The organism is Streptomyces sp. NBC_01003 (genome assembly GCF_045162695.1).
Taxonomy (GTDB): domain Bacteria; phylum Actinomycetota; class Actinomycetes; order Streptomycetales; family Streptomycetaceae; genus Streptomyces.
On record NZ_CP108707.1, the window covers coordinates 7,064,002 to 7,177,803 of the forward strand.

Consider the following 113,802-nt stretch of genomic DNA (forward strand, 5'->3'; position numbering starts at 1 on the left):
CGAAGACCGGCATCGAGTACGTCGTCGCCCTGAACAACGCCGCCGAGGCCAAGGACGCCACCTTCGCGACCGGCTCGGCCGGCACCCGCTTCGACGGCATCTACGGCACTGACAAGCCCCTGACCAGCGGTTCCGGCAAGGACGTCACCGTCACGGTGCCCGCCGGTTCCGCCGTCGTCTACAAGGCCGCGAAGACGCTGCCCGCGCCCGCCGCCAAGCCCTCGGTCACCCTCGATGCCCCGGCCGCCGGGGCCACCGGCACCGTGACCCTCCAGGCCGACACCGACGGCGGACAGCTGGGCCGCGTGGTCTTCGCCGCCCAGACCGGCAACGGCGCCTGGCACACCCTCGGCTCCGTCGACCACGCGCCGTACCGGATCACCCAGCACATCCCCGACACGGTGGCCGCCGGAACACCCCTGCGGTACAAGGCAGTTGTGGTCGACCGCGCCGGACGTACCGCCAGTGACCTCGCCGCGTCGACGGCGGGGCAGGCCCCCGCGCCCGCGAAGCCCAGCGCCGTCGACCGCGCCTACGGCGTCGTCCACTACAAGCGGACCGACGGCGACTACGACGGCTGGCAGCTCAAGTCGCCCGCCGGAACAGGTGACTTCACCGGCCGGGACGCCTACGGCGCCTTCGCCTGGGTGAAGCTCGCCGACGATGCCGGCTCCGGCAGCCTCACGTACACCGTCGAGAAGAGCGGCGCCGCCGACGGGCCGCAGCGCACCATCGACCTCGGCGCGACCGGCGAGGTCTGGGTCGAGCAGGGCAAGGACGGCCAGGCCACGACCGCCCCCGACGGCACGTACCCGCCGCAGGACAAGACCAAGGCGGTCCTTCACTACCAGCGCGCAGACGGCGACTACGACGGCTGGGGGCTGCACACCTGGACCGGCGCCAAGAACCCCACCGACTGGTCCAAGCCCCTCGAACCTGTGAAGAAGGACGCCTACGGCGTCACCTTCGAGGTGCCGCTCGCCGACGGCGCGACCTCGCTGAGCTACATCCTCCACAAGGGGGACGAGAAGGACCTGCCCACCGACCAGTCCCTCGACCTCACCGCCAACGGCAACGAGGTGTGGCTGCTCGCCGGACAGCCCCGTTACGTGCTCCCGCAGACCGGCGGAGCGCCCGACCTCGACCTGGCCAAGGCCGAGGCGCAGTGGATCGACCGTGACACGGTCGCCCTGCCCGCTGACGGCGCTGCGGCCCTGTCCGCACAGCTCGTGTACGACCGCGACGGCGGCATCACCGTCAAGGACGGAGCGCTCAGCAGCGAGGGGCAGTGGCTGCGGCTGAACAAGGCCGCCGGCGGGCTCACCGACGCCCAGCTCGCCCGCTTCCCCCAGCTGAAGAAGTACGACGCCTACACCGTCGACCCCCGCGACCGTGACCGGGTCGGCGACGCCCTCGAGAGCCAGCTGATCCTCACCCGGCGCATCGCCAACGGCGCGCTCGTCACGGCAACGGGCGTACAGACAGCGGGAGTGCTCGACGACCTGTACGCGCAGAAGGCCGGCAAGGCATCACTCGGTCCCGTCTTCACCAAGAGCGGGGTCACCCTGTCCGTCTGGGCGCCCACCGCCCAGTCCGTGGCCGTCGACCTCGACGGCCACACCGTCGCCATGCGCCGCGACGCCGCGACCGGCGTCTGGTCCGTCAAGGGGCCACGCTCCTGGCAGGGCAAGCCGTACCGCTACGCCGTGAAGGTGTGGGCACCCAGCGTCCAGAAGATCGTCACGAACAAGGTCACCGACCCGTACTCCACCGCCCTCAGCGCGGACTCGGAGCGCAGTCTCGTCGTCGACCTGGACGTGAAGTCCCTTGCCCCGCCCGGCTGGTCGGCCCTGAAGAAGCCGAAGGCCGTGCCGCTGCGCGACGCGCAGATCCAGGAGCTTCACATCCGCGACTTCTCCGTCGAGGACCGCACCGCCAAGCACCCCGGTACCTACCTCGCCTTCACCGACAAGGACAGCAAGGGCAGCGAGCACCTGCGCGAGCTCGCGAAGGCCGGGACCTCTTACGTCCATCTCCTGCCCGCGTTCGACATCGCCACGATCCCCGAGCGGAAGTCCGAACAGGCGGCCCCGGACTGTGACTTGAACTCCTTCGGTGCCGCCTCGGACCGGCAGCAGGAGTGCGTCGGAAAAAGCGCCGCCAAGGACGCCTACAACTGGGGCTACGACCCGTACCACTACACCGTCCCCGAAGGCTCCTACGCCAGTGACCCGGACGGCACCGCACGCACCGTCGAGTTCCGCCAGATGGTCAAGTCCCTGAACGCGGACGGACTGCGCGTCGTCATGGACGTCGTCTACAACCACACCGCCGCGAGCGGCCAGGCAAAGACGTCGGTGCTCGACCGCATCGTGCCCGGCTACTACCAGCGCCTGCTGGCCGACGGCTCCGTCGCCACCTCCACGTGCTGCGCGAACACCGCCCCGGAGAACGCGATGATGGGCAAGCTCGTCGTCGACTCGATCGTCACCTGGGCCAAGGAGTACAAGGTCGACGGCTTCCGCTTCGACCTGATGGGACACCACCCCAAGGCCAACATCCTCGCCGTCAGGAAGGCCCTCGACGCGCTCACCGTGGAGAAGGACGGCGTCGACGGCAAGAAGATCATCCTCTACGGGGAGGGCTGGAACTTCGGCGAGGTCGCCGACGACGCCCGCTTCGTACAGGCCACGCAGAAGAACATGGCGGGCACCGGCATCGCCACCTTCTCCGACCGCGCCCGTGACGCCGTGCGCGGCGGCAGCCCCTTCGACGCCGACCCCGGCGTCCAGGGCTTCGCCTCCGGCCTCTACACCGACCCCAACTCCTCGAAGGCGAACGGCACCGAGGCCGAGCAGAAGGCCCGCCTCCTGCACTACCAGGACCTGATCAAGGTCGGCCTCACGGGGAACCTCGCCGCCTACACCTTCACCGGCAGCGACGGCCGTACGGTCAAGGGCGCGGACGTCGACTACAACGGCGCACCCGCCGGATACGCCGACGCGCCGGGCGACGCACTCGCCTACGCCGACGCCCACGACAACGAGTCCCTCTACGACGCGCTCACCTACAAACTGCCCGCCTCCACCGCCCCGGCGGACCGCTCGCGCATGCAGGTCCTCGCCCTCGCGACGGCCGCGCTCTCCCAGGGCCCCGCGCTCTCCCAGGCCGGCACCGACCTGCTGCGGTCCAAGTCCCTCGACCGCAACTCCTTCGACAGCGGGGACTGGTTCAACGCCATCCACTGGGACTGCCGCGACGGCACCGGCTTCGGGCGCGGACTGCCTCCGGCCGCCGACAACAAGGACAAGTGGCCTTACGCCACACCCCTGCTGACCTCGGTGCCCGCCGCGAAGTGCGCGGACATCGAAGGGACATCGGCGGCGTACCGGGACCTGCTGAAGATCCGCACCACGGAGCCGGCGTTCGGCCTCGCCACGGCCGGGCAGGTCCAGGAGAAGCTGTCCTTCCCGCTCTCCGGCAAGGACGAGACGCCCGGGGTGATCACCATGCGCCTCGGCGACCTCGTCGTCGTCTTCAACGCCACGCCGCGCACGCAGGAGCAGCGCGTCGGCGCGGTAGCGGGCACCTCGTACCGGCTGCATCCGGTGCAGGCGGCGGGCGCCGATTCCGCCGTGAAGTCGGCCTCGTACGAAGCCGGTTCGGGAACGTTCACGGTCCCGGCGCGCACGGTGGCGGTGTTCATGCGCTGACCGGAAGGAGGGCCGGACGCCCGGCACGGCAGGGGTGACGAGCCCTGCCGTGCCGGGCGTCCGCGTCAGCCGACCCGCTTCTCCATGAGCGTCACCGCGTACTTGCTGCCGCCCGCGCCCGCCTTGAACGGCTGCTCGCCCACCACCGTGTAGCCCGCGCGCTCGTAGTAGGCCCGCAGCCGGGGGTTCGTCGACACACAGTCCAGGCGGCACAGGTCACGGCCCGCGGCGGCGACCCGCTCCTCGGCGTGCGCGAGCAGCGCGCGGCCCGTACCGGCCGGAGCGCCGCGCCGCACCATGAGGCGGTGCACATAGCCGGCCTCGGGCGGCCGGGCACCCCACGCGGCCTCGTCGTCCCACCACAGCTCGTACGCGCCGGCCCCTTCAGAAGGCGCGTCGCCGGCGAACCAGACCTCGCCCTCCTTGATCCGGAGGCGGAAGTGGTCCTCGGTCTTCTCGCCCGGCTGCCACTGGTCGATGCCCTGCTCCACCATCCAGCGCGCCGCCCCGTCGTACAGGGCGACGAGCGCGGCGAGGTCGTCGGGCCCGTCGGCTGCCCTGCGGAACGTGAGTCGCGGCGTCATGGAGTCAGGATCCCGAAGGGGCGGGAGCGGGCGCGAGCGCGACAAGCCGGGCGATGAGGTCGCCGAACGTCCCGTCGGCGGGCTCGTCCGCCAGGATGTGGCGCAGCAGCCCCGCCATCTCCTCGTCGTACGCGGCGCTCACCGCGGCGAGCGCCGCGAAGTCGTGCACGAGCTGCGCCTCCAGCTCACGCCGCGGGATGCACCGCCCGTCCAGCCAGATCAGCGCCGTGGACTCGGCGAGCGAGATCCACGAGCGCACCACGAGCTCGAGGCGGGGCGGCGGGTCGGTGACGCCGAGGTGCGTGAGGATCTGGACGTACGCGGCCTGCCGGACCGAGTCGATGAGCGCGTTCGTCGTCGACGAGCCGACGGCGGGGCCGCCCCGCATCAGCGCCGAGAAGCCGGGCCCGTGCTCGTCCACGAAGTCGAAGAACCGCCCCATGACCCGGATGAGCCGGGCCCCGAGCGGACCCTCCTGCGGTTCCACGAAGCGCTGCCCGAGATCGTCCGCCGCGCGCCTCAACGCGGCCTCGTACAGGCTGAGTTTGCCCGGGAAGTAGTGGTACACCAGCGGCCGGGAAATGCCCGCGGCCGCGGCTATCTCGTCGATGGAGACGTCGTCGGGGGAGCGGTGGCTGAACAGTTCGAGTGCGACCCCGATCAACTGCTGCCGGCGCTCCTCGACTCCCATCCTGCGGCGCACCCCGGTTGTCATACGAACACCCTACCGAGCAATTCCGGCCCCGTGCGGAGCCGGTCCGCGCGAGCCGGTCACAGGTCGAGCACGAGCCGCTCCCCGCGCGCCCGGGAGACACAGATCAGCATCGAGTCGTCACGCTCCGAGTCCGTGAGCAGCTCGTCCCTGTGGTCGATCTCGCCCTCCAGGACCCGCTGTTGGCACGTCCCGCAGAACCCCTGCTCGCAGGAGTACGACACACTCGGCACCTCGGCGCGCACCGCCGCGAGCACCGAAGTGCCCGCCGGTACGGGGACGGTGCGGCCGGTGCGCCGCAGTTCGACCTCGAACGGCCCGTTGCCGTCGGCCGACGTGTGCGGGGCGAACCGTTCGAGATGCAGCTCGCAGTGGCCGGGAAGCGCCGCGGCCACGGCCTCCATCAGCCCCTCCGGACCGCAGCAGTAGACCGCGGTGTCCGGTGCCGACTCCGCCAGCAGGCCCGCCAGATCGGGGCGCCCCTCCTCGTCCTCGGCGACGACGCGCACCCTGCCCCGCTCGCCGCCGAGCTTCTCCGCCTCCTCCAGGAACGGCATCGACGCGCGCGTGCGCCCCGCGTACAGCAGCCGCCAGTCCGCGCCCCGGGCTTCGAGGGCCCGCAGCATCGGCAGGACCGGCGTGATGCCGATGCCGCCCGCGACGAACACGTACGACGGGGCGCCGGCGGTGAGGGGGAAGCGGTTGCGCGGGCCGCGCACCTCGACCTCCGACCCCTCCTGCAGCTGCTCGTGCACCTCGCGCGAGCCGCCCCTGCCGTCCTCGATGAGCCGCGTCGCCACGGTGTACGACGAGGTGTCCTCGGGGTCACCGCACAGCGAGTACTGCCGGATCAGCCCCGACGGCAGGACGAGGTCGAGATGCGCGCCCGGTTCCCAGGCGGGCAGGTCCTGACCCTCGAGGCGCAGTTGGACGACACCGTCGGCGACGGACTCGTGCCGCGTGACGAGGAGCCGCAGGGCACGCGCGCGCGGACGGCCCGAGACCGGCTCGTCGAGCGCGGGCATCGGCCACAGCGGGGACGCCTGGATGCGGCGGCGCAGGGCGCGGCGCGCCAGCAGGGCGGAGCCGGTGACGAGCAGGACGGTACGCAGCCGTGGGGTGCGGGGGCGGGGCATGGTCAGACGGCTCCGTTCGAGGTCCGGGCTTCCGCCGCCGTCGCGGCGGGGGAGGTGGCCAGATAGGCGACCGCCTGCGCGGTGCTGCCCTCCTGGGAGGGGTGGTAGGAGCGGCTGAGATAGCGCGGGATGGACTTCACCATGGCGGCCGTGGAGGGCAGGACGCCCCGCTTCCCGCCCTGGTAGAACTCCTTGAACGACGCCTTGCCGTCGAGCACCGTCGGGTCGTTCTCCATGAAGAAGCGGGCCCCGCGCTGCCACAGGAACATCAGCGCCGAGAACGCGAGCGCCCAGGTCCGCACCCGGCGCCGGTAGTCGCCGTCGACGTGCTCGAACAGCTCGAAGGCGACCGAGCGGTGCTCGACCTCCTCCGCGCCGTGCCAGCGCAGCAGGTCCAGCATCGTGGGGTCCGCGCCCTTGCGGTCCAGCTCGTCCGCGTTGAGTACCCAGTCGCCGAGGAACGCCGTGTAGTGCTCGATCGCGGCGATGAGCGCGACCCGCTCCATCAGCCACCACTCGCGCGCCCGCCCCGGCGGCAGCGTCCGGTCACCGAGCAGCTTCTCGAAGAACCAGTCGACCTGCGCGGTGTACGGGGTCGGGTCGAGCCCCTGCTCCTTGAGGTGCGGCAGCACCTCGTCGTGGGCCTGCGAGTGCATGGCCTCCTGGCCGATGAACCCGATCACGTCCTCGCGGAGCCGGTCGTCGCGGATGTACGGCAGGACCTGCTTGTAGACGTGCACGAACCAGCGCTCTCCGGCGGGCAGCAGGAGATGCAGCACGTTGATCGTGTGCGTGGTGAACGGGTCGTCCGGGATCCAGTGCAGCGGGGTCCTGTCCCAGGAGAAGGAGACCCTGCGTGCCTTGAGCGCGACGCGCTCGTCAGCGACGGGCCGCGGTGCCCGGCTCTGCGTATTAGACATGGCGTCAATGTACTGACGGGTAGGGGGCGGGTACACCCCTCGTGCGCCGATTTCTTTACGGAGGTGTCAGCAAGGGGTGTCCGCTGGGGCGCCGGGGGTTCAGCGCAGGGCGCCCACCTCGCGGCCCGTCGCCGTGCGGCCGGTCAGCTTCGTCCTGGCCCCCTGCCGGGTGGGCGCGGCGAGGATGTTGTCCGCGGCCCGGGCGCCGCCCGACGACGCGATCGACGTGACCTGCTTGCTCGCGGCGGCCACCACGTACCAGGTGCCTCCCCGTGACTTCCACAGCACGCCCGCGAGGACCAGCGGGTCCCGGCTGCCGCAGGCCGGGGTCCCCTCCGACTTCGCGGCGACCGCCGCCGTCGTCCCGCCGGGCGCCGTGAACAGGGCCAGCGTCCGCGCTCCGCCGCCCCGCCAGGTGTCGGCCCGCGCGCACGCCCAGTCCGCCGCGCCGCTGCCCTCGGGGAGCTGCTGGCGTGCGTACGCCCAGGAGTTGACGGTGCGCACGCCGTGCGAGCGTACGGAGGTGAGGGAGCACGCCGAGTGCTGCCAGTCGGCCGCGACCGCCTCGCGCGGAGCGCCGGGACGGCCCGCCGTGAGATGCGCGGGCACGAGCTCGCCGAGGTCGGTGGAGAGGCGGGTGCCCGCGTCGTCCCGCAGGGCGAGCGTGTTCCACGACGTGCAGTCGCGGGCGAGCGCGGGGCTGGCGAACGGGGCCGTCACGCCGTCGGGGGCGCGGCCGAGCGGCATCGGCGCCGCCGACGGTTTCAGCAGGTTCCGCACGGCGGCGCTGCGCACCCAGGGCGCCGTCAGATAGCGCACGTTGCCGTCGGCCCGGTCCACGACCAGGGCGCCCGTCTCCGGGCCCGTGGCGCCGTCCGCCCGCGCGAAGTCGAGCGCGGCGCCGCTCGTGCCGTCCTTGGGCTCCGCGTACCGCACGATGCGAAGACCGTCGTAGAACAGCACGATCCGCGCCTGGTCGACCTCGCCCGCGTACAGCAGCTGCGGGGGTCCGGGCGGGGCGCCGGCCTGGGTGCCCGGTGTCGCGGAGACCTGGACGGAGCCGCCGGGCCGCGCCCAGACCGCGAGGGCGCGCCGCAGCAGCGGCCGGTCGCCGGTCAGGGAGCCGCGCGCGGGCCACACCGAGAAGTCCGTACGGGCCGACGTCTGCCACGCCGTGGCCGGGACCCTCGTCAACTTGCCGGGATCCAGGGCGGCCAGGTCCGCCGGGTTCTGCGCGTAGGCGGGCGCCGCGGCCCCCTCAGGGCCCCAGCCGCCGCCCGGCAGGCCGAGCAGCGCCCCGCACACCAGCGTCGCCGCGGCGGCCGCGATCACGGCCTTCACATGCTGCCTGCGCCGCATCAGGTCCGGCGGCCTGGCCTGGAGCGAACACGGGTCGAACTCCGTCGACTCCAGGAGGGCGAGCGTGTCCTTCCCTGCCGGCATGGTCACGCCGTCCGCCTCGGCGAGCGCCGCGTCCGGGTCCTCGGCGCCGGCCGCACCCAGCATGTTCCGCACGGCGCTGTCGTCGAGCCGTTCGAGGCCGCGCAGGACGAACGCGGCGCGGCCGGGGCCGCTGAGCGCGGACAGCCCCTGGTCCAGGGCCAGTTCGTCGGCCCCGCCCGAGCGCGGGAAGAGCCGCAGGCCCCACACCTGGGGGAGCAGTGGCGGCAGCTGCGAGCGCCGCGGCCAGGCCCTGCGCCGCAGCGGGCGGCCGGCGTCGAGCGCGGTGCGCAGGACCCGGAGCCGTACGAAGCCGTAGCCCGGATCGCCGTTGCGCCCTTCGGCGGTGCGGGGTGCCGGCACGGCCGCGGCGTCGGCCGAGGCGCGGGCGCGCGGCAGGGCGCGCTGGGTCAGGGAGTGTGCCGTGAGCACCCGGCGGTTGCGGCCGAGGCTGGGCGGGAGCACCAGGTAGGCGAGCCGGACGAGCCGCGGGTAGTGCTCGACGAGAGCGGCCTCGGCCTGCTCCACGTCGACGACCGGACCGGGACGGGGGACGACATCCTGTGACTGCACCTTCGACTGCACGTTCAGCTGAACGAGCGAATCGTCGGATGGTCACTTCACGGCGTCACCCCGGCTCCGGCTCCGGTTCGACCAGCAGGCGGGCGTAATTCGCCATCGACCTCTGGTATCGGGGCAGATGGGGCGCCAGTGCGCCGAGCGCCAGCGACAGGCCCTCGCGGTCCCGGCCCAGGCTGGACAGGCACAACGCCAGCGTGGCGCGCACGGCGTCGTCCAACTCGTCGGAGGGCGCGTCGAGTTCGGGCGTGAGAAGCGCCACACCCTCCTCGGGCCGGCCGATGTTGCGCAGGGAGCTGGAGAGCTGGATCTTCGCGCGGCGGCCCCGGTAGCCGGACAGGCCGAGCTTCAGGGCCTCCTGGTACAGCGGCACGGCCCGGTCCGAGTGGCCGGTCGAGTCGAAGGCGCTGCCGCGCTCGAACGGGCCGACCGGGCTGTCGTCCGGCAGCTCGGCGACGAGGTCGTCGATGGCGGCGCGGAAGTCGCCCGCGGTGGACTCGTCGTAGTCGTCGATGCTCGCCCACGCCGCGGTCAGGCGTGCTTCCCAGTCTTCGCTGCTCATCGGGTCACCTTGGCACGGATGTGCCCACGCGGCACAGGGGTTTCGCCGAGACCCCGCGCCCCCGGGGTCCCACGTCGCCAGCGCCCCGAGCCCTCGCACCCCCGCGTCACCCGGCCGTCAGCCGCTTCCGGATCCGCTCCACCGCCTCGTCCGGCACCTCGAGCCCCTCGCGCACGTATGTCTCGAAGTCCCCGTACTGCACCGCCACCTCGTCCTGCGCGGCGTGCAGGTACGCCGCACGTACGCCGATCAGCGCGAGCGCGATCTCCGGGTCGCCGCCCTGCGCGGTGAACCCCTCGACCAGCGGCGCGAAGGCCTCCCGTACCGCCGAGTTGACCGACAGGTACTCCGTCTCCAGGGCCGCCTGGTCCGCGCCGAGGAGCGTCAGTACGACCGTCGTGGCCCAGCCGGTGCGGTCCTTGCCCGCGGTGCAGTGGAAGAGCAGCGGGCCCGCGTCGGGGTCGGCCAGTTCGGTCAGGAGCGTGCGGTAGGCGGCCCGCGCGGACTTCGTGGAGACGAGGGCGCGGTAGGTGTCGGCGAAGAGCGACTCGGCGCGCCCGCCGCCGAGTTTCTCGTCGGCGAGCGCCGGGTCGGACAGGACATGCTTGAGCTGTGCGGCGGCGGGCGCGGCCCCGGTCTGGGCGATCTTGTCGGCGAGCGCGTCCGCGACCAGGACATGGACGCCGTCGGGGACGTGGTCGGGGTAGGAGGCGCGCTCGCCGTTGGTGCGGAAGTCGATGATCGTGCGGATGCCGAGCGCGGCGAACGCCGGATCGGTTGCGGGGTCGAGCCGGTCGAGCTGCCCGGACCGCAGGGCGAGGCCCGGGCGTACGGTGCGTCCGCCGGGCAGGGGGATCCCGCCGAGGTCACGGAGGTTGGCGACGGTGGTGGCAGGGATCGCGGGCATGGGCGGGACTCCAGATGTCACAGCCGTGACCGGATTCACGGCTTTTGTCCCGCCTATTCTGGCCCAGGGCCCGCTGCTACCCGAGCTGCCAGCCCCCGAACTCCACGGTGCCGCGCGCCCCGCCGCCCCCGTTCGTCGCCGTCATGAACAGCCCCACGTCCTGCGTCGTCGCCGCCCCCGGCACCGCCACGGTCGCGACGGTCCGCCAGGTCGTCCCGTCGTCCGTCGAGCACTCACCCGTGTACGAGCCGCCGGACCGGGTCAGCCTCAGCCTCACCGGCGCCTTGATCCCGGTGATGCGCCGGTACGTGTCGAGCGTGCCGTCCCCGTTCGTGTCGTACGACAGCACGACCCCGTTGGACGGCGTCCCGGAGAGGTTCAGGAAGCCCGGGGAGCCGGGTGTCGCCAGGGAGTTGCGGACGATGAGGCCGGCCCGCGCCCACGGGCCCGTGGCGGCCTGCGCGGTCACCGTGACCTCGACCGACGACCCGTCCGTGAAGGCGCCCTCGCGGTACGCCGAGCCGAACTCCGTGGTTCCCTTCCACAGGTCGGCGCCCGCCCCGTCGATCGCGTACCGGTTGCCCAACTGCCCGAAGACGGCGGCATTGTCGGTGACGGTCCGCCAGGCGCCGTCGAGCGGCCCGGCCTCGAAGAGCGTCCCCGTGTGGACCGACGTCACCCGGTCCTCGCCCCGTGGCCCGTACCGCACGGTGAGCTCGTACGGCAGTGGGCGCAGCGGCCGGTCCAGGGGCGTGCCGGGAGCGCTCGCCTGCCAGCGGACCGTGCCCGTGCCCGCGGGCACGACGCTCGCCAGGGACGTGGAGCCCTCGGGCGCGGCATCGAGGCCGGACAGCGTGAAGTCCACGCGCCCGGTTGCCCGCAGCCCGTTGACGTTGCGGAAAGCGGCCTCCACGCGCGCGTGCCCGCCGGGAGGGAACGCGGTCGGCTGGGCGGTGACGGACAGCGAGCCCTGGTAGGGCGCCCGCGCGAGCACGTCACGTACGTGCGTGGCCGTCTTGTACGCGTCCCCGATGGGCCGCAGCGGATAGTCCTTGCGCTCCCTGGTCCACGGCTCCTCGAACGCGTACCAGTCGACGGCCGCGGGCGCCGACCCCGTGGCCAGCGCGTCCTCCAGGGCGTCCAGCCACTTCTGCCAGCGCGGCACGTAGAAGTCGGACATCAGGCCGTGCCACTCGCGGTTGGCGTACTCGTGCAGGTTCCCCGGGTCGGACGTGGCGCGGTCGCCCCACACCGTGATGAGCACCTTCGCCGTGCGCTCGAACTCGGCGCGCTCGGCGTCGCTCGGCGCGAGCCGCCGCGCGTCGTCGATCCACGGCCCGAGCAGGAACGCCGGATGCGTCCCCGTCACGTCGTCTGACAGCCGCATCAGCTTCAGCCACAGCGTCGCCAGGCTCCGGAAGGCGTCCCGGTCTTTCCTCGCGTACGCGGCCCGCAGCTGCGGCAGGAGCTGACGCGAGCGGTGCGCGAGCGCCTGCCGCGCCACGTCCACCAGGTCGTACTTGTACGCGGCGGAGCTCCGCAGCCCGCCGGCCACGCCGAGCAGCCCGCTCAGGGCCGCGTCGAAGCGGCCCGGGTCGTAGGCCAGGGCGCGGGGCGCGTACTCGGCGGCCCGGTTCGCGGCCAGATCGGGACGGGCACAGAACAGCGAGTCGTGCGCGTCGCTGCGCTCCACCGCCGTGTGCTGGTACGCGGTGTCGTGCAGGGCGCGCCAGGCGGCCCGCGCGTCCGCGTCCCGGCCTCCGTAACGGAAGTCGGCGTACCCGGAGAACCAGGCCGCCCGGTCCACCTTGCCCTCGGTCCAGGCGAGTTCGGAGAACAGCTCGAAGGCGGCCGGGTCGCGGTCGGTGCCCTCCGGCATGAAGGCCGTGCCGGCGAGCGCGCTGCCCGGCTTGTCGCGCCACGCGAAGAACTTCTCGTTCCAGATGTGCGCGCGGGCGCCGATGGTGGTCCGCCCGCCGAAGTTCGGGATCGTGCCGAAGGCGTAGGGCGTGCCGCCCCAGTCCTTCTCGCGGTCGGTGACGGTCGTGAAGCGGTCGGAGACGCCGTCGACGATCAGCATGCGCTTCCTGTCGATCGCGTCGATGAGCGCGGGCAGCGGGTTGGCCTCCCAGCCGAGAATCACCCACGTGGCTCCCGGGTGCGCCTTCTGCAGGGCCTTCTCGACGCCGCGCGCCGCGTCCGGCACGGGCACGTCACCGGCTGTGCCGCCCTCGTGCAGCAGGTCCATCTTGAAGTGCCCGGCCGCGCCGAACAGGTCCCGCTGATGTCCGTAGAAGGAGGCGGCGACGTCGGCGAAGGACTGAGTGCGCGGGTCGAGCCAGTCGGGCCGGTCGAAGCCGTGCCAGGTGCCCTGCGGAACGACGTGCGCGTCGCCGCCGTTGCGCTCCACGAAGCCGTGGGGGACGTGCCCGTAGTAGCCGGGGAACACGGGCGACATGCCGAGCTCGCGCAGCCTGTCCGTGATCCTGCGGCCCAGGTCGACGCGCTTGGCGATGAGCTCGGGCGAGAGCGGTCCGCCGTACCCCGACAGGTTCTGCAGGAGCCACCACGGCTGGTGGGTGGGCGCCGGCAGCCAGGCGCGCGACTCCGCGTCGCTGTACCCGAAGTCCTTCAGGACGCGCTCGTACACGGCCTCCGTGCCCGCGATGACGAGGACCTCGTTGCACCCGTGCAGCGCGAGGACGTCGATCATCCGCTCCCAGTACGGCCAGTCCGCGTACGGCGCGGTGTAGCCGTCGTTCGTGTCGTTGAGGGCGAACCGGTGGGGGAGCGCGGTGGATCTCGCCAGGGGGCGCGGGGGCGCCGGCAGGGTCTTCGGCAGGTCGAGCTGGCTGCCGTTCCACGCGATGTGCGCCCCGCAGACGTACTTGAGATACCAGTGAACTCCCTTGAGCAGCACGGCCGGTGTCGTGCCGGCCACCTCGACGCTCCCCCGCGTGCCCGTCACCCGGAACCGGTCGCCGCCGCCCTGCGGGGAGAGGAACCTGAGACGGAACTGGTCCGCGTGACCCGGGAGCAGTCTTTTGAGTGCGGAGCGTACGGGAGCCGTATCGAAGGCAGGGCCCTCGGCGGCGTGAGCCGTGACGGGGAACCCCGCGGCGGCTCCCAGGCCGATGGCGCCGGCGGTGCCGAGGACGGAACGTCGCGACGGTGCGGTCATAGGTGTGCCCCCTGCGTCGGATGGTGCGGCGCACGGTAACCCTGTGACCCCCCTTGCTCAACGCTGTGCACGGAGCTGGCGAATTCGTGTCGCCGCACGGGACGGAAGGAAACGATGGGAATGACGCGACGCACGCGGCGCATATGGGTGACCGGGGCGATGGTCTCGCTGGCGGTCCTGACCGGCTGCGGATCGAGCGCCGACGGCGTGCCGAAGACCGCGACCGGCAGCCTGGAACAGCTCGCCGCCAAGGCGAAGTGCAGGCCCGACATCCAGACGGACGCCGACGAGCTGCGCCAGGCCACCTGCGGCGACGGCCGGGACCGCTACATCCTCGCGACCTTCGCCACCGACCGCGGCCAGGCCGAGTGGCTCGACCAGGCCGACGACTACGGCGGCACCTATCTGGTCGGCCGCCGCTGGATCGCCGTCGGCGCCGACAAGGCGGTCACAGCGCTGCGCGGTCGGCTCGGCGGGACCGTGGAGAAGTCCTCCTCGCACCACTCGGGGAGTAGCGGTGGCGGGGGTCACGAGGAGGACGGGCACTCCGGGCACTGACGGTCACCGCGCGAGCTGACCGCGCAGCAGTCGACGGGGGGTCAGGCCGTCAGGTACAGCGCTGACCCCGGTTGATGCAGTTCGCGACGCGCTTCATCAGGCCGTCGTCGAAGACGTTGATGAAGTCGCCGTGGTCGGTCACGGGCTTGTGCAGCTGCTCGGGGAACGAGTCGACGGCGAAGCCGGGGCCGGGCGGGACGTCGTACACGATGCGCTGCTGCAGCTGGGGGATCGCCTGGAAGCCCTGCGGGCAGGCCCCGCTGGCCGGGTCGGCGAAGGCCACGTGCGTTCGGTGGTTGGCGCTGTCGGTGTTGCGCCCGTCCCAGCAGCTCTGGAACTTGAACGACCGCACGACCTTGCTGCCCTCGGGGCAGATCGGGTACTTGTCCTTGAGCTGGCGGTCCTCGAAGCCGGTGCAGCTCCAGGACGCGTTCGCGTTCGCGTCGCCGTTGGTGAAGGCCTTGGCGTCACCGGTGATGATGCGCAGGAACCGCGGCATGGCGACGACCTTGCCGGTCGGATTTCCCACGAACTTCAGCGTGACCGAGGCAGGTGTCTGGATCTCGCCGACATTCTGGTCCTTGCCGCCGCCGTCGGCCTGCGCGTCGTTCTCGTCCTTTCCGTTCTGGAGGCGCAGAACAGGCCAGTAATAGGTCGACTTGTCGCCCTGATTGCGACAGCTCGTGTCGCCATTCGCAAGATCGTCGTCACTCGCGAAAGCGTCGTTCGCCTGATTTCCCACGTAGTCGTGCATATGGTGCGCGCCATTGCTCACACCCGGCGCCACGATGACGTTGTCGGGATTGAACTTGCCGTTCTCGTTCCGCCCGCATTTCGTGGTGAACGTGCCGCGGGAGGCGGCCTGCTGGTTGGGCGGCTTGTTCACGTTGGGCTGGACGGAGTTGATGTCGACGAAGTCGGAGGCGTCGGGGCCGTTGCCGTTCTGCTGACCGCCGCCCTGACCGCCGTCCTGTCCGCCGCCCTGCTGACCGCCGTCCCCTTGCTGGCCGCCGTCCTGTTGGCCACCGTCTCCCTGGCCACCGTCTCCCTGGCCGCCGTCCGCGGGGGCGGACGGTGCGGCGGAGCCGGCCGGGGGGCTGCCGTCGGTGCCGGCCGACCTGGCCGTGCAGGCCGCGAGGTCCTTCATGCCCTCGGGGGCCGTGCCGCCGGCCCGGCTGATCTCCAGGCCGATCCGGTCGATGAGGTTCGAACGCCGCTCCTTCAACGGCTGCAGAATGCTGTTCTGTACGAACTGCGGATCCCGCGCCGCCGCGTCCCGCGAGGCCGCGAGGCGCTGGTACGACTCGGTGATCTGGCTGTCCATCGTGGCCAGTTCGCCGTCGACCTCCGACCGCGCGGCGTCCGGCACGTCGGAGAGCCCGTTGCCCACGTCGGGGCAGTCGATGGTGGCGACCTGCTGTTGTTGCTGCTGCGCGCCGTCGCCGCGCTGCGCCGGGTTCTCCTCGTGGGCGGACGCGTAGACGTTCACCGCGACCAGCCCTCCTCCACCCAGGAGCAGTGCGGCCGACGCGACCGTCATGCGCGTCGCGAGTGACGAGCGCCGTTTTCGTGATGTGCGTCCCATGGAGCTACGTACGCAACACACGGGCCCCTTGTTCAAAGAGAGCACCGGTGATTTCCCGGCGGAATCTCAACGGCCCTGATCCAGATAGGCGATGACGGCGAGAACCCGCCGGTTGTCGTCGTCCGACACCGGAAGTCCCAGCTTCAGAAAGATATTGGAGGTGTGTTTCGCGATCGCCCGTTCCGTGACGACGAGTTGGCCCGCGATGGCCGCATTCGACCGGCCCTGCGCCATGAGTTCCAGAACCTCCATTTCGCGCGGTGTGAGACCGCCGAGCGGCGCATCGGCGGCCCGCCGCGAGAGGAGCTGCTGGATCACCTGCGGGTCCATCGCGGTCCCGCCCGCGGCGACCCGGCGCACCGCGTCGATGAACTGGTCCGCGTCGAACACCCGGTCCTTCAGCAGATAGCCGATCCCGCCGTTCCCGTCGGCGAGCAGCTCGCGCGCGTACAGCTGCTCCACGTGCTGCGACAGGACGAGGACCGGCAGCCCTGGCCGCGCCCGCCGCGCGGCCAGCGCACACTGCAGCCCCTCGTCCGTGTGCGAGGGCGGCAGCCGTACGTCGACGACCGCGACGTCCGGCTCCAACTCGGCCAGCGCCTTGGTCAGTTCGGGCCCGCTCTCGACGGCCGCGGCGACCTCGAAGTCGTACGCCTCCAGCATCCGCACCAGGCCGTCCCGGAGCAGGAAGAGATCTTCGGCTAGGACAACGCGCAAGGAAGCTCCATCGTCACCATGGTCGGACCGCCCGCGGGGGAGCTGACGGCGAGGACGCCGTCGAATGTACCGAGCCGGCGCTCGATCCCGCTCAGCCCCGACCCCGCCCCGACACTCGCCCCGCCCTTGCCGTTGTCGGTGACGGAGATCCGCAGCATGCCCGTCTCCCCGGTGTGGTGCACGTCGACCCAGAGGCGGTCGGCCCCCGAGTGCTTGACGGCGTTCGTGAGGACCTCGCTGACGGCGAAGTACGCCGCCGACTCGACGGGCGCCTCGGCGCGGCCCGGCAGGTCCACGTCGACGTCGGTGGCGACCGGCAGCCGCAGCGCGAGCGCCTTCACCGCGTCACCGAGGCCGCGCTCGGCGAGGACCGGCGGATGGATACCGCGGACCAGGTCGCGCAGCTCGGTGAGGGCGTCGGCGGAGGATCTGCGGGCCTGCGCGAGCAGCTCCTTGGCCTTCTGCGGGTTCTTCTCGATCAGCGCCTCGATCGTGCCGAGATCCATGCCCATGGCGACGAGGCGGGCCTGCGCGCCGTCGTGCAGGTCGCGCTCGATACGGCGCAGCTCCGCGGCCGAGGTGTCGACCGCGTCGCGCCGCGTCTGCGTCAACACCTCGACGCGGGCGGCCAGTTCGCCCTCGTCCGGGGTGAGGACGGCCCGGGCGAGCTGGAAGTGGGCGCGCAGCAGCACAGGGGCCGTGAAGTAACCGGCCACGAGGAGCGCGTTGGCGAGGCCGGCGGCCGCGAACGCGGAGCCCTGGCCGCTGATGGGCACGAACCCGTACCACCAGCCGACGTACGTGCCGTCCGTGAAGACCCGCCACAGGCCGGCCGCGAGGGCGTACCCCTCCAGCGGATAGAAGATGACCGCGGCCGGCAGCAGCGCGGTCACGAACCCGGCCGTCATGTCGACGAGCAGCCAGAGCAGGTCCCGCCAGGTCGCCGGGTCACCGAGCATCAGCCGGCAGCGCTCCGCCTGCCCGACGAGCCCGGTCCGGACATCGGCGGGGAAGGGCCGGTACAGCGCCGGGACGCGGATCCCGTACCACTCGGCGGCGAGGACGCGCCGCCGGTTCGCCCAGGACCTGACCAGGCAGAGCACGGCAGGAGTGGTGAGTACGCCGACACCCAGGACGATGAACACGATCGACAGGACGGACAGCACGAAGAGGGTGAGCGACCCGGCGAACCCCACGACGGCGAGCGCGAGGCCACGCGCCCCCGCCACCAGGGCGCGGCGCGCCCGCCCGCCGAAGGCACTCGACGCGTCCATCCCGCTCTCCGTCCACCGCCCGACCCGTACGCCCCCAGTCTCCCCGGCCGGGGCCGTACGGGGCATGGGGCCGGGCACCCTTCCTGGGGGTGTATCTGGCACCACCCCCAGGGACCGCCCGGGGCTTCAGCCCGCCAGGACCTTCGCCTCCGTCGCCGGGTCGAGGCCGAGCACCGGCCGGTCCGGGCGCTGCGGGGCCTTCCCGCCGATGGACTCCAGCCAGGCCCAGGTGTCGGCGACGGTCTCCTCGACGGGCCGGCAGCGCAGCCCGGCCGCGACCGCCTTCGCCACGTCACCGCTGTGCATCGCGGCATGCATGTCACCGCCCGGCGGCACCCACACCGGCAGCTGCATCCACGGCTCGATACCCGCCGCGGCGATCACCTCGGGAGCGGTCCAGCGCAGTTCGGCGTCGACCCCGGTGGCCCGGATGCAGGCGTCGAGCAGCCCGCCCATGGTCGTGTGCCCGGAGGGGCTGATCACGGTGTACGGGCCGCTCAGTCCGGCCTGTGCCGCATCGAGGACCCAGGTGGCGAGGTCGCGTACGTCGATGTACTGGAGCGGCAGTTCGCGGGGGCCGGGTGCGAGCACGGGGCCGCCGCGCGCGATCCGCCCCAGCCACCACGGGAGCCGGCCGATGTTCTCGTACGGGCCGAGGATCAGCCCGCACCGCACGAGCAGCGCACGCCCGGCGCCGAACGCTTCGACCGCCGCGAGCTCGCCGCCCCGCTTGTCCCGCGCGTAGTCCGTCCGTTCCGCGTCGGGCGAGGCACCGTCGACGACCGGGGCGTCCTCGGTGTAGCCGGGCGGGGGCGCCCACGTGTACACGGACGAGGTCGACACGTATACGTAGCGGCCCGCGCGCCCTGCGAGCAGCCGGGCGGAGTCGCGGACCACGCGGGGCGCCGCCCCCCAGGTGTCCACGACGACGTCCCACTCGCCCTCGCTCTCCGCGAGCGCGGCGAGCCCGCCGTCCGCGGTGCGGTCCCCGTGCAGGGACCGCACCCCTTGGGGCGCCGCGTGCTGCCCGCGGTGGAAGACCGTCACGTCCCAGGACCGGGCGACCGCGGCCTCCACCACTGCGCGCCCCACGAATTCCGTACCGCCGAGTACCAGAAGTTTCATGCCGGTGACTCTGCCCGCTCGGGACGCGTCAGGGAATCCGTTTCTGCCCGTGGGAGAACTGTTCGGCTGGGGACGGCCGACGGACGGCGCTCCGCTCGACGGTCAACGCGCGGCCGGCGGGGCGTACTTGTAGCCGACCCGCCGCACCGTCTGGATCACCTGACGGTGCTCGGCCCCGAGCTTGCGCCGCAGCCGCGCGACATGGACGTCGACCGTCCGTCCGTCGCCCACGTGCCCGTAGCCCCACACCGTGGTCACGAGCTGGTCGCGGGTGTGCACCCGGTGCGGATGCGCGACCAGGTGCGCGAGCAGCTCGAACTCCAGGTAGGTCAGGTCGAGTTGACGCCCGTCGACCTGCGCGGTGCGCTGTGTGTCGTCGATGCGGACGAGCGCGTCGGTGGCGGTGTCGCTGTCCTGCGGCGCGGCTTCGGGCCGCCGCCGCCCGGGCTCGTCGGGCACCGGGAGCAGCGGCTGCTGGTCCGCCGGTACGAGGACCAGGTAGCCGATCATCGGGGGCCGGCCCGGCAGCGTGGGCAGGGTGTGCGGGGGAGCGGGCAGCCAGGTCGCGCCCGGCGGCAGGAAGTCGGCGACATCGTTCCCCAAGCTCTCAACTGCGTTCGAGCGGGGGAGACCCCAATCCTCGTCCCGGTCGACGGCGCGCAGCCGGTGGCGGCCGGAGGCGACGGGGGAGGGGGCGGAGGTCACAGAGGAAGCGGTGGTGAAGGAACGGGTGTTCGCCATGAGTGGTCAACTCTTTCGCGCGAGGAGTCATCGAGATCGTCGAGAACTGCGAGGTCGCAGAAGGACCTACGTCGTGCGCGCGGGCCGAACGCCGGGGTGAATCGGCTTTAGAGGGCCTGCGCGTTCTCCGCGCGGCAACACACCCGGTCGAAGTCGTGGTGCTGACGGGAAGGCCAGAAGGGCTCGAGGTCGTGGCGACCCGTCGCGGTGTCGTGGAAGCTGGCCATAGCCCCATTGAAGCAGACGGGGGCGCGGGGCAGGACCCCCCTCTCACCGGTCGGACGGCGCCTTGGCGTGAACTTGACGCTGTCCGAGGTGCGCGGCGACGCGAAGGGCGCCCACCGGACCGGTGGGCGCCCTTCGGGAATCAGGTGCCGCGGATCAGACCTGGCCGGCCTTCTCCAGAGCGGTGCAGCAGGTGTCGACGATCAGGCGCGTCACGACGTACGGGTCGACGTTCGCGTTCGGACGGCGGTCCTCGATGTAGCCCTTGCCGTCCTTCTCGACCTGCCACGGGATGCGGACCGAGGCACCGCGGTCGGAGACGCCGTAGCTGTACTCGTTCCACGGGGCGGTCTCGTGCAGACCCGTCAGACGGTCGTCGATGCCCGCGCCGTAGTTCTTGACGTGGTCCATCGGCTTCGAGCCCTCGCCGAGCGACTCGCACGCGGTGATGATCGCCTCGTAACCCTCGCGCATCGCCTTCGTGGAGAAGTTGGTGTGCGCGCCGGCGCCGTTCCAGTCGCCCTTGACCGGCTTCGGGTCGAGGGTCGCGGAGATGTTGAAGTCCTCGGCGGTGCGGTACAGCAGCCAGCGGGCCACCCACAGCTGGTCGGAGACCTCGAGCGGGGCGAGCGGGCCGACCTGGAACTCCCACTGGCCGGGCATGACCTCGGCGTTGATGCCGGAGATCCCGAGGCCCGCCTTGAGGCAGTTGTCCAGGTGCGCCTCGACGACGTCACGGCCGAAGATCTCGTCCGCGCCGACACCGCAGTAGTAGCCGCCCTGCGCGGCCGGGAAGCCGCCCACGGGGAAGCCGAGCGGGCGCTCGCCCTCGAAGAACGTGTACTCCTGCTCGATGCCGAAGATCGACTCCTGGGCGGCGAACTGCTCCGCGACCTCGGCGAGCGCGGCACGCGTGTTGGACTCGTGCGGCGTCATGTCGATGTTCAGGACCTCGCACATGACGAGGATGTCGTCGCCGCCGCGGATCGGGTCCGGGTAGGAGGCGACGGGACGCAGCACGCGGTCGGAGGCGTGGCCCTTGGCCTGGCTGGTGCTCGAACCGTCGAAGCCCCAGATCGGCAGCTCTTCGAGCGCCGGCGCGGAACCCGCGACAATCTTCGTCTTCGAACGGAGCTTGGCCGTCGGCTGGGTGCCGTCGATCCAGATGTACTCAGCCTTGAACGTCACGGGGCCACATCCTTCGGGTGGGTCTGTACGGCGCAGTCATGTGCGGGTGCGGCGCCTCGGTGTGCTGCTCCGCAGACTGTCAACAGGCGATTTCCCGTCCGTTGCCCGTATGTGAACCCCGTGTTACCCGGGCCCTTCTGTGGCCGGAGTCACGTTTCGCCGGACGGCCCCGGCCCGCGCACGTCATGGGGGCACGCGCGCGGGCCGGGGCCGTGGGCCTGGTGGGCCTGTGAGGTCAGCCCACCTTCTCGACACGTGCGTTGCGGATGAGGAATTTGCCCGGTTCGCGGACCTGCTCGAACGCCGAGTTGTTCAGCAGGACGCAGCTCCCGGAGACGGATGTGACCTCGACGGACGTGGACTTGCCGTTGTCCAGGTTGGTGACCTTGAGCTTCGTCCCGGCGGGGAACTGCCCGCTGGACGCGGCGGGCGCGCCGCCCTCACCGGACAGCGTCACGGTCGAACCGGCACAGACCTGCTCACCGGCGGCGTCCCCTCCTGCGTCACCGGCGCCGCCGGCCGCGTCCGTGGGATCGGGTTCGGCGGTGACGGTGTCCGGCGGCGCGGCGGTCACCGTCTCCATACCGCCGGCCGCGTCATCGGAACCGGCTCCGGCGGCGTCATCAGCGCCGGCCCCGGCCTGCGCCCCGTCCCCGGCCTCGCAGCCGGACGCCGCCTCCTTGCGCCGGATCTCCGCGATGACCGCTTCCCGGTTGGCGATGCGGGCCTCGGACTGCGCGTCCGGGGCGGCCCGCTGCCCGTCGATGAACTTCTGGTTGTTGGCGATCGCGGTCTCCAGGCCCTGGCAGACCTGGGCGTTCTGCGCGACCGGCGCAGCATTGCCCGTACTCGCGAGCGCGAACGCCGCGCCACCGGCGACGAGGGCCGCGCTCACCGCGAGCGCGGCCTTCTTCCGGGGGCCCATCCTTCTCCTGCGGGACATGTCCGCCTCCTGCCGTCGTTACGAACGTCGGTGCGCGCACCGTTACGTACGGGTAACTGGAGGGCAGAACTCAACCGACCCAGGAGAAGCTCAAGTAACGTACGTCACATGAGAGTTGGGGCCGCGGATGAGCCCCTCGCGTCTCAGTGGCGTCCGAGCGCGTCCCGGACCGCGTCCTCGCTGCGCGCCACCACGGCCGTTCCGTCCTCCGCCGTGATGATCGGCCGCTGGATGAGCTTCGGGTGCGCGGAGAGCGCCGCGATCCACCGGTCGCGCGAACCCGCGTCCCGCGCCCAGTCCTTCAGGCCGAGCTCCTTCGCGTCGGCCTCCTGCGTCCGCGTGATGTCCCACGGTTCGAGCCCGAGCCGCTCCAGAACGGCGCGGATGTCGTCCTCGGACGGCACGTCCTCCAGGTAGCGCCGCACCGTGTAGTCGGCTCCCTCCGCGTCGAGCAGGGAGAGTGCGCTGCGGCACTTCGAACAGGCGGGGTTGATCCAGATTTCCATGGGGCCAAAGGTACGGGAAAGGCCTTGTGGCCAGCGGCTATTGTCAGTGCCCGGCAGTAGAATTGAGGCAGTGTTCGAGGGAGCGCCCGGGGCCGCGGAGGGCCTCGGAAGGTCTCCCTCCCGCGACAGGAGGATGTCTGTGCCCGCTGCCGCACCGATGCTGATCGACCTGCCCTGCAAGCCACTCACGAAGAAGGCCCTGCCCGCGGGACGGCCGCGTGACTGGTACATCACGCACAACCGCCGCCTCAAGGCCATGCGCCTCGCGATCGCCCTGCTCGACTCGGGCGTCTACCTCCCGAACCAGGCCCACAACCGGACGATACGGAGCACGGCGGAGCGCGTCGGTATCCATCCGCCGTCGGACACCACCTGCCACATGGTGCGCGCGCTGATGCGCTACAGCCGCTGACAGCCACGTGCGCCGCCCACCCGTTGTCTTGCCCAACGGGCGGGCGGCGCACGTCAGTTCACTCACTTCCTGGCCGGGGCCGGGCCCGCCAGCTCCTTCTCCAGAGGAGTACGGAAGCGGGGGGTGACCCGCGCCTCGCCCACCCACTCCTGGAGCCGCGCGGCCGACGCCTCGACGGCGGCCGCGCCCTCCCGGCCGACGTCCGCGAGCAGCCGCCACCGGACGACGCCGTCCTTGCCCTGCGCCCACCCGCCGGCGATCCGCCCGTCCCACCACACGGTCGGGCCGATGTTGCCCGCCCCGTCGAAGAGCGGCGCGCGCAGCTCCGGCGGCAGATACCAGTCGCGCTGCTGCCAGCCCATCGGGCTCGGGTCGAGACCGGGGAGCAGGGCCGCCCACGGCTCGGTGTCGGCGGTGACCGGCTCGACGGCGTCGGGGAGCACGAACCCGGCTCCCTCGTCCAGCTCCACCTCGACCGCCCCGACGGCCGCGAGCGCCCTGCGTACGTCGGTGACCTTCCATCCCGTCCACCACTTCAGGTCGGCCTCCGTGGCCGGACCGCACGAGCCGAGCCAGTGCCGGAGCAGCTCCGACTGGGCCTCGGCCACGGGGAGTTCGGGGTGCGCGGGCATGAGCGCCCATCTGAACTGGCTGGACGTCCACGACCCGCGGGGCCGCCCGCGCACGACGCGCCCCTCCATGCCGAGGACCCGCAGCAGCCGCGTCGAGATCGACTGCCACGCCTCGTACTTCTTGCCCGGCGCGTACAGCAGCTGCGTACGCAACCGCGGCTCGTCCTCGGCGAGTTCCGCCGCGGTCGCCTCGCCGCGCGCCCCGATCGCCGCCAGCGTGCCCGCCTCGACGTCCGCGAGCCACGCCGCGTCGTGCTCGCTGCCCGCCTCCAGGTGCTTGACGAAGGAGGCGCGCTCCCGCGCGGCGACCGCCACACCCGTCGACGCGTGCACCACGGCCGTGAGAGTGGCGGGGAACACGAACACCGTGTGCCGCATGCCGTGCATCCGTACCAGGGAGCGGTCCGTATACAGGGCGCGCTCCACGTCGGCGACCGTCGTCGACGGGTCGCGCAGGCGCGCGCCCACCGCCAGATACACGGTGGCCGGGTCCGTGCCGTGCAGAGCCACGAGCGACCCGGCTACCTCCTCGGCGGAGCCGGCCCGCGCGGCGGGCGCGAGCCGCTGCCCGGCCGCGAGCCTGGCCCGCCGCTCCGGCGCTCCGATGTGCCGCCGCCGACCACTCACAAGGACCTCCCAGGGCTGTTCGTCCGGCCGTGCCCCCATCCTGCCCGGGCCCCCCGGGCCTCTTCACCTGTTTGCCGTACCCGGCATGCCGCCCGGGCCCCGGCCGCCTTCACTGAGGTGACGGCAGCGGAACGGGCAGCGGGAGGCGTGATGTCGGGACATGGCATACGGGGCGCGGGGGCCGGGCTGCTCGTGGCGGCGGTGCTGATCGCGGCGGCCGGCTGCTCGGACAGCGACACCAGCCCCTCCGACGCGGTGTCCAAGGCCGCGTCCGCCGCGTCGTCCGTGGCGTCCCGGGGCGGTGACGTGGTCGCCTCCGCCACCGCGAAGGCGCAGGAAGAACTGGACCGCGTCAAGGGCGGTGTGAACGCCAAGGGCGACATCGGCCTCGGCGACGTGGCGAAGGACGGCGACCGGATCACGGTCCCCGTCACCGCCACCAACAGCTCGGACTCCAAGGCGTCGTACGCGGTACAGGTCAACTTCCGCGACAGCGGCGGCAACCTCCTCGACACGGTTGTGGTCACGGTCGACGACGTGGACAAGGGCAAGTCCAAGAAGGCGACGGCCCGCAGCAACCGCACCCTCACCGGCGACGTGAAAGCGGACGTCGGCAGAGCGCTACGGCACTAGCCGTGACCGCCCCCGCAGGTCACGCCGACGGTGCCGCATGACCACCCCCCAAGCCCGGGCCGCCCTGGGCAGGGAAGCCCGCAAGCGCGCGTCACGCTCCTCGCACGGGGCGTGGATCCCCTCCGCCGACCGCGTCGACCCCGTCGTCGTACTGGAACGGCAGGCGGCAGACCGTGTCACCGAACTGCTGCCCATCCGGTACGGGCGGATGGCGGCCTCCCCGTTCGCGTTCCTGCGCGGCGCCGCCGCCGTCATGACCGGCGACCTGGCCACCCAGCGCGCCACCGGCCTCACCGTCCAGCTCTGCGGCGACGCCCACCTGTTGAACTTCGGCCTCTTCGCGTCGCCGGAACGGTCCCTGCTCTTCGACGTCAACGACTTCGACGAGACCAGCCCGGGCCCCTTCGAATGGGACGTGAAGCGGCTGGCCGCGAGCGTGGCCGTCGCCGCCCGCGACAACGGGCACACCGACACCCAGGCCCTCAGATCGGCCCGCGCGGCCGCCGCCGCGTACCGCACCTCGATGCGCCGGCTCTCCGGGATGGGCGAACTCGCCGTCTGGTACGAGCACATCAATGCGCACCAGTTGCTGCCCCTCATCCGCTCCGGCCGCAGCCGACGCCGCGTCCAGGCGACCCTTGCCCAGGCCACCCGCCGCACCAGCCTCCACGCGCTGGGCAAGCTCACCGAGGTCGTCGACGGGCGCCGCCGCATCATTCGGGACCCGCCGCTCCTCGAACCGGCGAGCACCCCCGACACGGCCACGGTGCGCAAACTGTTCGGCGACTACCGCTCCACCCTCGCCGAGGAACGCCGCCGCCTCCTCGACCGCTACCGCTTCGTCGAGGCCGCCCGCAAGGTCGTCGGCGTCGGCAGCGTCGGCACCCGCTGCTTCGTCGTGCTGCTCGAAGGGCGCGACGCCGACGACCCGCTGTTCCTCCAGATCAAGGAGGCCACCCGGTCCGTCATCGAGGAATACCAGCCGCACGGCCCGTATGTGCACCCGGGCCACCGCGTCGTCTCGGGCCAGCGACTGCTCCAGGCCTCCGGTGACATCTTCCTCGGCTGGATGACCGGCCCCCAGGGCCGCTCCTACTACTGGCGTCAGCTGCGCGACATGAAGGGCTCCGCCGACGTCGCAGGCCTCTGCCCGGACGAACTGCGCGCCTACGCCGAACTGTGCGGCACCGCACTGGCCCGCGCCCACGCCCGCTCGGGCGACCGCATCGCCATCTCCGGCTACCTCGGCCGCGCCGACATCTTCGACCGCGCTGTGGCCGACTTCGCGCTGTGCTACACCGACCAGAACGCCACCGACCACACGGCCCTGCGCAGGGCGGCGTCGGAGGGCCTGATCACGATCGCCCCGGGCATCTGAGAACGCCGGTACGGCCGCCCCCGGACGGGAGCGGCCGTACCAACAGGACCGTGCGGATGGATGTTCAGGCCTCCTTCGAGGCCTCCTCCTGTGCCGCCGCCTCACCCTTGGCCGCCTTCAGCGCCGCCCGCAACTGCTCCTCCTCCTCGTTGCTCAGCGAGGTCTGCACGAGCTGACCGCCGAACGACGCGATCTGGGGGATGACCTTGTCCGGGGAGGCCTGCTTCACCAGGACGAACAACGCGGCGGCACCGGGCTGAAGGTTCTGGCTCAGTTCCTTCATGAAGTCGTCGTTGATGCCGGTGTCGGTCGCGGCACCACCGGCGGCCCCAGCCGCGGCACCGACGGCCGCGCCGAGCAGGGGCACGAGGAAGAGCAGCCCGATGACACCGCCCCACAAGGCCCCGCCGGCCGCACCCGTCGCCGTGTGGTTCACGGCCTGATGCAGCTTGATCTTCCCGTCCTCGCGCCGCTCGACGACCACGATGTCCTCGAGTTCGACGAGGTGCTGCTTGGCCAGATCGAGCATTTTCTCGCGCACCTGATTGGCCGTGGCGAGGTCGTTGTAGGCGACGACGAACAGATTGCTCATACGGCACTCCTCGGAAGTCTGTGCAACTTCGCCCGAGTTTAAGAGTGTTTGTGGCAGTGCGCAGAACGAAGCCGCCCTTCCGCCGGAAGGCGACGGGCGCCAGGCTGCGGTCCATGAACAGCAACGGACAAGGCCTGCGCCGCCGACGACGAGTGGCACTCCTGATGAGCGGCTCCGGACTCCTTGTGGCAGGGCTGGCGCGGCTCTTCGAATCCGGCGCCGACTGGGACGTCCTGTGGTCCGCGCTGCTCGGAGCCGCCACGGCAGCCGCGATCGGCTTCCTGTTCCCCGCAGCCCTGTCCCCACCGCGAGCGGCAAAACGCCCTCTCCCCCCGCCCCCACCCCATCCCCCGCTCCCACCTCCGCACGTCCCGAACGCACAACAAAGGGCCGTCACCCCTCACCAGGAATGAAGTCCGGAAGGCGCGAGCGACTGATCGCCTGAGGTGGCGCGGTCGGCAGATTTACAGTCCCCCGTAGATGGGCCCATCCCGTCCGCATGTCGTGCAAGGAGCGTCTGGCGAAGGGCCGTTCCGAGGAGCCTTCGGCGCTCGGGCGGCGGGACCGCGCCCGTCGGGGCCTGAGCGGTACCCGCAGAAAGGCCGTCGGCCGTGCCTTCCGGAAGCGGAAGAGCACGGCCGACGGCCCACAGACGGCCCAGGAGAGCGGAAGCCCGCTCCGACCTGTGGCGTTCTTAGATGTCGAAGTAGAGCTCGAACTCGTGCGGGTGCGGGCGGAGCTGGATCGGGGCGATCTCGTTCGTGCGCTTGTAGTCGATCCACGTCTCGATCAGGTCGGGGGTGAAGACACCGCCGGCCAGAAGGTACTCGTGGTCCGCCTCGAGGGCGTCGAGGACCGCGGGGAGCGAGGTCGGGACCTGCTGGACGTTCGCGTGCTCCTCGGGAGCCAGCTCGTACAGGTCCTTGTCGATCGGCTCGGCCGGCTCGATCTTGTTCTTCACGCCGTCGAGGCCGGCCATCAGGAGGGCCGAGAAGGCGAGGTACGGGTTCGAGGACGGGTCCGGCGCGCGGAACTCGACGCGCTTGGCCTTCGGGTTCGAGCCCGTGATCGGGATGCGCATCGCGGCGGAGCGGTTGCGCTGCGAGTAGACCATGTTGACCGGCGCCTCGAAGCCCGGGACCAGGCGGTGGTACGAGTTCACCGTCGGGTTCGTGAAGGCGAGCAGCGACGGGGCGTGCTTCAGGATGCCGCCGATGTAGTAGCGCGCGATGTCCGAGAGGCCCGCGTAGCCCTGCTCGTCGTAGAAGAGCGGGTCGCCGTTCGCCCACAGGGACTGGTGGACGTGCATGCCCGAGCCGTTGTCACCGAAGATCGGCTTCGGCATGAAGGTCGCGGTCTTGTTGTTGCGCCACGCGACGTTCTTCACGATGTACTTGAAGAGCATCAGGTCGTCGGCCGCGGCGAGCAGCGTGTTGAACTTGTAGTTGATCTCCGCCTGGCCGGCCGTGCCGACCTCGTGGTGCTGGCGCTCGACCTGGAGGCCGTTCTTGTCCAGCTCGAGGGAGATCTCCGCGCGCAGGTCGGCGAAGTGGTCGACCGGCGGGGTCGGGAAGTAACCGCCCTTGTAGCGGACCTTGTAGCCGCGGTTGTTCTCCTCCGAACCGGTGTTCCAGGCGCCGGCCTCGGAGTCGATCTCGTAGACCGAGCGGTTCGCGGAGGTCTCGAAGCGGACCGAGTCGAAGACGTAGAACTCGGCCTCGGGGCCGAAGTACGCGGTGTCGGCGATGCCGGTGGAGGCCAGGTACGCCTCGGCCTTCTTCGCGACGTTACGCGGGTCACGGGAGTACTGCTCGCCCGTGATCGGGTCGTGGATGAAGAAGTTGATGTTGACCGTCTTGTCGCGGCGGAAGGGGTCGACGCGCGCGGTGGACAGGTCGGCGCGGAGCGCCATGTCGGACTCGTGGATGGCCTGGAAACCCCGGATCGAGGATCCGTCGAAGGCCAGCTCCTCGGTGGGGTCGAACGCCGCGGCCGGCACCGTGAAGTGCTGCATCACACCCGGCAGGTCGCAGAACCGGACGTCGACGAACTTGACGTCCTCGTCCGCGATGAACTTCTTGGCGTCATCGGCGTTCTGGAACATCCAACTCCTCCTACTCCCACCCGGGGAGGGGCGGGGTTGCAGCTCGGTGGTGCGGCCAGTGCGGTGGCACACGCTGGGACCCGACCATAGGGACGGGGGATTTCTCAAGCATGACCCATTTGTTTCGCCGAAGTTAACCGGCGCGGGGGCCGGAGCGGGCCGGGTGGCCGAGCGCAGTACCGTGGACGGGTGGACAACAGGCAAGCAATCGGATCGTGGCTCTCCGGGCCGCGCGCGGCCGCGGAGGACGCGGGTGTCGAGTTCGGGTACCGCGGTGAGCAGCTGGGGCTGCCCGAGCAGGGGCCGGGCTCCATCGCCCGCCCCGGCAGGCGCATGGCCGCCCTCGCCATCGACTGGGCCCTGTGCATGCTGATCGCATACGGGCTCCTCACACACGGCTACAACCAGGCGACGGGGAACTGGGCCCTCGGGATCTTCTTCGTCCTCGGCCTGCTCACCGTCGGCACGGTCGGCTTCACGCCGGGCAAGCGGATCATGGGGCTGCGCGTCGTCGCGCAGGACGGCTCCGGCCGCCTCGGCCTCGGCCGCGTCCTGCTCCGCACGCTGCTCCTGTGCGTCGCCGTCCCCGCCCTGATCTGGGACCGTGACGGCCGCGGCCTGCACGACCGCCTCGCCCGCGCGGTCCAGGTCCGCGCCTGACACCAGCCCCCGCCACGACGCCCTACTACGACGATGAGGCCCCGGAACCGATCGGTTCCGGGGCCTCATCGTCGTAGTAGAAGGGTCAGCGGGCCTTGCCGCCACCGCGCGGCATCCGCATGCCCTTGGGCATCGGGCCCTTGGGGAGCGGCATGTTGCTCATCAGGTCGCCCATCGCCCGGAGGCGGTCGTTGGTCGTCGTGACCTGCGGGCCCGTGAGAACGCGGGGGAGCTTGAGCATCGTCGTGCGGAGCTTCTTGAGCGGCACCTGGCCCTCGCCGTTACCGACGAGGATGTCGTTGACCGGCACGTCGGAGACGATGCGGGCCATCTTGCGCTTCTCGGCCGCCAGCAGCGTCTTCACCCGGTTCGGGTTGCCCTCGGCGACCAGGACGATGCCTGCCTTGCCGACCGCCCGGTGGACGACGTCCTGGCTGCGGTTCATCGCCACGGCCGGGGTCGTGGTCCAGCCACGGCCGATGTTGTCGAGTACCGCGGCAGCCGCGCCGGGCTGGCCCTCCATCTGCCCGAAGGCTGCTCGCTCGGCACGGCGTCCGAAGACGATCGCCATCGCGAGGAAGGCGAGCAGGAAGCCGAGAATTCCGAGATATACCGGGTGACCGATCAAGAATCCGATCGCGAGGAACACACCAAAGGTGACGATTCCCACAGCCGCGAGTACAAGAGCGATCATCGGATCGGCCTTGCGGGTCATCTTAAAGGTCAGAGCGATCTGCTTGAGTCGCCCGGGGTTCGCAGCGTCCGCTGCGGTTTCCTTCCTCGCCATGCCTTGAAGTCTACGTGTCCGGGCAAGTGGCTACGACGTGCGGGCGGCCACAGCCTCCTCGAGCACCCGCTGAGCCTCCACCCGGTCCTTGGCGCGGCGGCGGTCCTCGAGCACGGAGGTCCAGGCGTTGCGGCGTGCGGTGCGCTGTCCGCTGCTCATGAGCAGCGACTCGACCGCGCGCAGGGCGTCGGTGAAGGTCGGGATGGCGGTGGCGCGTACGGGCGCGGCCTGCATTGGGAGGTCCCCCTCGGGAGCGGCTCTGACTAAGGGTGTACGTGGCGTGAGTACAGCGTCACTGTTTGGTGTTACCAGGGCGTGACCGAAGGGTCAAACGCCTATGAAGCCTTGATGGGGGAGGGCCGAACGATGACGCGGCCCTGACGGTGCCCCCCATCTGCGGGGACTGTCAGGGCCGCGTTCTCTCGGCCATTACTGGCCGGTAGCTGCTTGTGCGTGATTTCACACGGCTGGCGGGCCGTGCGGGTGCGAGTGGATCAGACCGCCTGCGAGGCCACGTACGCGCCGCGCTTCTCGACCGCCATCTGGTAGAGGCGTCCGGCGCGGTACGAGGAGCGGACCAGCGGGCCGGACATGACGCCGGAGAAGCCGATCTGCTCGGCCTCCTCCTTCAGCTCCACGAACTCGGCCGGCTTCACCCAGCGCTCGACGGGGTGGTGCCGCGGCGTCGGACGCAGGTACTGGGTGATGGTGATGAGCTCGGTGCCCGCCTCGTGCAGCTGGCGCAGCGCCTCGCTGACCTCGGCGCGCTCCTCGCCCATGCCCAGGATCAGGTTGGACTTGGTGACCAGGCCGGCCTCGCGGGCCTTCGTGATGACCTCGAGGGAGCGCTCGTACCGGAAGCCGGGGCGGATCCGCTTGAAGATGCGCGGCACCGTCTCGACGTTGTGCCCGAGAACCTCGGGGCGGGACGAGAAGACCTCGGCCAGCTGGTCCGGGTCGGCGTTGAAGTCGGGGATGAGCAGCTCGACCTTGGTGTAGCCCTCGGCGCGCTCCGCCGTCATGGCGTGGATCTGGCGCACGGTCTCCGCGTACAGCCAGGCGCCGCCGTCCTCCAGGTCGTCGCGCGCGACGCCGGTGATCGTGGCGTAGTTCAGGTCCATCGTGACGACGGACTCGCCGACGCGGCGGGGCTCGTCACGGTCCAGCGCCTCGGGCTTGCCCGTGTCGATCTGGCAGAAGTCGCAGCGCCGCGTGCACTGGTCGCCGCCGATGAGGAAGGTGGCCTCGCGGTCTTCCCAGCACTCGTAGATGTTCGGACAGCCTGCCTCCTGGCAGACCGTGTGCAGGCCCTCGCTCTTCACGAGGCCCTGCATCTTCGTGTACTCGGGACCCATTTTCGCCCGGGTCTTGATCCACTCGGGCTTGCGCTCGATGGGGGTCTGGCTGTTGCGGACCTCCAGGCGCAGCATCTTGCGTCCGTCGGGTGCGACTGCGGACACGACCGGCTCCCTACAGCTTTGATTCTTCGGCGTACCTCAGGGTACGCCCGTGGTCTTGATGGGCTTTACGTGTGGCCAACCTCTGGCCTTCGGGGTGCATTCCCGCTCAGGCGGTGGCCTTGTCGGGTTCCTGCTCGGGCGCCTTCTCGATGACGCGCGGGGCGAGGGCCGCGTTCTCCAGGACGTCGCGCAGGTGGCGCTCGACGACCGGCAGTACCTCGTCGATCGTGACGTCGCGGCCCAGCTCGTACGAGAGCGAGGTGACGCCAGCGTCGCGGATGCCGCAGGGGATGATCTTGTCGAAGTTCGAGGTGTCCGGATTCACGTTCAGCGCGAAGCCGTGCATCGTGACGCCCTTGGCGACGCGGATGCCCATGGCGCAGATCTTGCGGTCTTCGCGGCGCTGGCCCGCGTTCGAGGGCGCGTACTCCGGGCCGTTGAGACGGGGGTCGAACTCGGAGTCGTTCACCCGGGGGTCGAAGTCCAGGGACAGGCCGCCGAGCTCGGGGCGCTCCTCGGCCGCGTCCTTGGCGTCTCCGAGCACCCACACACCGGCCCGGCCCTCCACGCGGGACGTCTCCACGCCGAACTCGGCGCAGACCGCGATCATCGCGTCTTCGAGGCGGCGCAGGTGCGCGACCACGTCCACGGGGCGCGGCAGCTTCTGGATCGGGTAGCCGACGAGCTGGCCCGGGCCGTGCCAGGTGATCTTGCCGCCCCGGTCCACGTCCACGACGGGGGTGCCGTCCAGCGGGCGCTCCTCGGGCGCGGTGCGGCGGCCCGCGGTGTAGACCGGCGGGTGTTCGAGAAGCAGGCAGGTGTCGGGGGCCTCGTCGGCGAAACGGGCGGCGTGCACACGGCGCTGCTCGTCCCAGGCGTCCTGGTAGTCGACCGAGTCCGCTCCGAAACCCAAGCGGACGAACCGCAACTCATTCACGGTCAGTGCCTCCCTAGAACCTTCAGCGTGCACATATCGCGCTCCGCCACTGTACGACCAGGGCCTCCGCGCCAGCCGTTCGGGCAATCCTCACACGATCGGATGAAAGGGGGTGCCTGCTGGTCTGATCAAGGGAACCCGTGCGCGCTGCGTGATAGCTTCGGCGCCGTCCGTGAGCGAGGAGCCGCTTGTGGACCTACCGCCGGGCGGGCGGGAAGTCAGGCTTGTGGAGGCTGTGTAAGGCCGGACTCCGGTCCGGCAGAGCCTGTGAAGCAGGAACCCACCGAGGTCCCGTGCGAGCGGGGCGGCAGGAGTTCTCCGCTTGCGGGGAAGGACGTCCAATTCGCGCCGTTCCATGTGGGAGCAGTGCAGAGGGGGGCGCACCATGGCCCCCCTCTACGGCTTCCTAGGGCCCGGAAGGCAATCGCACAGCATGACGGAACGACCTCCGCAGCGCACGCCCAACCGCCAGCTATCCGCGCTCATCGCGGAGGCGGGGTTCTCCAATGCCGGCCTCGCCCGCCGCGTCGATCAGCTGGGTCTGGAGCACGGTCTCGACCTGCGCTACGACAAGACATCCGTGACGCGCTGGCTGCGCGGCCAGCAGCCCCGCGGCACCACACCCGCACTGATCGCCGAGGTGTTCACCCGGCGCCTGGGACGCCGGCTCTCCGCCCAGGACCTGGGGCTCGACGCCTGCTCCCCGGTCTACGCGGGCCTGGAGTTCGCCGCCTCGCCCGAGGAGGCCGTCGACATCGTGAGCGGCCTGTGGCGCAAGGACTCGGGCAGCCATGCCGAACTCCGCAAGATCGCTTTCACCCCGGCGGGGCTAGTCGTGCCGAGCCGGGACTGGCTGATCGGACGGGCCGACGACCGCGTCGCCCACGGGGACCACGGCGGTCCCGGCGGCGTACGGATCCCTGTCCAGGGACGGGCTCCCGCCAAGCTCACCACCGGGCTCGAACCGGGACCGCCCCCCTTGCCCCGGCAGCGCGGCCACGCCGAGCGCGGGCCCGGCCAGCGCGTCACCGCCGGAGACATCGCGGCCCTGCGCTCCGTCGGCGAACTCTTCCGCTCTCTCGACCAGGCGTACGGCGGAGGCCACGCCCGCCAGGCACTCGTGCGCTACCTGGAGCACGAGGCCGAGCCGATGCTGCGGGGCACCTACGGGGAGCAGATCGGCCGGCGGCTCTTCGCGGCCACCGCCGATCTGACCCGGCTCGCCGGCTGGACCTCGTACGACATCGCCGCGCACGGGCTCGCGCAGCGGTACTTCGTGCAGGCGCTGCGGCTCTCGCAGGCGGCGGGGGACAGGATGTACGGGTCGTACGTCCTGGTCACGATGAGCCGCCAGGCCGTCTATCTCGGGCACGGGCGCGAGGCCGTCCAACTGGCGCGGGTCGCGCAGCAGGGCGTGGGCTCCTCGGCGCCGCCCGCCGTGCAGGCGCTGCTGCACGCGGCCGAGGCGCGCGGGCACGGCGTGCTCGGCGAGGTGCGCGCGTGCACGGCGTCGCTGGTGCGGGCCGAGCGGGCGCTGGAGGCGGTGCGGACCGGGGACGACGTGCCGCACTGGGCGCGGTTCTTCGACGAGGCGCAGCTGGCCGACGAGTTCGGGCACTGCCACCGGGATCTCCAGCAGTACCGCGCGGCCGCCCAGCACGCGGAGCGCTCGCTCCAGCTGCGGGCGCCCGGGTTCGCGCGCAGCAGGCTGTTCTGCCGGGTGGTGCTCGCCTCCGCGCGGCTCGGGCTCGGCGAGCTGGACCAGGCGTGCACACTCGGTGCCGAGGCCGCGCAGGCCGCGTCCGAGATGCGCTCCGTGCGGGCGCACGAGTACGTGCGGGAGTTCGAGCGCCGCCTGGAGCCCTACCGCGACGCGGCCCCGGTACGCGGATACCGGGACCGCATCGCCGCCCTCAGCCACTGACGGGACGGGGGTGGTGCGCATCCGCACCTGCCCGCCGGTCGACTACGGCTGAGCGCTCCCGCGCACCTGCACCTCCGCCAGGGACAGCGGGTCGGCCGCGGACTCCAGCTGTACGCGCACATAGCGGCCCGTCGTCCCGGACGGCAGCGCCACGTTGGACGGCTTGCCCGCCTGATCCGCGACCCGTACGGCCGTCACGCCGGGGCTCCTGCGGGCCTCGTCGAGACTGTCCGCGGTGATCGGGGAGTCCGAGGTGAGGACCCAGAAGTCGGACAGGCGCTCGGCGCAGCAGTCGGTGCGGTTCCAGATGTCGACGCTGCTCAGATCGGCCTTCGCGCCGAGGTCGACCTGCCACCACGCCTGGTTCGAGGGCTCCGCTGTGTGGCTGACGGAACCCGCGCCGAATGTGCCGTCCGTGTTGCCGTCGACGGCACGCGAGGCCGGGGCGTCCCAGGCGGTGGACTTCTGCGTGGCGCTCTTGCCGAGCGCCAGGTTCTCCGCGGCGACCGTCACCTTCACGGTCGTGGTGACCGTCATCCCCGCGTGCCGCAGGGTGATCGGCAGCTCGTACGAGCCGGGCTTCGCGGACCGCGGCGGGGTCACCTTGAACGGCACCTCGGCGGAGGCGCCGGGGCCCTGCGGCGGAACGCCGGCCGCCTTCGGGGTCACCGTCCACCCGTCCGGGGCGCCGATGGTCACCTGGGTGCCGGGCGCCTTCTTGCGGGAGGTGTTGGTGACGGTGAGCGTGCCGTCGGCGGTGCGGCCGGGGTTCAGCTCCTTCGGCAGTTCGGTGCGGGTGCGGGCCAGACTGTGCACGCCCGGGGTCTCGATCTTGAAGACGTAGGCGTACTTGCCGGTCTCGGCGGGGGTGTCCACCACGACCCGGCCCCGGTCGTCCTTGTGCCACGTGAGCGGTCCCGCGTCCGAGCCGAGCAGGGAGATGCGCGTGCCCTTCCTCACCGGGGTGTCGGCGCCGAGCGTCAGCTGTTCGCCGGGCCATTTCAGAGCGGTGGCGTACAGGGCGCCGTCCTTGACCGTGTAGCGGACGGTGTCGTCGGAGGTCGGCTCCTCGGCGTGGTGCCAGTACGTGGTGCCGTACACGGCCTCGCCGTTGGTCTTCAGCCAGGCGCCGATGTCCATCAGGCGCTGCTGCTGGAGCTCGGGGATCGTGCCGTCCCCACGCGGCCCGACGTCGAGCAGCAGGTTGCCGTTCTTGCTGACGATGTCGCTGAGCGAGTCGACGAGCTGGTCGGAGGTGAGGTAGTCCTCCTCCGGCTCGTTCTGGTTGTAGCCGTAGGAGTGCGCGATGCCGCGGCTGGCCTCCCACTTGTTCGGGTCGATCTCCGACTTGACCGTGTACTCGGGGGTCTGGAAGTCGAGTTCGGTGGAGTCGAGGGCGCCCGTGTCGATCTTGCAGCGGTTGGCGACCGCCACCTCCTTCGGGTGCTTCCGGTTCTTCGCCCGGTTGTAGTAGTCGGCGAGGACGGGGGCGGTCTTCCAGTAGGACGCGGGCTTCTCCCACTGCCCGTCGCACCACAGCAGGTCCGGGTCGTACTGGTCGATCAGCTCCCGCATCTGGGGCGCCATGTAGTCGGCCACGTAGTCCTTGACCGCGGGCGCCCCGGTGTACGGGACGGGGGTGCCCGTGTACGGGTTGGTGACCGGGTGGCCGGTGTACGACGGGTTGTTCCACTCGTAGAGCGAGTAGTAGAAGCCGGCCTTGAGGCCCTTCTCCTTGCGCGCCGCCTTGAACAGGTCGCCCGCCAGGTCGCGGTGCGGCCCCAGGTCGACGGTGTCGCGCCCGCTGACCTTCGAGTCCCACAGGGCCACGCCCTCGTGGTGCTTGGACGTCAGCACGAAGTACTTGGCGCCGGCGTCCTTGAAGAGCTTCACCCAGGCGTCGGGGTCGTACTTCTGAGCCTTCCACTGCCCGATGAAGTCGTCGTAGTTCGCGGCAGTGCCGTACGTGTCCTTGTGGTGCTGGTTGGCGGGGCTGCCCGCGTCGTTCATGTACGCCCAGTACCACTCGGCGTAGCTGCCGCGCGGGCCCCAGGCGGGCACGGAGTACGCGCCCCAGTGGATGAAGATGCCGAACTTGTCGTCGTCGAACCAGCTCGGCGTCGGATGGCTGTTGAGGGAGTCGAGCGTGGGCTCGTAGTCCTTGGCCGGGGGTGCGTCCTGGGCGGCCGCGGGGCCGCCCGTCGCGGGCAGGCCGAGCAGCGCGGTGCAGGCTGCCGCGAGAACGGCGGAGGAGGCGCGGCGCCGGGCGTTTCGCGCGGGGCGTGGTCTGAGGCGTGTCACTTGGTGTCCTTCCGGGACAGGTCGGCGATCTGGTCGGCCGTCAACGGCTCGTCCCAGGTGGTGAGTTCGTCGAGGTCGCCACGGAGGCTCACCTTCTCCGTGCCGATCGAGCGCAGGGGCAGGGGGATCGACGCGTCGACCGTGCCGACCCGCTCCCCGTCCGCGTAGAGCGTGGTGTGGCCCGGGGTCGCCACCCAGGTGAGCCGGGTCCAGCGGTCCAGCGGCAGCGTGTGGTCGAAGCTGAGGTCGGCCGAGCCGTACCGGGTGAAGCCGACCTTGCCCGTGCCGTACTGCATGAGCTTGAGCGCGCCCGCCTTCGAGCTGAGCAGGACCTGGTCCGCGGTGCGGGCCGTGGGGCGGACCTGCACCGACACCGTCCACGGCTCGGCGACGTCCATGCCGCCGAAGCCGACACCGTCCCGGTCCGAGTCGAAGCGCCACGCCTGCCCGCGCACGCCGTCGGTCACCGGCGCCGGGTTGTTGATGATGTACGACGTGCCCGGCAGGTCACCCGCCGTGTCCTCGGCGAAGATCGTGTTGCCGGGGCTGCCCGCGTACGTCCAGCCCTTCGGGTACGCGGCCGGGTCGAAGGTCCAGTGATGGCTCGGCCGGCCGTCGTTCACCCGCGGCTTCACGGGCGTGGGTGTGATGCCGGGCGGGTCGCCGACGAGAGCCGCGCGGGCCCGGAAGTCGGCCAGGGTGTCCGGGGTCGCCGTGCCGTTCCAGGCGCGGTCCGCGAGGATCGCCCGGGCGCCGGCCATCGACTGCTCGAAGTACGCGTCGTCGGCCCAGAAGTTGTAGTCGGCCCAGTTGGTCAGGCCGGAGCCGAGCATGTCGGGCGCCGTGCTGACGGTCCAGCTGTCGTACATCCAGGGCTCGTTCGGGTACAGGTGGTGGTAGTTGTTCGGGGTGTCGTAGAACGGGCCGATGGCGATCTCGTCGTGGCCCGGCACGGCGGGCTCGGCGCCCGTGCCCTCCCAGGTGATGAAGACGACCGGGCCGTGGACGGTCTGCTGGGGCGCGGCCAGGTGCTCGGAGCCGTTGTAGACGGCGGTGCGCTTGCCGTGCGAGGCGATCACATCGTCCAGGGTGTTGATGTACCGGTTCAGGAGGTCGCCGAGCGTCGACACGTCGGGAGAGGCGGCCAAGTAGTCCTGCACGCGGGGGCAGTCGGCGAGCTGGCCCGGCACCTCCTCGCCGCCGATAGAGAACAGCGGCGCGTCGAACCAGCCGGCGAACTCGTCGACGATCTGCTTCGTCTTCGCCACCGCCTTCTCGCTGGTCATGTCGATGATCCAGTCGGGTGTGAGGTGCGAGTGCGTGTGCGCGGCCGTGCAGGGGTTCGTCCCCGCGCCGAAGCCGATGCCGAACGCGTCGCTGATCGCCGTCGCGTGGCCGGGGATCTCCAGGCCCGGCATCAGCTGTACGTGGTGGCGGGCCGCGAAGGACTTGAGGTGCTCGATGTCGGCGCGGCTGTAGCTGTGGTCGGGGTCCGCGAGGCCCGGGAACTTCGGGCTGTACAGGCGGAAGCCCTCCGACTCGGAGAGGTGCAGCATGAGCGTGTTCAGCTTCTGGTCGCCCATCCTGCGGATCAGGTTCTCCAGGTACGGGATCTTCCAGTACTTGCGGCCCGCGTCGAGGTGGACCATGCGGATCGCCTGTGTGGGGACGTCGGTGGCACGGGCCCGGGGGAGCGTGCGGTGCTCGTCGTCCGTGGAGCGCAGGAGCTGGAGCAGGGTGCGGGTGCCGTAGAAGAGGCCGTGTGTGGAGGCGGCCCGGATGCGGACGGCGCCGTCCGAGCTGTCGAACCGGTAGCCCTCGGCGCCGAGTTCGCGGTCGTCGGCGAGGCCGAGGACGATGTCGCCGGGCCCGGCGTGGGCCACGTCGCTCGCGATGCGCGGCTCGATGCCGGATACCTGATCGATTTCCGTGCGCAGCTGGGCGGCGAGCTGCTGCACGCTCTGGCGGGCGGGGCCGGGGAACTCGGCGCGGCCGGACGGCTCGGACGTCTCGGCGCGGGCGCGCGGGTCGACCAGGACACGGGTGCGGTGGGTGATCGCGACCGTGCCGCCGAGGGACGTCCAGTCGGTGGGGCGGGGGACCACGGACGGCTGCCCGGCGAGCGGTTCGGGGGACTGCTCCTCCGGCTGGGCTGCTGATGACGGCACGACAGCTCCGATGAATCCGGTGACAAGGGCTAGGACGAACAGCAGGGCTGACGCCGTTCTTCGCACTGCGGCCTCCAGGGACAAGGGTGCGGACGTGGGGACCGTAAAGGGGAGTTGTTGTGGTGGCAAGAGTGCGCGTGGGGGAAATGAGGGCGCCCGCCTCCGGAATGTGCCACGGAGACGAGCGCGTATGGGGACCCGTAGAGGTCGGATGTGTGGTGAGGGCGGCTGGGGGTTCCCTGTCGCTGAGCTGTGGTGGGGCCGTGGTGGGGCTGTGCTGTGCCTGTGCAGTTCGGGGCGTACGGTCGGCCCTGCGGGTCGGTCAGGCCGCGGCCGGCACCGTGCCCGCCGTCGGGGCCAGTTGGACGCCCAGGTCCGTGAGGATCGCGCGCGCGGCGCGGCGGCCCGAGTGGAGGGCGCCCTGCACCGTGCTCGTGCCGCGGTGGTCGCCGCACACGTAGAGCCCGTGAAGGAGCCGCACCGGGCGGCGCAGGTCGTGCGGGGCCGGCATCGCGGGCACCGCCTCCGGGTCGTGGTGGACCGCGAGGGTCTCCCAGTCCGAGGTCGACGTGCCGTAGAGGGCTGCCAGTTGGGCCCGCAGCTCCCGCTCGGGCGGCGGTGGGCCGAGGACAGTGGAGGAGACCAGCGCTCGGCCGGCCGGGGCGCGCGTCGGGTCGACCTGGCTGATCACCGCGGAGTACGCGACGGGGCCGAGCCGGTCGGCGTCGAGGAGCAGCGCCGGGTCGGTGAGCGGCGGCTCGGGGACCGCGTGGTGGACGACGGTGACGGGGTGGAAGTCCGGCACCCGCAGCCCCGGGAGCAGCCCGGCCGCGGCACGTGCCCCGGTCGCCAACAGTGTTGCCCGGCACCGGAGTTCACCGTGTTCCTCGGTCGTCACCGAATTCGCGGAGATGGCCCTGACGTGCACGCCGGTGCGGACCGTGCCCGGCGGGAGCCCGGCGGCGAGCAGCTCGGGCAGCGCGTCGGCGCCGCCCTCGGGGACGCAGAGGCGGCCGCGCGCGTAGGCGAGCAGGGCGAGGTCGGCGCACCGGCTCGACGAGGTCAGGTCCGGGTCGCACAGGAGCGCCGACAGGAGGGGGCGCACAAACCCGTCGAGGGTGCGGGCCGGCAGTCCGCGGCCCATCAGGGCGTCGGCGGCGGGGAGTTCGGGGCGCGCGAGCAGACGGGGGACCGGTGTCCCGGCGAGGCGGGCCAGGGACCTGGCGAGCCGGGCGTGGTCGAGGGGGCTGCCGAGCGGGGCGGTCGGGCGCGGGCTCCTGGCTGCGGCGCGGGGACGGGGCACCCTGGGGGCGCTCGCGAGGGCGCGCGCCGTCGTGAGTGCGCCCACTGCGCGCCGTGTGCCGGGGAGCTCCCCGGCGCGATGGCGGCGGCCGTCGCTGTGCACCAGGACCCCGGGCGAGAAGGGGCGCAGGACGAGGGCGTCGAGGCCCGGGGTGCGGCGCAGTTCGGGGTACGAGGTGCACAGGAGTCGGCCGATCCGGTCGAGCCGGAACCCGTCGACCTTCTCGGTGGACATGCGGCCGCCCACACAGGGGCCGGCCTCCAGGACCAGGGTGGGAACGCCCGCCCTGGTCAGGCGGTGGGCGGCCAGGAGTCCCGCGACCCCGGCTCCCACGATGACGACGTCCGCGTGCTGTGCGGGCTCAGGCACGTGCGCCTCCCTGGCGGTTGTGCGGCTGGTGGGAGCCGTCGCACGTACCCCGGCCCGTCAGGCCGGCGCACGCAGGCGGGCTCCGAAGGCGTCCTACCCCCCGGCGAACCCGCGTACGGCTCCGAACACCCGGGCTGTACCCGAGTCCGTCGAGGGTAGGTCCGGGCCCCGGCCGAGGGAGTCGCGCGTAGCCCGGGCACGGTCGCACGGGGGGCGCCCGGAGCCGCCGGACGCGAGCCCGGCCTGATCCGGACGAAGCCCTACCGCCCCTGGAGCGCCGCCGCCCGCTGCCTGATCTCCGGGAGCGCGGCCATCAGGGCCTGGCCCGGGCAGTACGTCTCGTACTCGTCCCGGTGCGCGGCGATGGCGTTGAACTCGGTCGTCCTGCCCTTGGGGAAGCGGCTGAGGCTGTTCGTCGAGGTGAGGCGGACGCGGGAGCGCGGGTCGACGTTCGCGAGGCTCAGCTTCCAGGCGGAGAGCGCCGCGATGGACTTCACCATGGCAGGGGGCACCGGGGTGCCCGCGGTGAAGGTGCCGATGGCGGCGATGCCCGCCGTGCCCTGGTTGAAGCCCTGGGCGTGCGCCCCCACGACCGCCTTGCCGACGCCGCCCGCCCGGCCCTCGTAGATCGTTCCGCACTTGTCGACGAGGAAGTTGTAGCCGATGTCGTCCCAGTTCCGGCCGCCCGCCTGGCCCGTGTACAGATAGCGGATGATGCGGGGCGTGTCGGCGCAGTCGTAGGCGTTCGGCGAGTCCGTGTGGTGGATGAAGACTGCCGTGACGCGGTCGGCGTACCGGGCGGGCGGCCGGCGGTACGCGGCGTCAGCGAGCCAGTCGGCCCGTGGCACGATCCGGGGCAGCGCGGCGGTGTACCGGCGCGCCGGTACGGCGGCCAGCGACAGCACCGGCGGCCGGCGCACCGGTGCGGCGGCCGGCGACAGCACCGGCGCGGCCCGGTCGGCGGGGGTGAGGCCCGCCGCCCGGCCTGACTTCGCCGCTGAACCGCCGTTCCCGGGCCCGACGGTCACGGCACACATCAGCAGCAGACCGAGGGCCATGGCCCCCGGTACGCAGCACAACGGCATACGGAAGACGCGCATAGGTGACACTCTCCGCCGCGCGCCCGGGCCCCGCCCCGCACGCCGCGCCATACGAGTGATCGCGGGCCCCGCCGCAGACCGGACCCGCCTTCGACGCAGATCAGAAGTGCGTGCCGCCGTCGACCCTGACCTCCGTACCGGTGATGAACCTGCCGTCCTCCGAGCCGAGCATCGCCACGACGGACGCCACGCTCTCCGGCCCCGCGAAGCCCTGGCCTATCGCCGGCGCCAGCTTCATGAACAGGCTCATGTCGGCGTCCTCGGGCAGGCCGGGGCCGCTGCTCTGCCGGCTGACGCCGGAGCCGTCGGTCATGCCGGAGGAGATGGATCCGGGCTGCACGGCCGTGAACCGGATGCCCTGCTTGCTGTACTCGCTCGCCAGGGCGTGCGTCATGGACTGGATGCCGCCCTTGCTCGCCGCGTACGCCGCCATGTAGGGGTGGGCGAACGTGGCCGACGTCGAGCTGAAGTTGATGACGGCTGCCCCGTCGCCGGCGAGGAGCGCCGGGATCGACTCGCGGATCATCAGGAACGTGCCCGCCAGGTTGATCTGGAGCACCTGGTCGAAGTCGGCGAGCGACGTCTCGTGGGTGTGCGAGGAGCGCAGGATGCCGGCCGCGTTCACCAGCACGTCCAGGCCGCCGAGTGCCTCGACGGCGGTGGCGACGCCCGCGCGCACGGAGGCCTCGTCCGCGACGTTCACGACGACCGTGGTCAGCCGGTCCGCGCAGCCCGCGGCGGTCGCCTTCCCGACGGTGTCCTTCAGGCCCGCCTCGCTGACGTCGGCGGCGACCGCGCGGGCGCCCTCGGCGAGGACCCGCAGCACGGTGGCCTGGCCGATGCCGGAGCCACCGCCGGTGACGAGTACGCGGCGGCCTTCGTAGCGGTTCAGGTTCGGGCTCATGTGCTGCTCCACTTCACTCTTCTCACGATGATTCGCTGTCCACCGTACGCCTAGGTGGCACGGTTTGCCATAACGTCAGAACGTGCAGACTTGTTCCGGACGCATAGGCTTCCCCGGTGAGCCCCACGAACGATCAGCGCAGTCCGCAGCCCTCCCTGACCGAGCGGCGCAAGGCCGCCACCCAGCTGGACATCGCCCGCGCCGCCGCCGAACTCTTCGCCGAGCACGGTCCCGACGGCACGACGGCCGAGGACATCGCACACCGGGCGGGCGTCGCGCTGCGCACCTTCTACCGCTACTTCCGGGGCAAGCAGGACGCGGTCGGCCCGCTTCTCGCCGCGGGCGGCGACGCCTGGCGCGCCCTTCTGGAAGACGCCGAACCCGGCACGGACCTGCGCGTCACTTTGGAGACGGCCATCACCGCCACGCTCTCCGCCCCCGGTGAGCATGGCCCCGAACAGTTGGAGACGACCAGGGGACTCCTGCGCGCGGCCCAGGACGACGCCGCGCTGCGGGCCGTCTGGTACCGGGTCAACCAGGAGTCGGAGGAGCGCCTCGTGCCGGTCCTCACCCGGCTCGCGGGCGAGGAGGCGGACTCCCTCGACGTACGCCTCGCCGCCGCCGCGGCCACCGACGCCATCCGGATCGCCCTGGAGGCCTGGGCCGCCACCGACGCCCCCGCGACGGGCGCGACCGGCTCCCCGGCGGTCCTCGCGCTCCGCTGCCTGCGGGAACTGACGGGCGGGATCAGCCTGTTGGGGGGAGGCCGGGGCGGGGCCCGATAGGGGCCGTCAGTCGTCCTCCGGGTCGATATCCGGCGCGAACACGAGCATCGTCAGATCGTCCCGTACCGTCCCCGCGAACCGCACCACGTCCCGCCACAGCGCGTCCGTCAGCTCCGCCGGGTCGTCCGCGGTGAACCGGACCAGGCGCTCCGCCAGCGGATAGAAGGCACCGGACGAGTCCCGCGCCTCGATCAGTCCGTCCGTCAGCGCGAGCAGCCGGTCGCCCGGCCGCAGCCGCACCGTGAGCTGCTCGAGCGGCGTGAGGCCCGCGATCTCGATCTCGAGCCCGAGCCCGAGCGGCGCCCCCGGCGGCACCGTCAGCTCGATGACCTCCTGCCCGCGCAGGAGCAGCGGCCGCGGATGGCCGCACGAAACGACCCGTACCACCGGGGAGTCGTCGGGGAACTCGAGGAACAGCGCGGTCGCGAAGAGCTCGGCGTGTTCGTCCTCGGCGGAGTCGACCACGAGCCTGCGGTCGAGGCGCGCCGCGACCCCCTCCAGGTCCGCCTGGTCGAGCACGGCCTCACGGAACGCGCCGAGCAGTGCCGCCACCGTGGCGACCGCGGACAGACCGTGGCCCTGCACATCCCCGATCACGGCCCGTACCCCGGCCGGCCCCCTGCGCACGTCGAAGAGGTCACCGCCGACCAGCGTCCCGCGCTCGGCCGCCCGGTACAGGCCCGCGCAGCGCACCGTGCCGACCCGGTCGCGCAGCGGCGGAAGGACGGCGAACTGCGCCGCCTCGGCGACCGTGCGCACGGTGACGAGCTGGGCGTCGCGCCGGCTGCGGACCCAGCCGATCAGCACGCTGAGCAGCGCCACGAAGGAGACCGTGAGCACGTCGCTGTTGCCGGGGTGCCCGAGGTTCATGAAGGGCACGTTCAGCAGGACGATCACGGTGCCGCCGAGCAGCGCCGTGGCGGCGGGGCCGTAGGTGAGGGCGGCGAGCGGCGGGATCGCCCCCAGCAGGAAACCGAGGTCCAGCTTCTCTTCGGTGACCAGCTGGGCCGTGCACAGGGCGAGGAGGAGCGCGACCGGCAGCCATCGCACCCAGCGCGGCGGCGGTGCCCCGCGCAGCCAGGCCCGCTCCTCGCCGCCCCGGCGACCCGACAACGCCCCGGTCATCGGCGGGCTCCTTCCCATGGACCCCTTCACGCTCCTACGGGAAGGCCGTCACCGCACGCCGGGCGGGTCCGTCAGAACTCCTGTGCCCCGCTCACAGGGCCTGGCCCATCAGGATGTCGTCCACGTACTTCCCGTCGAGCAGGAACTCCTCCGGCAGGACGCCCTCGACCGTGAACCCCTCGGACTCGTACAGCGCCCGCGCCGGAGCGTTGTGCCCGAGCACCCGCAGCGTCATGCGGCGCGCGCCGGCCTTGCGGGCGTGCTCCACCGCCGCGCGGACCAGCGCCCGGCCGACCCCGGCGCCCCGCGCCTCCGCGGCGACCGCGAGGCCCTGGATCTGCCGCACATGGGTGTTGGCGGCGAGCGAGGTGGGATAGGCGATGCGTACGTAACCCGCGAGCCGCCCGTCGAGCTCCGCGACCAGATGGTCCCGCGGCCCGAACCGCTCCGAGAAGAACGGGTCGTACGGCGGCAACGGCTTCGGCTGGACGGCGTGCAGCGTGGACCAGGCCGCGCGGTCGAGCCGGGCGAGCCCGTCCTCGTCGTCGAGCCGGGCGAAACGTATGTGCGGCTGTGGCATGGGGGCCACTGTACGACCGGCCCACGACCGGCCGCCGCGCGTTTCACGCGGCAGGATGGACCCATGACACAGAGCGATTCCGCACCCGTACGACGCTCCCGGTTCGCCGTCGCCGGCGCCTCCGGACTCATCGGTTCGGCACTGACCCGGTCCCTGCGCGCCGACGGGCACGACGTCGTCCGCCTGGTCCGCAGGGAACCGGCGGCCGCGGACGAGGTCCGCTGGGACCCGGAGCGGGGGTCCGTCGACGCGGCCGGGCTCTCCGGATGCGACGCCGTCCTCAACTTCGCCGCCGCGGGCGTGGGCGACCACCGCTGGACCGAGGAGTACAAGCGGAAGATCCGCGACAGCCGGGTCCTCGGCACCGCGACGCTCGCCGAGGCCGTCGCCACGCTCGAACAGCCTCCCCGCGTCTTCGTCAACGGCAGCGCCGTCGGCTACTACGGCGACACCGGCACGCGCGCCGTCGACGAGGGCACGCCGCCCGGGGACGGCTTCCTGCCGCAGCTGTGCGTGGAGTGGGAGGAGGCCGCGGCGCCCGCGCAAGAGGCCGGAATCCGCACGGTGTTCGCGCGGTCCGGGCTCGTCGTGTCCCGCGCGGGCGGGGCCTGGGCGCGGCTCTTCCCGCTGTACCAGGCCGGTCTCGGCGGACGCCTGGGCGACGGCCGCCAGTACTGGTCGTACATCGCGCTCCACGACGAGATCGCGGCCCTGCGCCACATCATCGACACGGAGGAGCTGTCCGGCCCGGTGAACCTCACCGCCCCGCACCCCGTCACGAACCGCGAGGTGACCGCCGCGATGGGGCGCGTGCTGCACCGCCCCACGCTGTTCACGGCGCCCGCCCCCGTCCTGCGTCTGGTCCTCGGCGAGATGGCGGGCGACGTCCTCGGCAGCACGCGGGCCGTGCCGACCCGGCTCCTGGAGTCCGGCTTCACGTTCGCGTTCCCCGGCATCGAGGAGTCGATCCGGGCGGCCAGGAAGTGAACCGGCCGAAAGCCTACGACCCCTGCGACCCCTACGCTCCCTGCGCCCCGAAGCGCTCCGAGAGCTTCGGATACAGCCGCTGCAGCTCCGCCGGGTTCTCGAAGTCGAACGGCGTGCCCTCCGGCTCCGCGGGCCCGGCCGGGATGCCGAGATCGGGCGCCACCGCCCCGGTCAGCTCCTCGTACGCCTCGTCAGCCGCGTAGCCGAGCTCCTCGCCGTCCCCGTCGATCTCCTCGTCGAAGTCCCCCAGCAGATCGGCGAGCGAGTCCGGCTCGTGCAGCGCGCCCTCGAAGACCTCCCGGCCCTGGCCGATCAGCCAGCAGCGGAAGTAGTCGAACGCGTCGTCGCTCGCGCCGCCGAGCAGCACCCACGCGGCGCCCCACAGATCCCAGCGGTAGGCGCGGTGGTAGCGGGACTCGAAGTGACGGGCGAAGTCGAGCACCGCGTCGGGGTCGGCCTGGAGCAGCCGGTCGACGAGCAGCTCGGCATGGTCCTCGGGGTCGCCCTCGGCGGCCTCGCGGGTGCTGTCCACGATCTCCCAGAACTCCGTCTCGTCCATCACGGGACAAGCATCTGCCTTGGGGGTCGGGGACGCACGCCGAGGTGCCGGAGCTGCGCCGTTTCGTTATGCGCGCACATGCCGAGGGCACGGCGCCCGGCGGCTCACCGGTAACGGTCCGCCGTCCGCCGTGCCGCTTCCGCGAAGCGATCACGCAGCGCGGCGGGGGCGACGACCTCCGCCTCGGGCCCGAGTCCGAACAGCTGCCCGTACGCGACGTCCTCCGACTCGACCGGCAGAGTCACCGTCACCCACCCCTCCTCGTCGGGCTCGCCCGCCGACTCCCGCGCCGCGCGCACCGACGCGGGCTCGGTCGCGTACGGAAGCTGCCGCAGCCCCGCGGGGGAGAGCCGCAGGACGACCTCCGCGCGCAGGATGGACCGCGCGAACTCCTCCGCCCGCTCCTCCCAGAACCCCGGCAGATCGAACTCCTCGTCCCGTACGAAGCGCTCCCCGCCCGTCTCGACGCCGGTGAACCGGTCGATCCGGTACACCCGGTGGGTCCCGCCGCCTGCGACCCGGGCGCACAGATACCAGACACCGGCTTTCAGGACGAGCCCGTACGGCTCCAGCTCCCGCACCACCTCCCGCGAGCTCTCCGCCTCGTCACGCCGGTAGCGGGCGCGCACCACCCGGTCGTCCCACACCGCGTCCGCCACCGCCGGCAGCAGCTCCGGCGTCCGCGGCTCCTTGAACCAGCCCGGCGCGTCCAGATGGAACCGCTGCGCCGCCGTCCGCGAGGCGTCCCGCAGCGAGGGCAGCAGCGCCGCCGACACCTTCAGCCGCGCGGCCGACGCCGCGTCCTCCAGGCCCATCTCCCGCAACGCGCCCGGCACTCCGGACAGGAACAGGGCCTCCGCCTCACCACGCGCCAGACCCGTCAGCCGCGTCCGGTACCCGCCGATCAGCCGGTACCCGCCCGCCCTGCCCCGGTCCGCGTACACCGGCACGCCCGCCTCGGACAGCGCCTGCGCGTCCCGCGTCACGGTCCGCTCCGAGACCTCCAGCTCGCGCGCCAGCTCACCCGCCGTCATCGACGGCCGGGACTGGAGCAACAACACCATCTTGATCAGGCGGGCAGCGCGCATACGCCCATGATGCGGGCCCTTCAGCGCGGGGTGTACGTGATGACCGCGAACGAGGCGCCCTGCGGATCGGCGAGCACCGCGAACCGGCCCGGCTCGATGGACGTCGGGTGCACCAGGATCTGCCCGCCGAGTTGCTTGCAGCGGGCCGCCGTCGCGTCGGTGTCCGCGACGGCGACGTACACCATCCAGTGCGCCGGCAGTTCCTTGGGGAACGAGTCCGACGTGGTGTCGAGCATCCCGCCGAAGGGCTCGGTGTCGACGCTCCACTCCGTGTAACTGCCGCCGCCCCCGTAGGGGTGCCGCTTCGCGCCCCAGCCCAGTACGGACTGATAGAAGTCCTTGGACCCGTCCGGATCGCGGGTCAGGAGCTCGAACCAGCAGAAACTCCCCGGTGCGTTCACCACACCGAAGCCCGTGTTCGTGATCGGCTGCCACAGGCCGAACGCGGCCCCCGCGGGGTCCTGGCAGACCGCGAAGACGCCGTCCTCCTCGATGGTCTGCGGACCCGTGACCACCGTGCCGCCGTTGCCCTTCACGCGCGCGATGACGGCGTCGACCCCGGCCGACTGGTAGTACGGCAGCCACGCCGACGGTTCCTTCGGGTTCGTGGTCGGGGCGACGCCGGCGACCGGCTCGCCGCCGGACCTGAAGATGCCGTAGCCCTCCGCCACTTCGCTGTGCCAGCCGAGGAGACCCTCGTAGAAGAGCCGGGCCGCGTCGGTGTCGGGCGTGGAGAGGTCCGCCCAGCAGGGGGCTGACGGGGTTTTGGAGATCTTCATGGACGTACATCTCCCCTGAACGGCGCCCCCCTGGAACTCCTGCGGACTCCTCCTCATTCACGCACGCGTGCCCCGCCCCGGCAATCGGGACGGGGCACGCAGGACAAGGGACTACAGGCCGTAGCGCTCGCGCGCCTCCTTCACGGCCGAGGCCTTGACCTCGCCGCGGCGGGCGAGCTGGGCCAGGGCCGCGAGGACGATCGACTGCGCGTCGATGCCGAAGTGGCGGCGGGCCGCCTCACGGGTGTCGGAGAGACCGAAGCCGTCCGCACCGAGCGAGGAGTAGTCCTGCTCGACCCACTGCGCGATCTGGTCGGGGACCTGGCGCATGTAGTCGGAGACCGCGAGGACCGGACCCTGGGCGCCGTCGAGCGCCGTACGGATGTAGGGAGTGCGCTCCTCGCCGCGCAGGATCGCCTCGTCCGCCTCCAGGGCGTCGCGGCGCAGCTCGGTCCAGGAGGTCGCGGACCACACGTCGGCGGCAACCCCCCACTCCTGCGCGAGCAGCTTCTGCGCCTCGAGGGCCCAGTGGATCGCCGTGCCCGAACCGAGCAGCTGGATGCGCGGGGCGTTGGCGGCCGCGACGTCCACCCCGGCCGACTCGGCGGTGTTGAAGCGGTACAGGCCCTTGAGGATGCCCTCGTCCACGCCCGCGGGCTTGGCCGGCTGCGGCATCGGCTCGTTGTAGACCGTCAGGTAGTAGAAGACGTCTCGGTCCTCGCCCGGGGCCGCCTCGCCGTACATGCGGCGCAGACCGTCCTTGACGATCGCGCCGATCTCGTACGCGAACGCCGGGTCGTAGGACAGCGCGGCCGGGTTGGTCGCCGCGATGACCGGCGAGTGACCGTCCGCGTGCTGCAGACCCTCACCCGTCAGCGTCGTACGGCCCGCGGTGGCACCCACCAGGAAGCCGCGGCCCAGCTGGTCGCCGAGCTGCCACATCTGGTCGGCCGTGCGCTGCCAGCCGAACATCGAGTAGAAGATGTAGAAGGGGATCATCGCCTCGCCGTGCGTGGAGTACGCGCTGGCGGCGGCGATGAAGTCCGCCATGGAGCCGGCCTCGGTGATGCCCTCGTTGAGGATCTGGCCGTCCGTGGCTTCCTTGTAGTACATCAGCTGGTCGCGGTCGACCGGCTCGTACGTCTGCCCCTTGGGGGAGTAGATGCCGAGCGACGGGAACAGCGACTCCATGCCGAAGGTGCGCGCCTCGTCCGGGACGATCGGCACCCAGCGCTTGCCGGTCTCCTTGTCGCGTACGAGGTCCTTGACCAGGCGTACGAACGCCATCGTCGTCGCGACCGACTGCGAGCCGGAGCCCTTGTCGAAGGACGCGAACGCCTTGTCGGCCGGGGCCGGCAGCGGGGCGATCGCGTGCGTGCGGCGGGCCGGGGCGGGGCCGCCGAGGGCCGCGCGGCGCTCCTGGAGGTAGCGGACCTCGGGGGAGTCGGCGCCCGGGTGGCCGTAGGGGACCTGGCCGTCGACGAACTGGCTGTCGGAGATGGGCAGTTCAAGGAGGTCACGCATGTCCTTGAACTCGTCCACCGTCAGCTTCTTCATCTGGTGGTTGGCGTTCTTGGACTCGAAGCCCTTGCCGAGCGTGAAGCCCTTGACCGTCTGGACCAGGATCACGGTCGGCGCGCCCGCGTGCGACAGGGCCGCACGGTAGGCCGCGTACACCTTGCGGGGCTCGTGTCCGCCGCGCGAGACCTTGAAGCACTCGGCGATCTTGTCGTCCGTGAGCAGCCGGCCCAGCTCGACGAGCGCGGGCTCGGAGCCGAAGAAGTGCTCGCGGATGTACGCGGCGTCGCGCGTCGCGTACGTCTGGAACTGGGCGTCCGGAACCTCGCGCAGCCGGCGCACGAGCGCGCCGGTCGTGTCGAGCTGGAACAGCTCGTCCCAGGCGGAGCCCCAGAGCGTCTTGATGACGTTCCAGCCGGCGCCGCGGAACTGCGCCTCCAGCTCCTGGACTACGCGGAAGTTGGCGCGGACCGGGCCGTCGAGGCGCTGCAGGTTGCAGTTGATGACGAAGGTCAGGTTGTCCAGACCCTCACGCGAGGCGAGCGCCAGGGCTGCGGTGGCCTCGGGCTCGTCCATCTCGCCGTCACCGAGGAACGCCCACACGTGCGAGGCGGAGACGTCCTTGATCTTGCGGTTGGTGAGGTAGCGGTTGAACCGCGCCTGGTAGATCGCCGACAGCGGGCCGAGGCCCATGGAGACGGTCGGGAACTCCCACAGCCAGGGCAGGCGCCGCGGGTGCGGATACGACGGCAGGCCGTCGCCGCCGGACTCCTGGCGGAAGTGGTCGAGCTGCTGCTCGCTCAGGCGGCCGTCGAGGAAGGCGCGGGCGTAGATGCCGGGGGAGGCGTGGCCCTGGATGTACAGCTGGTCACCGGACCCGTCCCCCTCCTTGCCCTTGAAGAAGTGGTTGAAGCCGGTCTCGTAGAGCCAGGCCGCCGAGGCGAACGTGGCGATGTGGCCGCCGACGCCGTACTTGGAGCCACGGGTCACCATCGCGGCCGCGTTCCAGCGGTTCCACGCGGCGATCTTCAGTTCCAGCGCCTCGTCACCCTCGATCGCCGGCTCCGCGGCGGTCGGGATGGTGTTGACGTAGTCGGTCTCGAGGAGCTTCGGCAGCGCCAGGCCCGAGCCCTCGGCGCGCTCCAGCGTGCGGCGCATCAGGTACGCGGCACGGTGCGGCCCGGCCGCCTTGGTAACGGCGTCCAGGGAGGCCTGCCATTCGGCGGTCTCCTCGGGGTCGCGGTCCGGGAGCTGGTCGAGCTCGCTCGGCTGGATTGCGGAGGGGTCGGTCATTGCGCCGCCTTCCTGAGTCGGAGGGGGGTTCCCTTAGCGGAAAGGGTGGGGGTGCCCTAGGTCTTTGGCAGGACAGGGCGTGGGTCCCTGGTGGAGACCCGTCGGCGACTCTAACTCCCTGATCGATGATCGATCAAAGGGTTGAAGGAGAAAACTTCCTCAGACGGAGAAAGTGGGCATCCGGTGCCATTGAACGGGGCACCGGGTGCCTTGTTTTCGAAGGCGGAACGGCGAATTCTTGCAGGTGGGAGGGGTGGCACGACGACGTCTGAGCGGGGTGTGGCTCAGGCGCGCGGGGCGCAGCCGAGCACGTGCGCCTTCACCAGCTCCGCGATCGCCGGATCCCGGCGCCGGAACGCGTCCACGAGCGCCTCGTGCTCCTCCGCGTACGACTGCTGGACCGTGCCGAGCCACCGGATGGACAGGGCCGTGAACACCTCGATGCCGAGGCCCTCCCAGGTGTGCAGCAGTACGGAGTTCCCCGCGGCACGCACCAGTTCGCGGTGGAAGCCGACCGTGTGCCGCACCTGGCCCGTCCCGTCGGCCTCCTGGTCGGCGCGGTAGAGGGCCGCCACATGGGGTTCGAGGGCCGAGCAGTCCTCGGCCAGCTTCCCGGCCGCCAGCTCCGCCGCGATGGCCTCGAGACCGGCCCTGACCGGGTAGCTCTCCTCCAGGTCGGCGGCCGTCAGATTCCGCACCCGGACGCCCTTGTTGGGCGCGGACTCGATCAGGCGCAGGCTCTCCAGCTCCCGCAGGGCCTCCCGCACGGGCGTCTGGCTGACCTCCAGCTCCGTGGCGATGCGGCGCTCCACGATGCGCTCGCCCGGCTTCCAGCGCCCGCTGACGATCCCCTCGACGATGTGCTCGCGGATCTGTTCGCGCAGCGAGTGGACGACGGGCGCGGTCATGATGGCTCCTCCAGCGATGGGAAGGTGCGGCCCGAAGGGCCTCATTGAGGGGCGGTGGTCGGGAGACGGGCGGGCAGAGACCCCAAGGTGCGTTGACCTCTAGACAATACGGCGGCGCCCCCGTCCGGAAGACCTCCGGGCGGGGGCGTACGCGCTGATGAGACGAGCGTTACAGGCCGAGCTCGACCTCGAACTCGCCGGCCTCCAGGATCGCCTTGACCGTGGTCAGGTAGCGGGCGGCGTCCGCGCCGTCCACCAGACGGTGGTCGTAGGAGAGCGACAGGAACGTCATGTCCCGGACGGCGATGGTCTCGCCGAGGTCCGGGTGGTTGATGACGACCGGACGCTTCACCGTGGCGCCGATGCCCAGGATCGCGGCCTGGTTCGGCGGCACGATGACGGTGTCGAAGAGCGCACCGCGCGAGCCCGTGTTGGAGATCGTGAAGGTCGCGCCGGACATGTCGTCCGGCGTGAGGCCGCCACCGCGGGCCTTGCCGGCCAGCTCGGCGGTCTTCTTCGAGATCCCGGCGATGTTCAGGTCGCCCGCGCCCTTGATGACCGGCGTCATCAGACCCTTCTCGGCGTCAACGGCGATGCCGATGTTCTCCGAGTCGAAGTACGTGATGGTGCCTTCGTCGTCGTTGATCCGGGCGTTGACGACCGGGTGGGCCTTCAGCGCCTGGGCGGCGGCCTTGACGAAGAACGGCATCGGGGAGAGCTTGACGCCCTCACGGGCCGCGAACGCGTCCTTCGCCTTGGCGCGCAGCTTCATCAGCTTGGTGATGTCGACCTCGACGACCGAGGTCAGCTGGGCCTGCGAGTGCAGCGCCTTCATCATGTTGTCGCCGATGACCTTGCGCATGCGGGTCATCTTGACCGTCTGGCCGCGGAGGGGAGAGACCTCCAGGGCCGGGGCCTTCGCGGCGGCCGGAGCAGCAGCGGCGGCGGGGGCCGGGGCGGCCTTCGCGGCCTCGGCGGCCGCGATGACGTCCTGCTTGCGGATACGGCCGCCGACGCCGGTGCCCTTGACGGTGCCCAGGTCCACGCCGTTCTCCGACGCGAGCTTGCGCACCAGCGGGGTCACGTACGCGCCGTCGTCACCGGAGACCGCGGCGGGGGCCGGGGCGGCGGGGGCGACCGGAGCGGGAGCGGCGACCGGAGCCGGGGCGGCCGGAGCAGCCGGGGCGACCGGGGCCGGAGCGGCGGCCGGGGCCGGGGCGGCCGGAGCAGCCGGGGCCGGAGCCGCGGGGGCGACCGGGGCCGGGGCGGCGGCCGGGGCCGGAGCAGCCGGAGCAGGAGCGGCGGCCGGAGCGGCACCGGGAGCACCGATGACGGCCAGCTTGGCGCCGACCTCGGCGGTCTCGTCCTCGGCGACGGAGATCTCCAGGAGAACACCGGCGACGGGGGAGGGGATCTCGGTGTCGACCTTGTCCGTGGAGACCTCGAGCAGGGGCTCGTCCTCCGCGACCTCCTCGCCGACCTCCTTCAGCCAGCGGGTGACGGTGCCCTCGGTGACGGACTCGCCGAGAGCGGGCAGCACGACGTCGGTGCCGGAAGCGGCACCGGCGGGGGCGGCCGGAGCAGCCGGGGCGGCGGCCGGGGCCGCGGGGGCCTCGGCGACGGGGGCCGGAGCGGCGGCCGGGGCCGGGGCCTCGGCAGCGGCCGGAGCCGGGGCGGCGGCGGGCGCGCCCGTGCCGTCGTCGATGACGGCCAGCTCGGCGCCGACCTCGACGGTCTCGTCCTCGGCGACCTTGATGGAGGCCAGGATGCCGGCGGCGGGGGAGGGGATCTCGGTGTCGACCTTGTCGGTCGAGACCTCGAGCAGCGGCTCGTCGACCTCGACGCGCTCGCCCTCGGCCTTCAGCCAGCGGGTGACGGTGCCCTCGGTGACACTCTCACCGAGCGCCGGAAGGGATACGGAAACCGACATGGTTTCTGTTGCTCCTTAGTGGGGTCTCCCCTGCTCGAGCGATGTTGAGAGCTTGGGGAAGTGCGGAAGTCTGTGGTCGGTCGTCGCGCCCAGGGGACGACAGGGACGACTGGGTCCAGCCTGCGGCCTGACCTAGTCGTGCGAGTGCAGCGGCTTGCCCGCGAGGGCCAGGTGGGCCTCTCCGAGTGCCTCGTTCTGCGTCGGGTGGGCGTGGATGAGCTGGGCGACCTCGGCGGGCAGCGCTTCCCAGTTGTAGATCAGCTGGGCTTCGCCGACCTGCTCGCCCATACGGTCGCCGACCATGTGGACGCCGACCACGGCACCGTCCTTGACCTGGACGAGCTTGATCTCGCCCGCGGTCTTGAGGATCTTGGACTTGCCGTTGCCCGCAAGGTTGTACTTCAGAGCGACGACCTTGTCCGCACCGTAGATCTCCTTGGCCTTGGCCTCGGTGATACCGACGGAGGCGACCTCGGGGTGGCAGTACGTCACCTTCGGCACGCCGTCGTAGTCGATCGGGACGGTCTTGAGACCGGCCAGACGCTCCGCCACCAGGATGCCCTCGGCGAAGCCGACGTGCGCGAGCTGGAGCGTCGGGACGAGGTCACCGACGGCCGAGACGGTCGGCACGTTGGTCTGCATGTACTCGTCGACCAGGACGTAGCCGCGGTCCATCGCGACGCCCTGCTCCTCGTAACCGAGACCGGCCGAGACCGGGCCGCGGCCGATGGCGACCAGGAGGACCTCGGCCTCGAAGGTCTTGCCGTCGGCGAGGGTCACGCGGACGCCGTCCTGCGTGTACTCGGCCTTCTCGAAGAAGGTGCCGAGGTTGAACTTGATGCCGCGCTTGCGGAACGCGCGCTCAAGAAGCTTGGAGCTGTTCTCGTCCTCGACCGGGACGAGGTGCTTGAGGCCCTCGACGACGGTGACGTCGGTGCCGAAGGACTTCCACGCCGAGGCGAACTCGACGCCGATGACGCCGCCGCCCAGGATGATCGCGGACTGCGGGACGCGGTCCAGCTTCAGCGCGTGGTCCGAGGAGATGATGCGGTTGCCGTCGATCTCCAGGCCCGGCAGCGACTTCGGCACGGAGCCGGTCGCGAGGAGCACGTGACGGCCCTGGACGCGCTGGCCGTTCACGTCCACGGAGGTCGGGGACGACAGGCGGCCCTCGCCCTCGATGTACGTCACCTTGCGGGAGGCGACGAGACCCTGCAGGCCCTTGTACAGGCCGGAGATCACGTCGTCCTTGTACTTGTGGACGCCCGCGATGTCGATGCCCTCGAAGGAGGCCTTGACACCGAACTGGTCCGCCTCGCGCGCCTGGTCGGCGATCTCGCCGGCGTGCAGCAGGGCCTTCGTCGGGATGCAGCCGTTGTGCAGGCAGGTGCCCCCGAGCTTGTTCTTCTCGATCAGGGCGACGTCCAGGCCCAGCTGCGCTCCGCGCAGGGCCGCGGCGTAACCGCCACTGCCACCGCCGAGGATCACTAGGTCGAAAACAGTGCTGGCGTCGTTCGCCACGTCACGTCCTCCATGCATGTGCGCCGTACGCCGGTCTGCAGTGACCGGGCGGCGGCTGGTGTCCGGCCGCTTTTTATGCTTCGGCCCTGTGGTGGGGGCCCTGTCCTGCCAAGGACCCATCCTCGCACTTGTCGACGGCGGACGGGACGCCGGGCCCGGGGGTGAGACGGCGGTTACACCTGAAACCCGGCTGAGGGGGTCCGGGAGACTGCGGATTTCGTCGAAAGCGAACGGCCCCCGGGTGCCTTCGCACCCGGGGGCCGTCAACCGTGCCGCTCTGCGTCAGCCGAGGTCGCCGGCGGCCGTGCGCTCCGCGAGGCGCACCAGCGTACGGACCGCGGAACCGGTGCCGCCCTTGGGCGTGTAGCCGGACGCGCCGGCCTCGTTGAAGGCCGGGCCCGCGATGTCGAGGTGGGCCCACGTGATGCCCTCGCCGACGAACTCCTGGAGGAAGAGGCCGGCCACCAGGCCGCCGCCCATGCGCTCGCCCATGTTGGCGATGTCGGCGGTGGCGGAGTCCATGCCCTTGCGCAGGTCGGAGGGGAGCGGCATCGGCCAGGACGGCTCGCCGACCTCCTCGGCGACCTCGTGGATCGACGTACGGAAAGCGTCGTCGTTCGCCATGATGCCGAATGTGCGGTTGCCGAGCGCCAGCATCATCGCGCCGGTCAGCGTGGCGACGTCGACGATCGCGTCCGGGGTCTCCTCGGAGGCCTTGGCGATGGCGTCGGCCAGGACCAGGCGGCCCTCGGCGTCCGTGTTCAGGACCTCGACGGTCTTGCCGGAGTACATGCGAAGGACGTCGCCCGGGCGGGTGGCCGAGCCCGACGGCATGTTCTCGGCGAGCGCCAGCCAGCCGGTGACGTTCACCTCGAGACCGAGACGGGCCGCGGCGACGACGGCGGCGAACACGGCGGCGGCGCCGGCCATGTCGCACTTCATCGTCTCGTTGTGACCGGCCGGCTTGAGGGAGATGCCGCCCGAGTCGTACGTGATGCCCTTGCCGACGAAGGCGAGGTGCTTGTCCGCCTTCGACGACGTGTAGGAGAGCTTCACCAGGCGCGGCGGGGCCTCCGAGCCGGCGCCGACGCCGAGGATGCCGCCGAAGCCGCCCTTGACGAGCGTCTTCTCGTCGAGGACCTGCACCTTGATGCCGTGCTCCTTGGCCGCGGCCGAGGCGACGGCGGCGAAGGCCTCCGGGGTCAGGTCGTTCGGCGGGGTGTTGACCAGGTCGCGGGCGCGGTTGAGCTCCTCGGTCACGGCGAGGGCGCGCTCCACGGCGGCCTTGAACGCCTTGTCGCGGGGCTTGGCACCGAGCAGGGCGATCTCGCCGAGCGGCGCCTTGCCGTTCTTCTTGCCCTCCTGGGCCGACTCCTTGTAGGCGTCGAAGGAGTACGCGCCGAGCAGCGCGCCCTCCGCGATCGCTCCCGCGTCACCCGAGTCCCCGACGGGCAGCGCGAACGCGGCCTTCTTCGCACCGGCCAGCGCGCGGGCGGCGGTACCGGCGGCGCGGCGCAGGGCCTCCGCGTCGTACGACTCGTCCTTCTCCGGCACCGGGCCGAGACCGACGGCCAGGACGACCGGGGCCTTGAAGCCGGAGGGGGCGGGGAGCTTCGTCACCTCACCCTCACCGCCGGAGGCGCCGAGGGTCTCCAGGACGGCGGCGAGCTTGCCGTCGTAGGCCTTGTCCACGGCCTCCGCGCCGGGGGCGACGACGAGCCCTCCGGACTTGGATGCCGCACCCTTCGCCACACCGACGACGATCGCGTCGGCACGCAGGCCGGACGCGGCGGCGGTGCTGAGAGTCAGAGCAGTCACGGTGGTGAGGTCCCTACTTTCATGGTGTCTGAACGAGTTCTGACGGGCCGTGGGGTGTATGGCCCCTTGGGGAGCCTACGCCCGTGGGCGCGAGGGTGCGCTTCGCGGTATGTGACCGCGGCCGTGTCAGCCGAAAGTGAGGACGACGAGGGCGGCGGTTGCGGCGGTCTCGGCGACGCCGCCGAAGACGTCACCGGTCACTCCGCCGAAGCGGCGCACGCAGTGGCGCAGCAGGAGTTCGGCCGCGCAGCAGGCGAGGACGGCGGCCGCCGCGCCGCGCACGGCGCCGTACGCCGAGCCGGTGGCGGCGCCCGCGGCCCCGGCGGCGCACACGGTGACGGCGGCGGCGAGCAGCGCCCCGCGCACGGGCACCGTTCCGGCGACGGCCGCGCCGAGGCCCTCGGGCCGGGCCGGCGGGACACCGGTGCGCGAGGCCAGCGTGAGCGCGAGCCGGGCGGTGAGTGCCGAGACGACGGCGGCGAGCGCGCCGCGGGCCCACGAATCCGCGTACAGCCCGGCGAGCGCGGCGACCTGGGCGAGGAGCGCGAGCACGAGCGTGATGACGCCGAACGGGCCGATGTCCGACTGCTTCATGATGCGCAGCGCGTCCTCGGCCGGCTTGCCGCTGCCGAGGCCGTCGGCGGTGTCGGCTAGCCCGTCCAGGTGCAGTCCCCGGGTCAGCGCGGCCGGGACGCTCACGCTCGCCACGGCCGCGAGCAGCGGACCGGCGCCGAGCAGCGTCAGGAGCCCGCCGAGCGCGGCGGCGGCCAGGCCCACGACGAGCCCGGCGACGGGGGCGCAGAGCATTCCGGCGCGGGCCGCCTCGCGGTCCCAGCGGGTGACCTTGACCGGGAGCACAGTGAGGGTGCCGAAGGCGAAGCGGAGGCCGTCGGCCGGGGTTGCGGGCATCCCGGCAGGCTACCCGGGGGGCTCAGCACAGCGGGCGGCGCCCGGGCCCCGGCGGCAGGATGGCCGCATGGGTGACTGGTGGTACCGGAACATCGTCGAGCCGGGGAAGCTGCCACTGCTGCTCGCCCTCGCCGCGTTCCTGCTGACGTTCGCGGTGACCCGTACGATCACGCGCCTCATCCGTGCCGGGCGCGGGCCGTTCCGCAACGTCACCCCGGGCGGCATGCACGTCCACCACGTGGTGCCCGGCGTGATCCTCACCGTCATCGGCGGGTTCGGCGCGGTCGGCAGCGGGCGGCACGGCGTCGCCGCCTCGATCTGCGCGGTGATCTTCGGGATCGGCGCGGGCCTGGTCCTCGACGAGTTCGCCCTGATCCTGCACCTCGCCGACGTCTACTGGACCGAGCAGGGCCGGCAGAGCGTCGAGGTGGTGGTCCTCGCGGCGGCGCTCGGGCTGCTCGTCCTCAGCGGCTTCTCGCCGCTCGGCGTGAACGACGTGACGGGACAGGAGGAGCAGGGGCGCGGCACCGCGATCCTCACGGTCCTGGGGAACCTCTTGTTCGTGGTGCTGGCCATGTTCAAGGGGAAGCCCCGGCTCGCGGTCGTGGGCGTACTCGTGCCGTTCGTCGCGCTGTTCGGGGCCATCAGGCTCGCGCGGCCCGGATCGGCGTGGGCGAAGCGCTGGTACCGGCGGCGCCCGAAGGCCAGGGCGAGATCGCGGCTGCGCGCCTACCGGCACGACCGGCGCTGGTCGAGGATGAGCCGGGGCTTTCAGGACCTGATCGGCGGCACACCCGACCCGGAGCGCTCGGCGCCCCGGTGACGCACGGCGCCCAGCGCCCACCGCGCCACGACGACCAGGGCGACCGCGCTGATGGCCGCCAGATGTTCCTTGCCCGCGAGGTTCGGCTTCACGGCCGCCTCGATCACCATGAGGGCGACCACCACGACCGCCGTGCACCGGGCGCGATGGCGCCAGCACACGTAGATGGCGAGGCCGACGACCGCCGCCGACGGGCCGTTGTCAACGATCCGCGCGTCAGAGGCGGGCAGGCCGAGCGGTCCGTGGGGGCCGAGGGAGATGGCGAGGCGGGCGTAGAGGGTGCCGGCGAGTGTGGCGACGTATCCGATGGCGAGCGTGACCCACCGGCCGAGGCAGATCTCCGCGATGCCGAACACGATCAGGATCTGTGCCAGGGCGCCCCACACGGGCAGGTCGAGTGCCGGCACGAAGAGGGACAGCGGGGTGCGCAGCAGGGACAGCCACAGCGGGTCCGCGGCCCGCACGGAGCCGATGTCCTGCACGAATTGGTAACCCCAGGACCGGTTCTGGACGTACTGGAACAGGGCCGTGAGGCAGACCGCGCCGAGCGTCATCGGCGCCGCCCGCCACTCCCTGGTGACGAGACCCCGGCGCACCGTCGACCACAGCGGGCCCCACTCGGCGCGGGCCGGCGCGGCCGGGGATCTCACGGGCGCGGCTCCAGATGTCTGCGGTGCATCCAGCTCGGCAGACCCGGCGCCTCCAGAAAGCCCTCGGCGCGCGCGGAGGCGAGGCCGATCCGAGGCAGGTCGGCGCTCTTCTCGAAGAGCAGGAAGCGGGGCTCCCAGATGGGCCGGTACTTCGCGTTGGCCCGGTAGAGGGATTCGATCTGCCACCACCGTGAGAAGAAGCTGAGCAGCGAGCGCCACAGGCGCAGCACCGGGCCCGCGCCGAGCCGCGAGCCACGTTCGAAGACGGACCGGAACATCGCGAAGTTGAGCGACACCTGCGTGATCCCGATCTCCTCGGCCCGCTGGAGCAGTTCGATGACCATGAACTCCATCAGCCCGTTCTCGGAGTCCCTGTCACGCCGCATCAGATCGAGCGAGAGCCCCTCGGGCCCCCACGGGACGAACGAGAGCACCGCCTTCAACTCGCCTTTCCCGTCGGTGCATTCGAGCATCACGCAGCGCCCGTCGCCCGGGTCGCCGAGCCGGCCGAGCGCCATCGAGAAGCCGCGCTCGGTCGCCCCGTCGCGCCAGTCGTCGGCGCGCTGGAGCAGGTACGTCATCTCGTCGGCGGGGATGTCCTCGTGGCGCCGGATCCGCACCTCGTAACCCGCGCGCTTGACCCGGTTGTAGGCCTGCCGGACGGTGCGCATGGCCCGCCCCTCCAGCGTGAAGCCCTGATCAGGGGCTCCGCCCCGGGTGCCGATCTCGACGATGGCTTCGTCGCCGAGTTCGAGGGCGTCGAGGCCGTGCCGCGCGTAGATGGTGCCCGCCTCCTCGCTCGCGCCCATCACGGCCGGGATCCAGCCGTGTTCGCGCGCCTCCATGAGCCAGGGGCCGATCGCGCCGGGCCAGGCCTCGGGGTCGCCGATCGGATCGCCCGAGGCGAGCGAGACCCCGCCGACGACGCGGTACGCGACGGCCGCCTTGCCGGTCGGTGACCACACGACGCTCTTCTCCCGGCGCAGCGCGAAGTAGCCGAGCGAGTCGCGGTCGCCGTCCTTGTCGAGCAGCGTGCGCAGCTTCGCCTCGTCGTCGGGGGTGATCGGGTCGACAGCCTTGCGGGAGCGGAAGGCGGCGTACGCGACGGCGAGCAGGAGGAGGGTGCTCAGGATGTTGATGACGACGTTGACCCAGTTCGGCGACGTGATGCCGGGGTAGCGGGACTCGTCGGTGGCGACCGAGATGAGGCGCAGGGTGCCGTAGCGCCAGCGCTCCAGGAACGTCGAGTGGTGCCCGTCGTGCGCCTGGTTGGTGACGGTCACGAGGAACGTCGCGAACAGGGACGTCACGAGGAGTCCGCCGACCCCGACCACGGCCGCGAGCTTCGGGTTCGAGCGGTCCCCCTTCGCGTAGAACTCCCGCCGCCCGAGCAGCAGCGCGGCGACGAACGCGGCGGTCAGGACGACCGAGATCCAGTTCTGCGCGTAGCGGCGCACCTCGGGGAAGAACATCACGAGGATGAACAGGAGCAGGAACAGCCCGCTGAGTACGAGGTTGAGGATCCATGCGGCGCGCTTGCGGCGGCGCATCGTGATCGCCAGGAACCAGGTGAAGACCCCGGACGCGAAGCCGGCCGTCAGCAGGTAGGGGGTGAAGTAGTCCTTGGTGTTGTGCCGTTGCAGGTCCTGGCCGAGGGAGACCCAGACCGCGCTCAGGAAGTTGATGAACGTGACGACGCGCAGGTACCAGACGGTGAAGGCGGCCGCCCGTTTCGTGGTGGGGGTGGAGGCGTGGGCGCGGCTCGCGGGTGGAGAGGTCGTCTGTTCAGCTGCCATAAGCAGGGAGCATATGGGGCATTTCTGACTATCTGGGTCGAGCATCGCCGGGACGTGAAACGGCGGGTCGCGGCGGGGCCGAAGCCTGCCGTGACCCGCCGTCAAGCAGCGTGCAGCGTGCCCTACTCGGTCGCGTCGGCCGTCTCCGGCTCCCCGGTGGCCGCCTCGGTGACCTGCGGCTCGTCGGCGGCCTGCGGGGCCTCCGGCAGCTCCGCGGCCAGCGCCGCGGCGGCCTGCACCAGCGGCAGCGCGAGCAGCGCCCCCGCGCCCTCGCCCACCGTCACGCCCTGGTCGAGCAGCGGCTCCATCGCCATCCGGTCCAGCGCCTTCGCCTGCGCGGGCTCCCCGCTCGCCTGGCCGGCCAGCCACCAGTCCGGCGCCCGGAACGCGATCCGCTGCCCGACGAGCGCGCACGCCGCCGACACGACGCCGTCCAGGATCACCGGCGTACGCCGCACCGCGCTCTGCAGCAGGAACCCGGTCGCGGCGGCGAGGTCCGCACCGCCCACCGCGCCCAGCAGCGCCAGCTGGTCGCCGAGTACGGGCCTGGCCCGCCGCAGGGCGTCCCGCACTGCCGCGCACTTGCGCATCCATGCCAGGTCGTCGATCGGCGAGCCGCCGCGCCCGGTCACCACGGACGCGTCCGTCCCGCACAGCGCCGCGATCAGCGTCGCGGCCGCCGTCGTCCCGCCCACGCTGAGATCGCCGAGCACCACCAGATCCGTGCCGGAGTCCGCCTCCTCGTCGGCGACGGCCATGCCCGCGCGGAACGCGGCCTCCGCCTCCTCGGGCGTCAGCGCGTCCTCGATGTCGATGCGCCCGGACGACCGGCGCACCCGGTGCCGTACGACCTCGGCGGGCAGCTCGTCGGGCCCGCAGTCCAGCGACATGTCGACGATCCGCACCGGAACGCCCAGGCGCCGCGCGAGGATCGCGGACGCGCTCCCGCCCTCGACGGCCTGGCGCACCAGCTTCGCGGCACTGCCCGCGGGCCGCGCCGACACCCCGAGTTCCGCGATCCCGTGGTCACCCGCGAACAGCACCACGCGCGGGCGCTCCAGTGGCTTGACCGGCACCGCGGCCTGAGCTGCGGACAGCCACTCGCCCAGCTCGTCGAGGCGGCCGAGCGCGCCGGGCGGCACCGCGAAGCGGGCACGGCGTTCCTCGGCGTCGCGGCGCGTCCCGCCGTCGGGGCGCTCGATCAGATCGGTGAAGTCGTCGAGATTCAGCGAGCTCATTCGCCGAACAGTACCGGCCGTTCCCCGACGCGGCGCATGACGTGGTGTTACGCCATGCGATGCATCGGATCCGCAGCGTCATTGCGGGTCTCTCCGTGATCCTTTACGTTCCAGGATGCCCCGGATTGTCGTATCGCCCCAGGGTGGTGTGGCGCCCCTCGGACCGTCCCACAGGAGTTCGTGATGACCCCCACGACCGAGGCCGTCGCCGAGCGGCGGCCCGCCTATCTCACCGAACTCGCCCAGGGCACCGACCGGTTCCACGAGCCGCGCAGGACCGACTGCCCCTGGTGCGGCTCCAGCCGGCTGCGCACCCGGCTGCGGACCACCGACCTCCTCCAGCACAAGCCCGGCAGCTTCGTCGTCGACCAGTGCCGCGCCTGCTCGCACTCCTTCCAGAACCCGCGCCTGACCCCCGAGGGACTGGCCTTCTACTACCGGGACTTCTACGACGGGCTCAACGCCGGCCACTCCGCCAGACTCCTGAAGGCCCAGCACTCGGCGCGGCGCTCGGCCCGCCGCCACCGCGCCGCCGCCCGCACTCTGCTGGCCCTCATCGAGCCGGAGAGCTGGCTGGACATCGCCACCGGGCAGGGCCACTTCCCGGCGGCCGCCAAGGAGGTCCACCCGTACACCGCCTTCGACGGGCTCGACGCCGGAGCCGCCGTCGAGGAGGGCCGCAGGGCCGGCCGAGTCGAGGAGGCCCACCGCGGCACCCTCACCGAACTCGCCCCCGCGCTCGCGGGACGCTACGACGCGCTGAGCATGTTCCACTACCTGGAGCACGCCACAGACCCGCGCGACGAACTCAAGGCCGCCCGCACCGTCCTGCGCCCCGGCGGCCACCTCCTCATCGAGGTCCCCGACCCCGAGAGCCGCTACGCGAAGCTGCTCGGCAAGTGGTGGGTGTCGTACTTCCAGCCCCAGCACCTGCACCTCATCCCGATGGACAACCTCCGCCGCGAGCTGGAGCGCCTCGGGTACACCGTCGTCGCGACCGACCGCCGCGAGGCGCACGTCCCGCTCGACCTCACCGCCGGGCTCGCCCTGTTCCTCGGCCACTGGCTGCCGAGCGCCGACGCCCCCTGGCGCAGCAAGGCCCCGACCCCGCTCCAGCGCGGGCTCCGCACGGCCCTGACGTACGCCGTCGTGCCCCTCGTCGCCGCGGCCTACGCGGCGGACCAGCTGCTCGCCCCGCTCGCGGGCCGCACCCGCTTCTCCAATGCCTACCGGGTCGTCGCCCGCAAGAACACCGCAGGACCCGGCAGGGACCCGCGGCCCTGACCGAGCCCTGCCCGAACCCCGACCGATCGCCCCGCGTCAGCCGCGCAGCACCAGCACCTGCCCGGCCACCACGAGCAGTACCTGCTCGCACTCGGCCGCGAACGCCGTGTTCAGGCGCCCCAGTTCGTCCCGGTAGCGGCGGCCCGACGCCGTGGCCGGGACGATCCCGGAACCCACCTCGTTCGACACGGCGACCACCGTGCGCGGGGTGTTCCGCACGGCCTCCGTCAGCACCGCGACCTTCTCCCGCAGCGCGCGCTCCCCGCCGCCCGCCCACTCCGCGTCGTCCCAGGCCCGCACCTCGTCCATGGCGTACGTCAGCCACAGCGACAGGCAGTCGATGAGCAGCGGAGGTCCGTCCTGCGCGAGGAGCGGCACGAGGTCGCAGGTCTCCGTCGTGTTCCAGGAGCCGGGGCGCCGCTCACGGTGCAGCGCCACCCGCTGCGACCACTCGGTGTCCCCGCCCCGCGTGCCGCCCGTCGCCACGTACAGCACGCCCGGGAACGCCTCCAGGCGCCGCTCGGCCTCGACCGACTTCCCCGACCTCGCCCCGCCGAGGACCAGCGTCCTGCGCGGCACGTCCGGCACGTCCTCGTACGCCCCCACGACGAGCGTCGTCCCGTCCGGCACGGCCCGTGCGCCCGCCGCCGCCAGACGGCGCGTCAGCTCAGGCCCCGGCGGCACGTCGTGGTCGATGTGGACCGCGAGCACATCGGTCGTCGCGCCGATCGCCCCCACGGCCCGCAGCCTGGCCGCCGCGTCCGGGCGGTCCACGATGTCGGCGAGCACCATCTCGTACGGCCGCTCGGTCTCCTCGAAGCCCGCGGCCGCCGCGCCCGGCGGCAGATACAGCAGCCGCTCGCCGTCCGGCCCGGTCACCTCGTAGCCCGTCCCCGGCGAGTCCGTCGGCAGGGCCCGCACCCGGTGCCCGGTCAGCAGCGCCAGCTCGCTCCCGTCCGGCACCCGGACCGGCGACACGAGCCCCGCCGGCACCTCGACGGGCGGCCCGTCGTGCGGATGTGAGAGCAGCACCTGCCGTACGCCGCTGAGGCTGTGCCCCGAGCGGGCGGCGGCGAACGCCGCTCCCGGCGTGAGGTCGAGCAGCAGCGTGCCGTCGATCAGGAGCGCGGTCGCGGCACGCGCGCCACCCGGCCCGAGGGCGGTGGCGCAGGCCGCGCAGGGGCAGTCCGGGCGGGGCAGTCCGGTGGGGGCGCCGGTGCCGAGCAGAGTGAGTTCCACGGGAAGATCCTCCCGCGCCACCGCGAGTGGCGCTCGCCCGGCTAGGCTTCCGGGCAGTAGTGAGACTGTGAGCTGGTCCGTTGACTCCCTGGAGGCTGACATGGCGGCGTGGACGTGGAGGTTCGAGAAGTCGGACGGGACGGAGGTCCAGCCGGCGGTGCAGCCCGAGGAGTTCACGACTCAGGGCGACGCGGAGTCGTGGATCGGCGAGTACTGGAAGGCCCTCGCGGAAGGCGGCGCCGACCAGGTCACCCTCTTCGAGGACGACGCGGTGATCTACGGCCCGATGGGCCTGCACGCGGAGGACGCGCCGGCGTAGGTCCGTAGCTCCTTCCGGAACGCCGAGAAGGGCGGCGACCCGCACGGGGCGCCGCCCTTCTGTCTTCCGTCGTCTCCCGATACGTCCGGCCTACATCTCGCCGAGCGTGACCTCGACCGTGTTCTCGGCCCCGTTCCTCACGTACGCGACCGAGACCTTGTCGCCGGGCTTGAGGGCGGCGAGTTGCTCCGCGAGCGCCACCATCGTGTTGACGTCTGTGCCGCCGACCTGGGTGATGACGTCCCCGGACTGCATCCCGGCCTTCTGCGCGGCCCCGCCGTCGTTGACGTCCACGACGGCGACCCCGTCCGGCTGGTAGGAGCTGCCGAGCACCGTACGGCCCGTGATGTCGAGCGCGGCCCGCCCCGAGTCCGTGACCTTGCCCTTCTTGATGACCTGGTCGGCGACCGTCGTGACCATGGACGAGGGGATCGCGAACCCGATGCCGGGCGCCGTGCCGCCGCTCATGTTGGGGTCCGTCGCGGCGAGCGTCGGGATGCCGACGACCTGCCCGTCGAGATTGACGAGGGCGCCGCCGCTGTTGCCCGGGTTGATCGCCGCGGACGTCTGCACCATGTTCCCGATGGTGGCGCCGGTCCCGCCGCCCTCGCGGTTCTCGCTGACGGTCCGCCCGGTCGCCGAGACGATGCCCTGGGTGACGCTGGAGGACAGGCCGAGCGGCGAGCCCATCGCCAGGGTGATCTGGCCGACCTCGACCTTGGACGAGTCCGCGAACCTCGCCGGCTTGAGCCCCTCGGGCACCTTGTCCAGCTTGATGACGGCGAGGTCCTGCTCGGGGTAGGCGTAGACGAGCGTCGCGGTCAGCTCGGTCTCGCTGTTGGACGTGGTCACCTTGAACGTCTTGTCGTCGCCGACCACGTGCGCGTTGGTGACGACGTGGCCCTTGTCGTCGTAGACGATCCCGGACCCCTGCTCGGACGAGGCCTGGATCTGGACGACCGACGGCAGGACGTCCTTGATCACCTTCTGGAAGTCGGCCTGCAGAGCGTTGCCGGAGACGGGCGCGGCCTGCTCCGTGGTGCCGGACGGCTTCGTCGACGGGCCGGACGGGCCGGAGGAGTCGGAGCCGGAGCAGCCGCCCACCAGGGCCACCGAGCAGACGAAGGCGGTCAGCGGCAGCGCGAGCCGCAGAACGCGGGCACGCCCGCTACGAGTGGCACGGGTGCGCGTACGGGAACCGGAAAGAGAGCGGGCACGGGAACGGGCACGGAAAGGATCCATGCCCGGATTGTCACTGTCATCCCGTTGTTCCTGCCTGCGGTGGGCCGCCGAACAGGGGGCGCGCCGGGGCCGTCAGCCGCGCACACCGCACAGGTGCAGCAGCGCCGCCACCCGGCGGTACGGCTCCGTGCGGCCCGCCCGCTCCTCCGCCGCGAGCAGCGTGTGGAACTCGCCGGGCGGCGGCACGGGCGCGTCGTCCCCCGCCGTGTCCGTGAAGACCCGCACCCCGTACCAGGCGTGCAGCGGAGCCCCGATCCCGGCCAGCGTGGCGGTCAGCGCGCCGAGCCGGTCGGCCCGCACGTCGAGCCCGAGCCGGTTGCGGTACGAGGACGTGTCGAAGGAGCCGAGCGCCGCCTGCCAGTCCCCGGCGAGGCCGGGCCGCATGGCGAGCGCGTCACCGTTGCGCACGAGGAGCGAGAGCAGGCCGCCGGGGGCCAGCATCCGCGCCAGGCCCGCGAGCAGCGCGTCGGGGTCCTCCACGTACATCAGGACCCCGTGGCACAGAACCACGTCGAAGCTGCCGGGCAGGAAGTGCACCCCGGTCTCCCGGCCGTCGCCCTCCACGAGGCGCACCCGGCCGCGGATGCCCTCGGGCTCCCCGGCGAGCGCGGCCCGCGCCGCGGCGACCATCCCGGGATCCTGCTCGACCCCGGTCACCTGATGTCCGGCACGGGCGAGACGCAGGGCCTGCGTGCCCTGGCCCATGCCGACGTCGAGCACCCGCAGCCGCTGCCCCACGGGGTAACGCGCGGCGAGCTGCTCGTCGAGCTGCCGCGCCACGAGCTCCTGGCGTACGGCGTTGCGCAGACCGTCGAGCTTGCCGAGCCAGGACGCCGCGGCGCCGCCGGAGAAAGCCTCCGTGCTCAGGGCCGCTCCCCGCGCTTGACCTGGGGCTTGGGCAGACGGAGCCGGCGCATCTGGAGCGTGCGCATCAGGGCGTACGCGACGGCGCCCTTCTTCGGCTCGTTCGGGAACTTCTCGGCCAGGCGCTTCTTCAGGCGGAACGCGGTGACGACCGAGTCGAGCACGATCAGCACGATCACGATGAGCCAGAGCAGCAGCGCGATGTTCTGCAGGCTGGAGATCCGGACCATGGTCATCACGAGGATGACCACCGCCAGGGGCAGGAAGAACTCTGCGATGCAGAAGCGCGAGTCGACGAAGTCGCGCGCGAACTTTCGCACCGGACCCTTGTCGCGGGCGGGAAGGTAGCGCTCGTCACCGCTGGCGAGCGCCTGGCGCTGCCTCTCCATCGCGGTGCGGCGCTCTTCGCGCTGCCGCTTCGACGCCTCCTTGCGGGTCGTCGGCGTATTGGCCACGCTGCGGCGCTGGGTCTGGGCCTGGCTGCGCTTGGGCGTGGGGCGGCCCTTGGGGGCCTGCGGGTCACGGGGCTGCGTGGAGTCGGTCACCGGCGCCTTGGCGGCCTGGGCCTTCTCGTCCTTGGATCGGCTACGGAACACAAAACCCAAGGGTACGGGGTGCGGCCGCATGGACCAGAGGCGAGTGGGGAACGATCCGGCAACACCCTGCGTCAGTGTTGCTGAGCGTTCCCGGCAGCTGCACCGCGTGCTCGTCGAACCGGCCACCCCTGGGGGACACCTACTCCCTGCGCCGGAGCGGGACCGTACGCAGTCGTCCTTGGGGATGAGCGCATCCGCACCTGAACAGTGCGGTAATAGAGGCAGGACCCGTACTGTGGGTTCTGTCGCAGTGCTGGTGCTGGACGTCTGCTGGATCTGTCAGAAGGGGGCGCGCGAAGCCCATGAGCGGTGTCATGAAGCGTATGGGGATGATCTTCCGCGCGAAGGCGAACAAGGCCCTTGACCGGGCCGAGGACCCGCGCGAGACCCTCGATTACTCGTACCAGAAGCAGCTGGAGCTGCTCCAGAAGGTGCGCCGCGGTGTCGCCGACGTGGCGACGTCGCGCAAGCGCCTGGAACTGCAGCTCAACCAGCTCCAGAACCAGTCGTCCAAGCTGGAGGACCAGGGCCGCAAGGCGCTCGCGCTCGGCCGCGAGGACCTGGCCCGCGAGGCGCTCTCGCGCCGGGCCGCCCTCCAGCAGCAGGTCACCGACCTGGAGACGCAGCACCAGACCCTCCAGGGCGAGGAGGAGAAGCTCACCCTCGCGGCGCAGCGCCTCCAGGCCAAGGTCGACGCCTTCCGTACGAAGAAGGAGACGATCAAGGCGACCTACACGGCGGCCCAGGCGCAGACCCGGATCGGCGAGGCCTTCTCCGGCATCTCCGAGGAGATGGGCGACGTCGGCATGGCCATCCAGCGTGCCGAGGACAAGACGGCGCAGCTCCAGGCCCGGGCCGGCGCGATCGACGAGCTGCTTGCCTCCGGCGCGCTCGACGACCAGTCCGGCCTCGCCAAGGACGACATCCAGAGCGAGCTGGACCGCCTCTCCGGTGGTACGGATGTAGAGCTGGAACTCCAGCGGATGAAGGCCGAGCTGTCGGGCGGTTCCTCCTCCTCGCAGCAGGCCATCGAGGGCGGGCAGGGCCAGCAGTCGCCGACCCAGACGCCGCAGGACACCCCGCGCTTCGACAAGCAGTAGTCCCACGCCGAGGAGGGCGTCATGATCGTACGGATCATGGGGGAGGGGCAGGTGGAGCTGGCCGACAGCCACTTCACCGAGCTCAACAAGCTCGACAATGAGCTCCTGGCCGAGATGGAGAACGGGGACGGTCCCGCTTTCCGCCGCACGCTCAACGCCCTGCTCGAAACGGTCCGCTCTCTGGGCACCCCTCTGCCCGACGCGTCCCTGGAACCCTCGGAACTCATCCTTCCGTCCCCGGACGCGACCCTGGAAGAGGTCCGGGAGATGCTGAGCGACGACGGTCTGATCCCTGGCTGAGCCGTCACGGGCGGTACGCGGCCTGCCGCGCGTCCCGCATGTGGACGGGCGTGCCGCGCACGGACGAGGGGGCGATACCGTGACGCCGGTGACCCCCTTCGTACGCTGGGCCAGGACTCACCCCCGGGCCATGGACGCGGCCCTCGCGGCGGCGGTGCTGCTCTGCATGATCGCCGCCTCCTTCGCCGATCCGAACGGCGGCCGCGACGGCACCCCCACCTGGGGCACCCGCAGTCCCCAGCTCCTCAGCGTCGTCTTCATGGTCCTCGGCGCGGCCGCACTCGTCCTTCGGCGCCGCGCCCCCATGGCGGTCCTCGCGGCCACCTCCGCCGTCACCCTCGCCGAACTCATCACCGGCGACCCGCGCGCACCCGTCTCGATGAGCGCCGTCGTCGCGCTCTACACCGTCGCCGCCACCACCGACCGCCCCACCACCTGGCGTGTCGGCCTCGCCACCATGACCGTCCTCACCGGCGCCGCCATGCTGGCGGGCCCCCTGCCCTGGTACTCGCAGGAGAACATCGGCGTCTTCGCCTGGACCGGCATGGCCGCCGCGGCCGGGGACGCCGTGCGCAGCCGGCGCGCGTTCGTCGACGCGATCCGCGAGCGGGCCGAGCGGGCCGAGCGCACACGGGAGGAGGAGGCCCGGCGCCGCGTCGCCGAGGAGCGCCTGCGCATCGCCCGCGACCTGCACGACGTCGTCGCGCACCACATCGCCCTGGTCAACGTCCAGGCGGGCGTCGCCTCGCACGTCATGGACAAGCGCCCCGACCAGGCCAAGGAGGCCCTCTCGCACGTGCGCGAGGCGAGCCGCTCCGCGCTCAACGAACTCCGCGCCACCGTCGGCCTGTTGAGGCAGTCGGGCGACCCCGAGGCCCCGACCGAACCGGCGCCGGGACTCGACCGCCTCGAAGACCTCGTCGGCACGTTCCGCAACGCGGGCCTGCCCGTCGAGGTCGCCTGCTCCGACCGCGCCACCGGCCTGCCGGCCGCCGTCGACCTGGCCGCCTACCGCATCGTCCAAGAGGCCCTCACCAATGTGCAGAAACACGCGGGCGCCGAGGCCAAGGCCGAGGTCAGCGTCGTGCGCGTAGGCCCGAACATCGAGGTCACGATCCTCGACAACGGCCCCGGCACCGCGCAGCCCTCGCCCGACAGCGGCGGCCACGGCCTGCTCGGCATGCGCGAGCGCGTCGCCGCGGTCGGCGGCAGTCTGTCGGTGGGACCGCGGTACGGGGGCGGGTTCCGCGTCCATGCGATCCTGCCCGTCCAGGCCCACGCCACCGCGGGCCGCGCCACGGACACGGGGGACGCTGGATGACCATTCGGGTACTGCTCGCCGACGACCAGGCCCTGCTGCGCAGCGCCTTCCGCGTCCTCGTGGACTCCGAACCCGACATGCTCGTCGTCGGCGAGGCCTCCGACGGCGCGGAGGCCGTCCGCCTCGCCAAGTCCGAGAAGGCCGACGTCGTCCTGATGGACATCCGGATGCCCGGCACCGACGGACTCGCCGCGACCCGACTGATCAGCGCCGACCCCGAACTGGCGCACGTACGCGTCGTGATGCTGACGACCTTCGAGGTGGACGAGTACGTCGTCCAGTCGCTGCGCGCGGGCGCCTCCGGCTTCCTCGGCAAGGGCGCCGAACCCGAGGAACTGCTCGGGGCGGTGCGGATCGCCGCCGGGGGCGAGGCGCTCCTGTCGCCCGTCGCGACCAAGGGCCTGATCGCCAAGTTCCTCGCGCAGGGCGAGGCGTACGGCGACTGGGAGGACGGTGCGCGCCCCGGCGGCGCCCACGGCGAACGCCTCGCCGCGCTCACCACCCGCGAGCGCGAGGTCCTCGTCCAGGTCGCCGGCGGCCACTCGAACGACGAGATCGCGGAGCGCCTCCAGGTCAGCCCCCTCACGGTCAAAACCCATGTGAACCGCGCCATGGCCAAGCTCGGCGCCCGGGACCGTGCCCAACTCGTCGTAATCGCGTACGAATCGGGCCTGGTCCGTCCAAGGGTGGAGTGAGCCGGGGCCTCCGCGTACTACGGGCGCAGTATGCGGCGCATAAGAACGGGACCTGGGAGCGACGGAACCGCCCTCCGGCATGACTGAGGGTGTAGGGGGCCCCGCGCATGTCTGCCGACGCACCGCGTTCTCAGGATGCGCAAGCGTCCCCCGGACGCCCGGGGCCCCTCCTGCCGCGCTCGCCACAGAGAGAGACCCACACCATGTCCTGGCTGTCGAGATTCAGCCTCGCTCAACGGGCCCTGATCGGGCTGATGTCGATCATCGCGATCGTCTTCGGCGCCATCGCGATCCCTCAGCTCAAGCAGCAGCTGCTGCCCTCCATCGAACTGCCCATGGTGTCTGTCCTGGCCCCGTACCAGGGCGCGTCTCCCGACGTGGTCGAGAAGCAGGTCGTCGAGCCGCTCGAGTCGACCATCGACGCGGTCGACGGCATCACCGGCATCACCTCCACGGCGAGCGAGGGCAACGCCGTGATCATGGCCCAGTTCGACTACGGCAACGGCTCCAAGCAGCTCGTCGCCGATGTCCAGCAGGCCGTGAACCGGGCCCGCGCCCAGCTCCCCGACGACGTCGACCCGCAGGTCGTCGCGGGCTCCACGGACGACATACCGACCGTGGTCCTCGCCGTCACGTCCGACAAGGACCAGCAGGCGCTCGCCGACCAGCTCGACAAGACCGTCGTCCCGTCCCTCAAGGACATCGACGGTGTCGGCCAGGTCACCGTCGACGGTGTGCGCGACCTCCAGGTCACCGTCACCCCCGACGACAAGAAGCTCGCCGCGGCCGGCGTCAGCCAGGCCGCGCTCGGCCAGTCCCTCCAGGCGGGCGGCGCGACCCTGCCCGCCGGCTCCTTCGACGAGGGCGGCAGCAACCGCACCGTCCAGGTCGGCGGTGGCTTCACCTCCCTGAAGCAGATCCAGGACCTGATGGTCACCGGCGAGGGCGTCAGGAAGCCCGTACGCCTCGGTGACGTCGCCAAGGTCGCGCAACAGCCCGCCAAGGCCGACTCGATCACCCGCACCGACGGCAAGCCCAGCCTCGCGGTCATGGTCACCATGGACCACGACGGCAGCGCGGTGGCCATCTCCGACGCGGTCAAGGACAAGCTCCCCGACCTGCGCAAGGACCTCGGCACCGGCGCGAAGCTCACGGTCGTCAGCGACCAGGGCCCGGCCGTCTCCAAGTCCATCGACGGCCTGACCACGGAGGGCGCGCTCGGCCTGCTCTTCGCGGTCCTCGTCATCCTCGTCTTCCTGGCGTCGATCCGCTCGACCCTGGTCACCGCGGTCTCGATCCCGCTCTCGGTCGTCCTGGCCCTGATCGTGCTGTGGACCCGCGACCTCTCGCTCAACATGCTCACGCTCGGCGCGCTGACCATCGCGATCGGCCGAGTCGTGGACGACTCCATCGTCGTCCTGGAGAACATCAAGCGGCACCTCGGCTACGGCGAGGAGCGCCAGGAGGCGATCCTCAAGGCGGTCCGCGAGGTCGCGGGCGCCGTCACGTCGTCCACCCTGACCACCGTCGCCGTCTTCCTGCCCATCGGTCTGGTGGGCGGCATGGTCGGCGAGCTGTTCGGCTCGTTCTCCCTGACGGTCACGGCGGCCCTGCTGGCCTCCCTGCTCGTCTCGCTCACGGTCGTGCCGGTCCTGTCGTACTGGTTCCTGCGCCCGCCCAAGGCGATCAAGGGCGTCGACCCGGAGGAGGCGCGCCGCAAGGCGGAGGAGAAGGAGGCGCGTTCCTGGCTCCAGCGGATCTACGTCCCCGTCCTGCGCTTCGCGACCCGTCGCCGCCTCACCAGCGTCCTCATCGCGGTCGTGGTCCTGGTCGGCACGTTCGGCATGGCCCCCATGCTGAAGACGAACTTCTTCGACCAGGGCGAGCAGGAAGTCCTGTCCATCAAGCAGGAGCTGAAGCCGGGCACCAGCCTGGCGGCGACCGACGCCGCGGCGAAGAAGGTCGAGGAGCTGCTCGACGGCGTCGACTCGGTCAAGGACTACCAGGTCACCATCGGCTCGTCCGGCTTCATGGCGGCCTTCGGCGGCGGTACGGACACCAACCAGGCGTCGTACCAGGTGACGCTGAAGGACAAGGCGTCGTACGAGAAGACCCAGGACCGCATCGAGAAGGGTCTCGGGGAGCTCTCCGGGATCGGCCGGACCACCATCGCGGCCGGTGACGGCTTCGGCAGCCAGGATCTCAGCGTCGTGGTGAAGGCGGCCGACGGCCAGGTCCTGCGCAAGGCGGCCGACGAGGTCCGCGACGAGGTCGCCAAGCTCGACGACGTCACGGACGTCACCAGCGACCTGTCGCAGTCGGTCCCGCGCATCTCGGTCAGGGCCAACTCCAGGGCCGCGGCGGCCGGGTTCAACGACACCACGCTCGGCGCGGCCGTCGGCCAGGCCGTGCGCGGCACCACCAGCGGCAAGGCGATCCTCGACGACACCGAGCGCGACGTCGTCGTGAAGTCGGCGAAGCCCGCCACCACCATGGCCGAGCTCAAGAAGCTCCCGATGGGCCCCGGCGGTCTGAAGCTCGGCGACATCGCCACGGTGAAGCTGGTCGACGGACCGGTCTCCATGACCCGCATCGACGGCGCCCGCGCCGCGACGATCACGGCCAGGCCGACCGGTGACAACACGGGCGCGGTCAGCGCCGACCTGCAGACGAAGATCAAGGCACTGAAGCTGCCCGCGGGCGCGACGGCCACGATCGGCGGCGTCACGTCCGACCAGGACGACGCGTTCAAGAACCTCGGCCTCGCCATGCTGGCCGCGATCGCGATCGTGTTCATGCTCCTGGTCGCCACGTTCCGCTCGCTGGCCCAGCCGCTGATCCTGCTGGTCTCGATCCCGTTCGCGGCGACCGGCGCGATCGGCCTGCTCATCGCCACCGGCACCCCGATGGGCGTCCCGGCGATGATCGGCATGCTGATGCTCATCGGCATCGTGGTCACCAACGCGATCGTCCTGATCGACCTGATCAACCAGTACCGCAAGGAGGGCTACGGCACGATCGAGGCGGTCATCGAGGGCGGCCGCCACCGTCTGCGCCCGATCCTCATGACGGCCCTGGCGACGATCTTCGCCCTGCTCCCGATGGCGCTCGGCGTCACCGGCCAGGGCGGCTTCATCGCCCAGCCGCTCGCGGTCGTGGTGATCGGCGGCCTGATCACGTCGACGCTCCTGACACTCCTCCTCGTCCCGACGCTCTACGCGATGCTGGAGCTCCGTAAGGAGCGGCGCCGCAAGAAGCGCGAGGCGAAGCGGGCGAAGAAGGCCGGCGTGCCGGCCGAGCAGGAGGCCACGCAGGCGTCGCAGGCCTCGGAGGCCGAGTCCGGCGAGCCGGAGCCGGCCCAGGTCTGACGCACCCGGCACAACGCCCGGAGCCCGGGTCCCACCGTCAAGTGGGACCCGGGCTCCGGGCTTTCTCGCGCTTGTGGTGCCTACGGCAGCGCCAGCATCCGCTCCAGCGCCTTCTTGGCGAACTGCTCCGTCTCGCGGTCGACCTCGATCCGGTTGACCAGGTTGCCCTCGGCCAGCGACTCCAGGGTCCACACCAGGTGCGGCAGGTCGATGCGGTTCATCGTCGAGCAGAAGCAGACCGTCTTGTCGAGGAAGACGATCTCCTTGTCGGGGTGCGCGTTGGCGAGGCGCCGCACCAGATTGAGCTCGGTGCCGATCGCCCACTTCGACCCGGCCGGGGCCGCGTCGAGCGCCTTGATGATGTACTCCGTCGAGCCGACCTCGTCCGCCGCGGCGACGACCTCGTGCTTGCACTCGGGGTGCACCAGGACCCGTACGCCGGGGATCCGCTCGCGGACGTCGTTGACCGAGTCGATCGAGAAGCGCCCGTGCACCGAGCAGTGCCCGCGCCACAGGATCATCTTCGCGTTCCGCAGCTCCTCGGCGGTCAGGCCGCCGTTCGGCTTGTGCGGGTTGTACAGGACGCAGTCCTCCAGGGACATGCCCATGTCCCGTACGGCGGTGTTGCGGCCCAGGTGCTGGTCCGGCAGGAACAGCACCTTCTCGCCCTGCTCGAAGGCCCAGTCCAGCGCCCTCTTCGCGTTCGACGAGGTGCAGATGGTGCCGCCGTGCTTGCCGGTGAACGCCTTGATGTCCGCCGAGGAGTTCATGTACGAGACCGGCACGACCTGCTCGGCGATGCCGGCCTCGGTCAGCACGTCCCAGCACTCGGCGACCTGCTCGGCGGTGGCCATGTCGGCCATGGAGCACCCGGCGGCCAGGTCGGGCAGGACCACCTTCTGGTCGTCGCCGGTGAGGATGTCGGCGGACTCGGCCATGAAGTGCACACCGCAGAAGACGATGTACTCGGCCTCCGGCCGGGCGGCCGCGTCGCGGGCGAGCTTGAAGGAGTCGCCGGTGACGTCCGCGAACTGGATGACCTCGTCGCGCTGGTAGTGGTGGCCGAGCACGAAGACCTTGTCCCCGAGCCTCTCCTTGGCCGCGCGGGCGCGCTCCACCAGGTCCGGGTCGGACGGGGAGGGCAGGTCTCCAGGGCACTCCACGCCGCGCTCGCTCCGCGGGTCGGCCTCGCGGCCGAGCAGCAGGAGAGCCAGCGGAGTCGGCTGAACATCCAGGTCAACGGTGGTCTGGGCCGTGGTCACGTCACGCACCCTTTCTTGTTATGACATTCGTGCGGCGAGGCTTCTCGTCGAAATGACGCTATCTATCATAACTGCTTCACGTCAGAATGACGATCGCCATCGTGTCGATGTGACGCAATCCGCGTGGACCGGCCCGTGCCCGTCGCGCGCCGGGTGTGCGAGCATGAAAAGGTAAGGAAGCCGAACTCGCCGAGAGGCGAAACACGAGCGCCAGGGCCGGAATGAAACCGCGGCCCCGCCGGTTGGAACGTCGGCAAGCAGTCTCCGTACAACCCTGGAGAGAAGCAGATGTCCGTATCGGACGAGACCACCACCGTGAGCGACGGCATCCTCCTGTCCGACGCCGCCGCGGCCAAGGTCAAGGCCCTCCTTGACCAGGAAGGGCGCGACGACCTGGCGCTGCGCGTCGCCGTACAGCCCGGAGGCTGCTCCGGCCTGCGTTACCAGCTCTTCTTCGACGAGCGCTCCCTCGACGGGGACGTCGTGAAGGACTTCGGTGGCGTCAAGGTCGTCACCGACCGCATGAGCGCCCCGTACCTGGGCGGCGCCTCCGTCGACTTCGTCGACACCATCGAGAAGCAGGGCTTCACGATCGACAACCCGAACGCCACGGGCTCCTGCGCCTGCGGCGACTCGTTCAGCTGAGCCTGAACCCGTACATACGCGAAGCGGCGGTTCCCTGCTCGAGGGGGAACCGCCGCTTCGCGTTTTGCTGCGACGTCAGCTCTGCGGCGCCGGCGCGTGCCCCCGGCTGCCGTCCGCGTGCGGCACCGCCCGGTCGTTCGAGTCCACGACCTTCCGGCCGTCGAGCGGCTCGTCCAGCGTCACCGGCAGCGTGTAGAACTTCGCCATCGCGACGCAGACCGTGCCCTTCTTCCGCGTCTCCGTGACCTTCAGGGCGACCTTGCCGTCCTGCTCCGTCGCCGAGGCCGTGTAGGTGCTGCACACGCCGCCCGTGAAGTGCGCCGTCAGCGTCCGCCCGTCCCCGCTGTAGCCGTCGGGGCGCACATTGCGGGTGTCGGTCCCCCGGTCACCGGGCTGCACGCTCGGCCGCGGGCTCGGCTTGCCGGTCGGCCCCTGCGCTTGCGGCGACGTCAGGAACTTCGGGTCCACCGCGGGATGCGTCACCGTGAAGGCCGCCTGCCCGCCCTGCGGCCTCACCTGGAACAGCCACGACGGTACGAGGATCTGCCGCCCCTGCGTGAACTGAGCCGCGAGCCCGAACGTCGCACCCGTGACATGGACGGGCTCCGCCGCGGGCAGCTTCGTCGGCGCCTTGCACGGCGCCTCGTCCCGCTCCTTCACCGGCACCGGGCTCGCACAGCCGCCGATACCGACGCGACCGGCCCCGACAGCCGTGGAGTTGAGCAGATCGAGCGTCTTCTGCGCACTGATCACGGGATACGTGTCACCCTTGGCCGGCTTCTTCAACTGGCCGCTGCCACCCACCACTTGACCGTCCGAGCCGACCTGGACGCCCGTGGTCCAGCCGTACGTGGGCAGGTCGCCCACGCGGGGCTCCGCGTTCACCACCCGTATCGCGCCCATCAGTTGGCGCGCGTCGAGCTTCGCGTCGTCCTGGCCGAGCGCCTTGAGGACCGGAGCGGCCGCCTGCTTCGCGGCGTCCTCGCTCACGGCGTCCTTGGCGCTGCCGTTCCCCGGCGCCTCGGTGCACTTGGTGGGGCTCGCGCACTTGTGGCCCGCGGACGGTGCGTAGCGCGCATACGTCCATGCGCCGGGGGATCGCTCGGTCACCTGGAGCGAGGGGCCCGAGCCGTCCTTGGCCGGGCCCACCTTCCAGGCGCCGTTCTCCAGGCGCGGGGTGCCCTGCGCGTCGAGCGTCCTGGCGAGCGCGGCGACATCGGCCGCGGTCACCTTGCCCTCGGTCCGGTAGACGGGGGCGTCGCCGGGGCCCGTCGGGAGCTTGCCGTCGGCCCGGTAACGGGTGCCGTTCGGGTCGGGCTCACCCGGCGCGATCCCCGAGGTGGAGCCCGTACCGCCCTCCCGGTAGCCGTCCAGGGCGAGCGGCGGGGGAGTGGAGTCGTCGCCCGCCGCCGGGGTGCCGCCGCGGCCGTCGCCGTCGGCCGAGGTCGCCGCGAAATACGCGCCACCGCCACCGACGAGGAGTACCGCTGCCGCGACCGAGGCGACGGCCAGCGGGGACCGCCCCCGGTGTCGATCCTGCGTCTGCTCGGTGCTCACTGCATCGCTCCTTCAACTGCCGCGTCGTACGCCGTATCCCCTTTACGGGGGACAGCGATGGGACGCGGCGGGGGAGTGTGCGGTTCCCTCCTCGCTCCCCAGGGCCCGCGCCGGCCCGCCTCTAGTCCCCGTATTCGGACATCGAGTCGATGAGCCGCGCGGACTTGGAGGGCACGACGACGCCGTGGGGGAGGGAGGGGGCGACGGGAGTCTGCTTGTCCTTGGCGGGGGCCGTCCAGTGCGGGGCCATTCGGGCGCAGTCGCCGCGCAGGGATGCGAGGCCGCCTTCGAGGTCGAGCGGCGCGGACGCGGTGCGGACCTTGAGGTTCGTCATAGAGGAACGCTATGCAGGTCCGGCCCCGCGAAGAAAGCCCTACTATCGGGTAATTTTGCCCCTTCGGCCGGACGGACGCGACCCGGTAGCGTAAAGCGTCAACCCCCTCCGCTCAGGAAGACGTGACCACGCCGTGCGTATCGCAGTCACCGGTTCCATCGCCACCGACCACCTCATGACCTTCCCCGGCCGTTTCGCCGACCAGCTGGTCGCGGATCAGCTGCACACGGTCTCCCTCTCCTTCCTCGTCGACAACCTCGACGTCCGCCGGGGCGGTGTCGGCGCGAACATCGCGTTCGGCATGGGGCAGCTCGGCACGGACCCGATCCTGGTCGGTGCCGCGGGCTCCGACTTCGACGAGTACCGCGCCTGGCTCGACCGACACGGCGTGGACACCGCCTCCGTGCGCATCTCCGAGGTCCTGCACACGGCCCGCTTCGTCTGCACCACGGACGCCGACCACAACCAGATCGGCTCCTTCTACACGGGCGCCATGAGCGAGGCCCGCCTCATCGAGCTGCAGTCCGTCGCCGAGCGCGTCGGCGGCCTCGACCTGGTCCTGATCGGCGCGGACGACCCGGAGGGCATGCTCCGTCACACGGAGGAGTGCCGCTCGCGCTCCATCCCGTTCGCCGCGGACTTCTCGCAGCAGATCGCCCGGATGAGCGGCGACGAGATCCGCACGCTCCTGGACGGCGCCACGTACCTCTTCTCGAACGAGTACGAGAAGGGCCTCATCGAGAGCAAGACCGGCTGGACCGACGAGGAGATCCTCGGCAAGGTCGGCCACCGCGTCACGACCCTCGGCTCGCGCGGCGTCCGCATCGAGGGCGTCGGCGAGGACCCGATCGAGGTCGGCTGCGCCGAGGAGGAGGCCAAGGTCGACCCGACCGGCGTCGGCGACGCGTTCCGCGCGGGCTTCCTGTCCGGCCTGGCCTGGGGCGTCGGCCATGAGCGCGCCGCCCAGGTCGGCTGCATGCTCGCCACGCTGGTCATCGAGACCCTCGGTACGCAGGAGTACCAGCTGCGCCGCGGCCACTTCATGGACCGCTTCACCAAGGCGTACGGCCACGAGGCCGCGGCCGAGGTCAAGGAGTACCTGACGTAGTCCCGTCAGGAGAGCCGGCGGACCACATAGGCGGCACCGCGCTCCGCCGGCTCCTCTCCGACGTACTGCTGGCTCCGCATCTCGCACCACGCCGGGATGTCGAGCCGCGCCGCCTCGTCGTCGGCGAGCACGGTCACCGTCCCGCCCACCGGGACGTCCCCGATCACCTTCGCCAGTTCGATGACGGGGATCGGGCACCGCTTCCCGAGCGCGTCGACCACGAGTGAGGGCGCACTCGCCGGCGCGGGGGCGGGCGCGGTCACGGCCGTCGCCCCGAGCCGCTCCCGTACCGAAGCGACCGTCCCCGGCAGCACCTCGAGGAACCGCTCGACGTCGCCCTCGGCCGTCCCGAGCGGCAGCGACACCCGTACGTTCCCCTCGCTCAGCACCCCCATCGCCTTGAGCACATGGCTCGGCGTCAGCGTGCTGCTCGTGCACGACGATCCGGACGAAACAGAAAAACCGGCCCGGTCCAGCTCGTGCAGCAGAGTCTCTCCGTCGACATAGAGACAGGAGAAGGTGACCACGTGGGGCAGCCGCCGCACCGGGTCGCCCACCACCTCGACATCGGGCACGAGCCCCGGGACACGCGCCCGGATCCGCTCCGTCAACTCCCGCAGCCGCGCGTCCTCCTCCGCCGCCTCGGCCCGCACCGCCCGCAGTGAGGCAGCCGCCGCCACGACGGCCGGAATGTTCTCGAAGCCGGCCGCCCGCCCCGACTCCCGTTCGTCCGCGGGGCCTTGGGGCGCGAACCGCACCCCCTTGCGCACGACGAGCAGTCCGACGCCCGCCGGGCCGCCCCACTTGTGCGCGCTGCCCGCCAGCAGTGACCAGTCACCCTCGACCGGACCCCACGCCAGCGACTGCGCCGCGTCCACGAGCAGCGGCACCCCGGCGGCCCGGCACGCCGCGGCGACCTCGGCCACCGGCTGCACCGTCCCCACCTCGTGGTTGGCGGACTGGAGGCAGGCGAGCGCCGTGTCCTCCCTGAGCGCTTCGGCGTACGCGGCGGGGGAGACGGAACCGGCCCGGTCCACGCCCACCTCGGTCACCGAACCGCCGTCCGCCTCCAGCGCGGCAGCCGAATGGAGTACTGAGGAGTGCTCGACCGCGGAAACCACCAGGTGCCGGCCGGCCCGCCGACGTCCCGCGAGCGCGCCGGAGATCCCGGAGTGCACCGCACGCGTCCCCGAAGGGGTGAAAACAAGCTCGTCCGGGCGGCAGCCCACGGCATCGGCGGCGGCCTCACGGGCGGCGTCGAGCAGCAGCCGGGCCCGCCTCCCCTCGCGGTAGAGCCGGGCGGGGTCGGCCCACCCCTCGTCGAGCGAGGCGAGCAGCGCCTGCCGGGCCACGGGGTGCAGGGGAGCGGAGGAGGCAGCGTCGAAGTAGGACACACCACAACGGTAAAGCCCCGGGTGAGCGTGGCCTCCCGCAAGGGGTGAGGGGAGGGGGTGACCGGCCACCCGGAGCGCGCACCCGCCGGACCACCCGCGCCCGTCACCCACCGGACATCCCCCCGATCCCCCGTCAGATCCCCCCGGAACAGCAACTTCCACCCCTTCTGAGTGACCCGCGGCGCGTTAGGCACCCTCCCCGCGCGACCCCAAATAGCGTCCAGTAGGGTTTGGTCCGCATAAACATCCAAACCCCTGCCCGTGTGCCAGGGCGGCGAGCGACCAGCGAGACGGCCGTAGCCAACCAGCGCGGGCGAGACTCTCGGGAAGGCGCTACGTGAGTCCCAACGGCTCCGACCGCTCGTCGCGGCGCCCGATGCGGCGGAAGCTGCCGCAGGTGCTGACTGCGGGCCTGATCCTGGTAACCGCTACTGGTTGCACATACAAGGACTTTCCTCGTCTTGGTATGCCGACCCCGGTTACGGAAGAAGGTCCCAGGATCCTCTCCCTCTGGCAGGGCTCGTGGGCGGCAGCGCTCGCCACGGGTGTCCTTGTCTGGGGCCTGATCCTGTGGAGCATCATCTTCCACCGGCGCAGCCGCACCAAGATCGAGGTACCAACGCAGACGCGGTACAACATGCCGCTCGAGGCGCTGTACACGGTGGTACCCCTCATCATCGTCTCGGTCCTCTTCTACTTCACGGCGCGAGACGAGACGAAGCTCCTCAGCCTCGACGACAAGCCGGCCCACACCATCAACGTGGTCGGCTATCAGTGGAGCTGGGGCTTCAACTACGTCGAGAACGTGCCCGGCTCCACGGGTGACGCGAAGACCTCGAAGGAACTGGCCGGCATTCCGGACCGCTTCATCGAGGACTTCCCGGCGAACGCCGGCGGCGTCTACGAGGCCGGTACCCCGGCGTCGGTGAACCCGCAGACGAAGAACCCCGGCCCCACCCTCTGGCTCCCCAAGGGCGAGAAGGTCCGGTTCGTCCTCACCTCGCGCGACGTCATCCATGACTTCTGGGTGGTGCCGTTCCTGATGAAGCAGGACGTCATTCCGGGCCACACCAACGCCTTCGAGGTGACTCCCAACCGGGAGGGCACCTTCATGGGCAAGTGCGCCGAGCTTTGCGGCGTCGACCACTCGCGCATGCTGTTCAACGTGAAGGTCGTCTCTCCTGAGCGCTACCAGCAGCACCTCAAGGACCTCGTGAAGAAGGGGCAGACCGGTTACATCCCGTCCGGCATCGCGCAGACGAGCCACGAGAAGAACCGGGAGACGAACAACCTGTGAGCATCCTCAACGAACCTCAGGGTGCCGCCGCAGCTGACGACTCGTACGAGAACGAGCTGCCGGTCAGGCGCAAGCAGCCGGGGAATGTCGTCGTCAAGTGGCTGACCACCACTGACCACAAGACGATCGGCACGCTCTACCTGGTCACGTCGTTCGCGTTCTTCTGCATCGGCGGAATCATGGCGCTCTTCATGCGCGCCGAACTCGCTCGTCCCGGCAACCAGATCATGTCGAACGAGCAGTTCAACCAGGCGTTCACGATGCACGGCACGATCATGCTGCTGATGTTCGCGACGCCGCTGTTCGCCGGTTTCACGAACTGGATCATGCCGCTGCAGATCGGCGCGCCCGACGTGGCGTTCCCGCGGCTGAACATGTTCGCCTACTGGCTCTACCTGTTCGGCTCGACCATCGCCGTCGGCGGTTTCCTCACCCCGCAGGGTGCGGCCGACTTCGGCTGGTTCGCCTACTCCCCGCTGTCGGACGCGGTCCGCAGCCCGGGCATCGGCGCCGACATGTGGATCATGGGTCTGGCCTTCTCCGGCTTCGGCACCATCCTCGGCGCGGTCAACTTCATCACCACGATCATCTGCATGCGCGCTCCCGGCATGACGATGTTCCGCATGCCGATCTTCGTATGGAACGTGCTGCTGACCGCCGTCCTGGTCCTGCTCGCCTTCCCGGTCCTGGCCGCCGCGCTGTTCGCCCTGGAGGCGGACCGTAAGTTCGGTGCCCATGTGTTCGACGCCAGTAATGGCGGCGCCTTGCTATGGCAACACCTCTTCTGGTTCTTCGGACACCCAGAGGTGTACATCATCGCGCTGCCATTCTTCGGAATCATTTCCGAAGTGATCCCGGTGTTCTCGAGGAAGCCGATGTTCGGCTACTCGGGCCTGATCGGCGCGACCATTGCGATCGCGGGTCTCTCCGTGACCGTGTGGGCGCACCACATGTACGTCACCGGCGGCGTGCTGTTGCCGTTCTTCTCCTTCATGACGTTCCTCATCGCCGTACCAACAGGCGTGAAGTTCTTCAACTGGATCGGCACGATGTGGAAGGGCTCATTGTCCTTCGAGACACCGATGCTCTGGACGATCGGCTTCCTGATCACCTTCGTCTTCGGTGGTCTGACCGGCGTCATCCTGGCGGCCCCGCCGCTGGACTTCCACGTCTCGGACTCGTACTTCGTCGTCGCGCACTTCCACTACGTCGTCTTCGGCACCGTGGTGTTCGCGATGTTCGCCGGATTCCACTTCTGGTGGCCGAAGTTCACGGGCAAGATGCTCGACGAGCGGCTCGGCAAGATCACGTTCTGGACGCTGTTCATCGGCTTCCACGGCACGTTCCTGGTGCAGCACTGGCTGGGCGTCGAGGGCATGCCGCGTCGTTACGCGGACTACCTCGCGGCCGACGGCTTCACCGCGCTGAACACGATCTCGACGATCTCCTCGTTCCTGCTCGGTCTGTCGATCCTGCCGTTCTTCTACAACGTGTGGAAGACCGCCAAGTACGGCAAGAAGGTCGAGGTCGACGACCCGTGGGGCTACGGCCGTTCGCTCGAATGGGCGACGTCCTGCCCGCCGCCGCGGCACAACTTCCTCACCCTGCCGCGCATTCGCAGTGAATCGCCGGCGTTCGACCTGCACCACCCGGAGATCGCCGCGATGGACCAGCTCCAGAACGGCGGCCACGGGGGCAACGCTCTCTCCGGTGGCAAGGAGGCCGGCAAGTGAAGGTCCAAGGCAAGATGTTCATCTGGCTGAGCGTCTTCGTGCTCGCCACGGCGATCGTCTACGGCGTGTGGTCGAAGGAGCCCGCCGGAACGACGGCGCTCTTCCTGGCCTTCGGCCTGTGCATCATGGTCGGTTACTACCTGGCCTTCACGGCCCGGCGGCTCGACACGGGTGCGCAGGACAACAAGGAGGCCGATGTCGCGGACGACGCCGGTGAGGTGGGCTTCTTCAGCCCGCACAGCTGGCAGCCGCTCGCTCTGGCCATCGGCGGTGCGCTCGGCTTCATGGGCGTCGTCTTCGGCTGGTGGCTGATGTACTTCTCGGCCCCGGTCATCATGATCGGCCTGTGGGGCTGGGTCTTCGAGTACTACCGCGGCGAGAACCGGACCCAGTAGGGCCCGGACGACGCCGAAAGGGCCCGGACACTCCTGACGGAGTGACCGGGCCCTTTCCCGTGCCCCGTCCCGGCCGTGCCCCGTCCCGGCCGTGCCTCGGACGGCCTAATCGACGCGCCGCAGGCGGCGGGGGTTCATACCGTGTTGCTCATGAACAACTCACCGAGAATTCGCATGGTAATGGGCTGCACTCTGCTGGTGACCGCACTCGGTGCGAGCGTCACGGGCTGCAGCGGCTCCAGTCACCCGCTCTCCGCCAAGCCGTACGACGCGGCGGGCGAGATCGGCTTCAGCGGCGAGTCCGGGAGCAAGAAGGCCGACCCGGACAAGCCCATAGAGATCACCTCGGAGGGCGACGAAGCACGCATAACCGATGTCACGGCCACCGACGAGATAGGCCGCTATGTCGTGGGCGAACTGTCCGCCGACGGCAGCAGGTGGCACAGCACCGCCCCGCTCGCCGCCGACGCCCACTACACGGTGCACGTGAGCACCGAGGACGACGAGGGCGCGCCCGGCCGCAAGGTCCTCACCTTCGACACGGGCCACCCGAACAAGAAGAAGTCCCTGAAGGTCACCTTCGGCCCCGAGGCCGGCAAGTACGGCGTCGGACAGCCCGTCACCGCCGAACTCAGCGCCGCCGTCAAGGACAAGGCCGCACGGGCCGTCGTCGAGCGGGCCCTGAAGGTCGACTCGGAGCCCGCCGTGGCGGGCTCCTGGACGTGGGTGGACGACAAGACGCTGCACTTCCGCCCCGAGGAGTACTGGCCCGCAGGAGCCACCGTGGAGGCGCACAGCACCCTCGACGGCATCAAGGTCGGCGACCGCCTCTGGGGCGGCGCCTCCAAGCCGCTTCGCCTCACCATCGGCGACCGAATAGAGGCCGTGACCGACGCCGGCTCTCACCAGATGACGGTCTACCGCAACGGCCGAGTGATCAACACCCTCCCCGTCACCACCGGCAAGCCCGGCTTCGAGACCCGCAACGGCGTCAAGGTCGTACTCGGCAAGGAACGCTTCGTACGGATGCGCAGCACCAGCATCGGCATCGCCGAGGGCTCGTCGGAGTCGTACGACATGCCCGTGTACTTCGCGACCCGGGTGACCTGGAGCGGCGAATACGTGCACGCCGCGCCCTGGTCCCAGGGCTCGCAGGGGTACGCCAACGTCAGCCACGGCTGCACCGGCATGAGCATGAGCAACGCCGAGTGGTTCTTCAACACCGTCCGCACCGGCGACATCGTGAAGGTCGTCAACAGCAACGGCGCGCAAATGGACCCGTTCGGCAACGGCTTCGGCGACTGGAACCTCAGCTGGAAGAACTGGGAGAAGGGCAGCGCCGTCCAGGCGGTCGCGACGGACGGCGGCCGCAGCACGGTCCAGGCGGCCCGGCTGAGCCCCGAGGTGTGAGACTTCTGACTCCGGAACACACACGGACGGGGCGGCCCGCAGCAGCGCTGCGGGCCGCCCCGTCCGTGTACCGAAGCGCCCTACGCCTCCACGGCGCGCCGGGAGCGCAGCAGGGAGGCCAGTGTGCCCGCGAACTCCACCGGGTCGACCGGCAGCGTCACGGCGGCCTCGGCGCGGCTCCAGGTGGCCAGCCAGGCGTCCTGCGGGCGGCCCATCAGGAGCAGCACCGGCGGGCAGTGGAAGATCTCGTCCTTGATCTGCCGGCAGACACCCATGCCGCCCGCGGGAACGGCCTCGCCGTCCAGGACGCAGACGTCGATGCCGCCGTGGTCCAGCTCCTTGAGGACCGCCGGGAGCGTGGCGCACTCGACGAACTCGATCTCGGGGGCGTCGGCGGCGGGCCGGCGCCCGGTCGCGAGGCGGACCTGTTCGCGGGTGCTTGCGTTGTCGCTGTAGACCAGGACCGTCGCGGTCGACTGCATCGTTCCTCCGAGACTTCGGCGTCTTTGACTCATCAAGGTGGGGAAGCGTTGCGCGGAGCCTACTCCTCTCGACACCCCGTCAACACCGGTTCGGACACCGCCCTGATGGGCCATACGGGCTGGACACACCCCACAGACACTCCGAACGGCACCCCCCGGGGTGAGCGCGAGATAAGCGACCGACATAATGTCGGTCGTGGCGACAGCAACGACAGTAGAAACCGGGCACGCGCACCCGTCGGTCAATCGGCCGAACCTCACCAGCGTCGGAACCATCATCTGGCTGAGTTCCGAGCTGATGTTCTTCGCGGCCCTCTTCGCGATGTACTTCACCCTGCGATCGGTGACCGGGCCAGATCACTGGAAGGAAATGGCCGAGTCGCTGAACGTTCCGTTCTCAGCGACGAACACCACGATCCTGGTGCTCTCCTCACTGACCTGTCAGCTCGGCGTGTTCGCCGCCGAGCGCGGGGATGTGAAGAAGCTCAGGACATGGTTCATCGTCACCTTCATCATGGGTGCGATCTTCATCGGCGGTCAGATCTTCGAGTACACCGAGCTGGTCACGAAGGACGGTCTCTCGCTGTCCTCCGACCCGTACGGCTCGGTGTTCTACCTGACGACTGGCTTCCATGGACTGCACGTGACAGGCGGCCTCATCGCCTTCCTGTTCGTCCTCGGGCGCACATACGCGGCCAGCAAGTTCACCCATGAGCAGGCGACCGCAGCCATCGTCGTGTCCTATTACTGGCACTTCGTCGATGTCGTCTGGATCGGCCTTTTCGCCACGATCTACTTGATCAAGTAGCCGGCACGTCGTCCCGACGTACCGACTCGTCCAGTAAGCACCGACGCAGAAGATCCTGACACCGGGGTAATCCGTGAAAAAGCTCTCCGCACGACGACGCCATCCGCTGGCGGCGGTCGTCGTCCTACTCCTCGCGCTGGCGGCCACCGGGGGGCTGTACGCCGCGTTCGCACCCGCGAGCAAGGCGCAGGCCGACGAAACCGCCCAGTCCCTCGCCATCGACGAGGGCAAGAAGCTCTACGCCGTTGGCTGCGCCAGCTGCCACGGCACCGGCGGTCAGGGATCCAGTGACGGTCCGCCGCTGACGGGCGTGGGCGCCGCGGCCGTCGACTTCCAGGTCGGCACCGGGCGCATGCCCGCGCAGCAGCCCGGCGCGCAGATCCCGAAGAAGAAGGTCATCTACTCGCAGGCCGAGATCGACCAGCTCGCGGCGTACGTCGCCTCGCTCGGTGCCGGTCCGACCGTCCCGACGAAGAACCAGGTCAGCCCGGAGGGTGCGGACATCGCCAACGGTGGCGAGCTGTTCCGTACCAACTGCGCGCAGTGCCACAACTTCACCGGTGAGGGCGGCGCGCTGACACACGGCAAGTTCGCGCCGAACCTGGAGGACGTGAGCCCGAAGCACATCTACGAGGCCATGCAGACGGGCCCGCAGAACATGCCGTCCTTCCCCGACACCACGATGCCGGAGAAGAGCAAGAAGGACATCATCGCGTACATCAACGCGGTCAACGGCAACGAGACCGAGAGCCCCGGCGGGCTGACGCTGGGCGGGCTCGGCCCGTTCACTGAAGGCCTGTTCGCCTGGGTCTTCGGTCTCGGCGCCCTGGTCGCCGTCGCCGTCTGGGTCGCCGCTCGGACCGCAAAGGCCAAGAAGTCATGAGTAGTCAAGAGATTCCAGAAGAGAACCTGCCCAGCGCGCAGGACGCCGACCAGCCGCACGGCTCGGTCGCGGTGAAGGAAGACCCCTTCGCCAATCCGGGGCTGCCGCCCCACGAGCACCGGATCCAGGACATCGACGAGCGGGCCGCCAGGCGCTCCGAGCGCGTGGTCGCCTTCCTGTTCACGCTCTCGATGCTCTCCACGGTCGCCTTCATCGCCGCGTTCGTGACGATCAAGGCCGACAAGAGCGTCTTCATCTGGCCGATCGGGCACATCAGCGCGCTGAACTTCGCGCTCGGCATGACGCTCGGCCTGGCGCTGTTCTGCATCGGCGCGGGCGCGGTCCACTGGGCCCGCACCCTGATGTCCGACGTGGAGGTCGCCGACGACCGTCACGCGATCTCGGCCGAGCCCGAGGTCAAGGCGAAGGTCCTGGCGGACTTCAAGCAGGGCGCCAAGGAGTCGCAGTTCGGCCGGCGCAAGCTGATCCGCAACACGCTCTTCGGCGCGGTCGCGATGGTCCCGCTCTCCGGCATCGTCCTTCTCCGTGACCTCGGTCCGCTGCCGGAGGACAAGCTCCGGCACACCGCGTGGAAGAAGGGCAAGCTCCTCGTCAACATGAACACGAACGAGCCGCTGCGTCCTTCGGACATCGTGGTCGGCTCGCTCACCTTCGCCAAGCCCGAGGGCGTGGAGGAGCACGACGAGGACTTCCAGCAGGTCATGGGCAAGGCCGCCCTGATGCTGGTCCGGATCCAGCCGGACGAGATCAAGGACAAGCAAGAGCTCGCGTGGGGCCACGAGGGTGTCGTCGCGTACTCGAAGGTCTGCACCCACGTGGGCTGCCCGATCTCCCTGTACGAGCAGCAGACGCACCACGTGCTCTGCCCCTGTCACCAGTCCACCTTCGACCTCTCCGACGGCGCCCGCGTCATCTTCGGTCCCGCCGGCCACGCGCTCCCGCAGCTGCGTATCGGCGTGAACGACGAGGGTTACCTGCAGGCGCTCGGCGACTTCGCAGAGCCCGTCGGTCCTGCTTTCTGGGAGCGCGGATGAGCACTTCGACGACCAACGACGCGTCCTCGCGCGAGAAGGCGCCCGCCGGTGAGCGGGTGGCCGACTGGGCGGACGGCCGGCTCGGGATCTACTCCCTGGCCAAGGCCAACATGCGCAAGATCTTCCCGGACCACTGGTCCTTCATGCTCGGTGAGATCTGCCTCTACAGCTTCATCATCATCATCCTCACGGGTGTGTACCTGACGCTGTTCTTCCACCCGTCGATGAACGAGGTGGAGTACCACGGCAGCTACGTCCCGCTGCAGGGACAGCTGATGTCCGAGGCATTCAACTCGACCATGCACATCTCCTTCGAGGTGCGCGGTGGTCTGCTGATCCGGCAGATCCACCACTGGGCGGCGCTGATCTTCCTCGCCGGCATGTTCGTGCACATGATGCGCGTGTTCTTCACGGGTGCGTTCCGCAAGCCGCGTGAGGTCAACTGGGTATTCGGCTTCCTGCTGTTCGTCCTCGGCATGTTCACCGGCTTCACCGGTTACTCGCTGCCGGACGACCTGCTCTCCGGCACCGGTGTCCGCTTCATGGAGGGCGCGGTCCTGTCCGTGCCGATCGTCGGCACGTACCTGTCGTTCTTCCTCTTCGGCGGCGAGTTCCCGGGCGGCGACTTCGTCGCGCGGTTCTACTCGGTCCACATCCTGCTGCTGCCGGGCATCATGCTCGGTCTCGTGGTCGCTCACCTGATCCTGGTCTTCTACCACAAGCACACGCAGTTCGCGGGCCCCGGAAAGACGAACAAGAACGTCGTCGGCATGCCGCTGCTCCCGGTCTACATGGCCAAGGCGGGTGGCTTCTTCTTCCTGGTCTTCGGTGTCATCGCGGTCGTCGCCGCGATCGCGTCGGTCAACCCGATCTGGGCCATGGGCCCGTACCGGGTCGACCAGGTCTCCACCGGCGCGCAGCCCGACTGGTACATGGGCTTCTCCGAGGGCCTGATCCGCTTCATGCCGGGCTGGGAGATCAACCTCTGGGGTCACACGCTCGTCCTGGGTGTGTTCATCCCGCTGATGATCTTCCCGCTGGTCCTGGTGGTGATCGCGGTCTACCCGTTCATCGAGTCCTGGATCACCGGCGACAAGCGCGAGCACCACATCCTGGACCGCCCGCGCAACGTCCCGACCCGGACCGCGTTCGGTGCCGCCTGGATCAGCTGGTACTTCGTCCTGCTCCTCGGTGGTGGTAACGACCTCTGGGCCACGCACTTCCACCTGTCGATCAACGCGATCACCTGGTTCGTGCGTATCGGGTTCTTCGTCGTGCCCGTACTGGCCTTCATCGTCACCAAGCGGATCTGCCTCGGCCTCCAGCGCCGCGACAAGGACAAGGTGCTGCACGGACGCGAGTCCGGCCTCATCAAGCGCCTGCCGCACGGTGAGTTCATCGAGGTCCACGAGCCGCTCGGGCCCGACGCCCTGCACACCCTCACCGCGCACGAGCAGTACGCGCCGCTCGAGGTCGGCCCGACGGTCGACGAGAACGGTGTGGAGCGCAAGGTGTCCGGTACGGAGAAGCTGCGGGCCAAGCTCTCCGAGGGGATGTACGGCGAGGAGAGCCAGATCCCCAAGCCGACTGTCGAGGAGTACCAGGAGATCACCAGCGGCCACGGCCACCACTGATCACCTGACCTGACCACACGGTCGCCACGGTGAGAGCCCCGTCCAGGCACTGGACGGGGCTCTTTGCCGCTCTCCGGGCTGGATAGGGTGGCCTTGTTCCCTTACACACTGAAAACCAGGAGCGGCAGATGAATGCTGTGACCCCCGCAGGAGGCAATACCGCGGCGGGCCGTTCCTGGCCCCAGCTCCTGAACGGCCTCCTCGAAGGGCGCGACCAGAGCGCCGACGACACCGCCTGGGCCATGGACCGCATCATGCGGGGCGAGGCCACGGACGCGCAGATCGCCGGGTTCGCGGTGGCCATGCGCGCCAAGGGCGAGACCGTGGAGGAGATCTCCGGCCTCGTACGGTCCATGTACGACCACGCCAACGTGATCGAGGTCCCGGGCGACACGGTCGACATCGTCGGCACGGGCGGCGACGGCGCCAAGACGGTCAACATCTCCACGATGTCGGCGATCGTCATCGCGGGCACGGGCGCCAAGGTCGTCAAGCACGGCAACCGCGCCGCCTCGTCGGCGTCCGGCGCCTCGGACGTCCTGGAGAAGCTCGGCGTGAATCTGGAGCTGACGCCGAAGCGCGTGGCCGAGGTCGCGGAGGAGGCCGGGATCACGTTCTGTTTCGCCGTGAAGTTCCACCCGGCGCTGCGGCACGTGGCGGCGGCCCGCGGCCAGCTGGGCATCCGCACGACGTTCAACTTCCTCGGTCCGCTGACCAACCCTGCCAAGGTGCGGGCCCAGGCCGTCGGTGTCGCCGACGCGCGGATGGCGCCCATCGTGGCCGGTGTCTTCGCCGAGCGCGGCCACTCGTCCCTCGTCTTCCGCGGCGACGACGGCCTGGACGAGCTGACGACGACGGCGACCTCGCGGATCTGGGTGGTCCGGGACGGCACTGTGCGCGAGGAGGCCTTCGACCCGCGGGACGTCGGCATCGACCTGGTGCCGGTGTCCGCGCTGCGGGGCGCCGACGCGTCGTACAACGCGGAGGTGGCCCGCCGCCTGCTGGACGGTGAGAGGGGCCCGGTACGGGACGCGGTCCTGCTCAACTCGGCGGCGGCGCTCGTGGCTCTCACGCCCGGCGAGGGCCCCCTGACCGACCAGATCCGGGCCGGCATGGCCCGCGCCGCGGAGTCGATCGACTCGGGCTCGGCGAAGCGGACGCTGGAGCGCTGGGTGGCGGCCAGCAACGCGTAAACGTGCAGGACAGAAGTGGTGGGGAGGTGCCGGCCGGCACCTCCCCACCACGCTCAGTCCGGGATGCGGACACGCTGTTGCGATGAAGCGATCAGCTGGCATACTTCTCGGCAGGTCATGAGTGACAGCGATTAGGCCCCGGCTCGCTGTCCGGCAACCCTCCGTCCGTGGCGGGGTGCCCCGGGTGAAGACCAGGCAGTGCACAGCAAGGTGCTCTGCAAGCGCGGACCCCTGCACACCCTGGGGTCCTGGTCCTCAAGGGAGCAGTCTCGTGAGCAAGCGAATGCGATAGGGCATCTCCGCCCCACCTCCGCACCCCCTTCTCCACTTTTCAGCCGTGCTGTCGAGCCATTGGCTCCGGCATGGTCAATTCGCTTGTCTCTCACGGGAGTTCGCCATGTCTGTCCCCACTGCTGCCGCCGACCAGTCGCTTTGTCGTGAAATTCCCGGCGCTCTGCCGGTTCTGGGCCGGGATGTCACCGTTCCGCTCGTCACCGGGGGCGAGGTCAGCTACGCGGCCCTCGACTACGCGGCCAGCGCCCCGGCGCTCCAGCGGGTCTGGGACGACGTGGCGGCCTACGCGCCGTACTACGGCAGCGTGCACCGCGGCGCCGGGTACCTGTCGCAGCTGTCGACCGACCTCTTCGAGAACTCCCGCGCGACCGTCGCCGAGTTCCTTGGCTGCCGCGCGGACGACCAGGTGATCTTCACCCGGTCGACCACCGACTCGCTCAACCTGCTCGCCGCCGTGCTCCCCGCCGACTGCGAGGTCTTCGTCTTCGAGACCGAGCACCACGCCTCGCTCCTGCCGTGGCGCGACGCCCGGGTGACGTACCTGAACGCGCCGCGCACGCCCGGCGAGGCCGTCCAGACCCTGGAGCGGGCCCTCGCCGACCGTGACCCCTACGGCCCCGCCCTGGTGTGCGTCACGGGTGCCTCGAACGTCACCGGCGAGCTGTGGCCCGTCCGTGAGCTCGCCGCCGCGGCCCACGCGCACGGCGCCCGCATCGTCCTCGACGCCGCGCAGCTCGCCCCGCACCACCCCGTCGACATCCAGGACCTCGATGTCGACTGGGTCGCCTTCTCCGGGCACAAGCTGTACGCGCCCTTCGGCTCCGGCGTCCTCGCGGGCCGCGCCGACTGGCTCCAGGGCTCCGAGCCCTACCTCGCCGGCGGCGGCGCCTCCCGCAAGGTCGCGCGGCGCGCCGACGGCGGTGTGGACGTCGAGTGGCACGACAGCGCCGCCCGCCACGAGGCCGGTTCGCCGAACGTCATCGGCGTCTACTCCATCGCCTCCGCCTGCAAGGCGCTCACCGAGGCGGGCTTCGACTCGCTCGTCGCCCGCGAGCAGTACCTGATCGGCAAGGTCCGCGACGGTCTCGCCGCCGTGCCCGAGGTGAAGGTGCTCTCGCTGTTCGGCGACGACGCCCCGCGCGTCGGCGTCATCTCGTTCGTCGTCGAAGGCTGGAACAGCTCGCACTTCGCGGCCGCGCTCTCCGCCGAGTACGGCATCGGCGTGCGCGACGGCCTCTTCTGCGCCCACCCCCTCGTGCGCACCCTGCTGGGCAGCGACCCGCAGTCGCAGGGGGAGTGCGGGGCGCCCGAGGCCGCGCCCGGCGAGAAGTCCCTCAACGCGATCCGCGTCAGCTTCGGCGCAGGCACCCCGGACGAGCACGTCGAGCGCTTCGTCCGCGCCGTCACCGAGCTGGTCCGCGACGGCGCTCGCTGGAACTACCGCACGGAGGACGGGCGTTGCGTCCCGGCGGTGTGATCCGCCGACCTCACCGGACATGACGAAGGCCGCCCCTCGGGGCGGCCTTCGGTCGTCAAGCGGGCCGGATCAGGAGTCGAGCCCGATCGCGAACGCCGCCTCCAGGTCGTGCTGCGAGTACGTGCGGAACGCGACGTGCGTGTCCGTCGCCTCCACGCCCGGGATCTTGCTGATCTTCCCGGGGATGACGTCCGCCAGGTCGTCGTGGCGCGCGACGCGCACCATGGCGATCAGGTCGTACGTACCGGTCACGGAGAAGACCTCGCTGACGCTGTCGAGGGCGGCGATCGACTCGGCGATCTCGGGGATCCGGTCCACGCTGGTCTTGATGAGCACGATCGCGGTGATCACGGCTGGCTGTCTCCCTCGGTGGCCGTGGCTGGGGCTGCTTTCACTCTAGCCCTCCCGTCTCCCGCCCCCGCCCTTGCACAGAACCGCTCTGCGCACCCCGCTTTCTTCCTCTGTAGCGCACCCACGCGTAGAGGAACCCGACGGAGAACCCGACCAGGTGCGCCAGGTAGGCCACTCCCGGCCCCTGGCCGCTCTGCCGGGCCGCCGCCCACTGGAGCGCCACCCAGAACGGCAGCACCACCCACGCGGGAAACCGCAGTGGCAGGAAGAACAGGAACGGGAACAGGCTCGTCACGCGCGCCCTGGGGAAGAGATACAGGAGCGCCCCGAGCACCGCGGAGATCGCCCCCGAGGCGCCCACCAGGGTCTGCTCCGAGCTCGCGTACGCAATGGCGTAGCCGAGCAGTGCCGCGCAGCCGGAGAGCACGTAGAAGAGCGCGAACTGGAGGTGGCCCATTCCTTCTTCGACCATCGCGCCGAAGACGTACAGGAAGAGCATGTTGCCCAGCAGGTGCAGCCAGCTGCCGTGGACGAAGAGGGCCGTGACGGTGGTGAGCGCGGCGCGTGGGGAGCCGGTGAGCAGCTGGACGGGGATCACGCCCCAGCGCTCGAAGTACTCGCTCTGCGCCGCGAGCAGCCGGTCGCCCGTGCCGTAGACGGGGTTGAGCCCGGACGCCGGGGACAGTGCGAACGCCACGCAGCACAGAGCGATCAGCCCGTACGTCACCGGTGCCGGGTGGTTCCTGACAGCCGACCTGACCGTCCTGCCCGCCGTCACACCCCGATTGTCGATCATGCAACAGATCATGACGTAACGGTGCACACCTGCCCAGACGGCCTGCCGGGATTCCCCACTGTGGACGCCCGCGCGGGGGGTACCCGCCAGGCCGTAGGGTTACGGGCACCACGCACCACGGAAAACGTACGACCCCGAAAGAAGGCGACAGCCCCGATGACGGTTCCCCTGCCGACCGCCGAGACCCGTTGGCGCTGCACTCTCTGCGGCAACCTCACGCGTTTCGACGTGACCCGTTCGTCGAAGGTCGTCGAATACGTGCACCTCGACCTCGCTGGTGACCCGAAGGTGGAGGAACGCGAGGTGGTCAGTGAGACCATCGAGTCGGTCCGCTGCCGCTGGTGCAACGCCGTGGATCAGGTCGAACTCGTGGACAGGCCGGGTGCCGGCTCCTGAGAGGGAGCCGAACCCCCAGAAAATACGGACATTGGGGTGACGGATGGTGGAGAGCGCAGGCGGGGAGGCCGGGGACGGCGCCGCTGAGGTGCTCGACCGGCCGTTGCCCGAAGGTGTTCGGCGCCGGGTCGTGCAGATCGTCTCGGACGGCTTCGGCGGGCTGACAGTCGCCGAACTGCCGCCCCAGTTGCGGCAGTATGCGCGCTTCACCCCGACCCGGCGTGCCAAGTTCGCCGGCAATGCGATGGCCGCCGCGGTTGAGGGCGACACTCTCTTCCGCCAGCGCATCGGCGAACGTCTCAGAGACGCCCAGCCGGAGCTCTCCGGCGCCCTGGACTCCGGGGCGCCGCCGCCCGCCGCCGACCCCCTCGACGTGGCCGCCGCGGCCTATGTGCTGCGGCCCACCGGCTGGGTGAAGCTCGTCGCGGCCGCCGGCGAGGAGGCCGTGCGGGCCGACGCCGAGCGCGCCGACGAGGAGGCGCGGGCCGAGCTGGAGCGGCTGCGCGCGGAGGTCGGAGCCGCCCGCGACCAGACCAGGTCCGAGACCGAACGGCTGCGCACGGAGCTGGAGTCGGCGAAGAAGGAGGCCGAGTCCCTCCACCGCAAGCTGCGCAGCGCGCTCAGTGACGTCAAGCGCGGCGAGGCGGCCGTGCGCAAGATCCACGGCGAGACCGAGGCCCTACGGGCCGAGATGCAGGCACAGCTGTCCGCCGCCGACAGCGAGACGCGGCGGCTCAAGGCGCGGCTCGGCGAGACGGAGGCGGCGCTCGAGGCCTCCCGCAAGGCGGCGCGCGAGGGCCGCAGCGTCGAGGACATGCGCGTACGGCTGCTGCTCGACACCGTCCTGGAGTCCGCGCAGGGGCTGCGCCGCGAGCTGGCGCTGCCGCCCGTGTCCGTGCGCCCCGCCGAGACCGTGGACGCCGTCGAGCCCGGGCGGATGTCGCCCAAGGACATCGCGGCCCGCGCCCTGTCCGAGCACGACCCCGCCATCCTGGACCAGCTGCTCGCCCTGCCTCAGGCCCATCTCGTGGTCGACGGCTACAACGTCACCAAGACCGGCTATCCGACGATGCCGCTGGAGAAGCAGCGGCTGAGGCTGCTCGGCTCGCTCTCCCAGCTCGCCGCGCAGACCGGCGCCGAGGTCACCTGTGTCTTCGACGGAGCCGAACTCGCCGCGCCCGTACTGCTCGCGCCGCCGCGCGGGGTGCGCGTGCTCTTCTCGAAGGCGGGTGTCACCGCCGACGAGCTGATCCGCCAGCTGGTGCGCGCCGAGCCCTCCGGACGGCCCGTCGTGGTCGTCTCCACGGACCGCGAGGTGGCCGACGGGGTCGCCAAGTCGGGTGCGCGTCCCGTCGCCTCAGTGATGCTTCTGAAGCGTCTCTCGCGCGGCTGACCGACCGCCGCGCAGTTCCGGCCCTTCGCCACATAGGCAACGTAGGTCTCATACGTAACTTCTGGGCCTGATGCCCGAATTGGCGGATCGTTTACGCAACGTAGTGTCAAACGAGCATTACCGCACGTGAGTTGAGTGCAAAGAATGCGCTCGGTGACTGACTTTTTTCTCGTCAGGATTTGAACTGATCACAAGAAGGTCACTAAGGTCTGGCCTCGAACCTCCGCTCGGGTGATCGCTCATCGGGAGTGACGGCAGAGGGTCACCGCCCACCGGCGTGTCGGTAGGCGGCTGGAGGAAGAAGGAGCTCGCCTTCGTGGCGTCCCACCGTCGACCCAAGCAGCCGAGCCGCACCCGTGTGACCGTGCTCACCGCAACCGCCGCCGCAGCCGTGGCCCTCACGTCGCAGGCCGCGCAGGCCGCGCCGAAGCCGAGCAAGAGCGAGGTCAAGGCCAAGGTCGACAAGCTCTACGAAGAGGCGGAGAAGGCCACCGACAAGTACAACGGGGCCAAGGAGAAGCAGAAGAAGCTCGAGAAGGAGATCGGCGACCTCCAGGACAAGGTCGCCCGCGGCCAGGAGGACCTCAACGAGCTGCGCTCCGGCCTCGGTTCGATGGCCAGCGCCCAGTACCGCTCCGGCGGCATCGACCCCTCCGTCCAGCTCTTCCTCTCCGCCGACCCGGACGACTTCCTGGACAAGGCCTCCACGCTCGACCAGCTCAGCGGTCAGCAGGTCGAGGGCCTGAAGAAGATCCAGGAGAAGCAGCGTTCGCTGGCGCAGGAGCGCCAGGAAGCCGCCGACAAGCTCAAGGACCTCGCCGACACCCGCACGGAACTCGGCAAGAAGAAGCAGCAGGTCCAGAGCAAGCTCAGCGCCGCGCAGAAGCTCCTCAACACCCTCACCGCCGCCGAGCGGCAGAAGATGGCCGCCGACGACGCCCGCGCGAGCCGCTCCGCCGGCGCCCGCGTCGACCTCGGCAACGAGGTCCCGGCCTCCAAGCGCGGCGCCGCCGCCCTGAGCGCCGCCGCGACCCAGCTCGGCAAGCCGTATGTCTCCGGCGGCACGGGCCCCAACTCCTACGACTGCTCCGGGCTCACCCAGTGGTCGTACGGACAGGCCGGTGTGGGCATAACCCGGACCACTTACACGCAGCAGAACGACGGCCCGAAGATCGGCATGAGCCAGCTCAAGCCCGGCGACCTGGTGTTCTTCAACAACCTCGCGCACGTGGGCCTGTACGCCGGCAACGGCCAGGTGCTGCACGCCCCGCACCCCGGCGCCGTCGTCCGTTACGAGTCGATGAGCACCGTCGGTTCGTTCCAGTTCGGCGTCCGCATCTGAGGCTGACAGCGGCGCGCGATGACGCGCCCGTTCGGGCGAACATCCTGAGCTCCCCCTGACTTTGCGCCCCGGCATCGACCTGCATCGATGCCGGGGCGTAGTCATATTCCCCGCAATCCGTCCACTGCGCTGCGTGATAGCTTCCGCGCTGTCCGTCAGCGAGAGCTGGCGTACCTACCGCCGGACGGGCGGGAAGTGACGCCTGTGGAGGCTCTCGGAAGACCGGAACCCAGGGTTTCGGCAGGGGCCTTTGAAGCAGGAACCCGCCGGAAGCGGGCCCGCGTCGTGGGCCCGCAGGCCGGAGCCGGGCCTGTGCCGGGCGGACGTCAATGTCGCCCCGCATTCCGGAGCCCTGCCGCCCCTGGGGCGGTGGGGGCGGGGGGACGGGAAAGGAGAGCCGCAACCCGTGGGGTCCCATCGCCGTCCCGCACAGTCCGGCCTCGACCGGAGCGCGCGCGGCTCCACTGTGTACGTCCTGTCGGCCGTGGCGGCCACCGCCGCCGCCGGGCTCACCGCCGCCCCCGCGGGCGCCGCGCCACAGGACCGCCCGTCCGGCACCCGGGCCGAGGTCGACCGCCTCCTCGAGCAGGCCGAGAAGGCCACCGAGGCGTTCAACAAGGCCGACGAGCGCGCCGACAAGCTCCGCGACGAACTGGGGGACCTTCAGGACAGCGTCGCCCGCGGGCAGGAGCGCATCAACACCATGCGCTCCGGCCTCGGTTCGATGGCCAGCGCCCAGTACCGCTCGGGCGGCATCGACCCCGCCCTCGCCCTGCTCCTGTCGTCGGACCCCGACGGCTATCTCGACAAGGCGTCCGTCCTCAACCGCGTCACCGCCCGCCAGGCCGGCGAACTCACCGAGCTGCAGCGGGCGCAGCGCGACCTGTCCCAGGAACGCGCCGAGGCCACCCGCAAGCTCGTCGACCTGGAGCGCTCCCGCAAGGCCGTCGCGCGGCACAAGCGGACCGTCCAGGGCAAGCTCGCCAAGGCCCGCCGCCTGCTCGACTCCCTGCCCGCCTCGCAGCGTGAGGCCTACGAGCGCGCCTCGCGCGGTGGCGAACGCGACGGCGTCCCCGACCTGTCGGGCGCGGGCCTCCCGTCGTCCGGCCGGGCCGCCGCGGCGGTCGCCGCCGCGATGTCCGCGGTCGGCAAGCCGTACGTGTGGGGCGCCAACGGGCCCTCCGGGTTCGACTGTTCGGGCCTGATGCAGTGGTCGTACGCGCGCGCGGGTGTCGGCCTGCCGCGCACCTCGCAGGCCCAGCGGTACGCGGGACGGCAGGTCCCCCTCTCCCAGGCGCGGCCCGGCGACCTCGTCGCCTACCGCTCGGACGCCAGCCACATCGGGATGTATGTGGGCAACGGCCAGGTCATCCACGCCCCCTATCCCGGCGCGCCCGTGCGTTACGACCCGGTGGGCATGATGCCCGTGTCGTCCGTGACACGGGTCTGAGCGGTCGCGGCCGGTGGGGCCCGGCGCGGGAGGCGCCGTACGATCGGGAGGATGTCTGGTCGTGAGCGTGGTGCGGGTGGAGCGGGGGCGTGCGTCGCCCTGCTGTCCGTGGCCGCCCTGCTCGCCGGGCTCGTCGGCTGTGGCGGGGGCGCGGCGCAGGACACGGTCCGGGGCGATGTGCAGCACACGCTCGACCGCAGGGCCGATGCCGTCCTCGTCCAGGATCCGGCCGCGTACCGGGCCACCGGCAGCGCGGACGCCGCGGTTCTGACGAACCTCGCCGACGTCCCGCTGTCCTCCTGGACGTACCGGCTCACCCGCCTGAACCGCTCGGGCGGCCACGCCACCGCGGGCGCGGAACTGCGCTACCGGATCGAGGGCTACGACAGCGCCCCCGTCGTCTCCGCGCGCTCCCTCAAGCTCGAACTGCGCGAGGGACGCTGGTACGTGACCTCCGACCGGCCCGCCCCGAAGGCCGGCGAGCAGCTCTGGGAGCAGGGCAGGGTCGTCGTCGAGAAGGGCGCGCACAGTCTCGTCCTCGGCGTCGGCAGGTCCCACGGCGCGCTGCGCGACTACGCGGACCTCGCCGACGAGGCCGTGCCCGCCGTGAGCGACGCCTGGGGGACCGGCTGGGCCCAGCGGGTCGTCGTCCTCGTCCCGAAGTCCCTGGACGGCATGGGCGCGCTGCTCGGGACCCCCGCCGCCGGGTACCGGGGGATCGCCGCGGTGACCACCGGCGAGGCGGGCGCGCCGGGGCGGACGCCGGCCGACCGGATCATCGTGAACCCCGACGCTTACGGCGTGCTCGGCTCCTTCGGCAAGCAGGTCGTCCTCACGCACGAGACGACCCATGTCGCCAGCCGCGCGGCGACGTCGGGGGCCACTCCGCTGTGGCTGTCCGAGGGGTACGCGGACTGGGTCGGCTACCGCGGCACCGGGCGCTCCGCGGGGCAGGCCGCGCCGGAACTGGAGCGCGCGGTGCGGCTCGGCCGGCTGCCGGCCGCGCTCCCCACCGACCCCGACTTCGGGTTCACCGGCGACGCGGGGCGCCTCGCGCAGGCGTACGAGGGCGGGTGGCTGGCCTGCCGGATGATCGCCGACCGCTGGGGCGAGGCGAAGCTGAACGACTTCTATCGCGCGGTGGGGAAGCACGAGCGGCGGACCGGGGCGGTCGAGGAGGCGATGGCGAGCGTGCTCGGGACGACGGAGGAGAAGTTCACGGCGGAGTGGCGGGACTATCTGAGCGCACAGCTGGGCTGACCGACGAGAGGATCTACGACGCCAGCAGGGTCTCGTCGCGGGTCGGCTGTGGCGACGGCGGCTGTTCGCCCAGGTGCGGCTCCGTGACCGTCTGGCGCCACAGGCGCCGTGCGGCGGTCAGCGACGCGGTGACCAGCAGGCCGTTGCGTACGAGGATCAGGGCGAGGCCGAGTTCGTCGCCTCCCACGACGTGGGCGAACCCGAGCGGGAACTCCAGGAACGTCACGAGGGACGCCGCCAGGACCAGGCAGGCGGGCGGCGTCATCCGGCTCGCGGAGAACAGCGTCGACACCGCGGCCAGGCCGGTCAGCCACAGCATGTACTGAGGGCTGATCACCCGGCTCGTCGTCGTGAACAGCAGCACCGCGACGAACGCCGCGTCCGCGAGCGTGCCTGGCGCCCAGGCCCGCGCCCGCAGCCGCCACATCAGGAGCCAGCCGAACGCGAGCAGCGTCAGCCCTTGCGCGACCACGCTCACGACGTCCACGTAGGGGCCGAGGAACTCCATCGAGCCGTAGTTCAGCCCGACGTAACCCGGCCAGCCGAACTGCCGCGCCACATGGAACACCAGCGCGCCGAGCGACTCGACCTCCGTGCCGCGGTCGCGCTGGGAGGTGACGAAGTCGAGCGCGCCCGGCATCGCCGCCGCGAAGGCGACGACCAGGGCGCCGGCCGTGAGAGCCGCGCTGCCCCAGGAGACCCGCGTGAGGCGCCCGCGGCGGGTCCCGAGCAGCAGGAGCACGGGCCACACCTTCAGCAGCGCGCCGAGCCCCGTGAGCACCCCCATGATGCGCGGATGCCGGGCCCCGGCCAGCAGCGCCGCCACCGCGACCGCAGTGACCATGACGTCGTAGCGGGCATACGCGGTCGGACCGAGCAGCGGCACGCCCGCCACCCACACCCACGCTCCGCGCCACGACCTGTCGGGCCGCCCGCCCGCGTACACGAGGAGTCCGAAGGTGATCGCATCGGCGACGAGGGCGAGCACGAAGAACGCGGTGGCGTAGGACAGGAACGGCAGGAGGTCGGGGGAGAGGATCGCGCCCGCGGCGGCGGGCGGGTACTGCCAGGTGACGTCGTCCAGCGGGAACGTGCCCGTGCGCAGGACCCCGTACCAGTTGCGGTAGATGACGGAGACGTCGGTCGTCACGTCCGGCCCCGGGACCGTGATCACCTTCAGGACGCACAGGAGGAGCAGCGCCCGGGTCGCGGCCCACACCAGCACCGCACGGACCGGGATTCTCGGCATCATTCGGGCCATGATGCCCGGCAGAACTGTGCAGGGGCCATGAAGCACGACCCACCGGCGCGTTAGGTACTGTCGGCGACGATGCACAAGACCCTGATCGTGACCAACGACTTCCCGCCCAGGCCCGGTGGCATCCAGGCATTCCTGCACAACATGGCGCTCCGCCTGGACCCCGAGCAGCTCGTCGTCTACGCCTCCACCTGGAAGCGCACCCGCGAGGGTGTCGAGGCGACCGCCGCCTTCGACGCCGAGCAGCCCTTCACCGTCGTCCGCGACCGTACGACGATGCTGCTGCCCACGCCCCGCGTCACCCGGCGCGCGGTGGGCCTGCTCCGGGAGCACGGCTGTACGTCGGTGTGGTTCGGCGCGGCCGCCCCGCTCGGCCTGATGGCACCGGCGCTGCGCAAGGCCGGCGCCCAGCGCCTGGTGGCCACCACACACGGGCACGAAGCCGGCTGGGCTCAACTGCCCGCGTCCCGCCAACTCCTGCGCCGCATCGGTGAGTCGACGGACACGATCACGTATCTCGGCGAGTACACGCGGTCGCGGATCGCCGCCGCGCTGACGCCCGCCGCGGCGGGGCGGATGGTGCAGCTGCCGCCGGGCGTGGACGAGAAGACGTTCCACCCCGGCTCCGGCGGCGACCTCGTGCGGGCGCGGCTCGGACTGACGGACCGGCCCGTCGTCGTGTGCGTCTCGCGGCTCGTGCCGCGCAAGGGACAGGACACGCTGATCCTCGCGATGCCGCGGATCCTGGCGGCCGTCCCGGACGCGGTACTGCTCGTCGTGGGCGGTGGCCCGTACGAGAAGGAGCTGCGCAAGCTGGCCGCGGAGACGGGTGTCACCGACTCGGTGCGCTTCACGGGGGCCGTGCCGTGGTCGGAGCTGCCCGCGCACTACGGGGCGGGCGACGTGTTCGCCATGCCGTGCCGGACCCGGCGCGGCGGCCTCGACGTCGAGGGCCTCGGCATCGTCTACCTGGAGGCGTCGGCGACGGGCCTGCCGGTCGTGGCGGGCGACTCCGGCGGGGCGCCGGACGCGGTGCTCGACGGGGAGACGGGCTGGGTCGTCAGGGGAGGTTCGGCGGAGGAGTCGGCGGACCGGATCGTGGCGCTGCTCGGCGACGCGGAGTTGCGGCGGCGCATGGGGGAGCGGGGGCGTGAGTGGGTCGAGGAGCGGTGGCGGTGGGATCTGCTGGCGGAGAAGCTGCGCGGACTGCTGTAACGCCGAACGCCGGAGGGGCTGGATGATCCATCCAGCCCCTCCGGCGTTACAGGACAAGGGACGCGGGGTGCGGGGGCTCAGCCCCCGCAAAGCTCAGCCCTGGTAGAGCGCCTCGATCTCGTCCGCGTAGTCCTTCGCCACTACGTTGCGCTTCAGTTTGAGGGACGGCGTCAGGTGGCCCGACTCCTCCGTGAACTGGGTCGGCAGGATGCGGAACTTGCGGACCGACTCCGCCTTGGAGACCGCCGCGTTGCCGTCGTCCACGGCCGCCTGGATCTCCGCGAGGAGATCCGCGTCGTCCCGCAGCGACACCGCCGTGGAGTCGGCCGGCTTGCCGTGCTCGGCGGCCCAGCGGCCGAGGAACTCGTCGTCGACCGTGACGAGCGCGCCGACGAAGGGGCGCCCGTCGCCGACGACCATGCACTCGGCGACCAGGGCGTGCGCACGGATGCGGTCCTCTATGACGGCCGGGGCGACGTTCTTGCCGCCCGCCGTCACGATGATCTCCTTCTTGCGGCCGGTGATCCGGAGGTAGCCGTCCTCGTCGAGCGTGCCGATGTCGCCCGTGTGGAACCAGCCGTCGGCCAGCGCTTCCCCGGTCGCGGCCTCGTTGTTCCAGTAGCCCGAGAACAGGTGCTCGCCGTGCAGCAGCACCTCGCCGTCGTCTGCGATCCGGACCACGGAACCGGGCAGCGGCTGGCCGACCGTGCCGATCTTCTGCCGGTCCCACGGGTTGAAGGCGGTGGCGGCGCAGGACTCGGTCAGGCCGTAGCCCTCCAGGACCGTGAAGCCGATGCCGCGGAAGAAGTGGCCGAGGCGCTCGCCGAGCGGAGCGCCGCCGGAGATCGCGTACTCGCCGCGGCCGCCGAGGACGGCGCGCAGCTTAGAGTAGACGAGCTTGTCGAACGTCTTGTACTTCAGCTTCAGACCGATGGACGGGCCCTTGGGGGTGTCCAGAGCGCGGCTGTACTCGATGGCCGTGTCGGCCGCCTTGTCGAAGATCTTGCCCTTGCCGTCGGCCTGCGCCTTGGCGCGCGCCGAGTTGTAGACCTTCTCGAAGACGCGCGGCACACCCAGGATCAACGTCGGCCGGAACGCGGCCAGTTCATCGGTGAGGTGCTTGATGTCGGGGGCGTGGCCCAGCTTGATCGGGGCCATCAGCGAGGCGACCTCGACCAGGCGGCCGAAGACGTGCGCGACGGGCAGGAAGAGCAGCACCGAGCACTCGCCCGTGCGGAACAGGGGCTTGAGGCGCTCGACCACGTTCCCGCACTCGGCGAAGAAGCTGCGGTGCGTGAGGACACAGCCCTTGGGGCGGCCCGTGGTGCCCGAGGTGTAGACGATCGTTGCCGGGTCGTCGGCCTTCGCGACCGCGCTGCGCTCGTCGACGGTCACGTCGGAGACATCGGCGCCCGCGCGGTCCAGCTCCTGGACACCGCCGGCGTCGATCTGCCAGACGTGGGTGAGGCCGGGGAGGCCGTCGCGCACGGACTCGACGGTGGCCGTGTGCGCGGCGCTCTCGACCACGCAGGCCACTGCGCCGGAGTCGCCGAGGATCCACTGGATCTGCTCGGCGGAGCTCGTCTCGTACACCGGGACGGTGATCGCGCCGGCGCTCCAGATCGCGAAGTCGAGGAGCGTCCACTCGTAACGGGTACGGGACATCAGGCCGACCCGGTCGCCCGGCTGCACGCCGGAGGCGATCAGGCCCTTGGCGGCGGACCGCACCTCCGCGAGGAAGGTGGTGGCAGTGACGTCCTGCCAGGTGCCGTTCACCTTGCGGGCGATGACGGCGACGTCGGGGTGCTGCGCGGCGTTTCTGCGGACGATGTCGGTCAGATTGCCGTCCGCAGGGACCTCGTACAGGGCCGGAAGGCTGAACTCGCGCAAGACTGCTGCTCCTCATAGGGCACCGGCGCCACGGCATTGTGTGAGTCGACGATGCGGTCCAAGATCGGGCAGGTGCTCAGCTGCTGAAGCAGTGGTAGCCCCAGTGGTTGAAATGCTGAGCACTACTGGACTGCCCGGACGTTACCCACCGGTACTGCTTTTCCGGTAGGGGGTCCAGGCCAGATGTTCGCTGCGTCACACGCCGTGTAACTGCTGCGCCGACCCTAGTCCACCGAATCGGCCAATAGGAAGTAACCGCAGGTCCAGCCCCCTCTACCCACGATTCCCACACAGTTCTAGGGTGATCGCATGCGCGTACATGTGGTCAGCGATGTGCACGGAAACTCCACAGACCTCGCCCGGGCGGGAGACGGGGCGGACGCTCTCGTCTGCCTCGGTGACCTGGTGCTCTTCCTCGACTACGCAGATCATTCGCGCGGCATCTTCCCCGATCTGTTCGGTGTGGAGAACGCGCACCGCATCGTCGAGCTGCGCACCGCCCGCCGCTTCGAGGAGGCACGCGCGTTCGGAGCCGGGCTCTGGGCCGGGATCGATCGCGGGACCGCCATCGAGACGGCGGTCCGCAAGCAGTACGCCGAGCTTTTCGCGGCGTTCCCCACACCGACGTACGCCACCTACGGCAACGTCGACATCCCGCACCTGTGGTCCGAGTACGCCGGACCAGGCACGACCGTCCTCGACGGCGAGCGCGTCGAGATCGGCGGCCTCGTCTTCGGCTTCGTCGGCGGCGGACTGCGCAGCGCCATGCGCACCCCGTACGAGATCAGCGACGAGGAGTACGCCGCCAAGCTCGAAGCCGTCGGGGAGGTCGACGTGCTGTGCACCCACATCCCGCCGGACGTCCCCGAACTCGCTTACGACACCGTCGCCCGCCGCTTCGAGCGCGGCAGCCGCGCCCTCCTGGAGGCGATCCGGCGCACCCGCCCCCGGTACTCCCTGTTCGGCCATGTTCACCAGCCGCTCGCCCGCCGTATGCGGATCGGGGCGACGGAGTGTGTCAATGTCGGCCACTTCGCGGGTTCGGGCAGGCCCTGGGCCCTGGAGTGGTGACCGGGCCGCCGCCGGTGCGCGGTAGCCTTCACGCGATACACACCACCCCTCAGCGGACCGCATCTGGAGGAGCCACCGCGATGGCGGAACACACCAGCTCGAGCATCACGATCGAGGCGGCACCGGCCGATGTCATGGGGGTGATCGCCGACTTCGCCCGCTACCCCGACTGGACGGGAGAGGTGAAGGAGGCCGAGGTCCTCGCCAAGGACGGCGCGGGCCGCGCCGAGCAGGTGCGACTCGTCATGGACGCCGGAGCGATCAAGGACGACCAGACCCTGGCCTACACCTGGACCGGGGACAACGAGGTCTCCTGGACCCTGGTCAAGTCCCAGATGCTGCGCTCCCTCGACGGCACGTACCTCCTCAAGCCGGCCGGCACGGGCACCGAGGTCACCTACCGCCTCACGGTCGACGTCAAGATCCCCATGCTCGGCATGATCAAGCGCAAGGCCGAGAAGGTCATCATCGACCGCGCCCTCGCCGGTCTGAAGAAGCGCGTGGAGACGAAGTAGCTGCCCGCGCCCGGCGGCCCGCCGTCTCCGTCCGGCGGCCTGCCGGGGGCGACCTGCGCCCCAGGTAGCCTCACACCCCATGCGCACCGTTCTGGTAACCGGCCCCGGCGGCTCCGGCCGGACCACCGCCGCCGCGGCCACGGCCCTCTCCGCCGCCCGCCGCGGAGCCCGCACCCTCGTGCTCTCGGCGGACCCCACGGACACCCTCGGCGCCGCCCTCGCCACCCCCACGAGCGCGGCGCCGACGTCCGTCGAACCTGGTCTCACCGCGATACGTCTCGCCCCGGCGGACCGCTTCCGCGAGGACCTCGCCGGCCTCCAGGAAAAGGCCGCGTCCGCCCTCGACCTCCTGGGCGCCACCCGGCTCGACGCCGAGGAACTCACCCCGCTGCCCGGCAGCCACGAACTCGCCCTGCTCCGTGCCCTGCGCGACAGCGCCCACGGTCCCTACGACCTCGTCGTCGTCGACCTCCCCCCGGCGCCGCAGGCCCTCGCCCTGCTCGCCCTGCCGGAACAGCTGCGCCGCTATCTGCGCCGGCTGCTCCCCCCGGAACGGCAGGCCGCCCGCGCCCTGCGCCCCCTCCTCGGCCGCCTCGCCGGCGTCCCCATGCCCGCGGAGTGGCTGTACGAGACGGCGGACCGCTGGGACACCGAACTCGCCGCCGTCCAGGCCGTGATCGAGGACCCGCACACGACCGTGCGCCTCGTCGCCGAGCCCACGCCCGCCGCGGCCGACGCCCTGCTCACCACGACCACCGGCCTCGCCCTGCACGGCCTGCGCGCCGACGCGCTGCTCGCCTCCCGCCTGCTCCCCGACGGCTCCACCGACCCGTGGCTCACCGACGCCGCCGCCCGCCAGCGCAAGGTCGTCGCCGCCTGGCAGGGCACGTACGACGTGCATGAACTGCCGCATCTGGGCCGTGACCCGCGCGGCGCCGACGACCTGGCCGCGCTCGGCGCACCGCCGGTCCCGCCCGCGCCGCCCGTCATCGCCTGGCCCGTCGAGGACCGCATCGCCGACGAGGGCGTCCTCGTGTGGCACCTGCCGCTGCCCGGCACCGTCCGGGAGGACCTCGGTCTGGTGCGGCGCGGCGACGAACTCGTCGTCACCGCCGGACCGCTCCGCCGCATCGTCGCCCTGCCGTCGGCGCTGCGCCGCTGCACCGTCGCCGGCGCCGGCCTGCGCGACGGCGTCCTGCGCATCCGGTTCACTCCCGACCCCGGCCTCTGGCCGCGGGGACGGTGAACCGACTACCGCCGTTCGGGTAACGTCGAAGGTACGCACCCACCCATATACGTACTCGCAGGAGTCAGCCGTCATGAGCGACGCCACCGAGCAGCCCGCACCCGAGGCCGACGCCGACGCCTGGGAGAAGGCATGCGCCGAGGACCTCGCTGAGGAGAAGGCCCGCCGCCGTGCCCAGCACGGGCCCCCGCCCGGCTCGGCCGCCGAGGAGCTGCGCAAGCTCGTCGACGCCGTCGCCGAAAAGCTGTCGGGGCTCCAGACGCCCCTTCTCGGCGCGGTCGCCCAGGGCACCGCGCAGCAGGTCGTCAGCCAGGTCGTCAAGCAGGCGAAGGCGGCCGTCGAGCCGGTCGTCGAACGCAACCCCGAAGTCTTCGACCACCTCGCCGCCGCGGGCAACGAACTGCTCGCCGCCTACCGCTCCGCCGTAGAGCGCCAGGAGCAGCGCTGGACCCAGCGATCATCGGACACCCAGGCCGGACGGGCCTCCGGGGACGACACGGACCCCCGTGACGAGGGCCCCGAGGCGCCTCCGGCAGGCGAGCACATCGACCTCGACTGAGAGCCGCTCGGGTACGGTGGGCCGTAGCGGGGCTCGACCGAACTGAGGGATTCATGGGACTCACCATCGGCGTCGACATCGGCGGCACAAAGATCGCGGCCGGCGTGGTCGACGAGGAAGGCAACATCCTCTCGACGTTCAAGGTGCCGACTCCCAGCACGTCAGAGGCCATCGTTGACGCGATCGCCTCGGCCGTAGAGGGCGCACGGGCAGGACACGAGATCGTCGGCGTGGGCATCGGCGCCGCCGGATACGTCAACCGCCAGCGCTCCACGGTCTACTTCGCGCCCAACATCGACTGGCGCCAGGAACCGCTGAAGGAAGAGGTCGAGAAGCGGGTCGGCCTGCCGGTCGTCGTCGAGAACGACGCGAACGCGGCGGCCTGGGGCGAATACAAGTTCGGCGCGGGCAAGGGCCACCGGAACGTCATCTGCATCACGCTCGGCACCGGCCTCGGCGGCGGCATCATCATCGGCAACAAGCTGCGTCGCGGCCACTTCGGCGTGGCCGCCGAGTTCGGCCACATCCGGATGGTCCCGGACGGCCTCCTGTGCGGCTGCGGCAGCCAGGGCTGCTGGGAGCAGTACGCCTCCGGCCGCGCGCTCGTCCGCTACGCCAAGCAGCGCGCCAACGCGACCCCGGAGAACGCGGAGTTCCTGCTCTCGCTGGGCGACGGCACCCCGGACGGCATCGAGGGCAAGCACATCTCCATGGCCGCCCGCCAGGGCGACGCCGTGGCTGTCGACTCGTACCGCGAGCTGGCCCGCTGGGCCGGAGCCGGCCTCGCCGACCTGGCCTCGCTCTTCGACCCGTCCGCGTTCATCGTCGGCGGCGGACTCTCGGACGAGGGCGAGCTCGTCCTCGACCCGATCCGCAAGTCCTACAAGCGCTGGCTGGTCGGCGGCAACTGGCGCCCCGTGGCGGACGTCATCGCGGCCCAGCTCGGCAACAAGGCGGGCATGGTCGGAGCGGCGGACCTGGCACGGGAGCCCGACCCGATCATGTGACACCGGCTGCTTCAGCCACCGGACGCCCGCCGTTTCCCCGGAGAAACGGCGGGCGTTCGTCGTATCTTGATCGTCATGGTCACCGGATCGCTCCCCAACTCCCGCACCGAACCCGACGGTTCGGCCGTCGTCCGGGTGCTCAGCTACAACATCCGCTCGATGCGCGACGACACCGCCGCGCTCGCCCGTGTCATCGCGGCCTGCGCCCCCGACCTGGTCCTGATCCAGGAGGCGCCCCGCTTCTTCCGCTGGCGCAAGAAGCTCGCCCGGCTCGCGGCCGCCTCGGACCTGGTGATCCTCTCGGGCGGCGCGAGTGCGGCGGGCCCGGCGCTGCTCTGCTCCCTGCGCGCCACCGTCGAACGCACCGAGGACGTCCTGCTGCCCCTCACCCCCGGTCTGCACCGGCGCGGCTTCGCGACCGCGGTCGTCCGCTTCGGCGGCGCCAGGATCGGCGTACTGAGCTGCCATCTGAGCCTGCAGAAGGACGAGCGGTACGCGCAGGGCGGGATGCTCCTCGACCGGCTCGCGGCGCTCGGTGTCGACCACGCCGTCGCGGGCGGTGACCTGAACGAACGCCCCGGTGGCCGCACGTTCCGGCGTCTTGCGGAGGCTCTTCAGGACGGCTGGGCCACGAAGCCGTGGCTCGGCGAGTACACCTCGACGCCGTCCGACCCGCATCAGCGCATCGACGCGATCCTCGCGACACAGGGCGTCGAGGTCCTCGGCTGCGGGGTCCCGGTGGGCATGCCGGGGGTGAGCGAGGACGACCTGAGGGCGGCCACGGACCATCTGCCGGTCCTGGCCGCCCTCAGGGTTCCCGCCGCCCGGGGCTGACGCGCGTCAGACGACCGCGCCGCGTCCCGGATCGTCGTCGTCATCGTCGCCCTGCATACGCATCACGAGCGTGCCGAAGCCGCCGAGGAAGCCACCGACGCAGACCGTCGTGAGCCACCACGTCATCTGCCAGCCGAGCAGCACGGCCAGCAGCATCAGGACCGGGCCGCCGATCACGGCGAGCCAGGCGAACTTGGCGGTGACGTCCGCCTCGGGCAGCGGTGGGGGCTCCGGGGGCACGAAGTGGCCCTCTTCGTCGGCGTCGCTGTCCGACGGCTCGGACGGCGAGTAGTCGCGGGGGCCGCCGACGCCGGGTGCGAAGGAGACGGAGGAGCCGAGCGGCGTCGCGGGCTTGCCGGTCTTGCCGGCGCCCGGCTCCGAGCTGTTCGTCTCCGAACCGTTCGTCTCGGAGCCGTCCGTGTCCAGGTCGGGCAGGGCCAGGTCCTCGATCGGCTTGAACGGCCTGGCACCCGGCGGGTCCGGCGGCTCCGTGCCGTACCCGGCGACGATGGCGGCCCAGACGGCGTCCTCGTCCACGGGCTCGCCGGCCTCCCCGGCAGCCGCGGCTGCTTCTGCGGGGGGCTGCTGTTCCTTGCCGAGCTGCGCCGGACCGGGCAGCGCCGTGCCCGACGCCGCCGCCTCGGCGGACGCGTCCTCCGGCTCGCGGCTCTCGTCGCCGGCGGGCTCACGTCGGTCCTGCTCAGCCACCGGTGGCCGTCCCTTCCTTACCGACACTGGGCGCGAGCCGGCCGATGAACGCAAAGCTCTCGTCGAAGATCCGGTCCGCGTCATGGTCCAACGTCGCGACGTGGTAACTCTGTTCCAGCAGGATCTCCTCGACGTCCGTGGACGAGATCCTGCTGAGGACACGTGCCGAGTCGACGGGCGGCACGACATGGTCCTGGGTGCTGTGCAGGACCACCAACGGCTGTGTCACCTGCGGCAGTTCACGGTCGACGATGCGGAAGAAGTTCCGCAGGGAGTGCGCGGCGTGCAGCGGCACCCGGTCGTACCCGATCTCCGTCGAGCCCTCCTTCGCGATGTCGCTGGCGATCCCCTTCGTCGTGCGCACGAGGTGCCGGGCCACCGGGAGGGCGTGCGCGGCGAGGCCGTGCACCTTGTTCCCCGGGTTCACCAGGACCAGGCCCGCCACCTCGTCCCCGTGCTTGGCCGCGAGCCGCAGCGCGAGGGCGGCGCCCATCGACAGACCGAAGACGAAGACCTGGGAGCACCGGTCCCGCAGCTCGCGCAGGGCGCGGTCCACCTCCGCGTACCAGTCCTGCCAGCCGGTGACCTGCATGTCCTCCCAGCGCGTGCCATGACCGGGCAGCAGGGGGAGCGAGACGGTGAGGCCGCGCTCGGCGAGGTACTCCGCCCAGGGGCGCAGCGACTGGGGGGAACCGGTGAAACCGTGACAGAGGAGGACGCCGACCTCGCCGCCCTCGTGGCGGTACGGCTCGGCTCCAGGAATGACCGGCACCTTCGGTCTCCTGTTCGTGAGAGGGGAATTGCCCAGGACTGCGGGGCGTACTTCACCGTACGCGACCGCGCTGACACCGACCAGGGCCGTCGGGGCCCCGGCCTGCGGCGCGGGTTAAGGTCTGATCCACGCACAAGGGAAGGCAGTGGGTTGATCTACGGCGCAATGAAGGTGGCCATCGGAGGGCCGCTGAAGCTCGGCTTCAGGCCCTGGGTGGAGGGCCTCGAGAACATTCCCGCCGAGGGTCCCGCCATCCTGGCCAGCAACCACCTGTCCTTCTCGGACTCCTTCTTCCTGCCGGCGGTGCTCGACCGCAAGGTCACCTTCATCGCGAAGGCCGAGTACTTCACGACACCCGGTCTGAAGGGCAAGCTCACGGCCGCGTTCTTCAAGGGCGTCGGCCAGCTCCCCGTGGACCGCTCCGGTTCGCGCGGCGCGGGAGAGGCCGCCATCAAGAGCGGCATCGAGGTCCTGGAGCGAGGCGAGCTGTTCGGCATCTACCCGGAGGGCACCCGCTCGCCCGACGGCCGCCTGTACCGCGGCAAGCCCGGCGGCCTCGCGCGCGTGGCGCTCGCCACCGGCGCGCCCGTCATCCCGGTCGCGATGATCGACACCGAGAAGATCCAGCCCCCCGGCAAGGTCATGCCCAAACTGATGCGTCCCGGCATCCGCATCGGCAAGCCCCTCGACTTCGGCCGCTACCAGGGCATGGAGCACGACCGGTTCGTGCTGCGGGCCCTGACCGACGAGGTCATGTACGAGATCATGAAACTCTCCGGCCAGGAGTACGTCGACATGTACGCGACCGCCGCCAAGCGGCAGATCGCGGACGCGGCGAAGGCCGAGGCCAAGGCGGAGAAGGAAGCCAGGGCCGAGAAAGAGGCCGCGGAGAAGGAAGCCAGGGAGAACAAGGGCGGCGGCACGGAACGGCCGGCCTCCTAGCGGCGTCGTCGTTCTGAGAGCGGTCGTTGCGGGAGCGGTGGTGCGGGGGGTGGGCGCGTGGCCAGGCGTGAGCGCGTGATGAGGATGTCCGTCGAGCAGCCGCTGTGGCGCGCGCTGACGGCGTACCGGCTGCTGACGATGCTGTACGCGATCGGCCTCTTCGCCACCGAGCAGGACAGGTTCGTACGCCCCTGGGTGGCGATCGGCTACTTCGCGGTCCTCGTCGTGTGGACCCTGGCCACCCTGCCGCGCGTCGCGAACGCCGCGAGCTGCACCAAGCGCTTCCTCACCGTCGACCTGATCGTCGCGCTCGT

The 113,802-nt window shown here is 71.2% G+C and carries 101 protein-coding genes and 1 riboswitch (2 of these 102 cut by a window edge); of the genes, 44 read left to right on the top strand and 57 right to left on the bottom strand.

Annotated features, from left to right (window positions below):
• Window positions 1-3,713, top strand: partial view of a pullulanase-type alpha-1,6-glucosidase gene (gene pulA, locus OG698_RS32170; protein WP_406107172.1) — the 3' portion only. Its footprint begins 1,612 nt before the window's first position; the window shows 3,713 of its 5,325 coding nt (coding positions 1,613-5,325); its start codon lies beyond the left edge, outside the window; its stop codon occupies window positions 3,711-3,713.
• A 65-nt stretch (window positions 3,714-3,778) separates the two neighbouring features.
• On the opposite strand, the gene OG698_RS32175 is transcribed toward pulA, so the two are convergent.
• The 8 genes from OG698_RS32175 to OG698_RS32210 all read right to left on the bottom strand — a co-directional run bounded on the left by OG698_RS32175 (window position 3,779) and on the right by OG698_RS32210 (window position 13,734).
• Window positions 3,779-4,297 carry a GNAT family N-acetyltransferase gene (locus tag OG698_RS32175; RefSeq protein ID WP_406107174.1) on the bottom strand — a complete coding sequence of 173 codons (519 nt, stop codon included), beginning with the start codon at window positions 4,295-4,297 and terminating at the stop codon, window positions 3,779-3,781.
• A 4-nt stretch (window positions 4,298-4,301) separates the two neighbouring features.
• Entirely contained in the window at window positions 4,302-5,012 is a 711-nt protein-coding gene (locus OG698_RS32180; protein ID WP_406107175.1) for a TetR/AcrR family transcriptional regulator, read from the bottom strand.
• A 56-nt stretch (window positions 5,013-5,068) separates the two neighbouring features.
• Window positions 5,069-6,145 (bottom strand): PDR/VanB family oxidoreductase, encoded by a 1,077-nt coding sequence (locus OG698_RS32185; RefSeq protein WP_406107177.1) that lies wholly within the window; start codon window positions 6,143-6,145, stop codon window positions 5,069-5,071.
• Between the two features lie 2 nt (window positions 6,146-6,147).
• Entirely contained in the window at window positions 6,148-7,065 is a 918-nt protein-coding gene (locus tag OG698_RS32190; RefSeq protein WP_406107178.1) for a metal-dependent hydrolase, read from the bottom strand.
• Window positions 7,066-7,164: 99 nt separating this feature from the next.
• Window positions 7,165-9,078, bottom strand: a complete 1,914-nt coding sequence (locus tag OG698_RS32195; RefSeq protein WP_406107179.1) for a hypothetical protein — start codon at window positions 9,076-9,078, stop codon at window positions 7,165-7,167.
• A 55-nt stretch (window positions 9,079-9,133) separates the two neighbouring features.
• Window positions 9,134-9,646, bottom strand: coding sequence for a tetratricopeptide repeat protein (locus OG698_RS32200; RefSeq protein WP_406107180.1), 513 nt, complete (start codon window positions 9,644-9,646; stop codon window positions 9,134-9,136).
• Window positions 9,647-9,752: 106 nt separating this feature from the next.
• Complete coding sequence (locus OG698_RS32205) at window positions 9,753-10,553, bottom strand: tyrosine-protein phosphatase (RefSeq protein ID WP_406107181.1); 801 nt, start codon at window positions 10,551-10,553, stop codon at window positions 9,753-9,755.
• Between the two features lie 76 nt (window positions 10,554-10,629).
• Window positions 10,630-13,734 carry an alpha-N-acetylglucosaminidase gene (locus OG698_RS32210; RefSeq protein WP_406107182.1) on the bottom strand — a complete coding sequence of 1,035 codons (3,105 nt, stop codon included), beginning with the start codon at window positions 13,732-13,734 and terminating at the stop codon, window positions 10,630-10,632.
• A gap of 120 nt (window positions 13,735-13,854) precedes the next feature.
• Between OG698_RS32210 and OG698_RS32215 the strand changes: the two genes are divergently transcribed.
• Complete coding sequence (locus OG698_RS32215; RefSeq protein WP_406107183.1) at window positions 13,855-14,292, top strand: hypothetical protein; 438 nt, start codon at window positions 13,855-13,857, stop codon at window positions 14,290-14,292.
• A 49-nt stretch (window positions 14,293-14,341) separates the two neighbouring features.
• Here OG698_RS32215 and OG698_RS32220 read toward each other — a convergent pair whose 3' ends face one another.
• From OG698_RS32220 to OG698_RS32255, 8 genes are all read right to left on the bottom strand, one after another.
• A complete protein-coding gene (locus OG698_RS32220; protein ID WP_406107184.1) occupies window positions 14,342-15,877 on the bottom strand; it encodes a DUF1996 domain-containing protein in 1,536 nt (511 codons plus the stop codon).
• A gap of 66 nt (window positions 15,878-15,943) precedes the next feature.
• Window positions 15,944-16,594 carry a response regulator transcription factor gene (locus OG698_RS32225; RefSeq protein WP_326776095.1) on the bottom strand — a complete coding sequence of 217 codons (651 nt, stop codon included), beginning with the start codon at window positions 16,592-16,594 and terminating at the stop codon, window positions 15,944-15,946.
• Complete coding sequence (locus tag OG698_RS32230; protein ID WP_406107185.1) at window positions 16,579-17,868, bottom strand: sensor histidine kinase; 1,290 nt, start codon at window positions 17,866-17,868, stop codon at window positions 16,579-16,581. The genes OG698_RS32225 and OG698_RS32230 overlap by 16 nt, the downstream gene beginning before the upstream one ends.
• Before the next feature lie 126 nt (window positions 17,869-17,994).
• A complete protein-coding gene (locus tag OG698_RS32235) occupies window positions 17,995-18,993 on the bottom strand; it encodes an NAD-dependent epimerase/dehydratase family protein (RefSeq protein ID WP_406107187.1) in 999 nt (332 codons plus the stop codon).
• Between the two features lie 102 nt (window positions 18,994-19,095).
• The gene (locus OG698_RS32240) at window positions 19,096-19,734 is read right to left on the bottom strand and encodes a winged helix-turn-helix domain-containing protein (RefSeq protein WP_406107189.1); all 639 of its coding nucleotides are present in this window, start codon (window positions 19,732-19,734) and stop codon (window positions 19,096-19,098) included.
• Window positions 19,735-20,115: 381 nt separating this feature from the next.
• Window positions 20,116-21,147 (bottom strand): glutamine synthetase, encoded by a 1,032-nt coding sequence (glnII, locus tag OG698_RS32245; RefSeq protein ID WP_399968529.1) that lies wholly within the window; start codon window positions 21,145-21,147, stop codon window positions 20,116-20,118.
• Window positions 21,148-21,382: 235 nt separating this feature from the next.
• Window positions 21,383-22,090: a hypothetical protein gene (locus OG698_RS32250; RefSeq protein ID WP_406107191.1), complete on the bottom strand. Its 708-nt coding sequence runs from the start codon at window positions 22,088-22,090 to the stop codon at window positions 21,383-21,385.
• 143 nt (window positions 22,091-22,233) lie between these two features.
• Window positions 22,234-22,596, bottom strand: a complete 363-nt coding sequence (locus tag OG698_RS32255) for an arsenate reductase family protein (RefSeq protein ID WP_326776101.1) — start codon at window positions 22,594-22,596, stop codon at window positions 22,234-22,236.
• Window positions 22,597-22,729: 133 nt separating this feature from the next.
• Here OG698_RS32255 and OG698_RS32260 point away from each other — a divergent pair, with 133 nt between their 5' ends.
• Window positions 22,730-23,008, top strand: coding sequence for a hypothetical protein (locus tag OG698_RS32260; protein ID WP_399968525.1), 279 nt, complete (start codon window positions 22,730-22,732; stop codon window positions 23,006-23,008).
• 62 nt (window positions 23,009-23,070) lie between these two features.
• Here the strand turns inward: OG698_RS32260 and OG698_RS32265 are convergent, their stop codons facing one another.
• On the bottom strand, window positions 23,071-24,306 hold the full coding sequence (locus OG698_RS32265) for a winged helix DNA-binding domain-containing protein (protein WP_406107194.1): 1,236 nt from the start codon (window positions 24,304-24,306) through the stop codon (window positions 23,071-23,073).
• A 111-nt stretch (window positions 24,307-24,417) separates the two neighbouring features.
• Here OG698_RS32265 and OG698_RS32270 point away from each other — a divergent pair, with 111 nt between their 5' ends.
• Window positions 24,418-24,900, top strand: a complete 483-nt coding sequence (locus OG698_RS32270; protein WP_406107196.1) for an FxLYD domain-containing protein — start codon at window positions 24,418-24,420, stop codon at window positions 24,898-24,900.
• 37 nt (window positions 24,901-24,937) lie between these two features.
• Entirely contained in the window at window positions 24,938-26,278 is a 1,341-nt protein-coding gene (locus OG698_RS32275; RefSeq protein ID WP_406107198.1) for a DUF2252 domain-containing protein, read from the top strand.
• 64 nt (window positions 26,279-26,342) lie between these two features.
• Here the strand turns inward: OG698_RS32275 and OG698_RS32280 are convergent, their stop codons facing one another.
• Window positions 26,343-26,870, bottom strand: coding sequence for a DUF1269 domain-containing protein (locus tag OG698_RS32280; RefSeq protein ID WP_406107199.1), 528 nt, complete (start codon window positions 26,868-26,870; stop codon window positions 26,343-26,345).
• Between the two features lie 113 nt (window positions 26,871-26,983).
• Here OG698_RS32280 and OG698_RS32285 point away from each other — a divergent pair, with 113 nt between their 5' ends.
• A complete protein-coding gene (locus tag OG698_RS32285) occupies window positions 26,984-27,283 on the top strand; it encodes a hypothetical protein (protein ID WP_406107201.1) in 300 nt (99 codons plus the stop codon).
• Window positions 27,284-27,564: 281 nt separating this feature from the next.
• Here the strand turns inward: OG698_RS32285 and glnA are convergent, their stop codons facing one another.
• Window positions 27,565-28,974: a type I glutamate--ammonia ligase gene (glnA, locus tag OG698_RS32290; RefSeq protein ID WP_399968507.1), complete on the bottom strand. Its 1,410-nt coding sequence runs from the start codon at window positions 28,972-28,974 to the stop codon at window positions 27,565-27,567.
• A 189-nt stretch (window positions 28,975-29,163) separates the two neighbouring features.
• Between glnA and OG698_RS32295 the strand changes: the two genes are divergently transcribed.
• Window positions 29,164-29,634, top strand: coding sequence for an RDD family protein (locus tag OG698_RS32295; protein ID WP_406107202.1), 471 nt, complete (start codon window positions 29,164-29,166; stop codon window positions 29,632-29,634).
• Window positions 29,635-29,719: 85 nt separating this feature from the next.
• Here OG698_RS32295 and OG698_RS32300 read toward each other — a convergent pair whose 3' ends face one another.
• The 4 genes from OG698_RS32300 to lipB form a co-directional block, all read right to left on the bottom strand.
• On the bottom strand, window positions 29,720-30,421 hold the full coding sequence (locus OG698_RS32300; RefSeq protein ID WP_406107204.1) for a DUF4191 domain-containing protein: 702 nt from the start codon (window positions 30,419-30,421) through the stop codon (window positions 29,720-29,722).
• A 30-nt stretch (window positions 30,422-30,451) separates the two neighbouring features.
• On the bottom strand, window positions 30,452-30,655 hold the full coding sequence (locus tag OG698_RS32305; RefSeq protein ID WP_100592115.1) for a hypothetical protein: 204 nt from the start codon (window positions 30,653-30,655) through the stop codon (window positions 30,452-30,454).
• 260 nt (window positions 30,656-30,915) lie between these two features.
• Complete coding sequence (locus OG698_RS32310; RefSeq protein WP_100592116.1) at window positions 30,916-31,881, bottom strand: lipoyl synthase; 966 nt, start codon at window positions 31,879-31,881, stop codon at window positions 30,916-30,918.
• A gap of 106 nt (window positions 31,882-31,987) precedes the next feature.
• Window positions 31,988-32,818 carry a lipoyl(octanoyl) transferase LipB gene (gene lipB / locus OG698_RS32315; RefSeq protein WP_406107205.1) on the bottom strand — a complete coding sequence of 277 codons (831 nt, stop codon included), beginning with the start codon at window positions 32,816-32,818 and terminating at the stop codon, window positions 31,988-31,990.
• A gap of 433 nt (window positions 32,819-33,251) precedes the next feature.
• On the opposite strand from lipB, the gene OG698_RS32320 reads away from it, so the two are divergent.
• A complete protein-coding gene (locus OG698_RS32320) occupies window positions 33,252-34,742 on the top strand; it encodes a regulator (protein WP_406107206.1) in 1,491 nt (496 codons plus the stop codon).
• A gap of 42 nt (window positions 34,743-34,784) precedes the next feature.
• Here OG698_RS32320 and OG698_RS32325 read toward each other — a convergent pair whose 3' ends face one another.
• The 5 genes from OG698_RS32325 to OG698_RS32345 all read right to left on the bottom strand — a co-directional run bounded on the left by OG698_RS32325 (window position 34,785) and on the right by OG698_RS32345 (window position 42,887).
• The gene (locus OG698_RS32325; RefSeq protein WP_406107208.1) at window positions 34,785-37,043 is read right to left on the bottom strand and encodes an alpha-L-fucosidase; all 2,259 of its coding nucleotides are present in this window, start codon (window positions 37,041-37,043) and stop codon (window positions 34,785-34,787) included.
• On the bottom strand, window positions 37,040-39,211 hold the full coding sequence (locus OG698_RS32330; protein ID WP_406107210.1) for a family 20 glycosylhydrolase: 2,172 nt from the start codon (window positions 39,209-39,211) through the stop codon (window positions 37,040-37,042). Before OG698_RS32330 ends, OG698_RS32325 begins: the two co-directional genes overlap by 4 nt.
• A 322-nt stretch (window positions 39,212-39,533) precedes the next feature.
• Window positions 39,534-40,883, bottom strand: a complete 1,350-nt coding sequence (locus OG698_RS32335; RefSeq protein ID WP_406107211.1) for an NAD(P)/FAD-dependent oxidoreductase — start codon at window positions 40,881-40,883, stop codon at window positions 39,534-39,536.
• Window positions 40,884-41,143: 260 nt separating this feature from the next.
• On the bottom strand, window positions 41,144-41,983 hold the full coding sequence (locus OG698_RS32340) for a peptidoglycan recognition protein (RefSeq protein WP_406107213.1): 840 nt from the start codon (window positions 41,981-41,983) through the stop codon (window positions 41,144-41,146).
• Window positions 41,984-42,083: 100 nt separating this feature from the next.
• Entirely contained in the window at window positions 42,084-42,887 is an 804-nt protein-coding gene (locus OG698_RS32345; protein ID WP_406107215.1) for an SDR family NAD(P)-dependent oxidoreductase, read from the bottom strand.
• A 116-nt stretch (window positions 42,888-43,003) separates the two neighbouring features.
• On the opposite strand from OG698_RS32345, the gene OG698_RS32350 reads away from it, so the two are divergent.
• A complete protein-coding gene (locus OG698_RS32350) occupies window positions 43,004-43,672 on the top strand; it encodes a TetR/AcrR family transcriptional regulator (RefSeq protein WP_406107216.1) in 669 nt (222 codons plus the stop codon).
• 6 nt (window positions 43,673-43,678) lie between these two features.
• On the opposite strand, the gene OG698_RS32355 is transcribed toward OG698_RS32350, so the two are convergent.
• Both OG698_RS32355 and OG698_RS32360 read right to left on the bottom strand, forming a co-directional pair.
• Window positions 43,679-44,797, bottom strand: coding sequence for a PP2C family protein-serine/threonine phosphatase (locus OG698_RS32355; RefSeq protein ID WP_406107218.1), 1,119 nt, complete (start codon window positions 44,795-44,797; stop codon window positions 43,679-43,681).
• 91 nt (window positions 44,798-44,888) lie between these two features.
• Window positions 44,889-45,377, bottom strand: a complete 489-nt coding sequence (locus tag OG698_RS32360; protein ID WP_399968487.1) for a GNAT family N-acetyltransferase — start codon at window positions 45,375-45,377, stop codon at window positions 44,889-44,891.
• Window positions 45,378-45,440: 63 nt separating this feature from the next.
• Here OG698_RS32360 and OG698_RS32365 point away from each other — a divergent pair, with 63 nt between their 5' ends.
• Window positions 45,441-46,364, top strand: coding sequence for a TIGR01777 family oxidoreductase (locus tag OG698_RS32365; protein WP_406107220.1), 924 nt, complete (start codon window positions 45,441-45,443; stop codon window positions 46,362-46,364).
• 31 nt (window positions 46,365-46,395) lie between these two features.
• On the opposite strand, the gene OG698_RS32370 is transcribed toward OG698_RS32365, so the two are convergent.
• The 9 genes from OG698_RS32370 to OG698_RS32410 all read right to left on the bottom strand — a co-directional run bounded on the left by OG698_RS32370 (window position 46,396) and on the right by OG698_RS32410 (window position 58,687).
• Window positions 46,396-46,923, bottom strand: coding sequence for a DUF4240 domain-containing protein (locus OG698_RS32370; protein WP_406111425.1), 528 nt, complete (start codon window positions 46,921-46,923; stop codon window positions 46,396-46,398).
• 104 nt (window positions 46,924-47,027) lie between these two features.
• On the bottom strand, window positions 47,028-48,011 hold the full coding sequence (locus tag OG698_RS32375; protein WP_406107221.1) for a helix-turn-helix transcriptional regulator: 984 nt from the start codon (window positions 48,009-48,011) through the stop codon (window positions 47,028-47,030).
• Window positions 48,012-48,031: 20 nt separating this feature from the next.
• Window positions 48,032-48,790, bottom strand: coding sequence for a VOC family protein (locus tag OG698_RS32380; protein WP_406107222.1), 759 nt, complete (start codon window positions 48,788-48,790; stop codon window positions 48,032-48,034).
• 111 nt (window positions 48,791-48,901) lie between these two features.
• Window positions 48,902-51,601, bottom strand: a complete 2,700-nt coding sequence (gene aceE, locus OG698_RS32385; protein ID WP_406107223.1) for a pyruvate dehydrogenase (acetyl-transferring), homodimeric type — start codon at window positions 51,599-51,601, stop codon at window positions 48,902-48,904.
• Between the two features lie 284 nt (window positions 51,602-51,885).
• Window positions 51,886-52,509, bottom strand: coding sequence for a GntR family transcriptional regulator (locus OG698_RS32390; protein ID WP_406107225.1), 624 nt, complete (start codon window positions 52,507-52,509; stop codon window positions 51,886-51,888).
• Window positions 52,510-52,678: 169 nt separating this feature from the next.
• Complete coding sequence (gene sucB, locus OG698_RS32395) at window positions 52,679-54,439, bottom strand: 2-oxoglutarate dehydrogenase, E2 component, dihydrolipoamide succinyltransferase (RefSeq protein WP_406107227.1); 1,761 nt, start codon at window positions 54,437-54,439, stop codon at window positions 52,679-52,681.
• Window positions 54,440-54,571: 132 nt separating this feature from the next.
• The gene (lpdA, locus tag OG698_RS32400) at window positions 54,572-55,960 is read right to left on the bottom strand and encodes a dihydrolipoyl dehydrogenase (protein WP_100592133.1); all 1,389 of its coding nucleotides are present in this window, start codon (window positions 55,958-55,960) and stop codon (window positions 54,572-54,574) included.
• A gap of 282 nt (window positions 55,961-56,242) precedes the next feature.
• Window positions 56,243-57,778 (bottom strand): leucyl aminopeptidase, encoded by a 1,536-nt coding sequence (locus OG698_RS32405; RefSeq protein ID WP_406107229.1) that lies wholly within the window; start codon window positions 57,776-57,778, stop codon window positions 56,243-56,245.
• A 126-nt stretch (window positions 57,779-57,904) separates the two neighbouring features.
• Window positions 57,905-58,687, bottom strand: a complete 783-nt coding sequence (locus tag OG698_RS32410) for an adenosylcobinamide-GDP ribazoletransferase (RefSeq protein WP_406107231.1) — start codon at window positions 58,685-58,687, stop codon at window positions 57,905-57,907.
• Between the two features lie 67 nt (window positions 58,688-58,754).
• On the opposite strand from OG698_RS32410, the gene OG698_RS32415 reads away from it, so the two are divergent.
• Entirely contained in the window at window positions 58,755-59,510 is a 756-nt protein-coding gene (locus OG698_RS32415; protein WP_406107232.1) for a hypothetical protein, read from the top strand.
• On the opposite strand, the gene OG698_RS32420 is transcribed toward OG698_RS32415, so the two are convergent.
• The 3 genes from OG698_RS32420 to cobT all read right to left on the bottom strand — a co-directional run bounded on the left by OG698_RS32420 (window position 59,459) and on the right by cobT (window position 63,194).
• Entirely contained in the window at window positions 59,459-60,160 is a 702-nt protein-coding gene (locus OG698_RS32420) for a hypothetical protein (RefSeq protein ID WP_406107234.1), read from the bottom strand. The two genes, OG698_RS32415 and OG698_RS32420, sit on opposite strands and share 52 nt — an antisense overlap.
• Window positions 60,157-61,956: a phosphatidylglycerol lysyltransferase domain-containing protein gene (locus OG698_RS32425; RefSeq protein ID WP_406107236.1), complete on the bottom strand. Its 1,800-nt coding sequence runs from the start codon at window positions 61,954-61,956 to the stop codon at window positions 60,157-60,159. The genes OG698_RS32420 and OG698_RS32425 overlap by 4 nt, the downstream gene beginning before the upstream one ends.
• Window positions 61,957-62,078: 122 nt before the next feature.
• On the bottom strand, window positions 62,079-63,194 hold the full coding sequence (gene cobT, locus OG698_RS32430) for a nicotinate-nucleotide--dimethylbenzimidazole phosphoribosyltransferase (protein ID WP_406107238.1): 1,116 nt from the start codon (window positions 63,192-63,194) through the stop codon (window positions 62,079-62,081).
• Window positions 63,195-63,377: 183 nt separating this feature from the next.
• Here cobT and OG698_RS32435 point away from each other — a divergent pair, with 183 nt between their 5' ends.
• Entirely contained in the window at window positions 63,378-64,478 is a 1,101-nt protein-coding gene (locus OG698_RS32435) for a class I SAM-dependent methyltransferase (protein WP_406107240.1), read from the top strand.
• A gap of 36 nt (window positions 64,479-64,514) precedes the next feature.
• On the opposite strand, the gene OG698_RS32440 is transcribed toward OG698_RS32435, so the two are convergent.
• On the bottom strand, window positions 64,515-65,717 hold the full coding sequence (locus OG698_RS32440) for a bifunctional adenosylcobinamide kinase/adenosylcobinamide-phosphate guanylyltransferase (RefSeq protein ID WP_399968461.1): 1,203 nt from the start codon (window positions 65,715-65,717) through the stop codon (window positions 64,515-64,517).
• Between the two features lie 100 nt (window positions 65,718-65,817).
• On the opposite strand from OG698_RS32440, the gene OG698_RS32445 reads away from it, so the two are divergent.
• Window positions 65,818-66,036: a hypothetical protein gene (locus tag OG698_RS32445; RefSeq protein WP_100592141.1), complete on the top strand. Its 219-nt coding sequence runs from the start codon at window positions 65,818-65,820 to the stop codon at window positions 66,034-66,036.
• A 90-nt stretch (window positions 66,037-66,126) separates the two neighbouring features.
• Here the strand turns inward: OG698_RS32445 and OG698_RS32450 are convergent, their stop codons facing one another.
• The 3 genes from OG698_RS32450 to OG698_RS32460 form a co-directional block, all read right to left on the bottom strand.
• Window positions 66,127-67,170 (bottom strand): S1C family serine protease, encoded by a 1,044-nt coding sequence (locus OG698_RS32450; RefSeq protein ID WP_406111427.1) that lies wholly within the window; start codon window positions 67,168-67,170, stop codon window positions 66,127-66,129.
• Window positions 67,171-67,350: 180 nt separating this feature from the next.
• Window positions 67,351-68,058 carry a class I SAM-dependent methyltransferase gene (locus tag OG698_RS32455; RefSeq protein WP_406107241.1) on the bottom strand — a complete coding sequence of 236 codons (708 nt, stop codon included), beginning with the start codon at window positions 68,056-68,058 and terminating at the stop codon, window positions 67,351-67,353.
• A gap of 83 nt (window positions 68,059-68,141) precedes the next feature.
• Window positions 68,142-68,768: a DUF3043 domain-containing protein gene (locus tag OG698_RS32460; protein ID WP_199841665.1), complete on the bottom strand. Its 627-nt coding sequence runs from the start codon at window positions 68,766-68,768 to the stop codon at window positions 68,142-68,144.
• A 272-nt stretch (window positions 68,769-69,040) separates the two neighbouring features.
• On the opposite strand from OG698_RS32460, the gene OG698_RS32465 reads away from it, so the two are divergent.
• The 5 genes from OG698_RS32465 to OG698_RS32485 all read left to right on the top strand — a co-directional run bounded on the left by OG698_RS32465 (window position 69,041) and on the right by OG698_RS32485 (window position 75,522).
• Window positions 69,041-69,838, top strand: a complete 798-nt coding sequence (locus OG698_RS32465) for a PspA/IM30 family protein (RefSeq protein WP_266669760.1) — start codon at window positions 69,041-69,043, stop codon at window positions 69,836-69,838.
• Between the two features lie 21 nt (window positions 69,839-69,859).
• Entirely contained in the window at window positions 69,860-70,138 is a 279-nt protein-coding gene (locus OG698_RS32470; RefSeq protein WP_100592146.1) for a PspA-associated protein PspAA, read from the top strand.
• A 130-nt stretch (window positions 70,139-70,268) separates the two neighbouring features.
• Window positions 70,269-71,459: a sensor histidine kinase gene (locus OG698_RS32475; protein ID WP_406111429.1), complete on the top strand. Its 1,191-nt coding sequence runs from the start codon at window positions 70,269-70,271 to the stop codon at window positions 71,457-71,459.
• Window positions 71,456-72,154, top strand: a complete 699-nt coding sequence (locus OG698_RS32480) for a response regulator (protein WP_399968456.1) — start codon at window positions 71,456-71,458, stop codon at window positions 72,152-72,154. Before OG698_RS32475 ends, OG698_RS32480 begins: the two co-directional genes overlap by 4 nt.
• 203 nt (window positions 72,155-72,357) lie before the next feature.
• Entirely contained in the window at window positions 72,358-75,522 is a 3,165-nt protein-coding gene (locus OG698_RS32485) for an efflux RND transporter permease subunit (RefSeq protein WP_406107243.1), read from the top strand.
• 80 nt (window positions 75,523-75,602) lie between these two features.
• Here OG698_RS32485 and nadA read toward each other — a convergent pair whose 3' ends face one another.
• Complete coding sequence (gene nadA, locus OG698_RS32490) at window positions 75,603-76,793, bottom strand: quinolinate synthase NadA (RefSeq protein ID WP_406107245.1); 1,191 nt, start codon at window positions 76,791-76,793, stop codon at window positions 75,603-75,605.
• A gap of 279 nt (window positions 76,794-77,072) precedes the next feature.
• Between nadA and OG698_RS32495 the strand changes: the two genes are divergently transcribed.
• A complete protein-coding gene (locus OG698_RS32495; RefSeq protein WP_100592151.1) occupies window positions 77,073-77,429 on the top strand; it encodes an iron-sulfur cluster assembly accessory protein in 357 nt (118 codons plus the stop codon).
• A gap of 75 nt (window positions 77,430-77,504) precedes the next feature.
• Here the strand turns inward: OG698_RS32495 and OG698_RS32500 are convergent, their stop codons facing one another.
• A complete protein-coding gene (locus OG698_RS32500) occupies window positions 77,505-78,986 on the bottom strand; it encodes a hypothetical protein (RefSeq protein WP_406107247.1) in 1,482 nt (493 codons plus the stop codon).
• A gap of 121 nt (window positions 78,987-79,107) precedes the next feature.
• Window positions 79,108-79,320 (bottom strand): hypothetical protein, encoded by a 213-nt coding sequence (locus OG698_RS32505; RefSeq protein WP_326713372.1) that lies wholly within the window; start codon window positions 79,318-79,320, stop codon window positions 79,108-79,110.
• Between the two features lie 133 nt (window positions 79,321-79,453).
• Here OG698_RS32505 and OG698_RS32510 point away from each other — a divergent pair, with 133 nt between their 5' ends.
• Window positions 79,454-80,428 carry a carbohydrate kinase family protein gene (locus OG698_RS32510; protein ID WP_406107249.1) on the top strand — a complete coding sequence of 325 codons (975 nt, stop codon included), beginning with the start codon at window positions 79,454-79,456 and terminating at the stop codon, window positions 80,426-80,428.
• Between the two features lie 5 nt (window positions 80,429-80,433).
• On the opposite strand, the gene OG698_RS32515 is transcribed toward OG698_RS32510, so the two are convergent.
• Window positions 80,434-81,822, bottom strand: a complete 1,389-nt coding sequence (locus tag OG698_RS32515; protein ID WP_406107250.1) for a cysteine desulfurase/sulfurtransferase TusA family protein — start codon at window positions 81,820-81,822, stop codon at window positions 80,434-80,436.
• 337 nt (window positions 81,823-82,159) lie between these two features.
• On the opposite strand from OG698_RS32515, the gene coxB reads away from it, so the two are divergent.
• The 4 genes from coxB to OG698_RS32535 all read left to right on the top strand — a co-directional run bounded on the left by coxB (window position 82,160) and on the right by OG698_RS32535 (window position 86,657).
• A complete protein-coding gene (gene coxB, locus OG698_RS32520; protein WP_406107251.1) occupies window positions 82,160-83,119 on the top strand; it encodes a cytochrome c oxidase subunit II in 960 nt (319 codons plus the stop codon).
• Complete coding sequence (gene ctaD, locus OG698_RS32525; protein ID WP_406107253.1) at window positions 83,116-84,852, top strand: cytochrome c oxidase subunit I; 1,737 nt, start codon at window positions 83,116-83,118, stop codon at window positions 84,850-84,852. The genes coxB and ctaD overlap by 4 nt, the downstream gene beginning before the upstream one ends.
• On the top strand, window positions 84,849-85,247 hold the full coding sequence (locus tag OG698_RS32530) for a cytochrome c oxidase subunit 4 (RefSeq protein ID WP_406107255.1): 399 nt from the start codon (window positions 84,849-84,851) through the stop codon (window positions 85,245-85,247). Before ctaD ends, OG698_RS32530 begins: the two co-directional genes overlap by 4 nt.
• A 150-nt stretch (window positions 85,248-85,397) precedes the next feature.
• On the top strand, window positions 85,398-86,657 hold the full coding sequence (locus tag OG698_RS32535) for an Ig-like domain-containing protein (RefSeq protein ID WP_406107257.1): 1,260 nt from the start codon (window positions 85,398-85,400) through the stop codon (window positions 86,655-86,657).
• Between the two features lie 80 nt (window positions 86,658-86,737).
• Here OG698_RS32535 and OG698_RS32540 read toward each other — a convergent pair whose 3' ends face one another.
• Window positions 86,738-87,139: a hypothetical protein gene (locus OG698_RS32540; protein WP_406107258.1), complete on the bottom strand. Its 402-nt coding sequence runs from the start codon at window positions 87,137-87,139 to the stop codon at window positions 86,738-86,740.
• 187 nt (window positions 87,140-87,326) lie between these two features.
• Between OG698_RS32540 and OG698_RS32545 the strand changes: the two genes are divergently transcribed.
• From OG698_RS32545 to OG698_RS32570, 6 genes are all read left to right on the top strand, one after another.
• Window positions 87,327-87,947 (top strand): heme-copper oxidase subunit III, encoded by a 621-nt coding sequence (locus OG698_RS32545; protein ID WP_406107260.1) that lies wholly within the window; start codon window positions 87,327-87,329, stop codon window positions 87,945-87,947.
• Between the two features lie 73 nt (window positions 87,948-88,020).
• Entirely contained in the window at window positions 88,021-88,830 is an 810-nt protein-coding gene (locus OG698_RS32550; RefSeq protein WP_100592162.1) for a c-type cytochrome, read from the top strand.
• Window positions 88,827-89,885 (top strand): Rieske 2Fe-2S domain-containing protein, encoded by a 1,059-nt coding sequence (locus OG698_RS32555; protein ID WP_399968437.1) that lies wholly within the window; start codon window positions 88,827-88,829, stop codon window positions 89,883-89,885. Before OG698_RS32550 ends, OG698_RS32555 begins: the two co-directional genes overlap by 4 nt.
• Complete coding sequence (locus OG698_RS32560; protein WP_406107262.1) at window positions 89,882-91,519, top strand: cytochrome bc complex cytochrome b subunit; 1,638 nt, start codon at window positions 89,882-89,884, stop codon at window positions 91,517-91,519. The genes OG698_RS32555 and OG698_RS32560 overlap by 4 nt, the downstream gene beginning before the upstream one ends.
• A 128-nt stretch (window positions 91,520-91,647) precedes the next feature.
• Window positions 91,648-92,712 carry an anthranilate phosphoribosyltransferase gene (gene trpD, locus OG698_RS32565; protein ID WP_399968432.1) on the top strand — a complete coding sequence of 355 codons (1,065 nt, stop codon included), beginning with the start codon at window positions 91,648-91,650 and terminating at the stop codon, window positions 92,710-92,712.
• A 113-nt stretch (window positions 92,713-92,825) separates the two neighbouring features.
• Window positions 92,826-92,942, top strand: a riboswitch (SAM riboswitch).
• A gap of 167 nt (window positions 92,943-93,109) precedes the next feature.
• Window positions 93,110-94,483, top strand: a complete 1,374-nt coding sequence (locus OG698_RS32570; RefSeq protein ID WP_406107263.1) for an aminotransferase class V-fold PLP-dependent enzyme — start codon at window positions 93,110-93,112, stop codon at window positions 94,481-94,483.
• A gap of 69 nt (window positions 94,484-94,552) precedes the next feature.
• On the opposite strand, the gene OG698_RS32575 is transcribed toward OG698_RS32570, so the two are convergent.
• Window positions 94,553-94,834 carry an Lrp/AsnC family transcriptional regulator gene (locus OG698_RS32575; protein WP_100592167.1) on the bottom strand — a complete coding sequence of 94 codons (282 nt, stop codon included), beginning with the start codon at window positions 94,832-94,834 and terminating at the stop codon, window positions 94,553-94,555.
• A gap of 40 nt (window positions 94,835-94,874) precedes the next feature.
• Window positions 94,875-95,630 (bottom strand): rhomboid family intramembrane serine protease, encoded by a 756-nt coding sequence (locus OG698_RS32580; RefSeq protein WP_406107264.1) that lies wholly within the window; start codon window positions 95,628-95,630, stop codon window positions 94,875-94,877.
• A 156-nt stretch (window positions 95,631-95,786) separates the two neighbouring features.
• Between OG698_RS32580 and OG698_RS32585 the strand changes: the two genes are divergently transcribed.
• The 5 genes from OG698_RS32585 to OG698_RS32605 all read left to right on the top strand — a co-directional run bounded on the left by OG698_RS32585 (window position 95,787) and on the right by OG698_RS32605 (window position 101,471).
• Window positions 95,787-96,026, top strand: a complete 240-nt coding sequence (locus tag OG698_RS32585) for a hypothetical protein (protein ID WP_100592168.1) — start codon at window positions 95,787-95,789, stop codon at window positions 96,024-96,026.
• 43 nt (window positions 96,027-96,069) lie between these two features.
• Window positions 96,070-97,419 (top strand): NYN domain-containing protein, encoded by a 1,350-nt coding sequence (locus tag OG698_RS32590; protein ID WP_406107266.1) that lies wholly within the window; start codon window positions 96,070-96,072, stop codon window positions 97,417-97,419.
• Between the two features lie 316 nt (window positions 97,420-97,735).
• Window positions 97,736-98,761, top strand: coding sequence for an NlpC/P60 family protein (locus OG698_RS32595; RefSeq protein ID WP_406107268.1), 1,026 nt, complete (start codon window positions 97,736-97,738; stop codon window positions 98,759-98,761).
• 406 nt (window positions 98,762-99,167) lie between these two features.
• On the top strand, window positions 99,168-100,211 hold the full coding sequence (locus OG698_RS32600) for an NlpC/P60 family protein (protein ID WP_406107270.1): 1,044 nt from the start codon (window positions 99,168-99,170) through the stop codon (window positions 100,209-100,211).
• Between the two features lie 51 nt (window positions 100,212-100,262).
• Window positions 100,263-101,471: a hypothetical protein gene (locus tag OG698_RS32605; protein WP_406107272.1), complete on the top strand. Its 1,209-nt coding sequence runs from the start codon at window positions 100,263-100,265 to the stop codon at window positions 101,469-101,471.
• 13 nt (window positions 101,472-101,484) lie between these two features.
• Here the strand turns inward: OG698_RS32605 and OG698_RS32610 are convergent, their stop codons facing one another.
• Window positions 101,485-102,723: a glycosyltransferase 87 family protein gene (locus OG698_RS32610; RefSeq protein ID WP_406107274.1), complete on the bottom strand. Its 1,239-nt coding sequence runs from the start codon at window positions 102,721-102,723 to the stop codon at window positions 101,485-101,487.
• 78 nt (window positions 102,724-102,801) lie between these two features.
• On the opposite strand from OG698_RS32610, the gene OG698_RS32615 reads away from it, so the two are divergent.
• Complete coding sequence (locus OG698_RS32615; RefSeq protein WP_326776145.1) at window positions 102,802-103,944, top strand: glycosyltransferase family 4 protein; 1,143 nt, start codon at window positions 102,802-102,804, stop codon at window positions 103,942-103,944.
• Window positions 103,945-104,037: 93 nt separating this feature from the next.
• Here OG698_RS32615 and OG698_RS32620 read toward each other — a convergent pair whose 3' ends face one another.
• Window positions 104,038-105,834: an AMP-dependent synthetase/ligase gene (locus OG698_RS32620; RefSeq protein ID WP_406107275.1), complete on the bottom strand. Its 1,797-nt coding sequence runs from the start codon at window positions 105,832-105,834 to the stop codon at window positions 104,038-104,040.
• Between the two features lie 309 nt (window positions 105,835-106,143).
• Here OG698_RS32620 and OG698_RS32625 point away from each other — a divergent pair, with 309 nt between their 5' ends.
• The 6 genes from OG698_RS32625 (at window position 106,144) to OG698_RS32650 (ending at window position 111,066) form a co-directional block, all read left to right on the top strand.
• Window positions 106,144-106,905, top strand: a complete 762-nt coding sequence (locus tag OG698_RS32625) for a metallophosphoesterase (RefSeq protein ID WP_406107277.1) — start codon at window positions 106,144-106,146, stop codon at window positions 106,903-106,905.
• 80 nt (window positions 106,906-106,985) lie between these two features.
• A complete protein-coding gene (locus OG698_RS32630) occupies window positions 106,986-107,420 on the top strand; it encodes an SRPBCC family protein (RefSeq protein ID WP_100592176.1) in 435 nt (144 codons plus the stop codon).
• Between the two features lie 79 nt (window positions 107,421-107,499).
• Complete coding sequence (locus OG698_RS32635; RefSeq protein ID WP_406107279.1) at window positions 107,500-108,666, top strand: ArsA family ATPase; 1,167 nt, start codon at window positions 107,500-107,502, stop codon at window positions 108,664-108,666.
• Window positions 108,667-108,739: 73 nt separating this feature from the next.
• Window positions 108,740-109,225 carry a DUF5304 domain-containing protein gene (locus OG698_RS32640; protein ID WP_399983864.1) on the top strand — a complete coding sequence of 162 codons (486 nt, stop codon included), beginning with the start codon at window positions 108,740-108,742 and terminating at the stop codon, window positions 109,223-109,225.
• Between the two features lie 53 nt (window positions 109,226-109,278).
• Entirely contained in the window at window positions 109,279-110,232 is a 954-nt protein-coding gene (locus tag OG698_RS32645) for an ROK family glucokinase (protein WP_100592179.1), read from the top strand.
• 75 nt (window positions 110,233-110,307) lie between these two features.
• Window positions 110,308-111,066: an endonuclease/exonuclease/phosphatase family protein gene (locus tag OG698_RS32650; RefSeq protein WP_406107280.1), complete on the top strand. Its 759-nt coding sequence runs from the start codon at window positions 110,308-110,310 to the stop codon at window positions 111,064-111,066.
• Window positions 111,067-111,072: 6 nt separating this feature from the next.
• Here the strand turns inward: OG698_RS32650 and OG698_RS32655 are convergent, their stop codons facing one another.
• Window positions 111,073-111,774 (bottom strand): hypothetical protein, encoded by a 702-nt coding sequence (locus OG698_RS32655; protein WP_406107282.1) that lies wholly within the window; start codon window positions 111,772-111,774, stop codon window positions 111,073-111,075.
• Entirely contained in the window at window positions 111,767-112,546 is a 780-nt protein-coding gene (locus OG698_RS32660) for a carboxylesterase (protein ID WP_100592181.1), read from the bottom strand. The genes OG698_RS32655 and OG698_RS32660 overlap by 8 nt, the downstream gene beginning before the upstream one ends.
• A 165-nt stretch (window positions 112,547-112,711) precedes the next feature.
• Here OG698_RS32660 and OG698_RS32665 point away from each other — a divergent pair, with 165 nt between their 5' ends.
• Both OG698_RS32665 and macS read left to right on the top strand, forming a co-directional pair.
• Complete coding sequence (locus OG698_RS32665) at window positions 112,712-113,488, top strand: lysophospholipid acyltransferase family protein (protein WP_406111430.1); 777 nt, start codon at window positions 112,712-112,714, stop codon at window positions 113,486-113,488.
• 57 nt (window positions 113,489-113,545) lie between these two features.
• Window positions 113,546-113,802, top strand: the start of a protein-coding gene (gene macS, locus OG698_RS32670) for a MacS family sensor histidine kinase (protein ID WP_406107283.1). 973 nt of this gene lie beyond the right edge of the window; 257 of the gene's 1,230 nt are visible here — the first part of the coding sequence; it begins with the start codon at window positions 113,546-113,548; the stop codon falls past the right edge of the window.

What these genes read in the sequence shown, in the direction of transcription:
- OG698_RS32175 (WP_406107174.1), bottom strand. Translation starts at nt 4,297, where the DNA reads ATGACGCCGCGACTCACGTTCCGCAGGGCAGCCGACGGGCCCGACGAC.
- OG698_RS32180 (WP_406107175.1), bottom strand. Translation starts at nt 5,012, where the DNA reads ATGACAACCGGGGTGCGCCGCAGGATGGGAGTCGAGGAGCGCCGGCAG.
- OG698_RS32185 (WP_406107177.1), bottom strand. Translation starts at nt 6,145, where the DNA reads ATGCCCCGCCCCCGCACCCCACGGCTGCGTACCGTCCTGCTCGTCACC.
- OG698_RS32190 (WP_406107178.1), bottom strand. Translation starts at nt 7,065, where the DNA reads ATGTCTAATACGCAGAGCCGGGCACCGCGGCCCGTCGCTGACGAGCGC.
- OG698_RS32200 (WP_406107180.1), bottom strand. Translation starts at nt 9,646, where the DNA reads ATGAGCAGCGAAGACTGGGAAGCACGCCTGACCGCGGCGTGGGCGAGC.
- OG698_RS32205 (WP_406107181.1), bottom strand. Translation starts at nt 10,553, where the DNA reads ATGCCCGCGATCCCTGCCACCACCGTCGCCAACCTCCGTGACCTCGGC.
- OG698_RS32210 (WP_406107182.1), bottom strand. Translation starts at nt 13,734, where the DNA reads ATGACCGCACCGTCGCGACGTTCCGTCCTCGGCACCGCCGGCGCCATC.
- OG698_RS32215 (WP_406107183.1), top strand. Translation starts at nt 13,855, where the DNA reads ATGACGCGACGCACGCGGCGCATATGGGTGACCGGGGCGATGGTCTCG.
- OG698_RS32220 (WP_406107184.1), bottom strand. Translation starts at nt 15,877, where the DNA reads ATGGGACGCACATCACGAAAACGGCGCTCGTCACTCGCGACGCGCATG.
- OG698_RS32230 (WP_406107185.1), bottom strand. Translation starts at nt 17,868, where the DNA reads ATGGACGCGTCGAGTGCCTTCGGCGGGCGGGCGCGCCGCGCCCTGGTG.
- OG698_RS32235 (WP_406107187.1), bottom strand. Translation starts at nt 18,993, where the DNA reads ATGAAACTTCTGGTACTCGGCGGTACGGAATTCGTGGGGCGCGCAGTG.
- OG698_RS32240 (WP_406107189.1), bottom strand. Translation starts at nt 19,734, where the DNA reads ATGGCGAACACCCGTTCCTTCACCACCGCTTCCTCTGTGACCTCCGCC.
- OG698_RS32250 (WP_406107191.1), bottom strand. Translation starts at nt 22,090, where the DNA reads ATGTCCCGCAGGAGAAGGATGGGCCCCCGGAAGAAGGCCGCGCTCGCG.
- OG698_RS32255 (WP_326776101.1), bottom strand. Translation starts at nt 22,596, where the DNA reads ATGGAAATCTGGATCAACCCCGCCTGTTCGAAGTGCCGCAGCGCACTC.
- OG698_RS32260 (WP_399968525.1), top strand. Translation starts at nt 22,730, where the DNA reads ATGTCTGTGCCCGCTGCCGCACCGATGCTGATCGACCTGCCCTGCAAG.
- OG698_RS32265 (WP_406107194.1), bottom strand. Translation starts at nt 24,306, where the DNA reads ATGGGGGCACGGCCGGACGAACAGCCCTGGGAGGTCCTTGTGAGTGGT.
- OG698_RS32270 (WP_406107196.1), top strand. Translation starts at nt 24,418, where the DNA reads ATGTCGGGACATGGCATACGGGGCGCGGGGGCCGGGCTGCTCGTGGCG.
- OG698_RS32275 (WP_406107198.1), top strand. Translation starts at nt 24,938, where the DNA reads ATGACCACCCCCCAAGCCCGGGCCGCCCTGGGCAGGGAAGCCCGCAAG.
- OG698_RS32280 (WP_406107199.1), bottom strand. Translation starts at nt 26,870, where the DNA reads ATGAGCAATCTGTTCGTCGTCGCCTACAACGACCTCGCCACGGCCAAT.
- OG698_RS32285 (WP_406107201.1), top strand. Translation starts at nt 26,984, where the DNA reads ATGAACAGCAACGGACAAGGCCTGCGCCGCCGACGACGAGTGGCACTC.
- glnA (WP_399968507.1), bottom strand. Translation starts at nt 28,974, where the DNA reads ATGTTCCAGAACGCCGATGACGCCAAGAAGTTCATCGCGGACGAGGAC.
- OG698_RS32300 (WP_406107204.1), bottom strand. Translation starts at nt 30,421, where the DNA reads ATGGCGAGGAAGGAAACCGCAGCGGACGCTGCGAACCCCGGGCGACTC.
- OG698_RS32305 (WP_100592115.1), bottom strand. Translation starts at nt 30,655, where the DNA reads ATGCAGGCCGCGCCCGTACGCGCCACCGCCATCCCGACCTTCACCGAC.
- OG698_RS32320 (WP_406107206.1), top strand. Translation starts at nt 33,252, where the DNA reads ATGACGGAACGACCTCCGCAGCGCACGCCCAACCGCCAGCTATCCGCG.
- OG698_RS32340 (WP_406107213.1), bottom strand. Translation starts at nt 41,983, where the DNA reads ATGCGCGTCTTCCGTATGCCGTTGTGCTGCGTACCGGGGGCCATGGCC.
- OG698_RS32345 (WP_406107215.1), bottom strand. Translation starts at nt 42,887, where the DNA reads ATGAGCCCGAACCTGAACCGCTACGAAGGCCGCCGCGTACTCGTCACC.
- OG698_RS32355 (WP_406107218.1), bottom strand. Translation starts at nt 44,797, where the DNA reads ATGACCGGGGCGTTGTCGGGTCGCCGGGGCGGCGAGGAGCGGGCCTGG.
- OG698_RS32360 (WP_399968487.1), bottom strand. Translation starts at nt 45,377, where the DNA reads ATGCCACAGCCGCACATACGTTTCGCCCGGCTCGACGACGAGGACGGG.
- OG698_RS32365 (WP_406107220.1), top strand. Translation starts at nt 45,441, where the DNA reads ATGACACAGAGCGATTCCGCACCCGTACGACGCTCCCGGTTCGCCGTC.
- OG698_RS32370 (WP_406111425.1), bottom strand. Translation starts at nt 46,923, where the DNA reads ATGGACGAGACGGAGTTCTGGGAGATCGTGGACAGCACCCGCGAGGCC.
- OG698_RS32375 (WP_406107221.1), bottom strand. Translation starts at nt 48,011, where the DNA reads ATGCGCGCTGCCCGCCTGATCAAGATGGTGTTGTTGCTCCAGTCCCGG.
- OG698_RS32380 (WP_406107222.1), bottom strand. Translation starts at nt 48,790, where the DNA reads ATGAAGATCTCCAAAACCCCGTCAGCCCCCTGCTGGGCGGACCTCTCC.
- aceE (WP_406107223.1), bottom strand. Translation starts at nt 51,601, where the DNA reads ATGACCGACCCCTCCGCAATCCAGCCGAGCGAGCTCGACCAGCTCCCG.
- OG698_RS32390 (WP_406107225.1), bottom strand. Translation starts at nt 52,509, where the DNA reads ATGACCGCGCCCGTCGTCCACTCGCTGCGCGAACAGATCCGCGAGCAC.
- sucB (WP_406107227.1), bottom strand. Translation starts at nt 54,439, where the DNA reads ATGTCGGTTTCCGTATCCCTTCCGGCGCTCGGTGAGAGTGTCACCGAG.
- OG698_RS32410 (WP_406107231.1), bottom strand. Translation starts at nt 58,687, where the DNA reads ATGCCCGCAACCCCGGCCGACGGCCTCCGCTTCGCCTTCGGCACCCTC.
- OG698_RS32415 (WP_406107232.1), top strand. Translation starts at nt 58,755, where the DNA reads ATGGGTGACTGGTGGTACCGGAACATCGTCGAGCCGGGGAAGCTGCCA.
- OG698_RS32425 (WP_406107236.1), bottom strand. Translation starts at nt 61,956, where the DNA reads ATGGCAGCTGAACAGACGACCTCTCCACCCGCGAGCCGCGCCCACGCC.
- cobT (WP_406107238.1), bottom strand. Translation starts at nt 63,194, where the DNA reads ATGAGCTCGCTGAATCTCGACGACTTCACCGATCTGATCGAGCGCCCC.
- OG698_RS32435 (WP_406107240.1), top strand. Translation starts at nt 63,378, where the DNA reads ATGACCCCCACGACCGAGGCCGTCGCCGAGCGGCGGCCCGCCTATCTC.
- OG698_RS32445 (WP_100592141.1), top strand. Translation starts at nt 65,818, where the DNA reads ATGGCGGCGTGGACGTGGAGGTTCGAGAAGTCGGACGGGACGGAGGTC.
- OG698_RS32460 (WP_199841665.1), bottom strand. Translation starts at nt 68,768, where the DNA reads ATGCGGCCGCACCCCGTACCCTTGGGTTTTGTGTTCCGTAGCCGATCC.
- OG698_RS32465 (WP_266669760.1), top strand. Translation starts at nt 69,041, where the DNA reads ATGAGCGGTGTCATGAAGCGTATGGGGATGATCTTCCGCGCGAAGGCG.
- OG698_RS32470 (WP_100592146.1), top strand. Translation starts at nt 69,860, where the DNA reads ATGATCGTACGGATCATGGGGGAGGGGCAGGTGGAGCTGGCCGACAGC.
- OG698_RS32475 (WP_406111429.1), top strand. Translation starts at nt 70,269, where the DNA reads ATGGACGCGGCCCTCGCGGCGGCGGTGCTGCTCTGCATGATCGCCGCC.
- OG698_RS32480 (WP_399968456.1), top strand. Translation starts at nt 71,456, where the DNA reads ATGACCATTCGGGTACTGCTCGCCGACGACCAGGCCCTGCTGCGCAGC.
- OG698_RS32485 (WP_406107243.1), top strand. Translation starts at nt 72,358, where the DNA reads ATGTCCTGGCTGTCGAGATTCAGCCTCGCTCAACGGGCCCTGATCGGG.
- OG698_RS32495 (WP_100592151.1), top strand. Translation starts at nt 77,073, where the DNA reads ATGTCCGTATCGGACGAGACCACCACCGTGAGCGACGGCATCCTCCTG.
- OG698_RS32505 (WP_326713372.1), bottom strand. Translation starts at nt 79,320, where the DNA reads ATGACGAACCTCAAGGTCCGCACCGCGTCCGCGCCGCTCGACCTCGAA.
- OG698_RS32535 (WP_406107257.1), top strand. Translation starts at nt 85,398, where the DNA reads ATGAACAACTCACCGAGAATTCGCATGGTAATGGGCTGCACTCTGCTG.
- OG698_RS32540 (WP_406107258.1), bottom strand. Translation starts at nt 87,139, where the DNA reads ATGCAGTCGACCGCGACGGTCCTGGTCTACAGCGACAACGCAAGCACC.
- OG698_RS32545 (WP_406107260.1), top strand. Translation starts at nt 87,327, where the DNA reads ATGTCGGTCGTGGCGACAGCAACGACAGTAGAAACCGGGCACGCGCAC.
- OG698_RS32555 (WP_399968437.1), top strand. Translation starts at nt 88,827, where the DNA reads ATGAGTAGTCAAGAGATTCCAGAAGAGAACCTGCCCAGCGCGCAGGAC.
- OG698_RS32560 (WP_406107262.1), top strand. Translation starts at nt 89,882, where the DNA reads ATGAGCACTTCGACGACCAACGACGCGTCCTCGCGCGAGAAGGCGCCC.
- trpD (WP_399968432.1), top strand. Translation starts at nt 91,648, where the DNA reads ATGAATGCTGTGACCCCCGCAGGAGGCAATACCGCGGCGGGCCGTTCC.
- OG698_RS32570 (WP_406107263.1), top strand. Translation starts at nt 93,110, where the DNA reads ATGTCTGTCCCCACTGCTGCCGCCGACCAGTCGCTTTGTCGTGAAATT.
- OG698_RS32580 (WP_406107264.1), bottom strand. Translation starts at nt 95,630, where the DNA reads ATGATCGACAATCGGGGTGTGACGGCGGGCAGGACGGTCAGGTCGGCT.
- OG698_RS32585 (WP_100592168.1), top strand. Translation starts at nt 95,787, where the DNA reads ATGACGGTTCCCCTGCCGACCGCCGAGACCCGTTGGCGCTGCACTCTC.
- OG698_RS32590 (WP_406107266.1), top strand. Translation starts at nt 96,070, where the DNA reads ATGGTGGAGAGCGCAGGCGGGGAGGCCGGGGACGGCGCCGCTGAGGTG.
- OG698_RS32605 (WP_406107272.1), top strand. Translation starts at nt 100,263, where the DNA reads ATGTCTGGTCGTGAGCGTGGTGCGGGTGGAGCGGGGGCGTGCGTCGCC.
- OG698_RS32610 (WP_406107274.1), bottom strand. Translation starts at nt 102,723, where the DNA reads ATGATGCCGAGAATCCCGGTCCGTGCGGTGCTGGTGTGGGCCGCGACC.
- OG698_RS32615 (WP_326776145.1), top strand. Translation starts at nt 102,802, where the DNA reads ATGCACAAGACCCTGATCGTGACCAACGACTTCCCGCCCAGGCCCGGT.
- OG698_RS32625 (WP_406107277.1), top strand. Translation starts at nt 106,144, where the DNA reads ATGCGCGTACATGTGGTCAGCGATGTGCACGGAAACTCCACAGACCTC.
- OG698_RS32630 (WP_100592176.1), top strand. Translation starts at nt 106,986, where the DNA reads ATGGCGGAACACACCAGCTCGAGCATCACGATCGAGGCGGCACCGGCC.
- OG698_RS32635 (WP_406107279.1), top strand. Translation starts at nt 107,500, where the DNA reads ATGCGCACCGTTCTGGTAACCGGCCCCGGCGGCTCCGGCCGGACCACC.
- OG698_RS32640 (WP_399983864.1), top strand. Translation starts at nt 108,740, where the DNA reads ATGAGCGACGCCACCGAGCAGCCCGCACCCGAGGCCGACGCCGACGCC.
- OG698_RS32645 (WP_100592179.1), top strand. Translation starts at nt 109,279, where the DNA reads ATGGGACTCACCATCGGCGTCGACATCGGCGGCACAAAGATCGCGGCC.
- OG698_RS32650 (WP_406107280.1), top strand. Translation starts at nt 110,308, where the DNA reads ATGGTCACCGGATCGCTCCCCAACTCCCGCACCGAACCCGACGGTTCG.
- OG698_RS32665 (WP_406111430.1), top strand. Translation starts at nt 112,712, where the DNA reads ATGAAGGTGGCCATCGGAGGGCCGCTGAAGCTCGGCTTCAGGCCCTGG.